The following is a 112,447-nucleotide window of genomic DNA, read 5'->3' on the forward strand; positions in this document are numbered from 1 at the left end:
AGACGAAATGCAGCAGGAACTGATGGCGAATTTCTCCGTCGCCCTGCTCGCAGGTATTCTCCTCGTCTTTGCGGTGCTGGTCCTGCTCTACAAGCGCCTGATGAGTCCGCTGGTCAATATGACCTCACTCGCACTCGCGCCCCTCGGCGGGATATTCCTGGTCTGGATCGTGGGTCAGCCGCTCTCCATGCCAGTGCTGATCGGGGTCTTGCTGCTCCTGGGGATCGTCTCGAAGAACTCCATCCTGCTGATCGACTTCGCAATCGAGGCAATGGACGCCGGGCAGAGCAAGATGGAAGCCATCATCGACGCCGGGCACAAGCGCGCACAGCCCATCGTCATGACCACCGTCGCGATGACCGCAGGGATGGTGCCCACTGCGCTGAGCCTTTCGGGCGACGGCGCATGGCGTGCGCCGATGGGGACGGTGGTGATCGGCGGTCTGATCCTTTCCACACTCCTGACGCTGCTTATCGTCCCCGCCGGGTTCAGTCTGGCGGACGGATTCGAAAAGCGCGCCGGTCCGTGGATGCGCAACCGCTTCCTGACCTACCGCCCGGGTGACGAAGACGGCGTTCCGGGGGCAAAGGGCCACCAACCCGGGATCGAACCGGCAGAGTAAGCGTCGCCTAGGGTATGGCGGGCACATTCGATAGACTGGCAGGATTAAGCGTAGCGCCGCTCCCGCCTGATCGCGCCCGCATCATGCGCCGTACCGCCACGGGCATGCTGGTGCTCATGGCGGCAATCTTCATTGCCTCCGGCCGCTGGCTCGATGTGCATCCTGCCTGGGGTTACGTCCATGCGTTCGCCGAAGCAGCGATGGTGGGCGGCCTTGCCGACTGGTTTGCGGTGACCGCGCTGTTCCGCCGCCCACTCGGCCTGCCGATCCCGCACACTGCGATCATCCCGGAAAACAAGGACCGTATCGCGGATACGATGGCGGGCTTCCTGCGCGAGAACTTCCTGACGCCGCAGGTCGTCGCCCGACGTATGGGGTCCATGAACCTGGCCTCGGCGGTGGGGAGCTATCTGGCCGACCCAAAAGCGGCTCGCGATTCGCGCGTCCGTGCCGGTGCTGGCGAACTTGCGGTCGAAGTGCTGGAATCGCTCGATCCCGACCGGCTGGGAACGCAAGTCCGTTCCGGGCTCGCGGCGCAGATCGAGAAGCTGGAAGTCTCGCCGCTGCTCGGCAGCATGCTGGATGCGATGATCGAGGACGGGCGGCACAAGGTGCTGATCGACAAGATCATCCGCTGGGCAGGCCTCGTGCTCGAGGACAACGAGCAGATGGTTCGCGACATGGTCCACAACCGGGCCAACGCGGTCCTTCGCTTCACCGGTCTGGACGAAAGGGTTGCGAATTCGGTTCTCGACGGCCTCTACAAGCTTCTGGCCGAAGTGCTGGTGGATCCGGAGCACCCCCTGCGCAACAAGATCGAGGAAGGCCTCCAGGAACTCGCCCGCGGTCTGCGCGAGGATCCGGAGATGCAGGCGCGGGTCGAGCGCATGAAGGTCGAACTGGTAAACAATCCGGCGATCGCGGACTGGTGGCAGTCGGTCTGGGAGCGCATCCGCGCGCGGCTCATCAGGAGCATTCGCGAAAGCGGCGGCGCAGGTGGCGGATACCTTGGCGAGACCTTGGCCGAACTCGGCGGCGCCCTACGCGATGACATCCGCTTGCAGCAGCAGGTCAACCGCTTCGCCCGCCGGACCGCCGTGGGCGTGGCAACGCGCTATGGTGACCAGATCGTTCAGTTGGTCAGCGAAACCGTCCGCCGCTGGGATGCGACTACGCTGACTGGTCGTGTGGAAAGCGCCGTGGGTCGCGATCTCCAGTTCATCCGGATCAACGGAACACTGGTGGGCGGCCTGGTCGGCGTCACCATTCACGTTCTCACTGAAGTCTTCGGCTGAGCGGAACCAGTCCGTTGCCTTACGAGGCGAGAAAAAGAACGCGGTTGGCCGAGTACGATTTTACGGCTTCTCCCGCGGCATTGCGGGCTGGTTCAAACCGTGCGTTGCGTGTGAATCCATCACAAACTGATTCCGAGAATGCCGGATCGGAATAGTTCGACTGGATCACGCAGTCCGTTACGCGGCCTTTTTCATTGATGGCCAAACGGTACCCAATACTGCCCGACAGTCCCTTGCGCATAGCCATGGTCGGGTAAACGCCGCCCCGGAACCAGTCACTCATGTCACCCTTGGCCTTCGGTCTCGTGGCAAGAGATCTCTGCACCTCCGGGTCGTAGCCCCAACTCCTTACCAGATCATCGAGGCAGACATCCATGGCCTCCAACCCCTGCCCGAAGCCGGTAAAGTGAAGAACCACAGGATCTGAGCGACCGACAGATATCGTTAGACTTTCGGTCCTTTCCGCGATTGCGGTTTCGACCTCTCTCAACGCCGGTGGGGAGCTGTCTCGATCTGCGCGAGCTTCCAAAGTGTCGTCAGGAATAAGCTGCGCATGGAATTGCCATACCGTTCCGCCCTTGTCGGTATCACCAAACAGAACTCGCTCTTCCTCGATCTCGTCAGCGGGATCGAAACTGTAAGCGAAGGACCGGGAACGACCGGACTTGAGTGGTTTCCCGGACACCACAACTTCCATCGAGATACCTGGAGCGTATTTCGCGAGAACCAAAGTGACCTTGGATTCGCCTTGACCGAAGGTGCGGGCCAACCGGCATGCTTCATTGCCGTAGTCCAAATTCCAGCTCGAACTGGGTTCGAGGACCAGCGGCTCCTTTGCAGAACCTATTGTCGGCAGAGCGAACAGGTGAAGGCACAAAGGCCGGCTAATAGTGTCTTCAAGTTACGACCCCCGAAATTCAGGAGGTTAATATAAAGAAGGGGCGGCCAACCACAATAGGACAGCCGCCCCGTCATTCTGCAGAAGATAGCAATTATAGCTTTTCAGTGAGTTCCGGGACTGCCTTGTAGAGATCGGCGACCAGGCCGATGTCGGCGACCTGGAAGATCGGCGCGTCTTCGTCCTTGTTGATCGCGATGATTGTCTTGGAATCCTTCATGCCCGCAAGGTGCTGGATAGCGCCTGAAATGCCGATGGCGATGTAGACTTCCGGAGCCACGATCTTGCCGGTCTGTCCGACCTGGTAATCGTTCGGTACGTAACCCGCATCGACCGCGGCCCGCGAAGCGCCGATGCCTGCGCCGAGTTTGTCTGCCAGCGGCGTGATGACCTGCTCGAAGGTTTCCGCGTCCTTCAGCGCTCGGCCACCCGAAACGATGATCTTGGCGCTGGTGAGTTCGGGGCGGTCGCTCTCGGCGATTTCCTGGCTGACGAAGCTGGAAAGGCCTGCATCGGCCGGACCGGAAATTTCCTCGATAGTGCCCGAACCGCCTTCCGCTTCCGCCTTGTCGAAAGCGGTGCCGCGAACGGTGATGACGAGCTTTTCATCCGAGCTTTCCACCGTCGCGATGGCGTTCCCGGCGTAGATCGGCCGGGTGAAGGTCTTGTCGCCTTCCACCGAGAGGATGTCCGACACCTGCATCACGTCGAGCAGCGCGGCGACGCGCGGCGCGATGTTCTTGCCGGTGGTGGTGGCGGGTGCCACGAACGCATCGTGGTGGCCCATCTGGTCGGCAATCAGCGGCGCAACGTTTTCGGCCAGCGCATGCTCATAGGCAGCATCGTCTGCAAGGTGGACCTTGCCCACGCCCGCGACCTTCGCAGCCTGTTCGGCAACCGCGCGGCAGCCCGATCCGGCAACCAGCAGGTGCACTTCGCCCAGCTTGCCAGCGGCGGTTACCGCTGCAAGCGTGGCGTCCTTCATCTCGGCATTGTCGTGTTCGACCCACACCAGTGTCTTCATGTTCAAACCTCTAAGTCCGTTCGCCCTGAGCTTGTCGAAGGGCCGTACTTTTCTTCATCCGAGCGCCCGAAAGAAGGACGGTGCTTCGACAAGCTCAGCACGAACGGATGACGGGTGAATTCCTTATGCGATGCCCAACGCCTTGATCTTGGCGACCAGCGCATCGACGTCTTCGACCTTCACGCCTGCCTGGCGAACCGGCGGTTCCGAGACATTGGTAGTCTTCAGCCGCGGGGCCGTGTCGACGCCGTAATCGGACGGGCTCTTGGTATCGAGCGGCTTCTTCTTCGCCTTCATGATGTTCGGCAAAGAAGCATAGCGCGGTTCGTTCAGGCGCAAATCGGTGGTGACGATGGCCGGAAGCGTGAGCTTCACGGTCTCGAGACCGCCGTCGACTTCGCGCTTCACGGTGACGTGATCGCCTTCAACTTCGACCGTATTGGCGAAAGTGCCCTGCGGGCGGCCCATGAGGGCTGCGAGCATCTGGCCAGTCTGGTTCGAATCGTCGTCGATCGCCTGCTTGCCGAGCATCACGATGCCGGGCTCTTCCTCTTCGGCGATGGCCTTGAGGATCTTGGCAACCGCGAGAGGTTCGACCTCGTCATCGGTTTCTACCAGGATCGCGCGGTCGGCGCCCATGGCGAGCGCGGTGCGCAGGGTTTCCTGCGCCTTTGCCGGGCCGATGCTGACGGCCACGATCTCTTCCGCCTTGCCCGCTTCCTTGAGGCGGATGGCCTCTTCGACCGCGATTTCGTCGAAGGGGTTCATGCTCATCTTCACGTTGGCGAGGTCCACGCCCGAGCCATCGGCCTTCACGCGCGGTTTTACGTTGTAATCGATCACCCGCTTGACGGGGACGAGGATCTTCATCGGTGTTACCTTCCTCTCGATAGAAACTGTGGCGCACGCCTAGCTTGCGTTTACGTAAACGTCAAGTTGAGCAGGCCATGTAGCCTGCGCCCTCTGCCTGCTTCCTTGTCCGCAGAAATCCGCAGGTCAAGCGCGTCCGCCCATTCATCTTTACTATGGTTTGGCGGGCGAATAGTTTCAGGCGAACGGCGGGAGGTTGGCGATGCGCGTTTGGATGATGATTACGGCCCTGGCGGCAGCGCTGGCTACGCCGATAGCTGCGCAGGAAACCCGGGTCGCTCACGAAGGTCATGCAGCGCCGCCCGCCACGCTCGAACAGATGTCGTGGCTGGTGGGCCAGTGGAGCGGAGCCGGGATCGGCGATGCGCCTGCGTGGGAAAGCTGGCTGCCGCCCACCGGCGATACGATGGTCGGCACTTTCGTGCAGCAGACGGCAGGAGGCGGCATCCGCTTTACCGAACACCTCTACCTGATGGAGGAGGAAGGCACGCTGGTACTGCGCCTCAAGCACTTCAACGCCGATCTCACCGGGTGGGAAGACAAGGGCGACATGCTAACCTTCCCCCTTGTCGCAATTGAGGAATGCGCGGCGTACTTCAACGCCCTGACGCTGCGCTGCGATGGCGAGAACGGACTGCTTGCCGCTGTCCGCATGAAGAGCGACAGCGACGAAATTAGCGAACTCGTCTTCCGGTTCACCAAATCGGGTGACAGCGCGCCTCCCGTGTCGCGCTGTCCGGATGCGACCACGACGATCGAAATCAACCAATGCCTGATGGCTGTGGCCGGAAGGGCAGATGCGCGCCGGTCCGAATATCTCGAAGCGGTTCTGGCGGAGCGCAAGGACCGGCCCGATCTGGCGGAAAGCATCCGCGCCAGCGAAGCGGCATTCATCGCCTATCGCGACGCGGAGTGCGGCGCGGTCTATCAGGACTGGATCGACGGATCGATCCGCGGGGCCATGGCTGCTACATGCCGGATCGACATGACCGATGGGCGCACCCACCGGTTATGGCAAACCTGGCTGGCCGGAATGGAGCCATCCAGCGCTGTCCTGCCGGAGCCCGGCCCAACGAGCTAGACGGCGCCATCCGAAGCTGGATCAGGCCGCCTTCTTCACCTCTGCCACGATCTTGCGGGCGGCATCGCCCAGATCGTCGGCGCTGACGATCGGCAGGCCCGAATTGGCGAGGATGTCCTTGCCCTGCTGGACATTGGTGCCTTCGAGGCGGACAACGAGCGGAACAGAAAGATTCACTTCCTTGGCCGCCGCCACGATACCGTCGGCGATGATGTCGCACTTCATGATCCCGCCGAAGATGTTGACGAGGATGCCTTCCACCGCCGGGTCCTTCAGGATGATCTTGAACGCTGCCGTGACCTTTTCCTTGGTCGCGCCGCCGCCCACGTCGAGGAAGTTCGCCGGGAAGGCGCCGTTCAGCTTGATAATGTCCATCGTCGCCATGGCGAGGCCCGCACCATTGACCATGCAGCCGATGTTGCCGTCGAGCTTGATGTAGGCGAGGTCGTATTCGCTCGCTTCGACTTCGGCCGGGTCTTCCTCGGTCTCGTCGCGCATCGCTTCCACGTCCTTGTGGCGATAAAGCGCATTGCCGTCGAAGCTCATCTTGGTGTCGAGTACGAGGAGGTTGCCTTCCTTGTCTTCCACCAGCGGATTGATCTCGAGCATTTCCATGTCGAGGTCCATGAAGGCGGTGTAAAGCTGCTTGGCCAGCTTCTGGCACTGCTTGTTGGTATCGCCGGTCAGCTTGAGCGCGAAGGCAACTGCGCGTCCGTGGTGCGGCATGAAGCCCTGTGCCGGATCGATGGTAATCGTGGTGATCTTCTCGGGCGTTTCATGCGCCACGTCCTCGATATCCATGCCGCCTTCGGTGGAGGCGATCATCGCGACCTGCCCGCTCGCACGGTCGACCAGCATGGAGAGGTAATATTCCTTTTCGATGTCGACGCCGTCGGTGACGTAGAGGCGGTTGACCTGCTTGCCTTCGTCGCCGGTCTGGATCGTCACCAGCGTGTTGCCGAGCATCTCCTTGGCGTTGGCTTCAACCTCGTCGATGCTCTTCGACAGGCGGACGCCGCCCTTTGCATCGGGGCCGAGTTCCGTGAACTTGCCCTTTCCGCGCCCGCCGGCGTGGATCTGCGCCTTCACGACATAGAGCGGCCCGGGAAGCTGTTTCGCGCCCGCAACCGCTTCTTCGACGGTGAGTGCTGCGTGTCCTGCGGGAACGGCGATGCCGTATTTCGCGAGGAGTTCCTTGGCCTGGTATTCGTGAATGTTCATCGGGGTTCTCGTCCTTCGCGCAAAATGCGCGGTCTGGGGGGATGGGAATCTGCGCGTGCGCATAAGCATGTCTGGGCGCGCTTGAAAAGTGCGGTTTTCGGGTGCAGGTGCTCTCGCGCTCCATGATCGATAGCAAACGTCTCGAATCCATCGTCGCGCAGGCAGGCGAGATAGCGCTCGGACTCTGGCCGGGCGCGGGCGCGGAACTGGAGTCGTGGGAGAAGACGCCGGGAAGTCCGGTGTGCGAGGCCGATCTTGCCGTCGATGCCTTTCTGAAACGCGAACTGGGCGCTCTGCTGCCTTCGGCCGGATGGCTGTCTGAGGAAACCGCCGACGATCCGGAGCGGCTCGAACGCGATCTGATCTGGCTGGTCGATCCGGTGGACGGCACGCGCGATTTCATCCGCGGGCGCAAGGGCTGGGCGGTGTCGGTCGCCCTGATCAGCTCCGGCAGGCCGCTCATCGGTACGCTATGCGCGCCGGCACGCGGGGAGGTGTGGCAGGCCGTTGCAGGGCAGGGGGCAACACTCAACGGTTCGTCTATCGCTGCTTCGACACGCCAGAAGTTCGAAGGTGCTCGCGTGCCCGCCAACGATCTGATGAAGCAGGACCGGATATTGAACAAGGTCGAGCAGCCCAATTCCATCGCCCTCCGGATCGCCATGGTGGCGGACGACCGCGCCGATCTCGTCGCTACGCTGCGCTGGGGGTTCGAATGGGACATTGCCGCCGCCGGGCTGATCGCGCGCGAAGCGGGGGCTGCCGTGTCCGACAGTTTCGGGCGAAAGCTCGATTACAACAAGCGCGACCCGCGCGCCTTCGGCGTCATCGCCAGCGCGCCGGGAATCCATGCCGCCACGGTCGAACATCTTGCAGACCGGGCACGGCAGATCGCCAGTCCCTAGAACCCGGCGCACGAAAAAAGGGGCCGGGCTGAACCCGACCCCTTCATTTCGAACCGCGGTTCGATTTACTTCAGGTTACTGGCTCGCCTGAGCAGCTTCCACGTCATCCTGATCGAACGGGATGATCTTGATTTCGACACGGCGATTGAGCGGTTCGTTCACGCCGTCGGCGGTCTTGACCTTGAGATGCTCATACTGCTCGCCGTAACCCTGCCAGCGGATGCGCGAAGAACTCACGCCGCGGCTGATCAGGTAGTTGGCCACCGCCTGGGCGCGCTGTTCGGACAGGCGCTGGTTGAGATCGGTACCGCCGGTCGTGTCGGTATATCCGTACACGTCGATCAGGCTGTTGGGATACTGGACGAGGTTCGAAGCGACATTGTCCAGCGTGGCGCGGAAGGCCGAATTGATCGTAGCGCTGCCGGTGGCGAAGGTCACGCCGTCGGGCAGGTTGACGAGAATCGCGTTTCCGCCGTCGGTTTCGGTAACATCGACGCCCGAACCGGCGGTCTGTTCTTCCAGTTCCTTGATCTGCTGGTCCATGCGGTAGCCGACATAGCCGCCAGCTGCGCCGCCTGCGGCTGCGCCGATAATGCGTCCGGTCTTGCCGCCGATAACGCCGCCAAGAAGGCCGCCGGCAACAGCGCCGCCGACACCGCCGAGCACGGTGCGCGATACCTTGCGTTCACCGGTGTTGGGATCGGTGACACAGGCAGACGTGCCGAGCAGAGCGATGGAAGAAAGTCCTGCGAGGAAAAAGCGTGATGATTTCATGTTTTCATTCCCTTTCTGAGAGCTGGGCTGGATGGAGCTCTCCGGCCCCTGCCTCACCCGAACGCCATGGGACGCACCCACCAGCGTCTCTAGAGTGTTCCAACCATTGAATTCACAGCCTGTTCCGAGAGACGCTGGCAGAGCGGCGCTTTTGTGCTAGCGACGGGGCGTGACACCCTTTCCCTGGACCGACCTCCTCATCATCGCCGGATTGATCGTACTCAACGGCGTATTCGCCATGAGCGAACTGGCAATCGTATCTGCGCGCACCGGACGGCTGCGTTCGGCTGCCAATCGCGGGAGCACGAGCGCACAGACAGCGATCGAGCTGGCGGCCGATCCCGGCAAGTTCCTTTCCACCGTGCAGATCGGCATCACGCTGATCGGCATCATCAACGGCGCCTATTCCGGCGCGAGCCTTGGTGGTCCGGTGGGAGCACGTCTGGCAGCCCTCGGCCTGCCCGCGCAATGGGCGGAGGAAGCCGGTTTTGCCGCGGTAATCGCCGTGACAACCTATCTCAGTCTCGTCGTGGGCGAACTGGTGCCCAAGCAGGTCGCCTTGCGGCTGGCAGCACCGATCGCCATCGCCACGGCTCGCCCGATGGCGCTGCTGGCGCGCGTTGCCGCCCCGCTGGTCTGGCTGCTCGACGCCTCCTCGGGCCTGCTGATTCGCCTGCTCGGCGTGAAGCCGGAAGGCCAGAGCTCGATCACGGCGGAAGAACTGCACATGCTGTTCGCCGATGCGACCCGCAGCGGGGTGATCGAGAGCGAACAGCACCAGATGCTCGCGGGGGTTGTGCGCCTCGCCCAGCGCCCCGTGCGCGAGGTGATGACCCCGCGGACGGATCTCGACTGGATCGACGTCAATGCTGATGAAGAAGCGATCCGCGCGATGCTGGAAGAAAGCCCGCATTCGGTGTGGCCGGTGGCCGATGGGTCGCCTGACCGGGTCATGGGCCTCGTGCGCGTGCGCGAGGTGCTGGGGGCGATGCTGGCGGGCGAGGGCGTGATGCTCGAAACACTGATGAAGAAGGCCGAAGTCGTGCCCGACCAGCTCGATGCGGTGGACGCGCTTCGCGTACTCCAGCAGGCCGATATCGCCATGGCCATGGTGCATGACGAATACGGCCATCTGGACGGTGTCGTGACCCCGGTAGACCTGCTCACCGCGCTGGTCGGCGATTTCGCAAGCGATCAGGACCCGGACGATACGCCCGGCATCGTGGAGCGCGACGACGGCTCGCTGCTCGTGGCCGGATCGCTCTCGGCCGACGCACTCGCCGACCGGCTGGATCTCGACTATGGCGACGACCGCGAGTTCGCGACAGTCGCGGGCTTCTGCCTCGCGGTGATGAAGAAACTGCCCGCCGAAGGCGAATGGTTCGAAGAGCAGGGCTGGCGCTTCGAAGTCGTCGACCTGGACGAACGCCGCATCGACAAGGTGCTGGTCAGCGAAGTCGCGGGCAAGCCAAAGCGCGAAGTCTCAACAGACTAAACTAACGGGCTGCGCCTGACCGGGCCGGGGGAGGTCCGGCAAGGCCGACTGGCCGCACACCTAGCGAGGAAGAACCCGCAGAAGCGGGTTCGCGAAACAATCAGCCCGGAATTACGGCCTGCGCCGAAGCGCCGTCACCTTCGGGTGCGGCGATGATGTCGCGGGTCACACGGCCCTTGGCCACGGTGTTGGTTTCTTCCGAACCTACCTGCGAACGGATGCCCGGTTCGGCTGCACCGGCACGGTCGAGCGCGCTGGTTTCGACAGAGCTACGCTCCGCCGGGCCGCCGAACAGCGCTTCGAGCGTCTGTTCTGCCGCAGTCCCTTCCGCCGGGCGCGGCGCGCCGGGAGCGGGGGGAACGAGGTTGAAATCGGGCGGCACCACCAGCGGGGCCTGACGCTGCACGGCGAATTCATCGGGGCGTTCGCGGTTCAGGAAACCGCCGCCGCCGCATGCTGCCAGCATGCTGGAAACTGCGCCAAGAAGGGCGATACGGGTAAGGGTATTCATCAGTTGCTCTCCGCGGCATCTGCCGGTTTGCCGTGCATGAGGTCGTCGACCTCTTCATCGGCCTTGTCGCGCATGAAGAAGGCGCGGGCAAGGATTATCAGGACGCCGATGGTGATGGCCGCATCGGCGATGTTGAAGATCAGGAAGGGGCGGAATTCCCCGATATGGAGGTCGGCATAGTCGATGACATAGCCAAGCTCGTAGCGGTCCTTGATGTTGCCCAGCGCCCCACCGAGGATCATCGACAGGCCTAGGATATCACCCAGCGCCTTCTCGCGGAACATCCAGATGGTGACCACCAGCGCGATCAGCGCGGTGACGCCCACCAGGATCCAGCGCGATTCGAAGCTGTCGGCCTCGAACAGGCCCATCGATACGCCGAAATTCTGCGTCCAGCGCAGGTCGAAGAAAGGCAGCAGCTCGATGACCCGGACCTGCCGCAGCTGGAGCGGCTCGACCATGAGCCATTTCACATACTGGTCCGCGCCATAGATGGCGAAGGCGAGCGCGACGCCGATCAGGCGCATGCGAAGGAGCGGGTTCATGTCAGGCTGCATCCATCTGGGTGACGACATCCTCGCAGCGGTCGCACAGCGCCCCGTCCTCGGAAACCGAGGGCAGCAGGCGCCAGCAACGGCCGCATTTGTTTTCGTCTGTACGGGTAACGGACACCGCGTCGCTATCGCTCCGGGCGACTGACGCGGTGATGAACAGTTCGGCGAGATCCGCGTCGCTGAAGCCTTCGGGCGCCGCGCTGGCGGGGACCACGACATCGGCTTCGAGGCTGGAACGGATGGTCTTGTCGCGGCGCAGCGGCTCGATCGCCTCGGTCACGCGCTCACGCAGATCGCGCAGCTTTTCCCAGCGTGCGCCATCGGCAGTGACGCCCGGCACCTTGGGCCATTCGAGCAGGTGGACGCTGCCGCCTTCGGGATAGCGCGTGGTCCATACCTCCTCGGCGGTGAACACCAGAACCGGCGCGGCATAGCGTGCCAGCGCGTGGAACAGGATATCGAGCACGGTGCGATAGGCATTGCGGCGCGTACTGTCCGGCCCGTCGCAATAGAGGCAGTCCTTGCGGATATCGAAGTAGAAGGCCGACAGGTCCTCGTTGCAGAAATCCACCAGCAGGCGCGTGTAGGTGTTGAAGTCGTACGCCTCGAGCGCGGTCTTCAGCTTCCCGTCGAGATTCGCGAGCAGCGCGAGGACATAGACCTCCAGCTCGGGAATCTCGCCCGTATCGCCCATGTCACCGACGAAGCCATCGAGCGCGCCGAGAAGATAGCGGAAGGTGTTGCGCAGGCGCCTGTACTGGTCTCCCACGCCTTTGAGGATTTCATCGCCGATCCGGTGGTCTTCGGTGAAATCGACGCTCAGCGCCCACAGGCGGATGATGTCCGCGCCGTATTGCTCCATCACCTTCAGAGGATCGATGGTGTTGCCGAGGCTCTTCGACATCTTCTTGCCGTCGCTCGCCATGGTGAAACCGTGGGTCAGTACCGCGTCATAGGGCGCGCGGCCGCGGGTGGCGGAGCTTTCGAGCAGGGAGGACTGGAACCAGCCGCGATGCTGGTCGGAGCCTTCCAAGTAGAGGTCGGCGGGCCAGCGCTGGTCGGGCCAGCGGCCGCTTTCCAGCGTGAAGGCGTGGGTGCAGCCGCTATCGAACCAGACGTCGAGGATGTCGGTGACCATCTCGAACTCGGCCGGATCGTGGTCGGGACCGAGGAATTCGGCCTTGCGGCTTTCGTCCCACGCATCGACGCCCTGCTGCTTCACCGCTTCGATGACGCGGGCATTGACCTGCGGGTCCTGCAGATAGCTGCCGTCCTGCCGCACGAACAGCGTGATCGGCACGCCCCATGCGCGCTGGCGCGAAAGCACCCAGTCCGGACGGCCTTCGACCATCGAGCCGATGCGGCGGCGGCCCTTTTCAGGATAGAACTTCACGCGGCTGATCTCGCGCATGGCGATCTCGCGCAGGGTGGAGTGGTCCTTGCTGGCGAACATCGCCACGGCTGCGCCGAATCCTTCGGGCGCGGCCACGTCGAAATCGCCGGTGTCGAGCGGCTTGTCCATCGGCACGAACCACTGCGGCGTGCAGCGATAGATGACCTTGGCTTTCGACCGCCACGAATGCGGGTAGGAATGCTGGTAGTCGTCGCTCGCGGAAAGCAGCGCGCCCGCTTCGCGCAAATCCGAACAGATCGGCCCGTCGGGTGCGTTGAAGGCCTTGTTGATGACTGCGCGGCGGCGTTCGTCATCTCCGCCCAGCCACGGCCAGTCGTCGCGATAGCGCCCGTCGCCCATGACCGCGAACTGCGGCTCGATGCCGTTTGCGCGGCAGAGCAGGAAATCGTCCTCGCCATGGTCGGGCGACATGTGGACGAGGCCCGTACCGCTATCGGTGGTGACGAAATCGCCCGCGAGCAGCGGACGCGGGTTGGCGTAGAACCCGCCGAGATGGTGCATCGGGTGGCGGGCGATGGTTCCGGCGAGTTGTGCGCCTCCCTTGAAGTAGGTTTGCACCGCGTCGCTGTTCTCCCAGTCGCAACCGATGCGCTTGAGAAAGGTGGGAACAAGCTCGGTCGCAACCAATAGTTGCTTCCCCCGCCACCGCTCTAGGTTTGGCTTCTCATCGAATTCGCCGGTCTTTATTTCGAACAGCGAGTAATCAACGTCCGGCCCATAGGCCAAAGCCTGGTTCACCGGGATCGTCCACGGAGTAGTGGTCCAGATCACCGCATATGCACCGACCAGTTCCTCGATCGGGCTTTCCACGATCTCGAACGCCACGTCGATCTGGGTCGAGGTGATGTCCTCATATTCGACCTCGGCCTCGGCCAGGGCGGTCTCTTCCACCGGGCTCCACATCACCGGCTTCGACCCGCGATAGAGATTGCCCGCCTCGGCGAACTTCATCAGTTCGGCAACGATGGTCGCCTCGCTCTCCGCCTGCATGGTCAGATACGGACTGTCGAAATCCGCCATCAGGCCGAGCCGCTTCAGCTGCTCGCGCTGAACATCGACCCATTTCTGCGCATATTCGCGGCATTCCTGCCGGAATTCGGCTGCGGGGACGGCCTTCTTGTCCTTCTTCTTCTTGCGGTACTGTTCCTCGACCTTCCATTCGATGGGCAGGCCGTGGCAGTCCCAGCCGGGCACGAAGGGTGCGTCCTTGCCGAGCAGGCTCTGGCTGCGCACCACCATGTCCTTCAGGATGCGGTTCAGCGCATGGCCGATGTGCATGTCGCCATTGGCATAGGGCGGGCCGTCGTGAAGGATGAACTTTTCGCGGCCGGAGCGCTCTTTGCGCAGCTGCTCGTACAGCTTTTTTTCCTGCCAGCGCGCAAGGATCTGCGGCTCCTTCTGCGGGAGGCCGGCCTTCATCGGAAAATCGGTCTTGGGAAGGAAGACCGTGTCCCGGTAATCGCGCTGTGTCTGGTCGCTTTCTGGCATAGGGTGCCGCCGCTAGAGGAATTGCGCGCCGTAGGAAAGTGTTTCGCGCGTGGGTTTAGACACGACAAGCTCTCTCTCGTCGCGCCGGCCCCCGAGCCGGGGCAGTGCTGCCTTTCGACAGTGCAGCAAAAGTAAGCACCACTCCGGATCCAGTCCGGGGTGACGGCTTAGGCGAGCAACCGCCGCGCTTCCTCGCAATCCTGTTCCATCTGCGCCACCAGCGCATCGAGCGAATCGAACTTCGCCTCGCCGCGCAGGAAATGGTGGAAGGCGACTTCGATCTCCTGCCCGTAGAGATCGCCGGAGAAATCGAAGAAATAGGGTTCGAGCAATTCCTTGGGCGGTTCGAACTGCGGGCGCACGCCGATATTGGCCGCGCCTTTCAGCTCCTGCCCCGTTGCCAGGATGCGCCCCGTCACCGCGTAGATCCCGTATTTCGGGCGCAGGTAACTCTCGATGGAAAGGTTGGCGGTGGGATAGCCGATCTCGCGCCCGCGCTTGTCGCCATGTTCCACCACGCCACGAATGGCGAAGGGGCGGGTGAGGAGGCGCGCGGCTTCCTGCGGGTCGCCTTCGCGCAGCGCATCGCGCACGCGGCTGGAGGATACGGGCTTGCCGCCATCCATGACCGGCTCGACCGCGCGGGCCTCGATCCCGACCTCGTGGCCGAGTTCGACCAGTTTTTCGAAATTGCCGCCGCGCGCCTTTCCGAAGGTGAAATCGCCCCCCGTCGCGACGCCTTTCACGCCCAGCTTTTCGGCGAGGAGTACGCGGACGAAATCCTCCGCCGTTGTCCTCGCCAATTCGCCGTCGAAGTGGAACACCAGCATCGCGGTCGCCCCGGCGGCGAGATAGAGTTCCTGCCGCTGCTCCAGCGTGGTCAGGCGGAAGGGCGGCACATCGGGCTTGAAGAAACGCACCGGGTGCGGATCGAAGGTCGCGATGATGCTCGGCCGCCCCTCGGCTCGGGCCCATTCGATCGCTTCGCGCGCCACCGCTAGGTGGCCGAGGTGGAAGCCGTCGAAATTGCCCAGCGCCACGATCGCACCGCGCAGCGATTCGGGGAGCGGGTCACGGTGGTCGAGGAACCTCATGGTTTTGCTCCCATGGGTTCGATCCCGGCGCTCAGCACGCGAAGCGCATTGCCGCCCATCGCGGCGCGGATTTCGCCCTCGGAAAAGCCTTCGTCCATTAGCGCCTGCGTCACCTGCGACAGTTCGCTGGTGTCGAAGCGAGTCGTGACCGAACCATCGAAATCGCTTCCGAGCGCGACATGTTCGATCCCCACCAAATCGCGGATATGGCGCATTGCGCTAGCCGTAGAGCGCGGCGAGGTGTCGCAGACGGCACCCGGCCAATAACCCACTCCGATGATCCCGCCGGTAGCTGCGACCCCGCGAATTTGGTCGTCCGAAAGGTTGCGATTGACACCGCAGGTCGCCTGCACGCCGCCATGGCTGGAGACAACTGGGCGCCGCGCGATGGCGATGATGTCGGCGACGCAGGCCGGGCTGCAGTGCGCGATGTCGACCACCATGCCCATCTCTTCCATGCGCCGCACGACGGCGCGCCCCTTGTTGGTAAGGCCCCCCTTCTCGGTGCCGTGCATCGAACCGGCAAGGTCATTGTCGAAGAAATGGGTGAGGCCCGCCATGCGGAAGCCGGCGTCGTATAGCCGTTCGAGATTGGCGCGGTCGCCTTCGAGATTGTGCAGACCTTCGATGGACAGCATCGCGCCGACGCCATCACGGCCACTTGCGCGGCGTCGAAGCAGCCGGTCGACATCTTCCGCGCCGTGAATCTGGAACAGTCCGTCGCGCTCGTCTTCCACCGCGCGGTCGAGCTTCTGCGCGTGCCAGAGCGAGCGTTCGAGCAGGCTGCCCCATGTCCGTAGCGGCTGGAGCTGGGCGATGACCAGCGGGGTGATGTTGTCGGTCTCGCCCGTGTTCGAATCGTAATTCTGTCCGCGGGGCGACTTGGTCACGCTGGAGAAGACCTGCAGTGCAACATTTCCGTCCCGCAGGCGCGGAAGGTCGACATGGCCGCGCGAGGCACGCTGGGTCATGTCGCGCTTCCACAGCAGCGTATCCGAATGCAGGTCGACGATCTGGAGGTCTGCGTGAAGGTCGCGCGCTTCCTGCGAGACCGCGATCAGCGGCTCGGCGTCGATCCGGTTGAGGTCACGCTCGACATATCCGGGCGCGATGGTGAAGAACGCGACCAGTGCCGCTATCACCAGCACGGCAATACCGATTCCGACCTTGCGCCTCACGCGCCTGTATCGCCGTTGCGAGTGTAGGTGAGGAAGGAATAGGCGGGCCTATCGCCTTCCGCTTCGAAGTCCTCGCGCGCGGTCTCTTTCCAGTCGGGTCCGAGCGGGGGCATGAAGACATCGCCGTCGAACTCGCGGTGGATTTCGGTCAGCTCGATCCGGTCCGCCAGCGGCATGAAGACATCGAAGATCGCCGCGCCGCCGATCACTGCAACAGGATCATCGGTGTTCCGTGCCAGATCGAGCGCTTCATCGACATCGCGGGCGATTTCCGCCCCTGTCGAATCCCACCGTTCCTTGCGCGTCAGCACGATATGGCGGCGGCCCGGCAACAGCCCCGGCAGGCTCTCGAACGTCTTGCGCCCCATGATCATGGGGCTGCCCATCGTCAGCGACTTGAACCGTTTCAGGTCGGCGGGAAGGTGCCAGGGCAGGCGGCCTTCCTTGCCGATCGCGCCATTGGCGGCGCGGGCATAGATCAGGAACAGGCTCATCCGCGGGTGTCGAGCGTGACCAGCGTCATGTGGCCCATCTTGCGGCCTTCGCTGGCCTCGGCCTTGCCGTAATCGTGCAGGTGGACCCGCGCATCGCCCAGCTTGGCATGGGCGCTGTCGATGTCGGCACCCAGGATGTTGCGCATCTCGACCGCAGCCGCGGTGGTGCGCGTGTCGCCCAGCGGCAATCCCGCGACCGCGCGGATATGGTTCTCGAACTGGCTGGTCGCCGCGCCCTCGATCGTCCAGTGGCCCGAATTGTGCACGCGCGGAGCCATCTCGTTGAAGATCGGTCCATCGCGCGTGGCGAAGAATTCCAGCGTCAGCACACCGACATATTTGAGCGCGTCGGCGACCTTGCGCGCCAGCTCGCGCGCCTCGCCCACCTGCGCGGCGATCGCTTCGCCCGCGGGATAATAGGAGGCGGAAAGGATGCCGCCTTCGTGCACATTGCGGGCCGAATCCCAGAACCGGATTTCACCTTCGCGGCTGCGCACCAGGATGACCGAGAATTCCGCCTCGAACTCGACGAAGGCCTCGTAGATGCAGGCCGCTTCGGGCATCCGCAGCCCTTCCGCATCGCGCAGGCTGCCGATACGCCACTGGCCCTTGCCGTCATAGCCATCGCGGCGCGTCTTGAGAATGCCGGGAGCGCCCAGCCGGTCGACCGCGGCTTCGAGATCCTGGCTGGTATCCACTTTCGCATAGGCGGCGGGTCTGCCGCCGAGCCCTTCGACGAAGCGCTTCTCGTTGAGCCGGTCCTGCGCGGTTTCCAGCGCCAGCGGATCGGGAAAGATCTTCGCCTGCTGGATAGCGCGCGCGGTGGTAACGGGCACGTTCTCGAACTCCCAGGTCACCACGTCGCAACGATCTGCAAAGGCGGCGAGGGCACTTGCATCGTCCCAGTCGGCAGTGATGAAATCCTCGCTCACCGCGCCGCTGACGTTATCGCCTTCGGGCGCATAGCTGACGCAGCGATAGCCCAGCTGCGCAGCACTCGTCGCCATCATTCGGCCGAGCTGGCCGCCACCGAGGATGCCGATGGTGGACCCGCGTTTCCGCATCAGTCTTCGGGCCTTTCGGTTACCGCGGCGCTGCGCGCCATGCGCCATTCCTTGAGGCGAAGGCTGAGCGCGGCATCGCCATTGGCGAGGATCGCGGCGGCGAGCAGTCCGGCATTGGTAGCGCCCGCTTCGCCGATGGCCAGAGTGCCGACCGGGACCCCGGCGGGCATCTGGACGATGGAAAGCAGGCTGTCCTGACCCGAAAGCGCCTTGGACTTCACCGGCACGCCCAGCACCGGGACGTGGGTCAGCGCCGCGATCATGCCGGGGAGGTGCGCAGCGCCGCCGGCTCCGGCGATGATGACGTGAAAGCCTTCCTTCTCCGCTGCCCTGGCGAACTCGTACATGCGTTCGGGCGTGCGATGCGCGGATACGATGCGGACATCGGCGGCGACGCCCAGCTCCTCGAGCACTTCGGCGGCGCATTTCATGGTCGGCCAGTCGGACTGGCTGCCCATCACTATGGCAACCTTGGCGTCTCCCCCTTGGGCCATCTCAGCTATCCTTCAGGTAATAGCGTTCGCCGGCGACCTGCGTCCCGTCGAATTCATAGACGATCGGCTGGCCGGTCGGGATCTCGAGACCGGTGATCTCTTCATCCGATATGTTCGACAGGTGCTTGACCAGCGCCCGCAGGCTGTTGCCGTGGGCGGAAATGATCACCGTTTCGCCCTTGGCCAGCTGCGGCAGGATCGCCTCTTCCCAATAGGGCAGTACGCGTTCGATGGTGAGCTTGAGGCTTTCGGCGTGCGGCACGTCGATCCCGGCGTAGCGCGGGTCGTCCGACAGGTCGAACTCGCTGCCGGCCTCCATGTCCGGCGGCGGCACGTCGAAGCTGCGGCGCCAGATGTGAACCTGCTCGTCTCCGTGCCTGTCGCGCGTCTCCTGCTTGTCGAGACCGGTGAGGCCGCCATAGTGGCGCTCGTTCAGATGCCAGTCGCGTGTCACAGGGATCCACAGCCGGTCGCATTCTTCGAGCGCGATATTGAGCGTCTTGATCGCGCGCTTCTGGACGGAAGTGAAGGCGATGGTGGGCAGCACGCCCTTGGCTTGCATCAGCCGGCCCGCTTCGCGCGCCTCTTCTTCGCCCTTTTCGGTCAGGTCGACATCCCACCAGCCGGTGAAGCGGTTGGCGAGGTTCCACTCGCTCTGGCCGTGGCGAACGAGGATCAGCTTCGACATGGTTACTCCGGTTTTCCCCTAGGAGCACTGCGCGTTAGCGGCGCGTATCGTGCTTGGAAAGGCCTGTATCGTCCGATTCGCGTATTTCGCGGGTCTGGGCTTTCCTGCGGCGCAGGTTCTCGCGAAGTTTCGCGGCGAGCCGCTCTTCGCGGGTCATCTTGTCGTCTGCAGCGGTCATCGCGCAACCTTTCGCGAAATTCGGCTGCCGCCGCAAGCGAAGGTTGACTTATGCGCCGTCTCTGCCAATAGCGCGCGCCTCCACCCCGCACGGCCTTCCGGCGGGCACAGTGTGCTGCTGTAGCTCAGTGGTAGAGCGCACCCTTGGTAAGGGTGAGGCCGGGAGTTCAATCCTCCCCAGCAGCACCATTTTTCAAGCACTTCGCATGTGCGACCGTCTAATCCATGAAAATTCCATGAAGTTGGCTATCCCGGTCGCCCGTTGGGAGGAGAACCATGATTCGCTGCTGATTCAGCAACCCAGCGGCAATCTCTAAGCCTTCCGAGGTAAAGTCATCAGACGTTGCCGACGTGATTTCGCTATCTAAGGGGACGGGCAGCTAGCAATAAGTCTGCTGGCACATTTTAGGAACAGCCCTCACTCTTCCTCAAGCTCAGCTACACGCTTCAAAATTGCCCGCTTGTGCTTGAAGATATCTACCGGCCCCATAACGCCTTCCCGGGCTTCATCCTTTCCGCTGAATAGCCCCAGATAGCGCGAGGTAGGACTATTGAAATGCATCCGTGCAATCGTACGCCGGTTGTTATCGTCCAGGAGGATCGCGCAGTAGGACTTAGCGTCTCGCATCACCACGCGAGAGGGGTCGACCTTCTCTGCACAAATGGCCCGGATGATGTTGAAACCCTCAATCTCTACGTCTGTAGTCTCGACCGCGCCTTGATCGACCTCAGCCATTTGATGGTCTGGTTCGTCACTGCCCCCGCTAATCGCCTTCTCAAGTCGCTGGTGGACTCCATCCCTAATCAACGAACCGTAGGCTTGGGTAATAGCTGACCGGAACCGGTCCCTAACACCTTTAGTGATGATCCCATCATGCAGCCGGCCGGCGATGATTTTCACAAGATCGTCCGAAGGCTCACCGAACTCCTTGCGGAGCTCTGCCAAAACTTCAGACTGAAGCTTTAGCGCTCCGGCATGTGAGACGATCCGAGCAAGATCGAAGTCAGCGCGCTGGAAAGTTGCAAGTGTTCGAAGATCAGAGGCTTTGTAGTTATCCAGATCGAATGTGAAGAACGGTCGATCGTCCATCATGTTGGTTTTCTCGGCATCCGTGAAGAACCGATAGACGACGCCATTCGTCAGCAGGGCAAGTCGCGCATCGGTGGCTGCGAAATACCGATAGAGCTGGCTAGCATGTTTAATCGAAAGATCGCCGTTGGCAGGTTTGCATTCCACGAGGATCTTGATCTCGCCGCCTACGCAGATACCGTAGTCGACCTTCTCGCCCTTCTTCGTGCCAACATCGCAGGTAAACTCTGGCACAACTTCGTCTGGGTCAAAGATGTTGTATCCGAGCGCCCTGAGGAACGGCAGAACAAGCGTAGTCTTAGCGGCTTCTTCAGTGGCGAGCTTTTCGCGGTGCTTCCGTAAAGTTGCTTGCAGTTCTGCGATGCTGGCTTCGATTTCCATTAGTTCCCCCCGGTGTTTGTGAAGGAAGCTAATAGATGAGGTAGCTTCGTCAATCGGTTAACGAACTTTGAGGCTGACAATGTTCTGCTGCGGGCGGCTGGTACGGATGATTGAGGGGCGGGCCGAGACCCACCCCTCTCCGGCTTAGACCGGGCGAAGGCCAGTGATATGGCCACCCCGCTTTCCAGTGTTGACCTCAGAAATTCGGCCTTGGTTGATGCCAAAGTCCGCCGCGATATCGTGTTGCATCTCGCCTAGGCGAAGACGATCCCAGATGGCGCGAATCGTTTCATCGGTTAGTTTGGCGCGGTTGCGCCCTTCTTTGCGTGCCATAGTATTACCTCTTTGGTCTGGCACGACGCAGAGGCTTGACGAAGGCTTTCAGTCAGCGCAGATAGTGCGCGTCAGGTTACCTCAGCTTCGCGCCCCCACGACCGGTTTTGCGAAGCTCTCCTGATCTGAAAGCCCAGCGTCCTACCGCTGGGCTTTCGTCTTTTCAGGACAGACCCCGACATGATTCCGCGACTCACCGCCAGAGTCGAGGGGGTTCGATAGTTACCCAGCGTTTATCCCCAAACGAGAGCCGTTGAACAAGCTGGCGGACCTATTAAAGTGCCACGTAATCTAGGCGCTGGTGCGGCGGCTCTGGGGCCGTAAGCGGAATATCCGTTTTGCAACGCAAAAACGCTGGTAGCGGACGCTATTCCCACCTCTGCAGCAAACGATCGCGACTTGAGCGGCAACGTTTTCGTTATCTCAAGGTCACCGAATTTTAATATTGCTTACTAGCTTCCCGATAAACTAGCCATGCTAAGTCGAGCTGTTAAAAGCGGCTCAAGGGGGGCAATACATGAAATTATTGGCACAATGGGTCGCATTAGCGATCGCATCACTGGCGTTCGCGCTAACTCCTGTTCACGCGCAAGAGCGTTCAGCCGTAAAACAAGGCTTCGAGCTTGTAGCTCAAAGCGGAAAGCGCATCTTGGTCTTTCGACCGTCTGTTAGCGTCGGATCTCAGTCCACCGGCGGGATGTTTGAACCGAACGCGGAGTGGACAGAGCAGGCGAAATCCAACATCCAGGTAGCGCTCGAAGACCTTCAATCTCGGCTGGGCAACGAGGTCATCGTTGCACCCGAGGCATACGGTAAAGACGCGCAAGCGGTCGAGGAACACATGGCCCTCTTCGCAGCTGTCTCACAGGCAGTCATCGAGTACCAGTTCTTCGTCGGAAACCGCCTGCCCACGAAGAAGCGCGACAACAAGGACAACGTCTTCGACTGGTCGTTGGGAGACGGGGTGTCGAGGCTGCCCGGGGCCAAGAGCGCGGACTACGCTTTGTTCATCTACAACAAGGACGCTTACGGCTCGACTGGGCGCAAGATCTTACAGGCGGTTGCTCTTCTTGGGCCGGGTATCGCGGTGAAATCTGGAGAGCACGTGGGCTACGCAGGTCTTGTCGATCTGCGGACTGGTGACCTGCTTTGGCTCAACGCCGATGCCGCCATGGGAGGCGATGTCCGCGAGATCGACGGTTCGCAAAAACGAGTTCGGCAGTTGCTCGAAGAATTCCCTGGTAGCGATATCGGGAAAGAGTGATGGGACACTTTCGCCTGGCTAAGGCCGCCCTAATTGTCGCCAGCGTTATTGGTGCGACGCACGTGAATGCGGAGCCGGCCCCCACGCCACCGCCCTATCACGGGTTCTACCAACCACAGGGCGTCGACGAGGTCGGCCTGTGGAGGGAGGACGACGAGAGCGAACGTCGGCTCGCAGCCTCCCAACTCGTCATTCAAGACGAGGCCCTTAACGCATATCTCAAAGAGGTACTCTGCAAGACCGTTGGGACCGACCGTTGCACCGCGACCCGGATCTACGTCCTGCGAGAACCGACTTTCAACGCGACCATGTCTCCCAACGGTACCATGCGCGTTTTTAGCGGCATGCTTCTAAGAATGCGGAGCGAAGCTGAACTCGCCGCCATATTGGGTCACGAGTTCGGCCACTTCGAGCAACGGCACAGCCTGAAGCAGTTCAAGGAAAGGCGAACCGGAAGTGACCTGCTGGCGTGGGGCGCCCTGCTTGCGAGCATGTCTCCTGGCTACGATGCACGGCGCACTTACCAGTCTCTCGAGATCTCGGTTTACGGCAATCTGTATCGTTACGGCCGCGATCAGGAGCGCGAAGCCGACCTTCTTGGCCTAGGTTACCTCAACCAGAGTTCGCTGCGACCCCAAGCGGCGTCGGAAGTCTGGCAGAACCTGATGGGCGAGATCGATGCTTCCGCTCTGGCGCGAGGATTGAAAAAGCCCAAGTACAACGCGATCGCGTTCACGGCCTCGCACCCGCCCCACGGTGAGCGAGCAGGCTATCTCTCGGAACTGGCCTCTCCTGGTGGCGCCATTCGTAACGACGGGGCCCCGAGGTACCGACAGGCACTCGCTAAGTGGCTGCCAGTATTTTTGGAAGACCAGATCAAGCTCAATGATTTCGGCGCAAGCGAGTATATCATCGAGAATCTCGCTAGAAATGGCTGGACGCCGACTCTTTGGCATGCCCGTGGCGAGCTATATCGGACGCGAGGGAATCAACGCGACCTCGTTCATGCTGCCCAGTTTTACCAGAACGCAATCGCCCTAGATGGTAACCTCGCTGCATCGTATCGCGGCCTTGGCCTCTCCCTTTTCAAGACAGGTGAGCGCCTCCGCGGCCAGGAAGCCTTGAAGCAATATCTCGAGCTTGCCCCGGACGCCGAAGATGCGGGTATGATCCGCCTGATGCTCCCGAAGGAGACCTAAAATGAAAACCATCAAGATTAAAACCGCAGTCATCGGCGTTTGCATCTCGGTTGCCTTTGTAGCCGCGCCCGCCAGCGCCCATAAGCTCCGGGAGCAAGGCGAGACCGTCGACGTGGCGGATTCGAACGTCCTGGTGACGCCGGCAAGGGACTGGAATAGGCTAAGCGGTAAGATCGGTAAGCGAACCGAAACGTGGACCTTGGACGGCGGCCAGCTGAACGACGTCACTTTCTTCGGGGGAATCGAAGCTGGGGATCCCCTGGTCAAGGAACGAAACAAGAAGCGTGATCCATTACCAAAGTTCACGTCTTCAACACTTCTCGTAGAAGTGCCGGAGCTGCTCGAAGGAACTTATAGGACCTACAAGGACCTAGCGGCATTCCAGCTGGTTTCCGCGGAGCCCGGCACCTTCCTCGGTCGCGACGGTGTCCTGTTCGCCTACGAATACACCGACCTCGATGGTCTAACGAGAAAGGGCGAAGCGAGGGCGACGATAGTCGACGGCAAGCTGTACATGGTAACTTTCGACGCTCCGCGTCTCCACTATTTCGACCGGACTCTCCCAGATTTCCGCGCTTTGGCGGATACCGCGAGATTAAAGTGATGGGCCTTTCTCAATGCCCTCAGTTCTAAATATTAGAACTTACCCGTGAGCTTCTTGCTTTTTCTCGCCACGGTTATCGTCCCGAGCGGACAAACCTTTTCTTGTACGCCCGTCGCTGTGTGGGACGGTGACGGGCCGATATGGTGCGAGGAAGGTCCCCGGATCCGGCTTTCCGGGATAGCGGCGAGAGAAAGGGACGGCTCCTGCAGCCTCGGCCACCCCTGTACTCCCGCAGACGCTACGGTCGCACGGGACGCGCTGGTTGCCTTCTTAGGCAAGCCTGTAGGTGAGAATGCCCATGGGCATGTTTTGGTAGAAGGACCGGCGATGCGCTGTGTTTCAGTCGGATCGGCAGGCGGCAACCGTACTGCGGCTTGGTGCATTTCTCCGCGAGGTGGGGACATTAACTGTGCCATGGTCCAGGGCGGCTGGGCCGCCCGCTGGGATAAGTACTGGAGAGGGCACAAGTGCGGATGAAAAAGCCACGCGATGACGCCTATGGATCCGAGAAGGGAATTCGCTTGGAGTTCGCTCTCAGAAGCATGGTCTTGATCTTCGGAGGATTGATATTTTTATACTCGCTTTTAGTCCCCGCCTTCGTCGCTGCCCATCCTGGTGGTTTGGCCGCGGACGGATGCCACAATGATCGCAAGAACGGCGGGAGACATTGCCATCGTGCCAACGCACAGCCGACGAAGCCGAAGTCGCAACCAAGCGGTACCTACTACGTCAATTGCGCCGCGGCGCGAGCCACTGGGGCCGCTCCCGTCCGCAGGGGCGACCCAGGTTATGGAAACCATCTCGACCGGGACAACGACGGCGTGGGATGCGAATGAGGATTGGTCGAGGTGGTGCTATCACGACACCACACGCGACTCTTACTTCGACCTCGGCCGATTGAACGAGGTCCGCCTATACTGGTAAGGCAGAAGAAGGGCCCTAGCACGAATCCGCTTCGCGGGATGGTTGCTTGTGGCGAGGGTGATGTCGAACGACGGGCGTAGCGTCTGGTCCGAGAGAGGCAGACGATCGTGGCTCCCTCAACCGAATCGAACAAGGTTTGCGGCGGTCCGCCGCGAAAAATGTCATCGGTGGATCACTTGTCGAGCGTCGTTTCGAGCATTTTTTGAACAACGGTTATTCCTTGTTTCTTTCGACGCACGAGAGTTCCTCGTTTCTCAGGAGGAAACGAGAAAACCTAGAACGCGATTTGCGCGAAAAGTTAGAATCGAATTGACTTCCAGATCCCAAAACAACTCGAGGTCCCTCGCATGAAATTCACTCTTCCAGCGTTGCTCATCATCTCTCTGAGTAACACTTCCGTAGCCGCCAAACCCTTTCACAACGAAATACCGTCTGTGTTTCATGGAAACTGGGGTTCGGCCGCAGAAGACTGCGCAGACGAATACGGCGTCAACACGTTCTTCATCGATGCAGAGAGCGTCAACTACTACGAGAGCAATGACTACCTCCTGATCGGCGTCGAGTTCATGGGAGTCATGACAGGCGGCGGGAGCGGCAGCCTTTTCAATGGGCGGTTCACCAGCCGCATGGAAACTTTCCTGTTAGGCGAGAGCGACATCCGGTTCGAGATCGACGACGACAACAAGAACATCCTCTATCGTTATCCGATCGGGGAGGATGGCGAGCCAATTGTCTCGCGCCAAGTTCGCAGTGTTCGCTGTACATCTAATTGAAAGTTATATTCATGCATCGACTTTTCACATTGGCCTCGCTTTCGGTCTCTAGCCTGCTGCTCGGCCTCAGCGCGACAAGCGCCAAAGCGGACAGCTATCTAGATAAATGCATCGCAGCTGGCTCCGGCAGTTCTAGCCATCACTATAAGTGCGCTACAGAATTCATGGCCCGCGAGGACAAAGCGCTAAACCAGACCTGGCGGCGCGTTTACGGATCTCTCGACGATGGGATAGCCAAAACAGCCTTGCTCGAAGAGCAGCGTGCGTGGATCAAAATATAAGGACGCTTCTTGCGAACTGTACGAAGATTCCGCTCAGTTTGGTTCCATCGGCTGGTCCGTATCTCGGCCGATGTGCAAAATTAAAGTCATCCAGCAACGGATACGCGAGCTCGAAGGCTATTATAAAGCTATTCGGTAGTGTCGTTATCCTGCATTTCACACCAAAACCTGCCATTCCGCTTTCGACGCCAAAGCGGACATGTGAAAGAGCCTCCTGCTTCCCGATATCTGCCGTCGACTCAGCTTATGCACGTCAGCTATTCTTGAGCTGTTTGCGGACCTTCGCCTATTGTTCAATTAGCCCAGCAAAACAGACCGACGGGAAGGTGTCCTAGAGTTGAGCCGAACGCATCGAATTACGTTCGTTTTGTGCGAGACCGACGTAATTTGGGAAAGCGGTTGGCAAGAAGCACGAAGCCAGAGACAGCAATGATCGTCCCGCCAATGCCGAACAACAGCAACCACCAACTATTGATGCGATGCCTCTCGTTCCAATCCATGATGTGGAGCCCCCAGATGAAATCGAAGAAGCGCCAAGTGTCGCTTCTCGCAGCCAATACGGCGCCATTGGAGGCGTCAATATAGAGACGCGTTGCATCCGGATCGCCGAATTGAACCTGCCATGCTGGGAAAGGTCCGCTGAATTCAGTGCCCACAGCCTTAGCAATCCGTTTGACACCATCGATCGTGGTCGTCGGTCCTGACCAGGCCTGCATGGCAATGCCTTCTGCAATTTCACGCGACAGGGGCGACAGGACCCGTCCAGTGGATGGGTCATGAAGACTTGTGCTGCCGTCCAAACGGCTGAGCTCCATCACCGGTCGACCATTGACCATTTTTGTGGTGGCTGAGACCAAATCTCCGCCATTTGCTGCCCATGCGGGCAGTGCCGCGTCAGCGCTCAATGGTGCAGGCTCGCGCGAGATCACATGCTCGGAGCGGACATGCTCGAGCTTCAGATAAGACATAAGCGTGCCGGTGGCCATCCACAACAGAGCTTGCACGCCTACGAAGATGGCCAGCCATTTGTGGACCTTGCTACCGAAGATATGCAGCCGAAGCTTACGTGACCGTTGAATTCCCATGTTGAAATCGACTGCCGGATCAGTTCGGACGCGGTGCACGAGACGAGGAGTGATACTGGACGATTTTCCAAGCGCCATCCTCGTGGGTCAGGACCGACGTGGCGACCCCGTCACGCTCGATCTCGCGGCCGTCCTTAAGGGCGATCCGGTATCGATAGGTTTCGTGGCCGAACGCTACATGACCGACCATCCGGACACTCAGAGTCGGATTGGTGAATGTGAACTCGGTGATCTCGCCTAGTTCCGGGCCGAGATGATGCTCCATGTACTGCGCAAAGGAGCCTTCAGCCTTGCCGTTCTCGAACACCATGGAATCGTCTGCGAACAGCGCTCTCATGGCGGCCTCGTCTCGCGTAACCAAGGCGTCTCGATAAGCGACCAGCGTTGCTTCCGCATTTTGCTTGAGCGAGTCCCGGGCCTCGCCGTGTGTGCTATGTGCTGAATGGTCAGCGTGATCGGCGTGCTGTGCGTGTGCAGCAACAGGCGCTGCAGCAAGTGCGGCTGCAGCTGAAGCCGCGAAATACTCAAACTTCATTGTAATCCCCTCTTCAGAACCAGAACCGAACGCCCAGAACGTAATTCGTCATGCTGGGATCTTCCCCCGCGAGGTGCGCATAGTCGGCGCTCTGACCAACTTTCCATTCCTGCTCCACCCCGATGTAAGGGGCAAACTCCCGAGCGATTTCGTAACGCAGGCGCAGCCCCAGTTCGACAGAATCCAGGCCCGCTCCGATCCCGAGCTCGGGAATGTCCTGTGCAGACAGACTTACCTCAGCACGCGGTTGCAGGAGAAGGCGCTGCGTGATGCGCTGGTCAAGCTCGGCCTCGATGCTCGCGGTAATGTCGCCTTTGTTCGACAGAAAGGCGGCTGCATCGACTTCAAAAGTATAGGGGGCCAACCCTTGGACACCGATGACGGCATGGGTGCGCTCGGGACCGGTCAAGTCCTGCCGAACTCCAGCCTGAAGATCCCACCACGGTCCAATCGCGTGGCTCCAAAGGCCCTGTATCTCGGCGGACTCCACCTGTTCGCCGAAGACGCCTTCGCCCTCGCTCTTGAACCAGAATTTGTCAGTATCGCCACCGTAATAGCCCTGCACGTCCCACAGGTAGCCATCGCCGCCTTCTCGCGCGCGATATTCAGCGCGATCGCCCTGGAACCAGAACACATTCATCCCGCCATTCTCGGTACGCAGGGCATTGCGCGAGGCTCGCATTGCATCGGCACCCCAGATCGCATCGGCGGCGCGAGGCGGTCCCGATCCTGCCGAAGCCGGAGGCGGCCCGTCCGGGATGGGGGTCATGTCCATCGCGCCGTGGCCCATCGCACCGTGGCCTATGGGCGGCTGTTCGGGCAGCTGCGTGTTTTCATGGCCCATCGTGGAATGGTCCATGCCTTCCATCTTGGAATGATCCATCTTGGAATGATCCATGGCGGAGTGGTCCATGGTCGAGTGGTCCATGCCCTGCATCTCGCCATTGTCCATCTGCGAATGGTCCATCTGAGAATGGTCCACGCCGGAATGGGCGTCGGCGTGACCGCCCGCGGCCGGTCCGGCCGGTTGCGCCGCCGGCGCGCAGGAGCCTTCGGGAACGGCATGGCCCATAGCGCGGTGGCGTGCGGCCTCCTCTTCGCATTCGGTCTGGGCAGGTGTTTGCCCGCCAGCCATCGCGTGGCCCGAATGGTCCTGTGCAAAAGCTGGGGTGGCGGTGCTCGCAAGGAGCATGGTGACGAGCAGGCGCATCAGTCTTCTCCCACCCGTTTCACATCGGGCTGATTGCCCCGCGGCGCGACGGTCACGATTTGAAACATGCCAGAATGCATGTGATAGAGCAGGTGGCAGTGGAAGGCCCAGTCGCCCTCCTCGTCGGCGGTAAGGTCAAAGGTAGCGCTCCCGCCGGGCTGCACGATAACGGTATGTTTCTGCGGTTGGCGGTCGGCAGGCGCACCGTTGACCAGTTCGAAGAAGTGCCCGTGGAGGTGGATCGGGTGCGCCATCATCGTGTCATTGACCAGCTTCACCCGGACACGTTCGTTATAGGCGAAGCGGATCGGATCGTCGCTGACCGCGGTGAACTTCTTGCCGTCGAACGACCACATGTAGCGTTCCATGTTTCCGGTCAGATGGATTTCCATTTGCCGCGACGGGCGGCGCAAATCGTCATTCGGTGCGAGCGCAACCAAGTCCTTGTAGGTCAGGACCTTGTGGGGAACCTTATCGAGGCCAAGTCCGGGATCACCCATGCGATCGACCGGGTTCATCGACACCATATCGATACCTGGCCCGACCTTTACGTCGGGGGGCAACTTAGATGTGTCGCGCATGTTCATGCCGCTCATGTCCATGCCGGCCATCGGCTCGGCAGCGGCGCCCTGCGATGACATGTCATGGCCCATGGCTGAGTGATCCATGCCTTCCATATCTCCGCCATGGTCCATGCCACCCGGAACGTGGTTCATGCCCATGTCCGCCATCGTCAGCAGCGGCGGGTCGCGGAGTGGGGGTACGGTTGCCCGCACGCCGGGGCGGGATGCCAATGTGGCTACAGCCATGCCCGACCGGTCCATGCTCTCGGCGACGATCGTCCGGGCTTCGCCTGTCGGCTCGACAACGATGTCATAAGTCTCTGCCGTGCCGATCTGGAATTCTTCGATTTCAACCGGGCGCACATTCTGTCCGTCGGCACCGACTACCCAGAACTTCACCCCGGGAATACGAATGTTGAAGAAGGTCATGGCGCTTCCGTTGATGATTCGCAGCCGCACCCGTTCGCCCGGATTAAAGAGAAATTCCAATCCCTCTTCCGGTCCCCGCCCATTGGCGAGATAGGTGTAGGTCGAGCCCGTCACGTCCAGGATGTCGGTCGCCATCATTCGCATGCGGGCCCACATCCGCCGGTCCTCGCCCGACAACGGATAGTCGTCGGCCCAGGTGTTTTGCTGGTAATTGAAGTAGCCTTCGCCCTTCTTCAGCTTGTCCATGATCGTATGCGGATGGAGAGGGGTAAATTCGCTGAGCAGCAGCACGTAATCGCGGTCGGCCTGGACAGGATCGGTTCCGGCGGGTTCGACCACGATCGGGCCGTAATGCCCAGCCTGCTCCTGCAGCCCCGAGTGACTATGCCACCAATACGTTCCGCCCTGGCGCAGCGCGGGAATGTCATAGACGAACGTCTCACCCGGTTTGATCCCGGGGAAGCTGACACCAGGAACGCCATCGAATTGGAACGGCAGCAGCAGGCCGTGCCAGTGGATCGAGCTGTCTTCATCGAGCGTGTTCGTGACCGCGAGACGAACCGGCTGACCTTCCTGGAGGCGAACCAGCGGACCGGGCACGCTGCCATTGACGGCGATCGCATGCCCGCGACGCCCCTGCACCACGCGAGGTCCTTCGCCGATTGTCAGGGCAATGTCGCGGCCCGCCACTTCGTCGAAACCGGGGCGGATAGATCCCCCACCGTGAAGATCAGCACCGCGAGCCCAGGCGGGCAGGGCCAATGCGCCTGCACCAAGCGCTCCAGATCCTAAAAGTCGTCGACGTGAAACCAGCAATTCGGACATGGGTGTTGCAACTCCTTCGGCTCTTGTCATATATACCCCGTAGGAGTATTGCAAGATACCCTGCAGGGTATTGCAGCAGATGGAGCGCTAAAAACGTGTCAGCAACCGATGGTTCCCGCATTGTCAATCGTCTTCGCAGGATCGAGGGACAGGTGCGCGGCGTAGCGCAGATGATCGAGGACGATCGTTACTGTATCGACGTCCTCAATCAGGTGCAGGCAATAAAGGCTGCCCTGGGTCGGGCCGAGAGCGAGATACTCAAGCGCCATGCCGCGTGCTGTGTGGCTGAAGCAATTGCCAGCGGTGACCCAGACGAACAGAAACAGAAGTTCGGCGAACTGGTCGACCTGTTCGAGAAGGCAAAGCGGTGAATTCCGTTCTCCGTCTTTTCGCTTGCCTGGTCCTCCTCCTCTCGCCAACGGCCTCGTTCGCACACGGTAACGAAAAGTACGGCGAGGAAGAAACGCGGCCAACTGCAAGCGAGGCGGTCCATACTCAACCCGGTCACGACATGGCAGTCGCGGTTAACGAGGCGACTTCGAGCGCTACGCCGGAAGACCACGATGACGGGCAGGTTGAAAGCGAAGGCATCACCGGAGTACTCAAGAGCCTGCATCCGGCAACGGTCCACTTTCCGGTCGCGCTCTTCTTGATGGCTGCGCTTACCGAGTTGTTCGTAATGACCCGCCGCACGCCCGAGCACGAAGCGGCCGTAAGGATCATGATCTACGGCGGCGCTGCGGGAGGTGTCTTGGCCGCCCTCTTCGGATGGATACACACCGGTCTGTGGTTCGGCGGCGATACCGTCATGCAGGTTCACCGCTGGAACGGAATGCTGATCTCCGTCCTAGGCATGGCAGCGGCCTGGATAGCTTACCGACCGTCAAGATCGCGCGCTGCTCTTCGCTTCTTGCTTTTTCCAATTGCCGCGCTGCTGATTGTTCAAGGCTTCATGGGCGGTGAGCTCGCCCACGGTCTCAATCACCTTAAGCTCTAAAGGAAACTCTCATGCGTCCCGTTATCTTCGCATTTGCTGGAAAGTTGCTTGTTGTGCCTGCCTGCCTGTTGACGCTCGCGGGATGCGGTGACGCCGCCTCGCCGATCGACGATGACGCGCCGGCTGCTGAGACGGCTATCGCTACTCCGGTTCCGACTGAGCTCGCAGTTGCGACCACACCAGCAACGGATGAGCCGGTTGCGGCGTCGAGCCAGGCTCCTGTGCCCAGTGCCGCGCCCGCTCCTTCGGTTCAGAAGGCCACCCCTGCTCCTGTCGCGACACCGGAACCGACCCCGACCGCAACGGCTGCTGCAGATCCGCACGCGGGGCACGACATGTCGAACATGTCGGACGAAAACATGAAATCCATGGGACACGACTGATGAACTCGAACAGGAACCCGACCCGCCGCCCCTTTCTACCCGCACTCGGCACAGTACTTCTTGTAGCATGCACAGGCGCCGCTCAGGCCGCGAACTTCACGATGTACCGCGATCCCAGTTGCGGATGCTGCGAAGCTTGGGCGGCGCATATGCGGCACGGCGAAAAGCATGAGGTCGAGACGATCGATCACCCCGACATGGCGTCTGTAAAGACGGGAAACGGCGTGCCGGATGACTTGCGTTCGTGTCATACAATGATCGCTGACGGCTATGTCATAGAAGGACATGTGCCTGCTGCCGATGTCGAGCGCCTGCTCGCGGAAAGGTCCGACTGGGTCCAAGGTTTGGCGGTCGCCGGTATGCCGCTCGGTTCGCCGGGCATGGAGGCGGGCGGACGAGTGCAGCCCTATGAGGTCATCGCTTTTGGCAACGGACGCCGTGAGGTTTTCGCGTCATATCCCTGATCCCGATCACACACTCTTGCCACGCAGAGGAGGCCGAATATGAGCTGTTGCGACAAGCACCACACGCACGATGTGAAAGGTGAAGGCAGCGCGATCGATCCCGTCTGCGGCATGAGCGTAACAATCGAGGGCGCGGCGCATATCGCCGAGCACGATGGCGCAACTCACTACTTCTGTTCGGCGCGGTGCAAAGACAAGTTCGTCGGCAATCCGGATCACTACCTGTCCGGCGCGCATCTCGAACAGGTCGAGAACGTTCCCGAGGGGACGATCTACACTTGCCCCATGCATCCTGAGATCCGCCAGGTAGGACCGGGAAGTTGCCCCATCTGCGGGATGGCGCTGGAGCCCGAGACGGTCAGTCTCGAGGATGGACCCGATCCTGAACTCGTCGATATGACCCGCCGATTTTGGGTCAGCGCGCTCTTCACCCTGCCGTTATTCATTTACGCGATGAGCGACATGGTACCCGGAATCAGCTTCGACCGGCTGATTGAACCGGCGCGCGCCCAGTGGGCGCAACTGTTGCTAGCGACACCCGTAGTGCTGTGGGGTGGTTGGCCCTTCTTTGTGCGGGCGTGGCAATCGCTCCAAACCCGTAATCTCAACATGTTCACGCTCATCGGCTTCGGCGTGGCGATTGCGTTTCTGTTCAGCCTCATAGCCACACTCCTGCCAGATATATTTCCACCCGCCTTCCGCGATCACTCGGGCCGCGTCGGTGTCTATTACGAGGCGGCGGCAGTCATCACGACGCTTGTGCTGCTCGGCCAGGTGCTCGAACTCAGGGCGCGCGGATCGACCTCGAGCGCGCTGCGCGCACTGCTTGAACTCGCACCGCCGACAGCGGTGAAAATCTACGATGGCGGCGACGAGCGCGAAGTGTCGCTCGACCAATTGGCGAGCGGAGACCTGCTTCGCGTTCGCCCGGGCGACAAGGTGCCAGTCGATGGTGAGGTGACCGAGGGAGCGAGCGCAATCGACGAGTCCATGATAAGCGGTGAGCCGTTGCCGGTTTCGAAGAAGGTCGGCGACCAGGTGATCGGCGGAACGGTCAACCAGACGGGCGGCTTTGTGATGCGCGCTGGCGCCGTCGGCAAGGACACGATGCTGTCCAAGATCGTCCAGATGGTTGCCGAGGCTCAGCGCAGCCGGGCACCAATCCAGCGCCTGGCCGATCAAGTCGCGGCCTGGTTCGTGCCTGCGGTGGTCGTGATCGCGGTTGTTACGTTCATCGTCTGGGCAATCTGGGGGCCATTTCCTGCGCTGGCCTATGCGCTGGTCAACGCGATCGCGGTTCTCATCATCGCCTGTCCGTGCGCGCTAGGCCTGGCAACACCGATGTCGATCATGACCGGCACCGGCAAGGGCGCCCAGCACGGCATCCTCATTCGCAACGCCGAGGCGCTCGAGACCCTCGAAAAGATCGACACGCTGGTGGTCGACAAGACCGGCACGCTCACCGTGGGAAAGCCCGATTTGGTCGCGGTTACGCCTCGCGATGGCCTCGATGAAGCAGATTTCCTTTCCGCGATCGCTGCAGTCGAAATAGGAAGCGAGCATCCGCTTGCCCACGCCATAGTCGAGGGCACCAAGGCGCGAGGCATAGCTGTCGAGGCTGCGTCGGATCTGGCGTCGACTACCGGTGAAGGTGTCGAGGCGCGCGTGGGATTGCGCAAGGTCGCTATCGGCAACGAAAAACTGATGCGCCGGCTCGGCATCGAAGATCAGGAATGGCTCGGTTCTGCAGAGGCCGGTCGCGCCCAAGGGCAGACGGTGATGTTCGTCGCCATCGATGGTGCGCCGGCGGGACTGATCGCGGTCGCCGACCCGATCAAGCCGACCAGCGCGGCGGCCATCCGGGCGCTCCACAAGCGTGGGATCAAAGTGGTCATGCTGACCGGCGATAGCCGCGCCACCGCCGATGCCGTGGCACGCCAGATCGGTATCGACGATGTCGAAGCCAATGTCTCGCCGGAAGACAAGCATCGAAAGATCGAGGCTCTCAAGGCCTCTGGCAATCGCGTTGCGATGGCCGGGGACGGCATTAACGACGCGCCCGCGCTGGCGGCTGCGGACGTCGGCATTGCGATGGGCACGGGCACTGACGTGGCGATTGAAAGCGCCGGCGTCACTCTGGTCCGGGGCGACCTCACCGGCGTGCTCCAGGCAATAGTCCTGTCCCGCGCCACCATGCGCAACATCCGCCAGAACCTCTTGTTCGCATTCGGATACAATGCACTAGGCATCCCCGTAGCAGCGGGCGTGCTCTTCCCTGCCTTCGGCTTGCTTCTGAATCCGATGATCGCGGCCGCGGCGATGAGCCTCTCGTCGGTATCGGTCATTGCCAATGCCTTGCGGCTGCGCGGGCTAAAGCTTCCCACATTGGACGAGGAGCGAGCATGATCGCGGCAACAGCAATCGGAATATCACTCTTCCTTGCGTCTCTGACCTTGCACCTCGCCATGCTGCGGTTGGCAAAGAATGTTTCGCCGCCGGGGCTGGCGCCTGCTCGCTTACGACTGACGGGCGGCTCGCTGCTCGTCCTACTAAGCCATATGCTTGTAGCTGTCGTATTCGCGGTCGGATTTGCTTGGGCCGCATCGCTCGGACTTGGTGGGTTTGCCAAGGAACCGGCAATGTCGTGCATGGATTATTACTACTTCGCCCTAATCACTGTCACGACGGTGGGCTTGGGTGACATTTATCCGACCGATCACCTGAGGGTGATTGCGGGCATCGCGTCACTGACCGGTTTCATCCTGATCAGCTGCACCGCACAGTACGTATACAAGACGATGAGCCAACAGGAGGATTGAATGGCCGACAACCATAACGCGGATCACCAGCAGCACCACGGCGGTGGGGGCAATTACTGGCGCTTCATGGCGATGGTGGCGACATCCACCGCGATCATGTTCGGCCTGATGTATCTCAATACTTACGAGCTCGATCACGTGTTCTGGAGCGAAACGCGCTTCTGGATGACTTTCGTTATGGGCGGCATGATGATGATCGTCATGCTTCTCTTCATGTGGGGCATGTACAAGGACAAGGCCAAGAACTTCATCATCCTGGGCGTCGGTGCCCTGACCTTCGCGGTGGCGCTCTGGTTGGTTCGCAGCCAGGCGACCGTCAACGATGAAGAATATATGGCAGCGATGATTCCGCATCACTCTATCGCCGTATTGACCAGTTCCCGAGCCGAGATCACTGATCCGCGTGTTCGCAAGCTCGCAGACGCCATCATCGAAGCTCAGATCAAGGAAATCGCCGAGATGAAGCTGTTGATCGAAGACATCGAGACCAACGGGGAGATGGGCGATGGCACCCCCTTGCCGGCACGGACCACTGCCCTAACTCCGGAACTCTTGGAGGAAGCCAAAAAAGCGCTAGAACGACCTGTAGAGCCCGAAGTACGTGACGAAGTCACGGTTGGCGATTGACATTCGCGTAGTTTACCGAACTCAGACGCAGTGATCAGTACCGGCTCCTGGCAAACTGGCGTCAGGAGCCGGACGGTCGATATCGAATGGAATAGTTGACCGCATCTCAGCGCGCGGAGGTGGCCCCGCGGTGATGGGGCCGAATGACTTCAGCTCGCTTGAACGGGGAGCACCGGGAACGGGTATTCAGTGACGAACCCGATTTCGGACGTCACCTCAACGCTTACAGATTGATCTGAAACAACATCAACCAGTTCTTCTTCTGCTATGCTTTGGCAATTCAGAGGAGAGAACCATGAAAATTAACGCTTTCAAGCTCGGTATCGCCACTGCTGCAGTCTTTGGCGTCGCGTGGGTGATTTGCAGCCTCTTCGTTATGGGAGCGCCGCGGGTAATGATGCAAATGACAGGTCACATGGTCCACGCCGATTTCAGTCACATGAACTGGCAACTCAATTTTTTAGGCGTGGTCGTCGGCCTGCTTTCTTGGTCGATTGGGGCTGGCGCGATCGCCGGCCTGACTGCGGCTGTTTATAATCGGCTGGTAGACTGATGGAGACTTAGTCGGTCCGGCTGCAGAGCGAACTGAAGTCGGCCTTGTGCTACGGTGCATATCCTCAATGGGAGAAAAGCCATGATCCTGAGATTGGTAGCCATCATGGCTGCTGGGGCGTTCGCCGCGTCCTGCATGAGGAAGACGCGTAAAAGAAACGCCGCATATGCTCCCGACCAGCCTCATGAGAGCTATTTAGATATTCGCGATGCGGGCCCCGATGCAATGCGGGATGCCCCCCGTCGAGAGTGGACGGAGATCGACGAAGATCTCGACGAAAGCTTTCCAGCCAGCGATCCGCCTGGTGGATATTAGAGGAAAGAACCTTTGGTTGTGACGACGAGAGAACCACCGGAACTTTGGCTCGCCCTACAGGGGTTCCTTGTCGCCTTCGTCTGGGAGATGTTCCAGATGCCATTCTATGAGATGGATGCTGAGACGCCGTGGGCCGCAACAAAGGCCTGCGCGGCCGCATCTCTTGGCGATGCAGGTATTATGGTGGTGGCGGCGTGTTTGGCGAATAGGTTATCCAAGGGATCACTCTGGATGAAGCAGCCGAGCCTCTCCGCAATTCTGATCTATCTTGGCGCGGGAATTGGCGTAACAATCGCAATCGAATGGCTGGCGCTACGGTCCGATTGGGGCTGGGAATATTCCCATTTGATGCCTCAAATATTCCGAATTGGGCTTGTGCCGCTGGCGATGTGGGTTGTCGTGCCGTCTTTATCGCTCTTCCTCAGCAGGAAAATCGTGGGAAGCAAAGCACGCTTTAAAGACCCCTCAGCCTGTTAATCTCGCTAGTTTAAGAATGGGCGCGTTGCTGCCGGAGCTTGGTACTCGCCTCAACGGCGGCCTTCGCGGCTTAGTCTCCTGAAAGCGGACCGGAAACTTCCCACCCCGTTCTTGCCTATTGTGCTTGGTGTGGTTCTCTCCAAAAGCAGACCATCGCCGGTCAACGCCTAGCTGACATCTAGACCAAAGTATGTTCCTGTTGCGCGGAGCCAAAGCACTTGGAAAGGTCCCAAGGACATAGCTCTCAGCCCCATCTTGCTTTGAGTGCAAAGGATCAGGCCATTGGCAGATGTAAAAATCGTTCGAGCTTTAGCTTTAATTCTTGGCCTTGGCGGGTGGACCTTGCCTACTGCGCCCTTGCTTGCCGGTGATGACATGCCCGATGCGGCGCAATGTCTTAAGAAGAAGAACGACCCTAACCCTGAAGCTTCAATCGGTTCTTGTAATTCTTTGATCGAGGACGGCAGTCTGTCTCAGCAGGAGCTCGCGGACGCGCTCTATACCCGCGGTCGAATTAGGGCAGAGCTTGGTGATCATGCGCGCGCCATTTCTGATTTTGATGAAGCGCTTAGGGCCGACCCGGAATTTGCGAAAGCACACAACGCCCGCGCAGGCATCTATGCTGATCTCGGGCTCGTGGAGGAAGCGATTGCGGACTATGGCGATGCGCTCAAGATCGACCCTCTCTATTCCACTGCAATCCACAATCGCGGGATTGCTTACCATCAGAAGGGCGAAGTTGCTCTCGCCATCGCCGACTACTCTGCCGCTATCCAAATTGATTCCGAGAGTGATCTATATCTGACCAATCGGGGCGCGGCGTTTGCCGACCTGGGGGACCATTTTGGAGCCATTGCTGATTATAACGCAGCACTTAAGATCAGCACTAATGCTCCTGACACATATAATAACCGTGGTTTTTCGTATCTACATCTAGGGTGGGTTGAGAACGCGATTGAAGATTTTGATCGTGCCATCTCACTCAACCCCGCTGACCCGCTGTATCTAAACAATCGGGGGACCGCTCATGCTCTCCAATCAAGTTGGGTGAAGGCCAGAGAGGACTTTGAAGCCGCTTTGCAGATCAACCCAGATGACGGGGCAGCAATGTATGGTCTTGGCATCATCAGCTACCTTGATGGGCGCGAAGAAGAGGGCCTTGCAATGATGAAAAGGGCCATCTCAATTGATCCGCAAGCCGGTCAAGATTTTCACAGCCTCGGGCTTCTCTGGCAGTCCATAGATATCGGTGGGTGATCCTTGAGCGGTTGCTTTCCGACCACTCGTGACGCTTTGCTCGAGTACCACAGGGTGCCAGGAGCGGACCGACTGCTTCCGACGCCTCGAACAGTCAGCTATTGAAGTCTCCATTGGCAGTCATCAGACTCAACAGTGCAATTGCCGTGCTTCGGGCGTCGGGCCAAGACGCGCTGGCAAGCGCCGCCGGTCCCGCTTCAACCAGCCTCGATTGATTTACGGTCTCCTTGAGTTTCTCGCCGAGAGCATTGGCAAGGTGAAGTTCGTTATCGAAGAGCCAAGAACCGCTTCCCTGCACGGGGTCGTCGTATAGTTCGAGGTCATTGAGGATGGTGTCGAGGCTCAAGCCAATCCTCTCCGGATTGGGCGCGTCCGACGCGATGACTTCTAGTGACCGAAATAGGTCACGTCGGTCTTCATTCCACCATTTGTCGGCAAGGCTTCTCATGCCTGAAAAGATGCGCGGCCTGACCAATTCACGCAATACGCAATGGCTGCATTCCACCCCGAACTCGCCGCTTTGAACGTGTATAGCTGGTCCCAGGAGCGGACCGACAATTACCGACGCCGTTGCGGACGTCGGACTTCGATGGAATAGTCGAAGGATGCAGTTAAGATTAGAAATATGAATCCGCGTAAATTGATCGGCGGAACAGCCTTCTGCATGCTCCTGCTTTGGGGCTGGGCCGCCAGTTACATTGGAGGAATTTCCCAAGACGATTGGGGACTCCTCTGGCGATTGGCATATGTCATTTGGTTATGCGTGACCTTTGTCATGGCATTCTATGACCGGAAGAACCTTCCAGAGAAAGCATGGGATTTTAACCCGAAGCGAGGCGTTCTATATTTCTTTCTGGGTTGGATCATCTTCCCGGTGCTTATTGGAGTGGAGGCGCTATCTGGAGCCGACTTCACACTAAGTCGAATGTTGGTAGGCACGCTTGCGATGTCGGTGCTGATTGGCATCCTAGGCATCTTCACGGAAAACGTTGGGGTTTAAGCAACGAATGTCTGTTTCCCACCCCGTTCTTGCCGTTTCCGCTCGACGAAGTGATCATCAAATTCAGTCATTCCGCTGCCGACGCCATTACGGATATTCATTAGTCAACGGCGATCATCTCCCCATCATTACGAATGCAAGGGAAGATAGGGCGGAAATCCGAGGTTTTCAGAGGAATCGTAACATCAATCTGGAGCAAAAAGTCTCTTCACCCACGCAGGACCTAAACGCAGCGTATGTCCGGTTTGAACGGTTTCCTAGCGGAAGCGCTCTGATAGGAAAGTTTTTCCTAAACTGACCCCTGCGGGACCTCTTAGCCACTTCTCCAGCGAGACTAGCCGACAACTCGCAGCGACAGCTTTGGACTTCGCAACCACGATAGATGATGAACGAAACTGGGTGGAAAGTACCCCGAAGTATATCAAGTTGTCCCATGCCATAGGCGAGCGAGGTTCATCCAACCCTGCCTCTATCCGATCCAGGCGCTCAGGGAGCCCTGCGGGTCACATGTTCACGTAGAAGTGCTGAGCGTGTTGGGGCTTGGTGGCAAATCCATCCTGGAGGCCTTCGGCCCAGGTGTTAGGGGAGCTGCTGGTTGGCTTTCCGTGCTGTGAACATTTGGCAATGAAGGCGCTCTTGAGCGGCGCAACGGCATCCGCAACGCGTCCATGGTTGCCCCATCCCTTCGGATCCCACTCGACATCGACGGTGAAAGTGTTGCTGTAGCAACTCGGATTGATCGTGTTGCGATCGGTAGCCTCCATCCCGACCGCCAACCAGACGCGCACGCTCTTGCTGGCGAGACCGCTGCTCTGGCTGATTGTTCCACCTGCAGAAGCGCGCGGCTGCGGGGTGTTCGCAGCGGCTCCAATTTGAGGCGCCGAGTTCAGACGTGCTTGCTCTTGTCTCGCGAAAGCAGCCTGCTGTTCACGAGCATCTTGCGCGCGCTCAATAGCAGCAAGCCTCGTATCCTCCCTGCGTGCCTCTTCTGCTTGGCGGCGGGCATATTCGGCTCGGCCCCTGGCGATAGCTTCGTTCGCAGAATCGCGCATTGACTGCTCCATCGCGTCGTTCTTAGCAGTGGCTTCGGACCAGCCCTTTAATAGCCCCCCGACAAATCCTCCCATATTGTTGGTAGTCACCTCAGGGGGATTATCTGCTTCGTACTGCTCCTCCAAACGAGCTAGTTGAGCGTCTTCGGCGGCCATCCGGGCCTCCTCTATTCTCCACTGGCGTTCGGCTTCGTCCTCTGCCCTCTGGGCGTCAGCGAATGCTGTGGGAGAAGAATTCGCTAAACGGACAATTTTGTGTGGAGGGGTTCCAGCGTTTCTTGGAATAAATTCGATTGTGTATGGATCGACGACCCGGACAACCCCGTCGTACAGTTCCGACCGGAAGAAACCATCTGCACCTTGCCTGTAGTGCTGCACACCGTATGAGGCTGCCTGAGCTAGGACCCCTCCACTTAATGTATAGCTGTTTGCTTGCGCTGGCGAAGTGCCTGGGCGACCATAAACACCTGGGGCCAATTCGGTAGGCTGCGCGTTTGTGCCATGGCGCCTTGTAAACCGAACAAGACTGGCTTTCTCGTTGCCTTCTTCGAAGAGCTCCACTGTCGTTGGATCGACAATTCTGTAAACCATCACAAGATCGTTTGAAGGAGATCCGAGACGATACTCAGCCCCCTGCTCACGCTTGAAAGGAAAGCTCATTGAGGGACCTTTCGCCAAGAGAGTGTCACCCTCTTGCGCGAGAACAACGTAACTAGCCCCATCCTCTCGATCGAATACCCCGTCGACGATGCGCATTCTCTCCGCCTTCGCGAGAGCTACCTCTTCTTCATTGAGACGGACGTAGGAGCCTCGCGTCGGGGGGTTGAGCGCGTTCTTCTCTTTTTGGACCGTGAAGGTGACCCGATCAGCCCCCGCAGGTTGGAGACGGAGGATAAAATCTCCGCCGTAACCCTTCTTCTTTCGTGACACCGTACCGTCGGCCGCAACAATCCACTTTTCCTTGGTATCGTTGCCGTTTGCATCCCGCAAAACCAACTTTCCGTTCGATTTGAGTTCCCAGGTAGATGCCACCCCTTCTTGCCGCACTTCGAGAACGCGACCGGGTTCTTTCCAGGAATACTCGAGCAATAGGGAGCCTTCGGTACCATCGATCTTCCACAACCAGTAACCTCCGGCAAGTGAGGCGAGGGCTCCCCAGTTTTTTCTAGTTTCGGGATCGATGCTCGAGTTGGCATTCTGATTGTGTTGCGAGGTCGCAAGTGCTGTGGGCTCTTGGGGCGGCGGAGACGAAGAACTGTCCTCTTGCTGAGCCAATGACGGACCGGAAAGCAGCGCGGTTAGGCTCGCTGCCGCAAGGATGACGGAAAGTTTCATGCTGCCCCCAGAGAATCAGGAGGCCCGCAGCCTCTCAAGAGAATGATTTACCAAGCAGTTTCCCGAGAGCAAAAGAAATCTACTCGCGAGGCCTCATGCTTGGATTATGCCGAGCGGTATGTGCCGAAATGGCTAACTGTCAGCTGGTTGCAGATAGCGGTTCAAGCAGCCCGCCTGTCTAGGTCAGGAAACAGCGGCAAAGGTTGCGGCTGGTGGGGCTCAACCACGTTTGCGTCGTAGAGCGAGGTCGTCACCCACTCGACTGAGGTGTCCACGTAGACCCCGCGCGCCTCAACGCGAACGCTCCCAGCTCCTTCTCTTGCCACTTCCCACGTGCATTGCAGCTCGTCGTCGTACGTGCCCAGCAGCAACGTTCCATCGCTGACGCCCAGCAGGAACCGATCGTCGTCATCGAAGGGCACGGTCAGGACAGTTTCCAGGTCGCCCGACACATGCAGGCGAGCACTTCCGAGTACGGGTTTGATCGTCACAGCCATTACAGAATCACCTTTCTTGCATGAGAACATACAGAGAACCCGAGGTGAGGAAAAGGGTGATGTTGCCGGGGCGGCGCGCAAAAAAATATAGCGAGAGCGAAAGACCCCGGGCCTACCCAGCTAAAGCGGAGCATTCCTTATTTTCCGTTGAAGCATAGGTCGCCTTCTTCGCTAAACCGAAGGATAATCCTTAGGAGATTGTCCGAACTCAATCACTTGCACCACGCAACGAGGTTATCGGAGCCGGAGCAGGCAACTACTTGAAGATCTGATTGAGCACACGAAGACCTAAGCCTCGAAGTGTCTAGGTCTATTTGCCGTTGTCAGAGGAGGAAAAGGGGCGCACACAGCCTGCAAAGCGCGGGTCGATGTTCCGAATTGATGCCTCAGGTATCAACTATTTGGGAGTTCGGTATGCTCATGCCTCGCTTTGTATCGTTAGCATTTTTGCTCGTCCTCTCATTGTCACTATCTGTGGCAGCGCAGACCGGAACGCCACCGAACTACAAGGTGGTGAAGCCTGGCCCAGTCATTCGAGTGGCTGCCGACAATTTCCACCTCACGGGTTCTTTCAGCGTTAGTAGAGGCACCGAAGTTCAGCCCATCGAAGAGAAGTCATTTGGTTCTGGTGGAGCCTGTATCTACGGTGATTTAGCAGCGGTAGGCGCGCCCGAGCTATCCTGTACCACAAACACACAATGTACTCAGGCTTGGACCGAATTCCACGCGGGGAATCTGAGCAACCCAAACTATGACGCAGCTGCGTTTAACGGAACGTCAGGACAGTGTATCGCTAATCGCTGCTGGTACCGACCGGGGCCCTTACTCTGTACGCGGGTCGTTCCGCCAAATTCTTGGTCTCTAGGCCATCACAAATTCGGTCCATTTAGCCTGGGACACGTCGCAAGGCTGTTCGGAGAGGATGCACAAATTGATTGGCAAGTAGTGACTTGCTCCAACCATGCCCAAGCCAAGGGGCAAGACGATACTGCCTGCGCCATCGGTCAAGGGGTCTATACTCCACCAGCTGAAGCCTCAAAACTCAAGGCGACAAACTGGGAATCCGTAGTCCGGCATCCAGGCGGAGTTTAGAGGGGGCTCACCCGGCCTCCCATGATCAGCTGATACTTTTGCAAAAGCTTCTCGCAGTGAGTACTTAAAGCCATACTTTCGGTGAAAGCTGATCGTTTCATTCACATAAACTGCATCATCGATCAGGCTCGGGATCAAGCCTGTTGAGGTAATCGAATGAGGGGGCAATTGGGATGGCTACGCTTGCCGATACTAAACCACGGCACATTCGCTAGGTTTTGTGACGACCACAAACCACCCCGAAGTCGCCGGCGCTGAGATCCGTCCGTCAAAGTAGCGGACGGTCCGCTTTTGTGGTGTCCCAACGACGCTCTCTTATATCCGAAGTGAGGGCGCGTTGCTGCCGGATCGCGGTATCGCCAGCTGACCAGACCGATCAGATCGACCGTATCGACATGATCGAGAATGCCATGCGCTCCGGCGTCGTCCGACGCATTGCGCGCAGCCCGGGCCATCATCTCAACCGGTTCCAGCGCCCCTGAAGCTGCCTGCGGGCGGTCGCAAAATTCGCCGACACCCACGATCACCGCGTGATCCGTCATTTGCTCAGTCTCCACTTTTCCGTCGGTGTTCGGAAAATTGGCGAGCGGGTCAAGGTAAATCTAATATAATTAGATATAGGGCTGAATTGATCAGCCTGCTCTCACCGCCGAAGGTGCAGTCTATCCTTTCCGCCTCGACCAGATCGGATGAATGCCGCCCTGTGGACGGCATCCGATGTGCCGCCGGCCCTGTGATAACATCTGGCGGGCCAACACTTCATGGAGCACTTCCTGCGCTGCACGTTGGTCCCTTTTTGCTGTGATTTCCTAAAGCACATAATAAGCTCAACCGTGAAATGACCGGTCTCTAAATGGAAGCATCCGACCTGCCAGGTGACGGATGCGTTTATCGTTTCCTGGCTTGTGGCTCCAGTTCTCGACGGGGTCGGCGTGCTCATGGACATCCATTCAGAGCAGCCCCTCTCCAGACGTTATCACAAGCCGGGTCCTTTCCCTCTTCCCTTCGTGGCAGCCAATCGCACCGCGTCGCTAAATTCGTCGTTCTCATCGCCGCGACCTGGCTCTGGAAAGCGCGAGAAATGGGTCGACGTCTTGCTTGGAACGGACTTTTCCGGCAGCGTTCTTTCCAAGTTTTTGGGTTCTGTGTTGCCGCGCTTCTGCTGAGACGGCGCACCCGATTTGCTCGTCCTCGCGTTCGCTGACTTTGACGAAACAACCTTTTTGACATCGACCGCTGGATCATAAAGCGTCTCGCCGGTTTTCAGCACTAGGGCGTATCCTTTAACCTTCGCAATTTCCCGACACACTTGTTGAAACGCCGGTGGCCCAAATACCGGGATGACATCACCTCGCTGGTGCGCAAGGGCCAAGCTAGCCGCGATTGCGTTTCTGTCGCCTGGGTCAACCACCAAGACAACCCCCGCGTCGCTGATTGCGAGGCCTCCGTCAGCACGGCGATACTCAACGCCATGTTTATACTCTTGCCTGCTCAGCCCATGGGCTTCTGCAATCTTTCGATCCCGGGACGCGTTGGGGGTGAACACCAAAGCAGGAAGCTCGACTTGAGGCGGATTAGGACAGCCCGCCTTGTACCAGGCTTCGCGTCTTAACTGGGTTTCAGCGATCGTAGCGCGAGCGCGGTCGAAGGCTTTCTTTACCTCGGCCTGTGCCACATCGAAGCAGCGCAATCGCCTCGCCTCAGCGATCAGGTTTGCATAAGTTTCCTCCCTTGCGCGGGCCCTTTTTTTAATAGCTTGTCGCCTTGCTCTTAGCTGTGCCAAGGCTTCATTCAGCGCTTCCCGCACACGGGCGCGCTCTGCGCGAAGGGCAGCAAGGTAGTCCTCAAACGGGTCACGCTCGCGGAGGGGGTCCGGTGTATACTCACCCAGCTTGCTCACCATTCTGCGGTAAGAAAATTCTCGCCCGAAGGAGGTCGCCTTCATCCGCACATTACCGATGACGATCTCTGCCCCCGAGCCTTTTGTGTGATAGCTGGCATCATGTTTAGCGAGGCGATTGTGCAGGTCCTGCCAAGTTTCCGAGGATCGCAAGTCCTGAGCGATTGCGGCGTACTCGGGAGAAGACCCCTTCTCGGGGGCAACCAGCTTGCGAGTGTCGCAGCCTGCGCGTGAACCATCAGCGCGGCGCATAATCTTTCCGGTTGCGCGCTCGCGGACCTCGCCGCCGTTAGCAACGTAGATCGCGTTAGGTTCGGACTCCCAACCCTGTGCATCTTCGACAAGCGCTGTGACCTGATGTAGCGGATCAATTTCCCAACCGTCACCGGGGCTGACCACCCGCTGGCGCACCAAGTCAACGCGGTTGACCACGATATGAAGATGATAGTTCGCGGTGTTGCTATGGGTGGCCCAGATGATCTGGCAATGCTGGTAGCCCATCTCTTCCGCAAAAATGTCGAGCGTCTCTTCAATTTGTTTCACGGAGGGGCATTCGTTGGACTTCCAACTTATCAGGTAATGCTCCAGCGGATCCTTTGCGCCGGGCGCGAGCAAGTTGGCTGCGATCATCTGGCGCTGATGTTGCGAGAGCTTACGGCCAGCCAGACATCGAGTGCCATGCCGATGCACCTTCTCGCCGGGCTGAATGGTGTGACCCGCCAAGATCTGCGCGTCCATCACATATCTGGCGAGCGCATTTTCGCCGTCTGCAACCATCAGTCGGTCTGCGCTGGCATTCAACACGTAGGTTGAAAGCACATTTACGATGGTGCGGACCTCGTCGAGTGAACGCTTCCTGCGCGGAGCGTCTTTCCGGATGCGCTTGATGATCACCCCAGATTATCCGGATGCGACGCAGCGGATGAGAGCAATTCGACTAGGCCGCGAAGTTCATCCACAAGCTGTGGCTCGGTACGCGCATCGCTCTCAAGTCTGCGCGTCAGCCTGAGTAGTTCAGCGAGTGCGGCCAAGGCGGGTGTCGATAGGACCGGCGTATCGGTCACCCGCCGGTACAAATATGTCGAAACTGGAAGATGCGCAGCAAATGCTGCGACCTTGATTTCCTCGATCTGACGCGGCTGCAACCGCAGCGATACTGTCTTTGACATTCCAGATTTACCTGATGCGAGAAGGCGACCGCCGAGCACAGGACTGAGCGTGTAAACACGCTCCATCCTGCCTAAAAATTTCCTCCCTCAATGGGAAAGAACGGCGCCCTCATTGAGAACCTTGCGAGACCAGTCGGCTCGCACTCGAGATTACTTGGTAGAGGCCGGGAGACCGGACTCACTGAGTTCGAGGATTGGGGTCGATGCGCTAATCCTCGCTGCAGTGAGATTGCTAACTGCATCGAGATACGATCACGCGAAGGTCTGCGACAACGAAGTCCACCATATCGGTTCACTTGTTGAGTATCCGACAAATGCAGAAGCCTGCGCGTCGGATACTAATCGCTCATCGCATCATACCGGCACATAAGCTTGCCCCGGGACCGGTACGACTCCTGCCCAGGATATTGGCAGGACTCGTAGAGCCTAAGAAGGTGGTAGGGGTCAGCATTCGTGCCTCGAGCGTTGGCATAGTTTAAGATCTCGACGAGGGATTCGTCGAAGGGCGCCTCGCGCCGATGCCAGTCAACGTCGCCACCAACAGCTTCCTCGACCCCCTCAGCGAAATTGATCTTCGCGAAGGATTCTTCTGTGAACCATTGTGGCTTCACATAACCTTGGGTGAAGAGCCCAAAAGTCAGAAGAAGAGCCGCAGCAAATCCGATGGTGAAGACTGCGGAGCCCCAAGAGAAGGCCGAAAAGAATGAGGCTTGCGTGGACGGGGAGGCCTTGTGAATGCGTTCGACGGTGTCGTCGACCATCTTCTGAACCACAGCCTCGGACCTCGTCTGGATCTGAGCGAGAATTGTGTCGGATGCATCTGAGACCGTGTCTCGCAGCTGTCTCCACTGTACATATCGGACCATCAAATCGGCAACGTATGTTGGACTTTGCGCGAGGGCCTCAGGCGCGAGCAGGAGAAAGTCGCGAAGTTGGTCGGCGTCTTCGGGGAGCATGGCGCGACCCGTGGCCTGCTTGAAGAGGGCGGGATAATCGAGACGGTCGCTCATCGTGCGATCCTTTCCAAGAGAGGGGCGAAGGCTTCTCGAGCCTCCGCGAGATAGGCGAAGACGTCGTGGTGGAGCCACGGTGGGAGAGTATCCAAAGACGCGCGGATGAAGGGAGTGTCACTGCGTTCGAGAGCCCGCGCAGCGCCGATCGATAATTCGGGCATGACTAACTCGGTTCCGCCTTGGGCCACCAAGTTCGCACGAGTGTTACTCTCGTCCCACTCGTGGAAATCGTGTTTCGTTGCGGCCCGCATGTTCTTTACCGCAAAGGTGCGATCGCAACTGACCTGGCCCATCGTCTGGTTGAGAATGTTCAAGCTGTCGTACTCGGATGACGCAGTCCAAAGCCGAAAGAAAGGCCGCTGGAGATGATCCGCCGTTGCCTGCATTCGCGGATATTGGATGGGCAGGACGCTCCCAACTTGGCTTGCCAGGTCGACGAGGATTACCGATTTGGGATCGACTTGGGACATTAGCGAGAACATCCGGTCCCATTCACTAGGATCCGTCCAATCGATGAATGTGATGTCTTCGTTGGCATGAAAGCGAATGAAGTTCTGGTTGGTCGGATCGACGTCGAAGCCAACCCAGCTGATGTTGTGGAAGGTGAGGAGGTAAGCGAGCAAGCGGATCAAAAACGTCTTGCCGACGCCGCCCTTACCGCCATCCACACACAGGATGGCGGCGACGACCTCATGAATCGTAAGCTGTCGCATGATTTGAACTTTCAATTTTGGTGATGCTAATGGCGAACGGGCAGGGAGCGCCTAGAGCTTTCCCCGCGGCACGTTCTTCATCGCGTTAGAGCCGCCGAGGAGATCCTGCTGCTCACCCTGACCACCTCGGGACGGGGAAGCCTTCTTGGCAGAGCGGGACTGCGATTTGTTCCTTGTCGAAGCCGACTTAGGCGGCTTGACCAACTCCTTGCGCGCTACGCTCAACGCCTTCCGGAACGTGGCGAGGCCAATCCCCTCGCTTTCGAGGATCTTCAGAATTTCAGGATCCCGCAATTCAGCCGCACCGAAGGTTGGTGCGCCCTTCAGCACAAGGCGCGCAAGTTCGAGTGCGCGATCTTTGGCTTTGTCTGTCCTGATCTCCTGTGACCGGGAAGTCATCGCCTGCGCCAGGGAAGAGAGACTGCTATGCTCGGGACTGTTGGTGGAAGGGCTCATCTTATTCTCCCCCGCTAGAGTTTTTGCCCTCGAAAAGGGGCAGGTCGCGCACGAACTTCTGCAGGTCTTGCGGGCAAATGATGGTGCGTCGGCCGGCCTTTCGGGCAGTCAGGCGTCCGTCGCCCAATGCCAAGTAGATGGAAGACCGTGAGAGACCGGCGATCTTCGCCGCCTCCTCCACGCTATACGCGAAGGGCTTGCGCGGCTCGCGATGGGGGTCCGACTGTTCGTTGTATTCGTCCATGTGTATGTCCTTTCATGTGAACACACACAGACGTACCTAGGGATTTGAAGCCGCTAGAGGACAAACTTTGAGGAATTTCCGACCGAACTTTACTCTATTCATCAGCGCTGGCCGCTTCGTCCGAGCAAGCTTGAAATTTTGCGCACCAGAATGGGCAGCGCATTCGCCTGCAGGGCAACGGGTTCAGGTGTTTTGCAGGCTAATGTCGGATGTTGTCGTTCCGACTCGCTACTCGGAGAAAACGAGAGCGCCTAGAGCGTGGCAATGTCTCGTGCAGTTAAGTCCTTTTCGTGGCCGAAGGGGGACTTTCCTGATTGATTGTAAGTATAATTTATATTTCTAGCAGTAAATGATCCCCCATCAATCTTCGCTACAGCTTCTTGCATAAAGCGAATGCTAGGACCACCTTCGCCAAATTCGTTAACGCTGGTCCGTATTTTACCCCGACCCCAAACATGTGCGTAAAGAAGGGCAAGACGGGCGAGAAGCAATTGAAGGTTCTCCGAGTCTATTCGATTTTCTGACTTGAGGGCCCGTTCATCCGCAATGATGCGGTCGCAGCGCTTCACCAATGCGAGGAGCGATCGGATGAGTTTCTCTGCGTCGACGGGAATGAGTTTATCTGTGTTGATGTAGTCACCTGCAAATATTCTCCCGGGAGAATAGAGCGAAAGATCCAAATCTTTTGCATCACTATGCGCATTAAGACCGAAGCATCCAAGCAGATTTATAGTTTTTGCCCTAGTATCTTCTGCGTGTTCTATCATCTTAACCGAAGTTCGTAAGTCAAATGGTGAATCGCTATCCCACAGCTTGCCTTGCTCTTTGTAAAGGTCAGCATATGAATTGAGCTTTGTCTGGAGGAAAAATAGCATTTCCTCTCCTAAAGGGTCGAACAGTGTTGGGCGGCCCTTTCTAACCAAGGCATCTAAGTCTTCGCAGTCAGCGATCGAAAATGGTGCTGTCGGGTTTTCCTTATTATCAGAGTTTTCGGCGTTCATTTCGGGGCGCAACGTTTTTCCTTCACGGTATCGGGCGGAGCACAGACGCCCAGTTTCTAGGGCGCATACTCTGCGGCGAAACCGTTAGGATTTGCTTGTCGTCGCTATTTAGAAGTGAAGTTTTTCAAGCGCATCCTCCGCTTTTGGGCGGACTAGATGACCATAGTGGTCCTCAATCATCTGCACTCCAGTCCCAGCCAGCTTGGCAACCAAAAAGAGTGATTGACCGTCCATGACAAGGTCGGTGATCACGGAATGGCGAAGTGTATAAGCAGTGGTGGCCGTTGGGAGATTAGCAGCAATGGCGGCAGCCCTAATTGGCTTTTTCCATGAATTACGGTTCCATGAGCTGCCATCAATCCTGCAAAAAATTGGCTGTGACGGAGACCGACCTTTGGCTTGTTTTTCTAGAAATTTCATGGTCGACGACGGGATGGCGATCTGTCTGGGTTTAGTAGATTTTTCCTGACCTATCGTCACTGTGAGCGTTCTAGGTTCGAGGTCGCCCACGCGGAGAGCTGCCAGTGCTCCGACACGGATTGGCAGCAAGCACATCGCGTGAACAAAAGGTCGTATTTCTTCTGTTGAGGCTAACACTAAGCTCTGCCTTTGGGCTGCGTCTAAATAAAGCGTGCGCCGCTTTCCCGCCCCTTTCTCTGGCTTGAGGGCTTCTTGCCAAGCCGCTTCCGTTGATGGTTTGCCGTGAGGGAGGACCCGATTCAGTGCCGCGCGAAGCGGGACCATATCGCGATTGACGGTCGCAGCAGAGCGAGCTTTCGTCCGCGTCAACCCGTTTTTGTTTCGGCTCACGATTGCCGGGGCATCTACAAGCCTTTTCCGCCACTCACGTAGATGTTGGCGGCGCAGTTTGTCCAATCTAACTTTCGATAAGCTATCAGCATATACATGCCGCCGGAAAACGCCTGCAGCAATCTTGTTCGGCCTGTCTTTAAGATAGGCTTCGCAGGCGTCACGGACAGTTACAAGGTGCTTTTGAGTTAAGCCCCCAGCCTCTACTTCGTCAGCCCACGCCTCAGCATCGCGTTTCGCAGCAGCAAATACTTCGAGCCCGGTAGCATGCGGAAAAGCCCCGAGAGCTTTGCGGACGTACTTGTTGGAGTGCTCGTCAAATACTCTGGCGAACCACGTGCCCGGACCGCCCTTTTTGGATGGGCGGTAGCCAAGTGAGCAGCGCGGCCGAAGGCGATGCCAATGCGGTTCGTCACCTGGCCTAGGCATCAAACGACCTCTTGCACCAACTTTACTGAGGTCAACCAATCTCTTTCCTCTCACTCTAAAATTCCATGGAAATTCCATGAAATTATTGCCTGTGTAGACTAGCGTCCGGGCGTGATTAATCAAGAGGAATCAACTAGTTAGTAAGTCCCTGTACATCCACACACGTCCTAAGCTCCACCTTGGTAAGGGTGAGGCCGGGAGTTCAATCCTCCCCAGCAGCACCATTTCTTCCATCGGACTTGCGAAGCGACGCGCCCTCGGGCAGCGAATCCCGGCACTACAGGAGAGCGCAGCGATGGATTTTCGCCTGACAGAACAGCAACGCGATCTGCAGGATGCAGCGCGCAGCTTCGCGCGTGGGGAACTGCCCGAGCTTGCGCGCGAAATGGAGGAGAAGGACTTCCCCGTCCCCGCAGAAATGGTGCGCCGTTATGGCGAGATGGGGTTCCTGGGCGTCAACCTGCCCGAGGAATATGGCGGCCTCGGTCTCGGTCATCTCGAGGCGCTGCTAGTGCTCGAACAGTTCGCCATGATCTCGAACGCGGTCGCCTTCCCGGTGTTCGAGGCGCTGGTCGGCCCAGTGCGGACGCTGGAGCGGTTCGGGTCGGAGGCGCTGAAGGCGCAAGTCATTCCCGAAGTCGTCAGCGGCGAAGCGACGGTGGCGGTGTCCATGTCCGAACCCGATGCGGGCACTGCGCTGACCGATCTTTCCACCCGAGCGCGCGAGGAGGGCGATCACTTTGTCCTCGATGGCACCAAGCGCTGGACCTCCGGTGCGGGTCATGCGCGCTACTATGTGGTCTACACCCGCCTCTGCGATGCGCCCGGCGCGAAGGGGATCGGCGCGTTGCTGGTCGACAAAGATATGGAGGGCGTCAGCTTCGGCAAGCGCGAGCAACTGATGGGTTTCCGCGGGATCGAGACGCGCGACATCGCCTTCGACAGCGTCAAAGTCCCGCGCGAAAACCTGATTGTGCCCGCCGGCGGTTTCGGCAGGCTGATGAGCGCCTTCGGGCTCGAACGCTGCGGCAATGCCACCCAGTCGCTCGGCCTCGCTGCCGCCGCGCTCGAACAGGCGACCGAATATGTGCAGGAGCGCACCGCCTTCGGAAAGCCGATCGTCGATTTCCAGGCGGTGCAGATGCGGCTTGCCGAAATGGCGATGCAGGTCGAGGCCGCGCGTCTGCTGATCTACCGCGCCGCCGCCAATGCCGAGCACAATGAAGGGGGCCTGCCGAGCGTCTATGAAAGCTCGACCGCCAAATGCTTCGCCAACGAAATCGTGCGCAGCGTTACCGCCAACGGCATGCAGGTGATGGGCGGATATGGCTATCACAAGGATTACGGTATGGAACAGCGCGTGCGCGACGGGTTCGCTTGGGGCATCGCTGGCGGCACCACCGACGTGCAGAAGACCAATATCGCCGCCGCCATCGTCGGCCGCCGCTTCGATCAAAGGCGTTGACGCAGCTGCTGTATTGCATAGGTAAGGCGGTATGGACGAAACCGACGAACTGACCCCGCTCGATCCGCGCTACAAGTCGATGATGCGGCTAGTCGCGGGCATCATCGCCGTGATCCTCATCATCGGGGCCAGCATTGCCGAATTCGCCATTCCCGGCTGGACCGGGGTGGTCTGGTTCCCGGTCGCTCTCGTGGCGGCCTATCTTGTGCTCTACCTTCCCATGCGGCGCTATGTGACGCGCGGCTATTCGCTGGAGCAGGAGCGGCTGCGCGTGGTGCGCGGCGTGCTGTTTTATTCCGACACCGTCGTGCCCTTCGGCCGCGTCCAGCATATCGATGTCGACCAAGGTCCGCTCGAGCGGGGCTTCGGTCTTGCCACCCTCACCGTGCACACGGCGGGCACGCATAATGCCTCGGTCTCGTTACCCGGCCTCGCGCACGAGGATGCGCTGGCAATGCGCGAGGAGATCCGCGCGGCCATCCGGCGCGATACGCAGTAATGATGTTGCAGGAAGACGCACGGCGCACCGATCCGCGCAGCTTCGGCGTGCGCGCGGTGATGATGCTGTTCCAGCTGGTGATCCCGCTGGCGGTGGCCTCGGTGACGATCCTCGACGACGGCGATATCGGGGATCTCGTTCGCTACTTCCTGCCGCTCGTGATCGCGGTCATCCTGGGCAATGTCGTGATCGCATACCTGCAATGGACCAAGCTGACCTACACCGTCGGCGAAAACGACATCCGTGTCGAAAGCGGGGTTCTGTCGCGTGCGGCGCGGTCCGTTCCCTATGAACGGATCCAGGATGTCAGCCTCGAACAGAAGCTGCTGCCGCGGCTGTTCGGTCTGGTCGAGGTCAAGTTCGAGACAGGCGCTGGCGGGAAAGACGATCTCGCGCTGACCTACCTGTCCGAAAGCGAAGGAGAGCGTCTTCGCGAACTCGTCCGCACCCGCCGCGATGCAGCGGAAACACAGGACGCCGAGGAAGTAGAGGTTGTCCCGGAAGAAGCGGAGGTCCTGTTCGCCATGGGGCCGCGGCGCGTTTTCACCTTCGGCCTGTTCGAATTTTCGCTCGCCGTGGTCGCTGTTCTCGGCGGTCTTGCCCAGCAATTCGAATTCCTGCTGCCCTTCGAATTATGGGATCTCGATCAGTGGGAGCAGCGGCTTGCCGGTCCGGGGGAGCGGCTTGCAGGTCTCGGCCCATTGGCGCAGGCCGCCGGGATCGTCATTGCGCTTGCGACGCTCGGCGTGGTGGGCGTCGCAACGGGGATCGGCCGAACGGCGCTGCGCGAATGGGATTTCCGGCTCGAGCGGACGGCGAAGGGCATGCGCAGGCGGCGCGGCCTCCTGACCCGGACCGATGTGGTGATGCCGCTGCACCGTGTTCAGGCGCTGCGGATCGGGACGGGCTTCCTCCGGCGCCGATTCGGCTGGCACTCGCTCAAGGTCATCAGCCTCGCCAGCGACAGCGGCGGGGCCAATCACGACGCGGTGCCCTTCGGCCGGATGGACGAGATCGCCCCGGTGGTCGGAGTGACCGGCTTCTCCCTGCCGCCGGAAGATGCGCAATGGGCCCGCGCGCTGGCTCGCTACCGGATCGACAAGGCGGGGCTTGCCGCGCTCTTGCTTTTTCCGGCCACTGTCGTGTCTGCCCTTTTTGCGCACGAGTGGGTCTGGCTGGCTCCTCTGGCCGGACTGCTCTTCACCCTCGGTCAGCAATGGTGGCGATGGAGGCACGATTATCGCGCGCTTGGCGAAAGCCAGCTCTACAGCCGACACGGCTGGCTCTCACCCAGTCTCGCCATTGCATCGCGCGTAAAGCTGCAGTCGGTCGAAGTCGCCCAGGGGCCAGTCGCACGCAGACGCGGATATGCCAGTCTCGCGCTCGGTCTTGCCGGGGGGCGTTTGCGCATTAACGGAATGCCCGTGGAAGAGGCGCAGCGCTGGCGCAGCGCCATCTGCGACAGTATTGCCCGGACCGATTTCTCCCGCCTGCTTGAAGAGAAGGGCGCTCCTTCGCCTTAGGCGCGCAATTCCGCCAGTTCCTGATGCCGGTCGAAATAGCGCGCGACATAGGAACAGTCGGGCGCGATCCTGAAGTCCTGTTGCCGGGCATCGGCGATCATTGCCTTGACCAGTTCCTCGGCCACGCCTTTGCCGCGATGGCTGGGCGGAACATAGGTGTGTTCGGCGTGGCGTATTCCGTCGCGCTCGGTCCAGCTCAGTTTCGCCGTGCTTTCGATTCCCGGGATTGTCGCAATATAGTCTCCGTGGGTGACCCTATCGCGATGTTCTATTTCAATTTGTGCGATACCCATGTTCTTTTCTTTCCTTGCTATTTTTCCAACGCGCGCGGCGCTAGAGGCGTTCCAATGCAATTCCTTTCCGACAATGCCGCCAGTGTCCACCCCGCCGTATGGGACGCAATGCGTCAGGCCGACCAGCCCGATGCGCCATATGACAACGACAGTCTAAGCCTCGCGCTTGACGAGAGAATGAATGCACTTTTCGCCCGTGAATGCGCGGTCCTGTGGGTGGCAACCGGCACTGCGGCCAACTGCCTTGCACTTGCGACCATGGCCCAGCCGCACGGTGCGGTTGTGTGCCACGAAGAGGCCCATATCGAGATGGACGAAGGCGGCGCCCCCGGCTTCTATCTTCACGGGGCCAAGCTCCTGCTCGGGCAGGGGGAGGGTGCGAAGCTGACGGCTGACGCAATCCGCGCCGTGATCGATCCCATCCGGGACGATGTCCATCAGGTCCAGCCCCATGCCATCTCGATCACGCAGGCCAGCGAATACGGCCGCGTCTATCGGCCCGAAGAGATCGCGGCGATTCGTGCGCTGGCGGACGAACGCGGGCTCGGCCTGCACATGGACGGCGCGCGCTTCGGCAATGCCGCCGCTTTCCTTGACTTGCCGGCAAGCGAGGTGGCTGGTTCGGTCGACGCGCTCAGCTTCGGTTTCGTGAAGAATGGCGCGATGAGTGCGGAAGCAATCGTCTTTTTCGAAGAAGGTCTGGCCGATGTGGCGCGCTATCGCCGCAAGCGTGCCGGACATCTGCAAAGCAAGGGCCGGTTCCTGGCCGCACAGATTCACGCCATGCTCGAGGGCGATTTGTGGCTGGCGAACGCGCGGTCGGCCAATGCCGCCGCCGCCGAGATCGCGGGGTCCTGCGGGGAGCGCCTCATGCACCCGGTCGAAGCGAACGAGCTGTTCGTGCGCTGTACGCCCGCCGAACGTGAGGCGCTGCGCGGACAGGGTTTCGGGTTCTACGACTGGGGCGCCGATGCGGCGCGATTCGTCACCGCATGGAACACGCGTGAGGCAGATGCCCGCGCGCTCGCCACGGCGATTGCGGCGCTATGAGCGCATCTTCCGGTGGTGAAAGCCTCCTCACTCCGCGAAATCTTGCAGCCTTCCTGCTGGTCAGCCTGATCTGGGGCGGGACGTGGCTGGTCATCCGCGATCAGCTTTCGGTCGTCCCGGCAAGCTGGTCGATCACCTGGCGTTTCGTCGTGGCGGCGGCGGGAATGTTCGTGCTGGCGAAATTCCGCGGCGAACCGCTCGGCCTGCCGCGCGAAGGCTTGCGCTGGGCCGTGGCGCTCGGCCTTTTCCAGTTCTGTCTCAATTTCAGCTTCGTCTACAATGCGGAGAAATTCATCACCTCGGGGCTCGTGGCGGTCATGTTCGCGCTGCTCGTCGTGCCCAATGCCATCCTGGGCAAGTTCGTGCTGGGGCAGCCCATCCGCCGCGAATTCGTCCTCGGCTCCACGATTGCGGCGATCGGTGTCGCCATGCTGTTCGCGCAGGAATGGCGCGCGTCCCCGGCGACGCTGGGCGAGGTCCTGCTCGGCGCGGCGCTGACTGTCGGGGGCATCCTTGCCGCCAGCGCGGCCAATATCGTCCAGGCGATGGACGGCGCGAAACGCATGCCGCTCCTAACGCTGCTCGCGTGGTCGATGGTGGTAGGCGTTATCCTCAACGCCGGGTTCGCCGGGGTCACGCAAGGCCCGCCGCAATTCGACACGCGGCCGGAGTATACGCTCGGCATACTCTACCTCGGCCTCCTCGGCTCGGTCGTGACTTTCCCGCTCTATTACGGGCTGGTGCGCAAGGTCGGGGCGGGGACGGCGGCCTACAGTTCGGTGATCGTGCCGATTGTCGCCATGGTCCTCTCGACCCTGTTCGAAGGCTTCGTCTGGGGCATGTTGCCGGCGGCAGGCGCGGCGATCACGCTGATCGGCATGGTGGTTGCCCTGCGCGGACGCAGTGCGCCCCCGCCAAGGCGCGCTACGCCGGAGCCCTGATCGCTGCCAGCCCTTCGCGGTAGGTGGGATAGCGCGGCTCCCAGCCCAGCACTCGCTTGGCCTTGCCGTTCGCGACCCGCCGGTTCTCGGCATAAAAGCCCCGCGCCATGGGTGACAAATCGGCCTCTTCCAGTGTTTGCAGCGGAGGGGGTTCCTGACCGAGCAGGCGGCAGGCTTCCTCGATCACGGTATTCTGGCTGGTCGGCAGGTCGTCGGACAGATTGTAGGCTCCACGCGGCGCATCGCGCTCGATCGCGCCGACCAGTCCGCCAACGATATCATCGACATGCACCCGGCTGAACACCTGCCCGGGCAGATCGATGCGGTGCGCCTTGCCGCTTCGCACCCGCTCGAAGGCGCTGCGGCACGGCCCGTAGATCCCGGGCAGGCGGAATACCCGCGCGCCCAGGTCCAGCCACCGCGCATCGCACTCGGCGCGCGCGGTGCGCCGCCCGGTACCGGTGGGCGCAGTCTCGTCAACCCATGCGCCTCCGACGTCGCCATAGACGCCGGTGGAGGAAAGATAGCTCAGCCATTTGCCCTCCATCGTCCCGGCATAGCGATCCAGCACGGGGTCGCTTTCGCCGGCTGGCGGCACCGAGCTGAGCACGTGGCTCGCCTCGCGCAGGGCGGCCTGCACCGTCCCTTCGTCGTCGAAGTCGAGGTTTCCTGAGCTACCGGTGGCATCGACATGCCAGCCTTTGCTACGCATCTCTTGTGCAAACCGCCCCGCCGTGTAGCCGAGGCCGAAGATGAACAAACGGGCCATCCGGGCGTAATAGCCGATGAACCCGCAAAAGACAGGACGAGAATGGATATCGCGCGCACGCCTTCGACACCCGATGGCAATCCCGAAATGGCCGATGCGGCCGTGGAGCCCAAGGCACCGCCGGAAATCCGGCGCGAAGACTACCAGCCCTTTCCCTGGCTGGTACCCACGACCCGGCTCGATTTCGAACTCGGCCTTGAAAAGACGCGCGTCACCGCCCGGCTGGAGATCGAACGCAATCCCGATGCGGACGCCTCGCCCACGATCCGGCTGAACGGCGACGGGCTCGAACTGGTCTCGCTCCGCTGCGACGGGGGCGAGTGCGCCGGCCACATGATGGACGGCGACGATCTGGTGGTCACGCTGGAAGGCGATCGGCACACGATCGAGATCGTGACCGAGATCGACCCCGGCGCGAATTCGCAGCTGATGGGCCTTTACGCTTCTTCCGGCATGCTCTGCACCCAGTGCGAGGCCGAAGGCTTCCGCCGCATCACCTTCTTCCCCGACCGCCCGGACGTGCTCTCCACCTACACCGTTAGGATGAGCGGGCCGAAGAAGGATTTCCCCGTGCTGCTTTCCAACGGCAACCGGGCCGATATGGGTGAAGATGGCGCAAGTCACTGGGCCGAATGGCACGACCCCTGGCCCAAGCCGTCCTATCTCTTCGCGCTGGTCGCTGGCGACCTCGTGGCGCGCAGCGACAGCTTCACCACCATGGGCGGGCGCAAGGTCGAACTGAACGTCTGGGTACGCGACGGCGACCTCGAGCGCACCGAACATGCCATGGAGAGCCTCAAGCGCTCGATGAAGTGGGACGAGGACACCTTCGGCCGCGAGTACGATCTCGACCTGTTCAACATCGTCGCCGTGTCCGACTTCAACATGGGCGCGATGGAAAACAAGGGCCTCAACGTCTTCAACACCAAATACGTCCTCGCCGACCCCGAAACCGCCACCGACGGCGACTATGACGGGATCGAAGGCGTGATCGGCCACGAATACTTCCACAACTGGTCGGGCAACCGCATCACCTGCCGCGACTGGTTCCAGCTGAGCCTCAAGGAAGGATTCACCGTGCTGCGCGACCAGCTGTTCAGCCAGGACATGGGCAGTGCGCCGGTCAAGCGGATCGAGGGCGTGCGCGTGCTGCGCGGCGTCCAGTTCCCCGAGGACTCGGGGCCGCTCGCCCATCCGATCCGCCCCGACAGCTACCGCGAGATCAGCAACTTCTACACCTCGACCGTCTACAACAAGGGCGCCGAGGTCATCCGCATGATGAAGACCATGGCAGGTGACGAGGCGTTCCGCCGCGGCACCGATCTCTACTTCGACCGTCACGATGGCGAAGCGGCAACTTGCGAGGATTTCGTCAAGGCGATCGAGGACGGGTCGGGAATCGATCTCGAGCAGTTCCGCCTGTGGTATTCGCAAGCGGGAACGCCGAAGGTGAGCGTCGAACTCTCTCAAGAGGGCGATGAGGCTGTTCTGACGCTGTCACAAGCAGTCCCGCCAACTCCCGGTCAGGACGACAAGAAGCCCATGCCCATACCGCTCAGGGTCGCGCTGTTCGATCGGGATAGTGGCTCGCATTCCGGCGAGCATCTGGTGGTGCTCGACAAGGCGAGAGACAGCTTCCGCTTTACAGGCTTCGCCCGAAAGCCGGTGCTGTCGATCAATCGCGGCTTTTCCGCGCCGGTCACCATCGGGCGCGACATCGCGAACGATGAGCTTGTCTTTCTGGCCGCTAAGGATGACGACCCCTTCGCGCGGTACGAAGCGATGCAGGATCTCATGGTGCGCCACCTCGTCACTGCCAGCAAAGGAGATCTGTCGGACGACGCGCGCAATGCCGGACAGGCGGACATCGTACGTGCTCTCCGCGCGGTGACCGATGACGATGCGCTCGACGATCTGATGCGCGGCGAACTGCTCTCCATGCCGAGCCAGACGTATATCGCCGAGCAGATCGAGGCCGCCGATCCCGGTCGCATCTTCGAAGAGCGTGAGGGGCTGAAAGCATTCCTTGCCAGTGAGCTGCAGGACGAGCTCCATCACATCTACGATCGCGCCGAAAAGCTTCCTTATTCACAGAGCGCAGAGGCGAAGGGGGCACGCAAGCTCAAGACGCTGGTCCTCTCATTCGCCGCTGCCCGCGATCCGCAGAAGGCCGCCGAACTTGCTGCCCATCAGTACGACCGTGCGGACAACATGACTGACCGGCAGGGTGCCTTGATGGTGCTCACCGGTATCGACAGCGCCGAGCGGACTGGGCGGCTTCTGGACTTCTATAACCGCTATCAGGGCAACGCGCTGGTGATCGATAAATGGTTCGCGCTGCAGGCGAGTTCGCTTCATCCGAAGGTCATCGAACATGTGAAGGCGCTCGCCGAACACCCGGACTTCACCCTCAGGAATCCGAACCGCGCCCGCTCGCTCTACATGCCTTTCACCGGAGCGCCTCATGGCTTCCATGCCGCAAATGGCGAGGGCTACAGATTGATCGCTAACCTCATTCTGGACCTGGACCCGATCAACGCACAGACTGCGGCACGTTTCGTGCCTGCTCTGGGGCGCTGGCGGAAGCTCGAGCCGGGCCGGGCGGCGCTCATGCGTGCCGAACTCGAACGTATCGCCGCCGCGCCCAAATTGTCGCGCGACAGCTTCGAACAGGTAACTCGTTCACTTGGCTGATGTGCTCACATCGGAAGCGCTGACGGGAATTCCGCACGGCTTTTCCACACGCGAAGGACTTGAGAGCTCCGACGTCCTACCTGGCGCGCCGCTGGTCAGGCTGAAGCAGATTCACTCCGCCGAGGTGGTGGTGATGCGCGAAGCGGGCGGCGACGCGCGCGAAGGCGATGCCATGGTAACGGACCGGCCCTGCCTGCTGCTCGGCATAGTTGCGGCGGACTGCGCGCCGGTCCTCTTTGCCGACGTGCAGGCGGGTGTGATCGGGGCAGCGCACGCCGGATGGCGCGGCGCACGTGCAGGTGTCCTCGAAAACACGCTTGAAGCGATGGAGGAGCTGGGAGCCGACCGAGTACGGATCGTGGCCGCTATCGGACCCGCCATAGCTCAGGGCAGCTACGAAGTAGATGCCGCGTTCCGTCGGGAATTCGAGGCTGGTGACGACCTGTTCTTTCGTCCGGGACGTGAGGGACATTACCAGTTCGATCTACCCGCATATGTCGCTCACCGATTGCGCGCAGCAGGCACCGGACGAATCGACGATCTGGCGCTTGATACCTATTCCGACGAGGGCCGGTTCCATTCCTATCGCCGCGCCACGCACCGGGAGCAGCCAACGCAGGGCCGGCAGGTCAGCGCCATAGCCTTGCCGTAACGATGTCCGCGCTCATTGCGCCCAGAGGCATATCTGTTGTTAAAATGGCGGTTGGCAAGGGGTCGCATAGCGGCTAGAGGCGCCACCAAACCGGAAATACCGGGGGCATTTGCGCATGTTTTTTCCGCGCCGGCCGACGGCATCATCCGGCTCTATAGACCGCAACAATTCCCGCTGTGCCTTGTGGCGCGGCAGAGCTAAGGCAGGCAAGGCAAAGCGCTGATGGCAGACACGACTGCAACCGCTACTCCAGATACGGTGACGACGTCCGACGATGGCATCCGCCGCCGCGACTTTCTCGATATAGCAGCTGTAAGTGCTGCCGGCATCGGCGGTCTTGCCGTAGTATTTCCGCTGGTAAGCCAGATGGCGCCTTCGAAGGACGTGCTCGCGGCAAGTTCGACGGAGGTCGATGTTTCGGCGATCGAGCCGGGTCAGGCCATCAAGGCGGTATTCCGCAAGCAGCCGCTTTTCGTGAAGCGCCTGACGCCGGAAGAGATCGCCGCTGCCAACGCCACGCCGACCGGTTCACTCCGCGATCCGCAGAGTCTCGCAGAGCGGACGAAGGAAGGCCATGCCGACATCCTCGTCACCATGGGCGTTTGTACCCACCTTGGCTGCGTGCCGCTGGGCGCTGCCGAAGGTGAAGTGAAGGGCGAATTCGGCGGCTATTTCTGCCCCTGCCATGGCTCGCATTACGATACTGCCGGTCGCATCCGCAAAGGCCCGGCCCCCACCAACCTCGAAGTGCCGGAATACGAGTTCACCTCGGATACCGTCATCCAGGTCGGCTGAGCTAGAAGACGAGAGACAGACACATGAGCTTTCCCTGGGCACGCCAGTACGAACCGAAGAATGCGGTTACGAAGTTCCTCGACGAGAAGCTGCCGCTTCCGCGCTTGGTCTATAATGCCGTCGGGGCGGGCTATCCGGTTCCGCGCAACCTGAGCTATTTCTGGAATTTCGGTGTTCTTGCCGGCTTCTTCCTCATGGTGCAGATCGTCACCGGCGTGGTGCTGGCCATGCATTACGCGGCGAACGCGCAGGTCGCGTTCGCTACGACCGAGCACATCATGCGCGACGTTAACTGGGGCTGGCTGATGCGCTATGCCCACGCCAACGGCGCGAGCTTCTTCTTCATCGTCGTCTACCTGCATATTTTCCGCGGCCTGTTCTATTCGAGCTACAAGGCGCCGCGCGAAATGATCTGGCTGCTGGGCGTCGTCATATTCCTCTTGATGATGGCCACTGCCTTCATGGGCTACGTGCTTCCCTGGGGCCAGATGAGCTTCTGGGGCGCGAAGGTCATTACTGGCCTGTTCGGCGCGATTCCGCTGGTCGGCGAGCCGATCCAGATATGGCTCCTCGGTGGGTTCGCCCCCGACAACGCTGCTCTGAACCGTTTCTTCAGCCTTCACTTCCTGCTGCCGTTCGTCATCGCCGGGGTCGTGATCCTGCATATCTGGGCGCTGCACATCCCCGGCTCGTCGAACCCGACGGGCGTTGAAATAAAGAACGAAAGCGACACTGTGCCCTTCCACCCGTATTACACGGCGAAGGACGGCTTCGGCCTGGGCATCGCGCTGCTGCTCTATTTCGCGCTGGTCTTCTTCTTGCCCAACGCGCTTGGCCACCCGGATAACTACATCGAAGCGAATCCGCTTTCGACCCCGGCTCACATCGTTCCCGAATGGTACTTCTGGCCGTTCTACGCGATCCTGCGCGCCTTCACGGTCGACTTCCTGTTCGTGCCCGCCAAGCTGATGGGCGTGCTGGCGATGTTCGCATCGATCCTGCTGTGGTTCTTCCTGCCCTGGCTCGACAAGTCGCCGGTGCGCAGCGGCCACTACCGCCCGCTGTTCCGCAAGTTCTTCTGGTTCGGCCTGATCCCCGCGATGATCATTCTGTTCATCTGCGGCGGCGCGCCGGCTGAAGAGCCTTACGTGATGCTCAGCCAGATCGCGACGGCCTATTACTTCCTCCACTTCCTGGTGATCCTCCCGATCATCTCGAGCGTGGAGAAACCCGAACCGCTGCCCTATTCGATCACCGAAGCCGTTCTCGGCTCGGACAAGAAGGTCGTCAAAGGCGAAAATACGTCGCCGGCCGTCTAAGCGAGTAACGAGAGACCAATGATCAAGCTTCTCAGCGTCCGCCTTGTTGCCATCATCGTCGGGATCGGTTTTGCCGTTGCCGCGCTGTGGGCCTTCGCAGTCGGCGCCTATAACGCCGCCACCGAAGAGGTCGCACCGCATCTCCCCTACGAGAAGCCGCGCGACATCGCCTATTCCTTCGATGGGCCTTTCGGCAAATGGGACCATGCGCAGCTGCAGCGCGGTCTCAAGGTTTATGACGAGGTCTGTTCGGCCTGCCACAGCCTGAAATACGTAGCATTCCGCGATCTGGCACAGCTGGGTTACTCCGAAGGCCAGGTAAAGGCCTATGCTGCAGCGAAGCAGGTACCGGGCATCGATCCGAACACCGGCGAAGCCACCATGCGCCCGGGCCTTCCGACCGACTATTTCCCGTCGCCCTATCCGAATGCGGTGGCTGCGGCTGCGGCGAACAACAATGCCATTCCGCCGGATCTTTCACTGATGACCAAGGCACGCGGCGACGGCACGAATTATGTCGCCTCCTTGCTCATGGGCTACCAAGAGCCGTCAGCCGAACTGCTTGAAGAGCATCCCGAAGCGGCACCTGGACCGGGCCTCTATCACAATCCGTATTTCCCCAACCTCAACCTCGCGATGGCTCCGCCGCTCTCGACCGCGGGTCAGGTTACCTATGACGATGGTACCGAGGCGACGATCGAGCAGATGAGCGAGGACGTGGCAGCATTCCTGACGTGGACAGCCGAGCCGACCATGGTGAAGCGCAAGCAAACTGGGTGGCCCGTCCTGATCTTCCTACTGTTCGCGACCATACTTGCTTATTTGTCGAAGAAACAGATCTGGGCTGCGGTAAAACCGAAGAAGTAAGCCGTCCTGTAATCGATTTCGTACGCCCCTCCATCCTTGCGATGTGAGGGGCGTTTTCGTTCCGGAGGAGAGAAAGTATAGCGCCGCAAGAACTGAAATCGTTGGTCAGGACCATTCCGGACTTCCCCGTCAAAGGCATCCAGTTCCGGGACATCACAACCTTGATCGGACACGGTGAAGGCTTTGCCGCAACGGTAGACTGGCTTGCGGACGGGGTGCGCATTTCCGGAGCCGAGGCCATCGCAGGGATGGAAGCGCGCGGCTTCATCTTCGGGGCTGCGGTTTCCGCGAAGCTCGCGTTACCCTTCCTGCCGATACGCAAGTCGGGGAAGTTGCCTTGCGACACTATCGGCGTTGACTATGCTCTCGAATACGGTTCGGACAGGCTCGAAATGGATCCGACTTCGGTCGTGCCCGGCCAGAATGTCGCCATGGTCGATGACCTCCTGGCCACAGGCGGAACTGCGTGTGCCACTGCTCGGCTCCTCCGCCAAGCTGGTGCGGTAGTTGAGAACGCATTCTTCGTTATCGATCTGCCCAATCTTGGCGGCGCTGAAAAACTCGGCGAGTGCGGCGTGAGTGTTGCTGCTTTGATGGATTTCGCCGACGATTGAGAAAAACCGCGAGTGCCCTTGGATAAATACCGGGGGTAGGGCATTGGTGACTGGTACGGCCCGTCCGCGGGCAGTCATTCGACGAGGGGCATGGAACAGACACTTGTCATAGCTTTGGTGGGCATTCTCGGGATCGGGGCACAATGGGTCGCCTGGCGTACCGGACTTCCCGCGATCGTGCTGATGCTGATCGCCGGTTTCCTGGCAGGTCCGGTGCTGGGTGTCTTCGATCCTGAGCACGCGTTCGGCGCCTTGCTGGAACCCATGGTCGCGATCGGTGTCGCACTGATCCTTTTCGAGGGCGGGCTCAGCCTCGATTTCAGGGAGCTGCGGCATACCGGCAGCGCGGTCGGACGGCTCGCGACGATCGGAGTCGCATTGGGTTGGCTTTTCGGCGCATTGGCCGGGATTTACATCGCCGGCCTAGCACCTGAAGTTGCCATCCTCTTTGGCGGGATTCTCGTGGTAACAGGCCCGACGGTGGTGATCCCGCTGCTGCGGCAAAGTTCGATCAAGTCACGCCCAGCGTCGATCCTTAAGTGGGAAGCGATCGTCAACGATCCCACGGGGGCCCTCTGCGCCGTGATCGCCTATGAATACTTTCGCAAGGTTGCCGAGCAGCCCGGCGCAACCCTGTTCGAAGTAGTGCCCCCCCTGATCATTGCCGCCCTAATCGCGGGCCTTATTGGTTATGTTGCAGCGCTTGCTATTGCATGGTCTTTTCCGCGAGGAGCCGTGCCCGAATATCTCAAGGTTCCCGTGCTCCTCACTGCGGTCATCGGCGTCTTCGTCATTTCCAACCTGATCGAACACGAAGCCGGCCTCGTGGCAGTGACCGTTATGGGTGTCGCGCTTGCCAATATGGACGTCACCAGCTTGCGATCCATTCATCCTTTCAAGGAGAACGTCGCGGTACTGCTGGTGTCTGGCATCTTCATCCTGCTCTCGGCCTCGCTCAGCATCGAAGATATTCGGTACATAAACTGGCCGATCGGCCTGTTTCTGCTGGCACTCCTGTTCGTGGTCCGTCCGGCGACCATCCTGCTCAGCCTGCTCGGTAGTAAAATACCCTGGAACGAGAGGCTCTTCCTCGCCTGGATCGCTCCGCGCGGGATCGTCCTAGTCGCCATCTCGGGTCTTTTTGCCCTGCGCCTTTCGGACCTCGGGTATACCGACGGCAACCTGCTCATCGGCCTGAGCTTTGCTGTCGTCGTCGTGACTATCGTGGCACACGGGTTTACGGTGGATTTCGTGGCCAAGTTGCTCAAGGTGAAGGGCACGACACGGCCCGGGATGCTGATCGTTGGCAGCACCCCATGGACCATCGCGCTTGCCGAACAGATGCGCGACATGAAAGCGCCGGTACTCGTGGTCGATGCCAGTTGGCAACGGCTGGCTCTCGCCCGGCAAAAGGGCATTCCGTTCTATCACGGTGAAATTCTGAACGAGGCGACCGAGCATAATCTCGAGCTTGCTCCTTATCAGAACCTCGTCGCAGCGACCGAGAACGAGGCATATAACGCACTGGTCTGCAATGAGTTCGCGCATGAGATCGGTCGTGACCGGGTCTTCCAGCTAGGCGAATCGGCCGATGGCGAAGATAAGCATGCGCTTCCTGCGAGCCTGCGAGGGCGAGCCTTGTTCGAATCCGGTTTCGGCGTGGAGGATGTCAGCGAACGCCAGCGGCAGGGGTGGGTCTTTCGGAAGACCCGGCTCTCCGAAGAATTCGACTTCGAGAAAATGCAGGAAAAGCTGCCCAACGCAGCCAACATGCTTTTGCTGGTGCGAGACAACGGCACGATTCGCTTCTTCACACACGCGGCGAAACCAGAGCCACGAGCGGGGGATACGATCCTGAGCTTCTCACCGCCCCAAACGAAAACGGCGGAAGAAAAGGCGGCAAAGAAGGCAAGCAAGAAACAGGGGGTGCAGCCGACATGAAGCAGGCGATCAAATTGGGCGCATCGATGATGCTGATGGCAGGTACGATGGTGCTGGCGTCGTGCAAGGGGCAGGAAGAAGTCCCGGAACCTGAGCCAACGCCGACAGATGGCCCGCGCTCGATCTTTCAGGAAGATCCAGCGCAGAAAGGCGAATCCGTGATCCCGGCACCAACGCTGCCGCCCTTGGAAACAACCCTTTCCTTCGCAGACGGGACACCCGAACTGACTGAGGCGGTGAGCGCCGAATTGGCGACACTGATAGAGTCGCCGCAGGTGGAGGCAGGCGGTTCGATCATCGTGCGCGGACATTCTGATTCTGACGGGACCGACGAGGCGAATCTGAACGCGTCCCGGGAGAGGGCAGAGGCGGTCCGTGACTTCCTCGTCGAAGCCGGAATTGCTCAAGAGCGGATTGAAGTCATCGCTTTTGGCGAGCAAAACCCGGTCGAGCCTAATGCCTTGCCCGACGGTTCGCCCAACGAGGAAGGCCGAGCGGCAAACCGGCGCGTCGAGGTGACGGTCGAAACAGGGCAGCAGGCCGGGCGCGAGCAGACATTGATTGAAACCCTGAGCGAGCCTGAAGCGGCCGAAGCGCCGTCTGCGAGCCCGGGATCGAAGCCCAGTCCCCGGGCGCAATGACCGGTTGACGAATCCTTTGGAGGTGGGCATCTGCCTTCGCCCGGAGCGCGGGTATAGCATAGTGGTAATGCTCCAGCCTTCCAAGCTGGCTAGAGGGGTTCGATTCCCCTTACCCGCTCCATCCGCTCTTCCCCTCGATGTATTGCGCGAACCGGCATGTTGTCGATCAAGCGTGTTCCGCCGATCCTTGCGGCGACGAAAAGTCTGGCATTGCCGTTGTCTGCGTCGAGCGCCTCCAGGCTATCGGCATCGCGAAGTTCGGCATAGTCAACACTGTCGAACCCGCTCGCGAGCAACACTTCCTGTAAACTGCCCAGTGAGCGACCAGCCTCGTCGCCGCCGGCCAATAGCGCAATGGCATCTCTCATAGCGCCGGGAAGGCTCGCCGCCCGCTCGCGCGCCTCGGCGGACAGGTAGGCGTTACGGCTGCTCATCGCGACGCCGTCCGCCTCTCGTACGATACTCACGCCGTGAATGTTGTCGACATGCGGCTGCGTCAAGTCGAGGTCACGCGCCATACGCCGGATTACCGCGAGTTGCTGCCAGTCCTTTTCGCCGAAGAAGGCCGTGTCGGGCATGACCTGATTGAACAATTTGCACACGATCGTCGCCACGCCATCGAAATGGCCGGGGCGGTTCGCCCCGCACAACCCCTCGCTTATCTCGGAAACCGAGATGTTCGTGGCGTAGCCCGCTGGGTAGACCTCATCCGCTGCCGGCGCCCACAGAAGAGCGACACCTTCTGACTCCAGTAGTTCGGAATCTCGCTGCAATTGCCGCGGATAGGCATCAAGGTCTTCGCCCGCCCCGAACTGCCGCGGATTGACGAAGATGGAGGCGACAACGTGGTCCGCAGCCTTCCGGGCGCAGCGGACTAGCGAGAGATGACCCTCGTGTAGCGCACCCATCGTAGGTACGAGCGCAATACTGCCGCCGTCCTGCCGCAGGACAGCGAGCGTATTCCTCAACAATTCGAGCGTGCGGACTGTTTGCAACGCCGAGTCCCCTCAGATATGGTTTCGTATCCCCCGCCCTAGCGAATTCAGGGCGGCCAGCACAACGACAAGAAAAGAGCCGGACACAGCCTTGCCCCACGCCGCCCCGCACTGGATTACCTTCGCCAATGAAAAAGGCGGGACGGGCAAGTCGACCACGGCTGTGCATGTCGCGATCGCGCTCGCCTATCGCGGCGCAACAGTCGTCGGTTTCGATCTGGATCACCGGCAGCGGACGCTCGCGCGCTACATCGAAAACCGTGCGGAAACTGCCCAACGTCGCGAGATCACCCTTCCCAATATCCAGTGCCACACGGTCCCGCCGATTCCGGAAGAGGAATTCGGCGAGATGGTTAAAGAGCATGGGAGGGATGCCGACTTCATCCTGATCGACACGCCGGGCCGGGACGATCCGCTGGCCCGTCACGCGGCAACACAGGCCGATACCCTTGTCACGCCCATGAATGACAGTTTCGTCGATTTCGACCTGATCGGACAGGTGGAAGGCGAAAGCTTCAAGGTGCGCAAGCTGTCCTTCTATGCCGAACTGATCTGGGAGGCGCGCATCAAGCGTAGCCGGAAGGGGATCGATGAGGGCCGCCCCGAAATGGATTGGGTCGTAGTCCGTAACCGGACCGGTCACACCGAGGCGCGCAATCGCAGCCGTATAGAACAGGCGCTTGCCGAGATGTCGAAGCGGGTCGGCTTCCGCGTAGCCCACGGCCTGTCCGAGCGTGTCATTTACCGCGAACTTTTCCCGTCAGGACTGACGTTGCTCGACAAGGGCCATCTCGGTGATCTGGGGACAAGCCATTTGGTCGCTCGGCAGGAGCTGCGCCAGCTCATGGCGGCACTTCGCCTACCTGAATCGAAGCGCGCAGAACTGCCACTCGAAACGATCGACGCATGATCAAGGCCCTGATGCTAGTAATCGTCCTGTCGGTGCTGTTCCGATGGGCGTTAGGCAAGTGGCCTTGGGATTACCTGCGGTCGGTGCCGACCCGTACTCAATCGATCAGGCGTGCGCGCAAGCTGCTAAATGTATCCGAGCGTGCCGATCATAAGGAAATCCGCGAAGCACATCGCCGCATGGCCGGTCTCGCACACCCCGATCGCGGGGGCAGCAAGGCGCAAATGCAGGAACTCAATGCCGCCCGCGACCTTCTCTTGGATGAGTTACCATACGACGTCCCGGAGCTTCCTAATGAACCATGAATTCGATCCCACTGTGCTACGCGAATACGACATCAGGGGGGTCATCGGAGAAACATTGGGCGCGGACGATGCCCGCGCAATCGGGCGCACCTTTGGTTCGATGTTGCGCGATGCTGGCGGGAGCCGTGTGGCCGTGGGCTACGACGGCCGGCGTTCGTCACCCATGCTTGAACACGCCCTGGTCGAGGGCCTGACGGCCAGCGGCTGCGACGTAATGCGTGTGGGGCTAGGGGCAACGCCCATGCTGTACTATGCAGAGGCAAGCGACGGCGAGGTGGATGGCGGTATCCAGATAACCGGCAGTCATAATCCGCCCAATTACAACGGCTTCAAGATGGTCTTCCAGGGCCGTCCGTTCTTCGGAGCCGACATCCAGGAACTCGGGCGCCGTTCGGCTGCGGGCGAGTGGTCCGATGGGGCGGGTGAAGCCGAAGAACGTGACGTTCTCGATGAATATGTCGCCCGGATGCTGACTGCCTTGGGCGGGGTGGACCCTAGCCGGCTTGAAGGTATGCGGATTGGTTGGGATGCGGGCAACGGCGCTGCCGGTCCTGCCCTGGAAAAGCTGGTCGCCAAATTGCCCGGGGAACATCACCTTCTCTATACGGATGTCGACGGTGGATTTCCCAACCATCACCCCGATCCGACCGTCGAAGAAAATCTAGCGGACTTGAAGGATCTGGTCGCTGACAAGTCGCTCGATTTCGGGATCGCCTTCGACGGCGATGGAGACCGTATCGGTGCGATCGACGGCAAAGGAAGGGTGATCTGGGGCGACCAGCTTCTGATGATATATGCCGAAGACCTGCTGAGGTCGCGCAAAGGTGCCACGATCATTGCCGACGTGAAGGCCAGCAGTGCGCTGTATGATCATGTCGCGGCCTGCGGCGGAGAGCCACTGATGTGGAAGACCGGCCATTCGCTGATCAAGTCGAAGATGAAGGAGACGGGCTCGCCTCTCGCGGGCGAAATGAGCGGTCACGTATTCTTCGCCGATGATTATTACGGTTTCGACGATGCGCTCTATGCAGGCGTGCGCCTGATGACCGCTTCCGCACGTCTCGGTAAATCTGTCACCCAGTTACGCAGCGATATGCCGCAGATGATCAACACGCCCGAAATGCGCTTCCAGGTCGATGAAAGCCGCAAATTCGCGGCGATCGAGGAGGTGAAAGAGCGTCTCTCCGACACCGATGCGGACGTCAACGGCACCGACGGCGTGCGCGTGAACACTGCCGATGGCTGGTGGCTGCTGCGCGCGTCGAATACGCAGGACGTGCTGGTTGCGCGGGCTGAGAGCGATACCGAGGAGGGGCTCGAGCGTCTCATAGGCCAGATCGACGAGCAACTCGCGGCCTCCGGTCTCCAGAGAGGGCCACAAGCCGCACACTGATCTGGCGGAATTCGATAGGGGGGAATATGCGGAAATTGGTTTGGGCGTCGATAGCGATTGGTTCGCTGGCAATCGCGAATCCGGTACTTGCGCAGGACAACGCAGCAGAGCCGGAAACGGGAGTTCCCACGCAGGATAGAATGGACGAGTTTGCCGGCATGATGGCCGGCCTTTTTCAGACCGAGCCATTGACCGGCGAAGAGCAAGCGCGACTGCCCGCGGCTCAGAACGTGGTCGGCAAGATGATGCCTGATGGCTTTTACGGCAAAATGATGGGCGACATGATGGACAAGATGATGCGTCCGATGATGTCCATGATCGCCAGTCCTGAATTCATTCTCGGATCGCGCCTGGAAATCGACCAGGAAACGCTGGCCGGTCTTGGCGAGGCCGAGCAGATCGAAGTCGTGACCATGCTTGATCCGGCCTACGACCAGCGCGTTGATGTGATCGTATCGGTCATCACCGGAAAGATGACCGGCATGTTCTCCGCCATGGAAGGTCCGATGCGGGAGGGCTTGTCGAAAGCCTATGCGGTCAGGTTTGACGACGCGCAGCTTGCGGATATCGCAGCCTTCTTCTCAACCCCGACCGGCGGTGTCTATGCCAAGGAATCGATGGCGCTGTTCGCCGATCCGCAGGTCATGCAGGCAAGCATCAAGGCATTACCTGCCATGATGAGCGGATTTGGCGACATGGAATCAGCGATGAAGGAGGCGATGGCTTCGCTGCCGAGCGAGCGGCAATTCGCCGACCTCACTACCGAACAACGAAACCGGCTGGCCGCTCTTCTGGGGGTAAATGCCGACAACTTGGCCGATATCGTCAAGCCGCCCAAGCCGGTGGAGGCATCGCACGACGGTCACGGCCAGTAGGAGTTCGCAGAGCCGACCTGTAGCGGTGGAACTGAAATGGTCGTTGCATCGCTTATCCCGTGATGTCGCCGATTGTTCCGCCAGAGCTGAAAGACTGGTTCGCTGGACGCGGGTGGCGAGTCCGGCGGCATCAGGTCGACATGCTGACTGCGAGCGATGCCGGGCGGCACGCATTACTGGTGGCAGATACCGGGGCGGGCAAGACGCTGGCCGGCTTTCTGCCGACGCTGACGGATTTCACGCCCTCACGCCTGAATGGCGGCGATCCGCCCGAAGGATTACACACGCTGTATGTGTCCCCGCTCAAGGCGCTGGCGCACGATGTGCAGCGAAACCTGCTGACGCCGATAGAAGAGATTGGGCTGCCGATCCGGGCCGAAACTCGCAGCGGCGACACGCCGTCTGACCGGAAGAAGCGCCAGCGTACCCGGCCGCCACATGTCCTGCTGACCACACCCGAAAGCCTTTCGCTGCTGTTATCCTATCCCGACAGTTTAGAAATGTTTTCCGGGCTAAAGCGCGTGGTGATCGACGAAGTTCACGCCTTCGCCAACGGCAAGCGCGGGGACCTGCTGGCGCTGGCTCTCTCTCGCCTTCAGGCAATTGCTCCGCAGATGCAGCGTGCGGCACTCTCGGCGACGGTGGCCCAGCCTGAAGCATTCCGTGAGTGGCTGGCACCATGGGGTGATATCGACAGCGTCGAACTGGTCGAAGGCGAAAGTGGCGCTCCCGCCGAAGTCGAGATCCTCCTGCCCGAGGAAGAGCGCGTTCCTTGGGGCGGCCATGCGGCGACTTGGGCCATTCCGCAGCTCTACGAGGAGATAAGGCGCAACAACACGACGCTTGTGTTCACCAACACGCGCTTCCTTGCCGAGTATATCTTCCAGCATCTGTGGGATGTAAACGAAGACAAGCTCCCGATCGGGATTCATCATGGTTCACTTTCGAAGGAGGCGCGTCGCAAGGTTGAAGGGGCCATGGCGCGGGGCGAACTGCGCGCGCTTGTCGCGACCGCCAGCCTCGATCTTGGTGTAGACTGGGGCGATATCGACTTGGTGGTCCAAATGGGCGCGCCGAAAGGCTCCTCGCGCCTGCTCCAGCGGATCGGTCGTGCCAACCACCGTTTAGACCAGCCCAGCCGCGCGCTGCTCGTCCCCGGCAACCGGTTCGAATTCCTTGAGGCGACTGCTGCGAAGGAAGCCGTAGACGAGGGCATGCGCGACGGTGAGGACTTTCGGCCCGGCGGGCTCGATGTGCTGGCGCAGCATGTCATGGCCTGCACTTGCGCCTCTCCGTTCCAGGAGGACGAACTTCTGCGCGAAATACGTTCGAGCCTTGCCTATGCCTGGGTTGACGAGGACGTGTGGCAACGCGTTGTGACATTCGTCGCGACCGGTGGTTATGCTTTGCAGGCCTATGACAAGTTCAAGCGTATCCTGCGCGACAAGCAGGGCGTCTGGCGGCTGACCCATCCCGAGCAGGCGGCGCGGCATCGTCTGAATGCCGGCATCATCATCGATAGCGAGATGCTGGAAGTGCGGATCAATTCGGGACGCGGGCGTGGTGGTCGCAGCCTGGGCAAGATCGAAGAGCGATTCGCCGCTTCGCTTTCACCTGGTGATACCTTCGCATTTGCGGGCATGAGCCTCGAAGTCGTCAAACTGCAGGACATGGAGGTGTTGGTAAAGGCCGCCACCTCCAATGCGATGATACCGAGCTACGGCGGGGCGCGTATGCCCTTGACCACGCATCTTGCGGAACGTGTGCGCACCATGCTGGTCGACCGCGCAGGCTGGGCGCGGTTTCCCGACGACGTGCGTGAGTGGCTGGAAATGCAGGACTGGCGCTCACAAATGCCGGGGCCCGGGCAATTGCTGGTTGAAAGTTTCCCGCACGCTAAACGGTATTACAGCGTCTACTATACCTTCGAAGGGTGGAACGCGAACCAGAGCCTCGGAATGCTCATAACGCGCCGGATGGAGGATCGCGGGCTGATGCCGGGCGGTTTTGTGGCTAACGACTATTCTCTCGCCGTCTGGGGCCTGAAGCCGGTGGACGATCCGGCACCGCTGCTATCGCCCGACATCCTGCAGGAAGAGTTTGTCGAATGGGTTCAGAACTCGCACCTGCTGCGCCGCGCTTTTCGCGAAGTCGCAGTGATCGGCGGGCTGGTCGAGCGACAACATCCGGGCAAGAGGAAGACCGGCAAGCAGGTCACCTTTTCGACGGATCTCATTTACGATGTCCTGCGCAAATACGAACCGAATCACGTTCTGCTCGAAGCGGCCTGGGCCGATGCCCGCACGCGCATGACCGACGTGGCAAGGCTGGGCAACTTGCTCGACCGCTCGGCCGAGCAGCTCGTCCATATCGAGCTCGACCGGGTCAGTCCGCTGGCTGTGCCGGTAATGGTGATGATCGGCCGCGAGGCGACCCCGCAAGGGTCGGTCGACGACGAGCTGCTGTTAGAGGCGGAGAGCCTCGCGGGAGCAGCTATGCGGGTGGAGGACCTGCCGAAAACCTGATTTTCGCGCAGTATGGGTGGCTCCGTCTAGAGCTGGATATCGGTCCCCAGACGTCAACGGGCGCGATTGCTTTCGGCTTCCTTCGGATGTGAGTCTTGATCCTTGCAGAAGCGACGACGAAGCGACCGTCACTGTAACAAACCAAGCGTTCAGCGGGATTTGCTGAAATCACGGTATTGATGATTGCCGACAAAAGCGAAGCGCTGGACGCCGGAGTCCTTGATCAATGCGATGGTGCGGGCGGACGTTTCATAGCTGGCGAGACCATCCGGTTCGAAGCGAATAACCGGCTGGGCATCCATCGCGGCGGCCCCGGCCAGCTGGTTGAGTAGGCCTTCGCGCGTCAGGTTCTGGCCGTTCCAGAACAACCGGTCCTGCGGGTCGATCTTGACGACATTCTCCTCACGCATCTCCAGCGGCGGCATTCCGGTCGGTACCGGGACCAGTAGCGCATGCGTGGCCATGGGGATGACCATGATGAACATGATCAGCAAAACCAGGAGTACGTCAATGAAGGGAGTCACGTTCATGTCGCGGAGCAGCGTGTCGTGAGCGGGCGCGCGTCGGGCGGAAAAAGGCACGACTATCTCCTCTTCTGTTAAATGTAATAACATCACAAACAGGCGCGGGTTGCAAGTCGTTCTTCAGCGTGTGTCCGCGCCGCTACATCTTTGCGATATGCGGGCAAAGAAAAAGGGGCGGATCGCTCCGCCCCTTTCGTATGCTATTTTAAGTTCGACCGGGTGCTTACTGCATTCCGGCCTTGCCAAACGTGCGGTAACGTTCGTTGCCGACGAAGCCGAATTTGGTCACGCCGCTCGCCTTGATGATCTGCAGCACGCGGGCGGACAGATCGTAGCTGGCCAGAGCTTCGGGTTCGAACTGGAGTTCGGGCTCGGGGTTGATAGTCATCGACTGCTGCAGCAGGTTCACGAGGTCGCCCTCAGTGATGTCCTGACCATTCCACAGCATCCGGTCATCTTGCGTGAGCACGAGCTTGTTCTTGTCGGGCTCCACTTCCACCGGAGGCGGGTTCGGGTTGGGCTGCGGCAGATCGATATCGACCGAGTGCGTCGCGACTGGAATGGTGATGATGAACATGATGAGGAGAACGAGCAGGACGTCGATCAACGGCGTCATGTTCATTTCCATCATCGGGGAGCCGTCGTCGCTACCGCCTGACATTGCCATGCTGGGTTACTCCTGAATTGCGTCTGCGAACCGGTGCAAAACCGGGTTTATGGCTCGACCGGGTTCGAAATGAAACCGACGGTCGGGTAACCGGCAGCCTGCACGTTGTAGATCGCGCCTGCAACGCACGACCACGGCGCGTTCACGTCACCGCGAATGTGCACCTGCGGGATTTTTTCGGGATCCTGCATGATCGCTTCCGGACCGCCGGCGCGCTGAACGATGTTGTCGAGACGTTCAAAGGCCTGGTCGTATAGTTCTTCCGACGTGACCGGGGTGATGTTGTTGAAATACACGCGGCATTCGCCAGTCCGCGACGCGCCTGCGAAGCCGGTGTCGCCGGCACTGAGCCCAGCATTGTCGCTGGTGCTCACCGTGAGCAGAAGATTCTCGACCTTGTCCTTCGACTCGACCGATTCGAGTACTGGAATCTCAAGCTGATCGATCGTCTGGATCGCGACCGGCACCGCGATGAGGAAGATGATCAGAAGCACCAGCATCACGTCAACGAGCGGCGTGGTGTTGATGTCCGACATGGGCGAATCAGCGCCGCCTCCCATCGAAATCGCCATAGCTTACATCCTATCCGTACAAATTATCACACGCTGCGAGAGGAAGGCGCGGGCCCGAATGTCGGACCCGCGCCGCCCACATCTTAGCGCTTGGTGGTCGTCGTCGTGGTGGTCGATGCACCGGTCGCCGGCGTTGTTGCCGTGGCGGTGGTGCGACCAGCAGCGGCCTTACCTGCAGTCTGGGTCGAGCTTGCCGTCATCGTGGCCGGCTTGATCGTGCCGCCCGAGTTGATGTTGGCGAGCAGATCGGTGGAGAAACCGCTCATCATGTCGAAGATCTTGCGGTTACGGCTCTGCAGCCAGTTGTAGGCGAACACGGCCGGAACTGCGACGAGAAGACCGATGGCGGTCATGATCAAGGCTTCACCGACGGGGCCGGCGACCTTGTCGATCGAGGCCGAACCGGCGACGCCGATGTTGATCAGTGCGCGGTAGATACCGATAACCGTACCGAGCAGGCCGACGAAGGGAGCAGTCGCACCCACCGTGGCGAGGAACGGCAGACCGCCGTTGAGCTTCGCCTGAATGGCGTGCTCCGAACGCGCGAGCGACCCGTGCATCCAGTCATGTGCTTCAAGGCTGTCGTTAAGCTTGGCATGCTTGTCTTCGGCGGCGATTGCATCGTCCGCGAGCTGACGCCATGCGCTGTTCTTATCCAGCTTGGTGGCGCCTTCGCGAATTGAGTTTGCACGCCAAAAGCCGCTGCGGACGCCCTTGTACTGGTTCATCACCTTCTGCTGCTCGAAGAGCTTGGTGAAAAGGATGTAGAAAGATCCGACTGACATGATGATCATGACACCGAGGATCGACCAGGCGACGGGGCCGCCTTCTTCCATGGCCTGCCAGAAGCCGAAGGAGGTCTCGGGCGCTTCGGCACCTGCAGCGAGAAGTTGGATAATCATAACGGAAAGTCCTCTTGAAAAATGCGTCTTCTATCCTGCCGAAGTCCCTAATCGGGCAGGACGTAACGGATCGATTGAGTAGTGGTATCTGAAATCGGATTGCCCGCAGCATTCAACGCCGGGTTGTAGCGTGCATAACGCTGCATCCCGCGACAGGCTGCATCGTCCAAGGCGCTGGAGCCCGAGCTCCCAGTCACGGAGCAGGCTTCGACCCGGCCATTGGCCCCGATCGTGATCCGCATGGTAACCGTACCCTGTTCCTCGCGGCGAAGTGCGCTTGAAGGATAGTCGCCTTGAATGCGCGCAGCCCAGCGACCCAGTCCGTCCGGCGAAGCACCACGGGCCTGCGACGGCGGCGCGGGGCGCGGTGCCGGGGGTGCGGGCGGCGCGGGCGGAGGAATCCTCAGCGTCGGCGGTGCGGGCGGAGGAATCGTCGGCGTTGTCCGCAGGGGCGGCGGCGCAGGCGCGATATTAATCGGCGGCGGCGGCGCGACCGGCGGCGGCGGCGCTGTTTCAGGGATATCTTCCGGCGGCGGCGGCGGTTCGTCTTCCGGCTCCGGCGGCGGCGGTTCTTCCACGTCAATCGTCGTTACGCGCTCAACCACGCTCTGTACCGCGTCGACGGCAAGACCGGTGATTAGCAAGTAACCGAGGGCAATGTGGATGAGGGCAACGATGATGATCGCGATCACGCGATTTCCACTCATCTGTTGGTCAGCATAAGCCATTCGGTTGCATCACTCCATCGTATCTGCCCGATTCGCACCGGGCCATTCGAGGTACCGTGAAGCAGACGATCGCGATCGTCCACGGCACCGCATTCCATTTCTACACTTCGGCGACCCAATTCAGGAACGTCAGTGCTGTCCAGGCCTGTTCCTGATATTGTCGCAAAAGGCAACTTTCAGGCAATATTGTATCACTAACCCAGACTTCGTGCACCCCTTAGCGGGCGAGACCTTGGTGGGCAAACGCTTTATCGGTTAACCCGCAATTCACGGCTCGCCGCTCATGGAACGCACTATACCGCCGGGTGGTTTCCGCACTGTGCCAACCAAATGTTATTCTGAGAGGATTGCGTCTCACTCATGCCGAAATTTCCGGTCTTCGCCGCCGCCGTCGCCCTGCTGACGGCTGCCCCGCTCGCAGCTCAGGACGCTCCGTCCAGCTCGTTGACCTACGCCGATCTCGTCGATCTGGCGGAAAGCGCACCGCTAGTCGTTCGCGCGGAAATCCGTGACCAGGCAGTCCTCGAACCAGAGCGGTCGCCGGGGCTCGCGCCGGGTCACGTGCGGCTGTATGTAGAAGCGCGGACCCAAGCCCTCGTTGCTGGCGATGCTCCTTTGGGAGAAGATCTTCGCTACCTTGTTGACGTGCCCGTCAATGAGAAGGGCAAGGCACCGAAACTGAAGAAAACACAGGTCCTCCTCTTCGCCCGCACGGTTCCCGGGCGGCCCGGAGAAATCCAATTGGTGGGTGAGGGCGCACAGCAGGTATATAGCGCCGAACTCGAGGCGCGCTTGCGCCCGGTCCTAACCTCTCTCGTCGCACCCGATGCCCCGCCGCGAATAATGCGGGTGGCAGATGTGCTGGGTGTCGAAGGGACTCTGGTCGGGGAATCGGAAACACAGCTCTTCCTTGAAACGGAAGGTGATGGTCCAGTGTCGATCACGGTCGTTCGCAGGCCCAATCAGCCGCCGCGCTGGGGCGTTTCATGGACCGAGATTGTCGATCAGTCAGCGCGTCCTCCCCAGACCAATACCCTTGAATGGTACAGGCTGGCCTGCTCGCTCCCTGCCGAGCTTCCCGGTGAGGCAAACCTGTCCCGCGATTCCCGATCGCGCGCCCTGGCCGCGCGCGACTATGATTTCGTGATCGATCAACTGGGCAGCTGCGACCGGAATCTCTGAGAGTATTCCGGCGCTGCACGTGCAGCTTACTGCGTCACAAGACAAACTGGTTCACGAGAGCGCCCGCCATACGCTAGGCGGGCGGGCATGAAGCCTTTTCATCATACCTTTCGCGTACGCTATGCCGAGGTCGACCCGCAGAGCGTGGTCTTCAACTCTCGTTATCTCGAATATGCCGATATCCTCGTGAGCGAATTTTTTCGCGAAGCACGCGAGCGGGGGATGCCCACTGACGCGGAGTTCCATGTTCGCCGCGCCGAAGTCGACTATCTGGCTCCGATCCGGCTCGAAGAGCTGATCGAAGGCCGCCTGACAATCGAGGCTATCGGAAACTCCAGCATGCAAACCCTCGTTACCCTGCATGGGGCCGACGACGCTTCGCTGCGCGCCGAGATCAGGCTGCTCACCGTCCATGTCGATCTTCCTGATGGGCGCCCATCGCCCGTGCCGGATTCGGTGAGGCAGGCGTTCGGCTTTCCCGTGCGGGAGGTGGCCAATGGCTGAACCCCTGCGCATAGCGCTCGCCGGCCTGGGCACCGTGGGGACAGGGGTTATTCGCCTCATCGACACCAACCGCGAAATGATCGCGGCGCGCGCCGGTCGGCCGATTGAGGTCGTCGCGATAACGGCGCGCGACCGGGGCAAGGATCGCGGTATCGACCTATCCTCCTATGTCTGGGTGGATGATATGCATGCCATGGCGAAGCGTGCTGATGTGGACGTCGTGCTCGAGCTCGTCGGTGGATCGGACGGCCCGGCACTTACTCTCGCACGGGAGGCGCTCGAAGCTGGCAAGGGCTTCGTCACCGCCAACAAGGCGATGGTCGCGCATCACGGACTGGAACTGGCGGAACTCGCTGCGATCAGGAATGCGCCCTTCGCCTTCGAGGCGGCGGTGGCGGGCGGGATTCCCGTGGTCAAAAGTTTGCGTGAAGGGACGGCGGCGAACGCCCTGACCAGAATTTACGGCATTCTGAATGGAACCAGCAATTATATCCTGTCTGAAATGGAGCGAACGGGCGCCGATTTCGACGAGATGCTTCAAGCCGCGCAGGACCAAGGATTTGCGGAAGCCGATCCGGCATTCGACATAGGCGGCATCGATGCCGCTCATAAGCTGGCCATCCTGGCTGCAATCGGATTTGGCACACGTATCGACTTCGATGCAGTGCGGACCGAGGGAATTACCAAGGTAAGTGCCAGCGACATCGCGCAAGCCGATGCGTTGGGCTACGTTGTCCGACTGGTGGGCATCGCCTCATTGTTCGGAGAGGGCGATGATCGGCGCCTCCTGCAACGTGTCCGGCCATGTCTCGTCCCTTTCCGCCATCCGCTGGCAGCCGTCACCGGCCCGACCAATGCGGTGGTCGCAGAGGGCGATTTTTCAGGCCGTCTACTGTTCCAGGGCGCCGGCGCAGGGGACAAGCCGACGGCAAGCGCGGTCGTCGCGGATCTGATCGATATTGCCCGCGGCCAGAGCGGTGCGCCGTTTTCCGTGCCGAGCGGTGCGCTCGTACAATGTGTACCAGCCGATCCGGGAGATCGTGTCGGCCGCGATTATCTGCGTTTCACGGTTGCCGACCGCACAGGAGTACTGGCGGAACTGACAGCTGCCATGCGCGATGCGAACGTGTCCATCGAAAGCCTGATCCAGCACGGACGCGACAAGGACGGCGGAGAGGTGCAGGTGGCCATGGTAACGCATGACGGGCCGGAAAACTGTGTCAGCAAGGCGCTCGAACTACTGGAGGGTTCGCCTAATCTGACGGCTCCGCCTCTGGTGATGCCGATCCTGAAGGATTGACGCTGGCGTCCTGCTCCGCTTCCGGGGGAGGCGGCAGACCCAGTTCGTCGGCATTGCGCTGTTGCTGCGGCTCTCCGGCAATCTGTACCACGCCTGCCGTTCCATCCTGATTGCCACGCGGTGCGAGCCCGCGCGCGACCCTGTCCGCATCGGAGCCGGGGGGTGTTTCAGGCAGTGCCTCGAAGTCGACCATGTAGACAGGGGCCTTCGGGCAGGGCGGAATGAAACATAGCCCCGACACGGTTGGTGGGCCGCGAAAGATGCCTTCTCCGGCTACGTCGACGGGTTGCGGGCCCTGTGTCCGCTGGGCGTGCCTGCGCTCCGCGATCTCCTTGTCGTAGAGGCGATTCTCTTCCTCCGAACGCCGCCGACAGACGATGATTTCGCCAGTTATGGTCGCGGCGTCCTGATCTTCCTCGCAATCTTCGTAGTTCTCGTCCGCCTCGACCGGCGGCTCGACGAGGATATCGATACTCTGCGGCGGGCTTGCACTCTGTGGGTCGAGCCTCTCTTGGGCACCGACCGGTGTCGCGAGGGAGCATAGGGCGAAGCCGGCAAAGAGACTAAGCCTGCGTCTCGACAATCGTAAGCTCCCTGTCTATCCGCGCTCCGCATACGAATTCCGTGTGCGGCGCCTTCGCGCTCCGGCACCTCTGGCTTCAAGGACTGAACTCTCGATGAACTCGCCTGTCTCCAATCCGCTCGACCGTGTTCTCGTACTCGAAATGGTCCGCGTGACCGAGGCTGCAGCGGTGGCCGCCTCCAAGCTGATCGGCCGGGGCGACGAGAAGGCCGCCGACGCCGCCGCGGTGGAAGCGATGCGCAAGGCATTCGACACGCTGGAAATCGACGGCACCGTGGTGATCGGCGAGGGCGAACGGGACGAGGCGCCGATGCTCTTCATTGGCGAGAAGGTGGGCGGTGCACCGGGCAAGGGACCGAAAATCGACATCGCCCTCGATCCGCTGGAGGGAACCACGATCACCGCCAAGGCAGGGCCGAACTCCCTTGCAGTGCTGGCGGCCAGTGCCGAAGGCTGCCTGCTCAACGCGCCGGATGTTTACATGGATAAGCTGGCGGTCGGTCCGGGCTATCCCGATGGCGTGATTGACCTTGCCAAGTCACCGACAGAGAATGTGAAGGCCGTAGCTGCTGCTAAAGGCGTCGAGCCTTCCGACATCATCGTTTGCGTACTCGACCGTCCGCGTCATGCCGATTTGATCGCCGAACTGCGCGCACTGGGCTGCGGCGTGGTCCTGATCGGTGATGGCGATGTGGCCGGAGTGATCGCCGTGACCGATGAAGACACCACGATCGACATGTACATGGGCCAGGGCGGCGCCCCCGAGGGCGTACTTGCCGCTGCCGCACTTCGCTGCGTTGGCGGACAGTTCAACGGACGTTTGGTGTTCCGTAATGAAGACGAGAAGGCCCGCGCCGCCAAATGGGGCATCACGGATCTCGACCGAATCTACACGCGCGACGATCTTGTAAAGGGTGATTGCATCTTCGCCGCGACCGGCGTGACATCGGGCTCGCTGCTCGAAGGGGTGAAGTACCGGCGCGGCGGAAAGATGACGACTGAAAGCGTAGTAATGCGCGCTTCCAGCGGTACTGTGCGCTGGATCAGGGGCGAACACCGGATCGGATAACCGGCGCAAAACTGCGCCCTTCGATGTTGCAATCCCATGACGCTCGGCTAGGCGGGACTGATTGCCAGCCGACACGGGAATCGTACGTATGAAGATCATGGCCGCCAACTCGAACTTGCCGCTCGCCCGGGCGATTGCGGCCTACCTCGAAATGCCACTGGTCGATGCAGGTGTACGCCGTTTCGCCGACGAGGAGATCTTCGTCGAAATTCACGAGAATGTCCGCGGCGAGGACGTGTTCGTGGTCCAGTCGACCAGCTATCCCGCGAACGACAACCTCATGGAATTGCTGATTTGCATCGATGCATTGAAGCGGGCGTCGGCGCGGCGGATCACGGCGGTGGTTCCCTATTTCGGCTATGCCCGGCAGGACCGTAAGCCCGGTCCCCGCACGCCGATTTCGGCCAAGCTGGTGGCCAACCTCATTACCGAAGCCGGGGCCGACCGCGTGCTCGCGGTCGATCTGCATGCTGGCCAGATCCAAGGCTTTTTCGACATCCCGACCGACAATCTGTTCGCAGCCCCGGTCATGGCAGCGGACATCCAGGCACGATACGGCGATCAGGACTTCATGGTGGTCAGCCCCGACGTCGGCGGCGTGGTCCGCGCGCGGGCACTGGCGAAACGGCTGGACAATGCCCCGCTGGCCATCGTCGACAAGCGCCGCGACCGGCCGGGCGAGAGCGAAGTCATGAACATCATCGGCGAAGTGAAGGGGCGGCACTGCATCCTGATCGACGACATCGTCGATTCCGGGGGTACGCTTTGTAACGCGGCGCAGGCCCTGCTCGATCAGGGCGCCGCTTCGGTCGCGGCCTATATTACTCACGGCGTGCTTTCCGGCGGGGCAGTGGCTCGGGTGGACGGCTCTTCGCTCAAGGAGCTCGTGATTACCGATTCGATCCGTCCGACCGATGCGGCCAAGGATTCGACCAAGGTACGCATCCTCACGATAGCGCCGCTGATTGGCGAAGCGGTACGCCGTATCGCGGATGAAAGCTCGGTCAGCTCGCTGTTCGATTAATTTAGCGAGGTTCCGCAGCCGGGTCGCGCCATGGTCGCGGCTCGTCGCTCGCCAGTCGCGCCAGCGCGTCGAGCCGCCGGGATTGCCGGATTTCCATCGTGATCAGCAGCAGTGGGTGGCTACCTTTCTTGAGACGTCCCGGCGTCGTATCGAACAGTTGACGCATCGCACGAGTAACATGCGACTGGTCAAAATAGCGTAGGGCAATCTCTGCCTCCTCTTCCTTGCTCACGACATTCAGCAAGGCTGCTGCCATGTCGAGCGCGCGGGCGCGGCGCATCGCGAAACGAGGTGACACGCCGAGTTCGCGGTTGAGTGTCCGCTCCAGCGTACGGCGCGCTATTCCGTGGGCGTCCGCGAATCTGTCGAGAGATGCGCCGGGGTCGGTCAGGCACAATATCTCGAATTCGCGAAGCAGGCGGTCCGGGGGTTCGAGGCCGACGCTTTCCAGTTCGGCCTCAAGCTGGGTCTCGGCGCGCAGGAGCCAGCCCGCCACATCGGACGACGGAGCGAACTCCTCGGCAGGGTACCTTTTCTTGGTGAAGCAATCGAAGGGAAGGATGCGATCGTTAGTTTCTTCGATTGGCGGCAAATCCAATCCGTTCGTTCCGCCGGGAGCGAAATTTATCGTCACGACTTGAAAGGTCCCGTGGGCCTCGAGCCGCATCATCTTGGTGCAAGGCCCGAAGTAAAGAGCGAGACCCCGATCTCCCGGGACAAACTCCTTTACTCCATCAGCGGTTTGTGCGGTCCATTTCGAGCCGTAGATCATGCGCAGGATCGGATGTTCGCCGAAGGTGCCACATTCGATCGACTGCCCTTTTGGGAGTGTGACGGATGTCACACCGATACGCATTATCCATGGTTTGAGCTTGTCGCTTGGGCTGCGGTTGAAGGCGAGCGGCAATCCTGCAGCTGTCGAACCCGTTGCAGAGACCAATTCGTGCGCAGAATCGCGCGATTCCCTCGAGGGGGTTGGAATGTCTTGGTCCCTGTTGATCGGTCGCTTCCCTTCAGTACGACCCGAAGGTTTCGGTCCTTGACCATAAGCACAATACTGTCAAATGCCCCGACATGGCTACAAGATCCGATCTCGCATTTGCCCACCGCCTCGCCGAAGCAGCGGGAGAAGCAATCCGTCCGCTGTTCCGTGGGAACTGGGACGAGGCGCAGAAGGCAGACCGCAGCTTCGTGACCGAGGCCGACCGCGCGGCCGAGGCCGCCATGCGGGCCATCATCGAGGCGGAACGCTCAGACGATGGCATCATCGGTGAGGAATACGGCACCCGCAACGAGGGTGCCGGGCGCCAATGGGTGCTGGATCCGATCGACGGAACCACCAGCTTCATCGCCGGACGGCCGATTTTCGGTACGCTGATCGCCCTGATGCAGGATGGCTTCCCCGTGCTCGGCATCATCGACCAGCCGATCGCGAAGGAGCGCTGGGCCGGCCGAACGGGTGAAGGGACGAGGTTCAACGACAAGCCGGTAAGAAGTGCAGCTTGCCGGGATCTCGCGGATGCCGTGCTTGCGACCACAACGCCGCACCAGTTTTCGGACCACGAGGCCGATCACTTCATGGGCCTTGCGAAAGCGGTGGCGGAGCGCAAGATCATCTACGGCGGCGATTGCTATAATTACGGCCTCGTTGCCAGCGGATATGTCGATGTGGTCTGCGAGGCCGGGCTCAAAATCCACGATTTCGCTGCCCTCGCCCCGGTCGTCGAAGGCGCCGGCGGGATCATGTGTGACTGGGCAGGGGAACCCCTCCACGCCGGAAGCAACGGTAATGCTCTCGCCATCGGGGATCCGGCGCGGCTCGAGGATGTCCTTGAGGCCATGAACCTGACGTAATCTCGCAATACAGCAAGTTTTGTCCCTGTCGCGGACCTTCGTACTTACCGCGACGTTGCCTTCGCATGAGCGAAAACAAGACGATCCTGATCACCGGAGCCGCCAACGGCATAGGCCGTGCCACACTGATGCATTTCGCAGGGCTCGGCTGGCGAGTTGTCGGGCTCGACAGGGACAGCGAGGCGCTGGCCGAACTTCGGGATGCCTTGCCCGGTGATGCAGCACTCTTCCTAAGCTGCGATGTTGGCAAGGAGGGCGAGGTAAATCGCGCTTTCGAACGGATCGATGAATGGCTGGGTGGCGGCGCGCTTCATTGTGTGGTCAACAATTCCGGCATCGCCGATCCCTATTCGGGCCCACTCGAAACTCTGGAACTTGCGCAGTGGCAAGCGTGGATCGATGCCAGCCTGACCGCCGCCTTTTTGGTTAGCCGGAGCGCACTTCCCCATCTTCGCCGCGCCGAGAGCGCCAGCATCGTCAACATCTCTTCTACCCGCGCGGTGATGAGCGAACCCGATACCTTCGCCTATACCGCGGCCAAGGGCGGTCTCGATGCACTCACGCATTCGATGGCAGTCAGCCTTGGTCCCGCAATCCGTGTCAACGCTATCCGGCCTGGGTGGATCGAGACAGGCCCCTGGCAGAAGAGTGGAAACCGCTCCCGCCCCGATCACCGGCCGAAGGACCGTGACCAACATCCGGCAGGGAGGGTTGGAAAACCCGAAGATATCGCGGAAGCGGTAGAGTATCTTCACGATGCGGATTTCGTGACGGGGCAGCATCTCAATATCGATGGTGGCATGACAGTGAAGATGATCTACGAACACTGAGATGAGCTTTGGAGGAAAACTGGACGGTCGCGTGGCGCTGGTTACGGGTGCATCGCGCGGATTGGGTCTGGAGATCGCCCATAAGCTGGTGGCCGAAGGTGCCTGTGTATGGCTTGGCGGGCGCGATCCGGATGCAATTGGCGAAGCTTGGAAAGCCATGGGTGCAATGGCGCGTCCCCTGCCATTCGACATTACCGACGAACAAGCTTGCACAGAAGCTATCGAGAAGCTGGCCGCCGAAGGCCTCGACATTCTCGTAAATAATGTCGGCGAACGCGACCGTCGCTCCTTCGACGAGATTGGGCGGCGCGACATGGCGGACCTGCTCGAAAGCAATCTGGTCTCTCCTTTTGACCTTGCTCGCCGTGCAGTGCCTCTCATGCGAGCCAGAGGCTATGGGCGAATTATCAATATCACGTCGATCGCCGCCGATATCGCCCGGGGCGATGTATCCTACACTGCCAGCAAAGGGGGGCTCGCAGCGCTGACCCGCGCTTTGGCCGCCGAACTCGGTCGGTTCGGTATCACCGTCAATTCCGTTGCCCCGGGGTATTTCGCCACCGAAGCGAACGAAGCGATGGTTGCCGATCCCGACGTTTCCGCACATCTCAAGCGTCGGACATCGCTGGGCCGCTGGGGCGAGCCCCACGAGATTGCCGGGGCGGTCGCCTTCCTCGCCTCCCCCGACGCCAGTTACATCACGGGGCAGAGCATTGCGGTCGATGGCGGCTACCTCTCCCACTTCTGACTTGCATCCTGGCGCAAAACCGCTATTTCGCGCGCCTTCACCGACACGTGATTCTCAGCCGGCCTGGCGACAAGGGCTGCCAGGGCTGGCCCGGACGTGTCTCTGACAAAGGAGATGAAAATGCCCAAGCTGAAGACCAAGAGCGGTGTGAAGAAACGCTTCAAGATCACCGCAACCGGCAAGATCAAGCACGGTGTGGCCGGTAAGCGCCACCGCCTGATCAGCCACAATGCGAAGTATATCCGCCAGAACCGCGGCACCTCTGTCCTGTCGGAAGCCGACACGAAGACGGTGAAAAAGTGGGCGCCTTACGGCCTCGACTGATCGCGAACTAAGGAGAAACTGATATGCCTCGCATTAAACGCGGCGTTACTACGCGCCAGAAGCACAAGCGGCTCCTAGACCAGGCCAAGGGCTATCGCGGTCGCCGCAAGAATACCATCCGCGTCGCTCGTCAGGCCGTCGAAAAGGCCGGCCAGTACGCCTATCGCGACCGCAAGGTTAAGAAGCGCAATTTCCGCGCTCTCTGGATCCAGCGCATCAATGCTGCGGTCCGCGCCGAAGGCCTGACCTATTCGCAGTTCATGCACGGCACCAAGCTCGCCGGTATCGAACTGGACCGCAAGGTCATGGCCGATCTCGCGATGAACGAAGGCGCAGCCTTCAAGGCGATCATCGATCAGGCGAAGAAGGCCCTTCCCGCCTGATTGAGAACGACAGTTCAGGAAACAGACGGGCGCCTCTCACGCGAGAGGCGCCTGTTTTCTTGTCAGCCTTTGGAGCGAATCTCCAAATTGGGCTAAGGTGAGCCCATGAGGGCTCTCGAAAAGCACGGATTGAGGCAATCGGTAAACGTCAGGTTCTTTGCGCCGCCCGATGATCTCGCGCCGTGCTTTACCACGTTCTACAAAATGGAAGTTCTCCTCCCGCAAGGGCGGACGGTCACCGATCACCTCCAGCCCGAATGGGCAAATTTGCGGTTTTTCATGCGTAACCCGCCACGTGCGGCGCTTGGGGACGGCGAAAGCCTCACTGCCCGATTCACGGCGACTGGGCCCAGTTCGCACCCCACGCGCTTTGAAATGGGGGCCTGCAGCATGTGGGGCATAGGCCTGCTGCCGCTGGGATGGGCACGATTCGTGCGGGAACCCGCCGGGGATTACGCCAACATGATTTTCGATGGCGAAGCGCATCCCAGCTTTGCCCGGTTTGCGCCACTGTGCCAGAAACTGTGCTCATCCAGCGGAGCGGATGAAGATGAATTTGCCGTCATCGCCTCGTTTTTCAGGGAGCTGGCGCCGCCGCCCAAAGATGCGGCTCGAATACTCGCTATCCACGCGGCGATGATCGATCCCTACCTGATCGAAGTGGCCACTCTGGCGGAGCGCGTGGGCCTTACGAAACGTACGCTGGAGCGCGTCTGCGGGCGCCATTTCGGCTTCCCGCCACAGCTGCTGTTGCGCCGCCAGAGAATGATGCGCAGCCTCGTCGCCTTCATGCTGGCGGACAAGAAAAGCTGGTCGGAAACGATCGATCGCCACTATCATGATCAGGCCCATTTCGTGCATGAATTCCAGAGCTTCATGGGCATGAGCCCGAGCCAGTATGCGCGTATGGACCATCCGATCCTCGAAGCATTCATGGCCGAGCGCCAGCGGGTCTGGGGTTCGCCGGTGCAGACCCTGGATCCGCCGCGTTCTGCAGAGGAGCCGGACCCGCGCGGCGAAAGTCCGCCAGAAAGGGATTGAGTGATGCACTTTGTGCGAGGCGGGTTTCGCACCTCTGCCCTGCATGTTCTCGCAGGTATCACACAGGGCTTTAGCATTCCCGCCTATGCCGCTAGAGGCAGCGCGCAAGGACCTATTTCGAGAGTTTCATGACCGATTTGCCGACAATGCAAGAGGATGCGCTCCAACGCATCGAAGGGGCGAGCGACGCTCGGGCGCTTGAGGCGCTGCGTATCGAATATCTGGGCAAGCAGGGTTCGATTTCCGCCCTGATGAAGACATTGGGCAAGATGTCGCCCGAGGAACGGCAGGAGCAGGCACCCAAGATCCAGAGCGCGCGCACTGCCGTTGCCGATGCGATCGCGGCGCGCAAGGAGGCTTTCGAGGCCGAGGAGCTCGAGCGCAAACTGGCCTCCGAAACGTTGGATCTGACCTTACCGTCACCTACCGCACCGCGCGGCAGCGTGCATCCGGTAAGCCAGGTGATGGACGAGCTGGCGGAGATCTTCGCGGACCTTGGTTTCTCGGTCGCGACCGGCCCGGAAATCGAGGACGACTGGCACAATTTCACCGCGCTCAACATGGCCGAAACCCACCCGGCCCGCGCCATGCATGACACGTTCTACTGTTCGGCGGAGGGTGCGAATGAGGCGCTTGATACGGCCGCGAACAGCGCGCCGAACACCCCCCGCATGCTGCTGCGCACGCACACCTCGCCGGTGCAGATCCGCTCCATGAAAGAGCAGGGCGCACCCATCCGCATCATTGCTCCGGGCCGTGTTTATCGCTCCGACAGCGACGCGACCCACACGCCGATGTTCCACCAGATCGAAGGCCTCGTGGTCGACAAGGGAATTCACCTCGGCCATCTCAAGTGGACGCTGGAAACCTTCCTCAAGGCCTTCTTCGAGCGCGACGATATCGTGCTGCGGCTGCGGCCCTCCTATTTCCCGTTCACCGAACCCAGCGTCGAGGTCGACGTGGGCTGGCAGGACGTGGATGGCCGCAAGGTCCTGGGCGGTGACGGCGATGCGCCGGGCCATGGCTGGATGGAACTGCTCGGCAGCGGGATGGTCAATGCCCGCGTGCTCGAGTTTGCCGGGCTCGATCCGGACGAATGGCAGGGTTTCGCATTCGGCGTCGGCGTCGACCGGCTCGCCATGCTCAAATACGGGATGGACGATTTGCGCGCCTTCTTCGACGGCGACCAGCGCTGGCTCGATCACTACGGGTTCTCGCCGTTCGACCAGCCGACCCTTTCCGCCGGCGTGGGAGCAGGCGCATGAAGTTCTCGCTAGAATGGCTGAAGTACTTCCTCGACACCGATGCCAGCGCGGCGGACATCGCGGCTGCGCTCAATCGCATCGGTCACGAAGTCGAAGGGATCGAGGACCCGGCCGAAAAGCTCAAGGGCTTCCGGGTCGCTAGGGTGCTGACGGCTTCGCCGCATCCCGATGCCGACAAGCTGCAGGTGCTGACCGTCGATACCGGTGAAGGCGATCCGCTGCAGGTCGTCTGCGGCGCGCCCAATGCACGCGCTGGCATGAAGGGCGTGCTCGGCCTGCCCGGCGCGGTGGTTCCGGCCAATGGCATGGAACTGCGCAAGAGCGCGATCCGCGGCGTCGAATCCAACGGCATGATGTGCTCCGTGCGCGAGCTCGAACTGGGCGACGAGCACGATGGCATCATCGAACTGCCCGAGGATGCGCCGGTCGGCATGGGCATGGCGCAATATCACGAAGCCTCCCCCGTGTTCGACGTGGCAATCACTCCGAACCGCCCCGATTGCATGGGCGTGATGGGAATCGCGCGCGATCTTGCGGCGGCAGGGCTCGGCACGTTCAAGCCGATCGAGACCGCGGACATCGCCGCCAAGGGCGATTGCCCGGTGGAGATCCGCATCGACGATCCCGAAGGCTGTCCGGCATTCTATGGCCGGGTCATTCGCGGGGTGAAGAACGGCAGCAGCCCGGAATGGATGCAGCGACGCCTGATCGCGGCGGGCCACCGGCCGATTTCGGCACTGGTCGATGCGACCAACTATCTCATGCTCGCCTTCGGACGCCCGGCGCATGTCTATGACCTCGCCAAGCTGTCGGGCGCAATGGTCGCGCGGCGCGCCGGTGACGGCGAGACCTTCGATGCGCTGAACGAGAAGACCTATACGCTCGACGGCACGATGACCGTGATCGCCGACGACAAGGGCGTCCACGATATTGCGGGCATCATGGGCGGCGCCCATTCGGGTGCGAGCGAGGAGACGACCGACGTCCTCCTCGAAATCGCCTATTTCGATCCCGAGCGGATCGGCGTGACCGGCCGCAAGCTGGGCCTCGCTTCCGATGCGCGCACGCGGTTCGAGCGCGGCGTCGATCCGGAGTTTCTTGACGACGGCCTCGCAATCCTGACCAGCCTGATCACGAAGACCTGCGGCGGAGAGCCCACCGAAGCTGTCCGTGCCGGCACTCCGCCTGCAGAGGCCAAGTCGCTGACGTTCGACCCCAGCCTCACCGCGCGCCTTGGCGGGCTCGAAGTCGCGAATGAAGAGCAGCGGGCGATTCTCGAATCGCTGGATTTCAAGGTGTCGGACGACTGGGTGGTGACCTGTCCGCCCCGCCGCCACGACATCGAAGGTCCTGCCGACCTGGTGGAAGAGGTCGTCCGCATCCACGGCATCGACAATGTCGCCAGCACGCCCTTGCCGCGTCGTCCGGGCGTGGCACTGCCGACCGCAACGCCGATGCAGGCGATGGAGCGCAAGCTGCGCCGTGCAGCCGCTGCGCGCGGCCTCAACGAAGCGATCACCTGGTCCTTCCTTCCTGCTGCCGAAGCCGATCATTTCGCCGACGGAGCCGAGCTATGGGTGCTCGAAAACCCGATCAGCGAAGACATGAAGGTGATGCGGCCCTCGCTCATTCCCGGCCTGCTTTCCGCCGCCAAGCGCAATGCCGACCGGGGCGCGGACGGTGCGCGCCTGTTCGAGATCGGTCGGCGCTATTTCCGCGGGGCCGACGGTGCGAGCGACGAGAAACCGACGCTCGGCGTGGTGCTCTCGGGCGAGAAAACGCAGCGCGGCTGGGCCAGCGGCAAGGCGCAGCCCTTCGATGCCTATGACGCGAAGGCAGAAGCCGTGGCGCTGCTCGAAGCGGCAGGCGCGCCGGTTGCCAATCTCATGGTGATGGGCGAGGCGGGCGACCAGTTCCATCCCGGCCAGTCGGCCACGCTGCGGCTCGGCCCCAAGAACGTCCTCGCCCGCTTCGGTGCACTGCACCCGAATACCTGCCGGGCCTTCGACGTCGACGGGCCGGTAATGGCGGCCGAGATTTTCCTCGATGCCATCCCCGCGAAGAAAGCCAAGGACGCGCAGAATGGCGGTTTCGCCCGCGCTGCCTACGCGCCCCCGGCGCTGCAGGCGGTCACGCGCGATTTCGCCTTCCTCGTCCCCGCGGACCTTGCGGCGGGCGATCTCGTCAAGGCAGTGCGCGGCGCGGACAAGAAGGCCATCGTCGATGCGCGCGTGTTCGACGTGTTCGCCGGGCAGGGCGTACCCGATGGCAAGAAATCGGTCGCGGTCGAGGTCATCCTCCAGCCGGGTGACAAGAGCTTCACCGACGAGGAGATCAAGGCGATCTCGGACAGCATCGTGAAAAACGCCGCCAAGCAGGGCGCGGAGCTGCGCGGATGAGAACGGCACTGGTCACAGGCGCAACTGCCGGAATCGGCGAAGCAACCGTCCGCACGCTGGTCGAGAGCGGCTGGCGCTGCGTGGCGACCGGGCGGCGCAAGGAACGGCTCGATGCGCTGGTGGAGGAGCTGGGGCCGGACAATGTTCAGGCGGCCTGTTTCGACGTGACCGACGAGGCCGGGCGCGATGCGGCGCTCGATGCCTTGCCAGATGCCTTCGCGGGGATCGACCTGCTGGTCAACAATGCCGGTCTCGCGCTCGGCACCAGTGCGGCGCAGGACAGCGATCTGGCCGACTGGAAGATCATGATCGATACCAATGTCACGGCGCTGGTTTCGCTGACCCACAAGCTGCTGCCGGTCCTGATCGAACGCAAGGGCGCGATCGTGAACCTGTCCTCCGTGGCGGCGAACTATCCCTATGCGGGCGGCAACGTCTATGGCGGGACCAAGGCCTTCGTGCGCCAGTTCACGCTGGGACTGCGCAGCGATCTCCACGGCACCGGCGTGCGCGTGTGTTCGATAGAGCCGGGCATGGTCGAGACGGAATTCACGCTTGTGCGGACCGGCGGCAATGCCGAGGCGCATGAGAAGCTTTATGGCGGCGCCGATCCGATGACCGCCGGGGACATTGCCGAAACGATCCGCTGGGTGGCCGAACTGCCCCCGCACCTCAATATCGACACGCTCGAACTGATGCCGGTGAGCCAGAGCTACGCCGGTTTCCAGGTCGCGCGGGAACCCTGACCTCCAGCCGTTCGCCTGAGCCTGTCGAAGGGCCGCACTTCTTCTTTCAGGGGCGGCGGCGGAAGTGAAGGACAGGGCTTCGACAAGCTCAGCCCGAACGGGATAGATAGATAAATCTCATGACCTCAGATCGCCGTACATTCGCCATCATTTCGCACCCCGACGCGGGTAAGACCACGCTGACCGAGAAGCTGCTGCTGACCGGGGGCGCGATCCACCTTGCGGGCGAGGTCAAGGCGCGCGGGCAGGCGCGGCGGGCGCGGTCCGACTGGATGAAGATCGAGCAGCAGCGCGGCATTTCGGTCACCTCCAGCGTCATGACCTTCGAGCGTGAGGGCATCACCTTCAACCTGCTCGACACGCCGGGACACGAGGACTTTTCCGAAGACACCTACCGGACGCTGACCGCGGTCGATTCGGCCATCATGGTGATCGACGCGGCCAAGGGCATTGAGCCGCAGACGCGCAAGCTGTTCGAGGTCTGCCGCTTGCGGAGCGTGCCGATCATCACCTTCGTCAACAAGGTCGACCGCGAAGGGCGCCCGGTCTTCGAACTGCTCGACGAGATCGCCGACATGCTGGCGCTCGACGTCAGCCCGCAGATGTATCCGGTGGGCATGGGCGGCGAATTCCAGGGCATCCTCGATTTCGCATCCGGCGACGTGGTGGTGCCCGAAGGCCCCTCGAAGGAGTTCAAGGGCAAGCGGGTGGCGGATTTCGACCTGCCCGAAGCCGTGGCCGAGAATATCGAGCTGGCGCAGATCGGTTATCCGGAATTCGACATCGAAGCCTATCGCAATGGCGATCTCACCCCGGTCTATTTCGGATCGGCGCTTAAGGGCTTCGGTGTGACCGAGCTGATCGAGGCGATCGCGAAATACGCCCCGCCGCCGCGTCCGCAGCCCGCGGGCGAGGAGCAGATCAGTCCGGACCGCGACGAGGTGACCGGCTTCATCTTCAAGGTGCAGGCCAATATGGACCCCAACCACCGTGACCGCATCGCCTTCATGCGGCAGGTCTCGGGCACCTTCAAGCGCGGCATGAAGCTGACGCCCAGCGGTCTCGGCAAGCCGGTCGCGATCCATTCGCCGATCCTGTTCTTCGCGCAGGACCGCGAAGTGGCCGACACCGCCGAGCCGGGCGATATCATCGGCATTCCCAACCACGGCACGTTGCGCGTGGGCGATACGCTGAGCGAGAAGAACCAGATCCGCTTCACCGGCCTGCCCAACTTCGCGCCGGAAATCCTGCGCCGCGTCGCGCTGGTCGATCCGACCAAGACGAAGCAGCTCAGGAAGGCGCTCGACGATCTGTCCGAGGAAGGCGTGATCCAGGTCTTCTATCCGCAGATCGGCGGGCAGTGGATCATCGGCGTGGTGGGCCAGTTGCAGCTCGACGTGCTGATCTCGCGCCTGTCGGCCGAATACAAGGTCGAGGCGAAGCTGGAGGCTTCTCCCTTCGCCACCGCGCGCTGGATCAAGGGCGATGACAAGGCGCTGGCCGAGTTCGAGAAGTTCAACCTCACGAACCTCGCCAAGGACCGCGACGGCGATCTCGTCTTCATGGCGAAAAGCCCGTGGGACGTGAATTACCAAGAAGAGAAGAACCCGGACCTCGCCTTCTCGGCCACGAAGGAGCGTTGAGGTTGAATCCGGCGCGGGGTTCAAGCAAAGGCCGCGCATGACCATTCCCGGCCCGACCTCACAGACCTTCATCTCGCAGCGCCTGCGGCTCAATTACCTCGACTGGGGCAATCGCGGAAAGCCGCCGCTGGTGCTCGTCCATGGCGGGCGCGACCATGCGCGCAGCTGGGACTGGGTGGCGGAGCAGCTGCGCGACGACTGGCACGTGGTGGCGATGGACCACCGCGGCCACGGCGATTCCGACTGGGTGAGCGACGGTAATTATTCCGCCAGCGACATGGTCTACGACCTGGCGCAGCTGGTCCATCAGCTGGGCGTCGGCCCGGTGACCATCGTCAGCCATTCGATGGGCGGCAACGTCTCGCTGCGTTATGCCGGGACCTTCCCCGACATGGTCCGGAAGATCGTCGCCATCGAAGGGCTGGGGCCGAGCCCCAAGCGGCAGGCGGAAATGCGCGAGAAGAGCTATCCCGAGCGGCTCAACGAGTGGATCGGGCAGAAGCGCAAGGCCGCCGGACGGACGCCGCGCAAATACGAAAGCATCGAAACCGCCTTTGCCCGCATGATCGAGGAGAACAGCTATCTCACCGAAGATCAGGCGCGCCACCTCACCATTCACGGGGTGAACCGGAACGAGGACGGGACCTACAGCTGGAAGTTCGATCCGCATCTCAATGTCTGGCCGGTCGAGGATATTGCCGACGAATTCCTCCACCAGACCTGGGCGGCGATCACCGCGCCCACGCTGCTGCTGTACGGAGCGGACAGCTGGGCCTCCAACCCCGAAGGCGACGGGCGGCTCGATCATTTCGCCAATGCGCAGGTCATCGAGTTCGAGAATGCAGGCCACTGGCTCCACCACGACCAGTTCGATCGCTTCATGGCGACGATCCGGGACTTTCTCTGAGACTCGCGGCACAAGCGGCGGGGATCATGCATTGAGATCCATGTGCGCCTGACCTTCGCCAGCTATAACATCCACAAGGCCGTGGGGCTCGATCGCAAGCGCGATCCGGAGCGTATCCTGTCGGTCCTGCACGAAGTGAACGCCGATATCATCGCGCTGCAGGAGGCGGACCGCCGGATCGGCGCGCGCGAAACCTGCATCCCCCGCGCCGAAATCGACGATTCGCCCTGGCGGCTGATCGAGGTGGCGAAGCGTCCGCGCAGCATCGGGTGGCACGGCAATGCCCTGCTCGTGCGGCGCAAGTTCGAGGTGCATGACGCCGAGCCGCTCGACCTCCCCACGCTCGAACCGCGCGGCGCGGCGTGCGGCGAGATTACCGTCGAAGGCCAGCGCATCCGCATCATCGGCACGCATCTCGACCTGTCCGGGCTGAGACGGCGCGACCAGATCCGTTCGCTATGCGGCTTCGTCGACGATTGCTCGCGCAACCTGCCCTCGGTCATCATGGGCGATTTCAACCAGTGGGGCAGGGCGACCGGGGCCATGCGCGAATTTGCCGATCGCTGGGTGGTGGTGACTCCGGGCAAGAGCTATCCTTCGCGCCAGCCGGTCGCCACGCTGGACCGGATCGTGGCGAGCAAGCACTGGGACTGCGTCGAATCCAAGGTCCACCATACCGGCCTCTCGGCCGTTGCTTCGGACCATCTTCCGGTCGTGGCGACACTAGAGCTGATTAAAAAATAACCAGCAGCCCATAAATTGGGCAACAAAATACCGCATTCTCTCGGGAATTGCGCATTTTCCCGTCTTCGGCCTTATTGGCACGGCTTTTGCTGCAAGTGCGAAAGCCGGTGCTTGGGCCGGCGCGCTTAGCAAGAGGGGTGAAGGCGTGAAATTCATCATCGCAGTCATCAAGCCGTTCAAGCTCGACGAGGTCCGCGAGGCCCTGGGCGGGATTGGCGTGGCGGGAATGACGGTCACCGAAGTCAAGGGCTTCGGCCGCCAGAAGGGCCAGACCGAGATTTATCGCGGGGCCGAATATTCGACCAACATGCTGCCCAAGGTGAAGCTCGAAATCGCGGTTGCCGACGATCTCGCCGCGCAGGCGATCGAGACGATCCAGCAAACCGCCAGCACCGCAGCCATCGGTGACGGCAAGATATTCGTCTTCGACCTCGCCAGCGCCACCCGCATCCGCACCGGCGAAACCGGCGACACCGCGCTGTGACGCCTTGGAGGGACATCATGACCATGCCTAATTTCATGCGCGCTGCCGCCACGGCGACTGCCGCGCTCCTGACCACGACCGCCGCCCATGCGCAGGAGGCCGCCGAAGCTGCGGCTGCCGTTCCCGATCCCGGCAACAATGCCTGGATGATGACCGCGACGATCCTCGTCCTGCTCATGATCCTGCCGGGTCTCGCGCTGTTCTACGGCGGCCTGACCCGGTCGAAGAACATGCTTTCCACGATGACCCAGATCGGCGCCACTGCCGCGCTGGCGATGATCATCTGGGTGATGTGGGGGTATTCGCTCGCCTTCGGGGACACCACCTATGAAGGCACGCTGGGCCTGTTCATCAGCGGGGGCAGCTATTTCCTTGCAGGTACCGATGCGAGCAGCACGGCGGCCACCTTCACCGACGAGGTGATCAGCAAATACGTCTTCATCAGCTTTCAGATGACCTTCGCCGCGATTACCGCCGCGCTGATCCTGGGCGCGACGGCAGAGCGCATGAAGTTCGGCGCCGTCATGGCCTTCGTGCCGATCTGGCTGACCATCGTCTATTTCCCGATCGCGCATATGGTCTGGGCGGGCGGCGGCCTGCTGTTCGAAGACGGCGCGCTGGATTTTGCGGGTGGCACGGTGGTGCACATCAACGCCGGTGTTTCCGGTCTCGTGCTGGCCTATCTCCTCGGCAAGCGCCGCGGCTGGCCGCAGGAACCGATGATGCCGCATTCCATGACGCTGACGATGGTCGGCACCGGCCTGCTGTGGGTGGGCTGGTTCGGCTTCAATGCCGGTTCGGCGCTGGAAGCGGACGGCTCGGCAGGGCTTGCCATGATCAACACCTTCGTCGCGACCGCGGCAGGGGCCTTGGCGTGGATGGTGATCGAGCGGCTTGCAGGGCACCAGGGCTCGGCGCTCGGCTTCTGTTCGGGCGTGATCGCGGGCCTCGTCGCCATCACTCCGGCGGCAGGCAACAGCGGCCCCTTCGGCGCCATACTGCTCGGCATATTGAGCGCGGCGATCTGTTACCTCTTCGTTGCCAAGGTGAAGGCGAAGTTCGGCTATGACGACAGTCTCGATGCTTTCGGCATCCACGGCATCGGCGGCATCGTCGGCGCAATCGGGACGGCTGTGGTCTACCAGCCTTTCCTCGGCGGGCCCGGCGACGGCTCGACCGCGCTCGGCACGCAGCTCGGCATCCAGGTCTTCAGCGTCCTCGTGACCATCGCCTGGGCGGCAATCGGCACGCTGATCGCCGGCTTGATCGTCAAGGCACTGGTCGGCCTGCGCGTCACCGAAGAGGCAGAAGTCGACGGGCTCGACATCTCCGAACACGGGGAGCGCGCCTACAACTGATCCACCAGTTCGGGGGGGCCGCCACTCTCTCCTCTCTCTCCTCAGGCGGCCCCGCCAAACCATGTTCCTCCTGCGAACATAGCCTAAACAAGGGCCGGAACTTTCGAAGTTCCGGCCCCTTTTTTGCTATGTCAGGATGCGAGTTCGGCCAGCACGAAATCGGCACAGCGTTCGCCGATCATGATGCTGGGCGCGTTGGTATTGCCCGATACGAGCCGCGGCATGATCGAAGCGTCGGCGATCCACAGCCCGTCCACGCCGCGGGCCTTGAGCTTCGGATCGACCACGTCGGCCTCGTCCGCGCCCATGCGGCAGGTGCCGACGGGGTGGTAGACCGTATCCGCGCGGCTGCGGATCAGTTCGCCGAGCTGCGCATCGTCGTCGAGGTCGACTGGATAGCGGTCCTGCGGATCATAGGCCTGCAGTGCGGGGGAAGCCACGATGCGGTGCGACAGGCGCACGCCTTCGCGCAAGGTCGCCAGATCCCGCTCGTCATCGAGGAAGTTCGGATCGATGCGCGGTGCATCTTCCCCCTGGCGGCTCGCCAACCGTACCGTGCCGCGGCTTTCCGGACGCAGCACGCAGGCATGGAGCGAGAAGCCATGGCCCTTCACCTTGGTACGCCCGTGATCTTCCAGCATGGCGGGAACGAAGTGCCATTGGACGTCCGGTGCGGGTGCATCGGGCATGACCTTCCAGAACCCCCCGGCCTCGGCATAGGGGGTGGTCATGATGCCGGTGCGCTTGCGCCGATGTTCGATGATCGCCTTCGCCATGCGGACATTGCCCGCCAGGCTGGAGCCGATGAAATCCTTGCTCTCGGTCTGCCAGCTTGAAACATAATCGATATGGTCCTGCAGGTCCGAACCGACTGCGGGCTTGTCGACCACCACATCGATACCGTGTTCCTTCAGATGCGCGCCGGGACCGATGCCCGACAGCATCAGGATCTGGGGAGAATTGAAGGCGCCCGCCGACAGCACCACGCCGCCCCGTGCCCTGACGGTCCGCGTCCGCTTGCCCGCCGAATAGGTGACACCGGTGACGCGGCCATACTCGATTTCGAGTTTCTGCACCGTCACGCCGATGCGGACGTCGAGGTTCTTCGACCCGCGTTTCGGTTCGACATAGGCGCGCGCGGCGGACCAGCGCTCGCCGTCCTTCTGCGTCACCTGATAGAGGCCGAAACCTTCCTGCTTCCCGGCGTTGAAATCGGCATTGCGCGGAAGCTGGAGTTCGGCTGCCGCTTCGACGAAGGCATGGCTGCCCGGGTTCGCCCATTTCTGGTCGCTCACCCACAGCGGGCCATCGTCGCCGTGATAGGCGTCTTCGCCGCGGACATTGTGCTCGGCGCGTTTGAAATAGGGCAGGACATCGTCAAACCCCCAGCCGGTGCAGCCGAGCGCGGCCCAATTGTCGTAATCCCACTTGTTGCCGCGGATGTAGATCATCGCGTTGATGGCGGATGATCCGCCCAGGCCCTTGCCCCGCGGCTGGTAGCCGGCGCGCCCGTTCAGCCCTTTTTGCGGCACCGTTTCATACATGTAATTGGCCGCGGGATTGGGGATGGCGAGCATTCCCGGCATCGTGATCCGCATGCCGTTGTTGCGGCCCCCCGCCTCCAGCAGGCACACGCTCTTCCCCGCTTCCGCCAGCCTGCCGGCCGCGGCGCTGCCCCCGCTGCCGCCGCCGACGACGACAATATCAAATTCGTCCATGGGTTCTCCTCTCGATTCGAGAGGTTAGGCAGGCTCTGCGTCGCCTGCAATCGGGTTTTGAGATGCAACCGGTTCTTGGGGCGCGGCATGGCCCTGCCGTTCCAGCCATGCGGCGCGGATCTGGTTGCTCGTCTCGCGGCTGCCGTCATGCGTCCAGCCGGGTTCGCGGATGAGGTAGGACAGCTTGTGTTTCCACGGTGCGTGCCACATGTCCTGCGCGATGCCGATCCATTCGTGGAACACCGCCCACAGCAGGTTGAAGCTGCCGAGCTGCCTGACGATGCCGTAGCGGATCTTCTCGTCGTCCCTCTCCGGTTCGAAAGTGCCGAATATCCTGTCCCACACGATGAAGACACCGGCATAGTTGCGGTCGAGATAGCGCGGATTGGTGGCGTGATGGACGCGGTGGTGGCTGGGCGTGTTCATCACCGCCTCGAACCAGCGCGGCATGCGGCCGATCGCCTCGGTATGGATCCAGAACTGGTAGATCAGGTTGAAGCCGCCGCAGATCGCGATCATCGCCGGGTGGAAACCGAGCAGCACCAGCGGCAGCGCAAACAGGAAGCCCAGCGTCAGGAATCCGGTCCAGGTCTGCCGCAGCGCGGTGGAAAGGTTGTAATGCTGGCTCGAATGGTGGTTCACATGGCTGGCCCAGAACCAGCGTACGCGGTGTCCGAAACGGTGGACCCAGTAGTATTTGAGATCGTCGAGCACGAAGCAGGCGATCCACGCCCACCATGCCCAGCCGATGTCGAACAGCCGGTACTCCCAGAGGTACAGGTAGAGCGCGAAGAACAGTCCGCCGAACAGCAGGCCCGAAACCGTGCTGCCGAGTCCGAAAGCCAGGCTGGTGAGCGTGTCCTTCGGTTCATAGGCATGGCGGTTCCTGCGCCAGGCCCAGATCATCTCGATCAGGACCAGCGCGACGAAACCGGGCACGGCATATTGAGTGGGCGAAAAATCGGGCATCGTCGCGCTACTTTATAGCCTCGATCCGCTTAACCCAAGCTTGTGGTTCGGCAATGCGCAGGACCGCGCTGCCATACCGCCGCTCCGACGTGTTGACGACGAGCGTGTCGTTTTCGATCCGTGCGGTGGCCGCGGGGGTCAGGATGCGGCCTGCGAAATGCGTTCCGTGCGGCCTCAGCAGCATGACGCGTCCCCCCGCATCGCGCAGAAGAGCGGCACGGCCTTCCGCATCGAGCGCCAGATCCGTTGCCGCGAAACCGTCCGCTGCTTCCGCTGCTGCGCGGCGCGCCTCTTCCTCGCTGGACAGCCTGCGCTCTGGCCCGAGCTTGAGCCACCAGGCCAGTCCCGCAAGCAGCAGGATGGCCGCCAGCGAGCCGAGGAACTGGAGCAGCTGGTCCTGCACTTAATCGCCGGATTGCTGGCTCAGCATCTCCAGCGTCGGCCGTACCGGGGAAATGTCATACCCTGCACCCTGCGCTTCGTGCGCGATCGTTTCCAGATCGCGCCCGGCCTTGGCCTGCGTCATCGCCCACAGCAGGGTCGAGCGGGTACCCGTGCGGCAGAAGGCGAGCACCTTGCCCTCGGCATTGCCAAGGGCCGCAGCCATGGCATCGACCTGCGGCAGGCTGAAACCGGCCGAGCCGACGGGTATCGCGGTGTAGTCCATCCCGGCCTGCCGCGCAGCCTTTTCGATCTCGCGGCCTTCGGGCTGGCCCGTTTCCTCGCCATCGGGGCGATTGTTGACGATCAGCGTCACGCCCTCCGCCTTGGCGCGTTCGACATCGCCCGGTTCGATCTGGCCCGAAGCGAGCAGCGTATCCGTTATCGGCTTGAACTGGGTCATGTATCAGGCTCCTTCGCTGGCGGGTTTGGCCATCCGCCGGTTGCGCTGGAAGATGTTGAGGATTTCGACGCCGACCGAGAAGCCCATGGCGGCGTAGATGTAGCCCTTGGGAACATGGAAGCCGAAGCCGTCGGCGATCAGCACGAGGCCGATCATCACGAGGAAGGCCAGCGCCAGCATGACCAATGTCGGGTTCTTTTCGATGAAGCGGGCGAGCGGGTCTGCGGCAATCATCATGATGCCGACGGTGATGACGACGGCGATGACCATGATCGGGATGTCATCGGTCATGCCGACCGCAGTGAGAATCGAATCGACCGAGAAAACGAGGTCGATGGCGACGATCTGCGCGATTACGGTACCGAAAGTGGCCGTCACCGCCGCAGCTGCGCCGGGTGTCTTGTCGAGCAGGTCGCCCGAATTGTCTTCCGGCTCCATCGAATGGTGGATTTCCTTTGTGGCCTTCCACAACAGGAACAGGCCGCCCGTGAGGAGGATCAGGTCGCGGCCCGAAAAGGCGGTTTCGAAGGTCGGTTCTCCGTAGGGTCCGGGGCTCCCTTCGATGCCGAGATCGAACAGCGGTGCCTGCAGCGTCACCAGCCAGCCGATCAGCATCAGCATCCCGATGCGCATGACGAGCGCGAGCGCCAGCCCGATTCGCCGCGCGCGTTGCTGCTGGTGTTCGGGCAGCTTGTTCGACAGGATGGCGATGAAGATGAGATTGTCGACGCCGAGCACCACCTCGAGTGCGATGAGCGTGAGCAGGGCAAGCCATGCGGCGGGGTCGGAGAAAAGCGCGATGAGATCCATGGCGGCAACCGATGCCCAAGGGATCGATTTCTTGCAAGCGAAACGATGGCCGATTCCGCCATGCGAAAATGTCACATTTGTGCGCCACAAGAAGTGAGAGCGCTAAATCATTCGCATGATGCGTTCTTTCGCGCTATGCGTTGGGGCGATGCGAGAGGTACTTCCCACGGAAATCCCTCCTCGCTTGCGTTTGGCACGCCTTGCAGCCTGCGTGCCGGCGCGAAGATTACGCGGCTGCGCGACAAGGTATTTTACGACTTATGGGTTACGATAGAGGGCGGCGCCGCGGACGGGACAAGCGGGACAATATCGGAGAGGACAGCTACGATCCGTTCGGTGGTCCTCCAGCGGGAGGTTTCGACCAGGGCGGCGGCGATCGCGGCGGATTCGGCGGCGGTGACCGCGGCGGATTCGGTGGCGGCGACCGTGGCGGCTTCGGCGGCGGTGGGAACCGCGGCGGTGGCTTCGGTGGCGGCGGCAATCGCGGCGGTGGTGGCGGCTTCGGCGGCGGCCCGCGCGGTGGCGGTGCCGGTGGTGCCGGCGGCGGTAGCCGGATGCCTGCGCAGGTCGTCGGAACCGGCAAGGGCACGGTCAAGTTCTTCAACACGCAGAAGGGCTTCGGCTTCATCCAGCAGGAAACCGGCGGCGAAGACATCTTCGTCCACATCAGCGCTGTCGAACGTGCAGGTCTCGAAGGTCTCGCCGAAGGGCAGGAACTCGAATTCAACCTCGTCGATCGTGGCGGCAAGGTCTCTGCACAGGACCTGCAGGTCGTTGGCGACGTCATCGAAGTCGAGCAGAAGACCGAGGCCCCGCGCCGCGAACTGACTGGCGACAAGGCGACCGGAACGGTCAAGTTCTTCAATTCGATGAAGGGCTTTGGCTTCCTCACGCGTGACGACGGCCAGCCCGATGCATTCGTGCACATCAGCGCGGTGGAGCGTTCGGGCCTTTCGCAGATCAACGAGGGCGAGCGCTACGAGTTCGACCTCGAGGTCGACCGACGCGGCAAATATTCCGCGGTCAATCTGGTCCCCGCCTCCGAATAGGAAGCAGACGACGCCCGAGCATCGCGTTTGACCAAGCGCGCGCGAGGGAATAGATCGCTGGCAAACACGCAGATGGCGGCTCCCGTTCCGGGGCCGCCATTTGTCTTTGACCTCTTGAGGAGAGCTTAGAGAAATGTCGATTAGTCCGCTGATGCCCGTCTATCCCCGCTGCGGCGTGCGCCCCGTGAAGGGCGATCACTGCCACCTGATTGACGAGGACGGCACGCGCTATCTCGACTTTGCCAGCGGTATCGCGGTCAACCTGCTCGGCCACAGCCACTCCGGCCTGATCGGAGCGATCCAGCGCCAGGCCGAAACGCTGATGCACGTCTCCAACCTCTACGGAAGCCCCCAGGGCGAGGCGCTGGCGCAGCAGCTGGTGGACAAGACATTCGCCGACACGGTGTTCTTCACCAATTCGGGTGCAGAGGCGGTGGAGTGCGCGATCAAGACGGCCCGCGCCTATCACCAGCATGAAGATGGCGATTCGAACCGTACTGAACTGATCACCTTCACCAATGCTTTCCACGGCCGGACGATGGCGACCATCAGCGCGTCCAACCAGGAAAAGATGCACAAGGGTTTCTACCCGATGCTCGCCGGGTTCCAGTACGCCGAATTCGACAATCTGGAGAGCGCGAAAGCCCTGGTCAGCGACAAGACCGCAGGCTTCCTCGTCGAACCGATCCAGGGGGAGGGCGGCATTCGCCCGGCCTCGGACGAATTTATTCACGGCCTCAAGGCCATCTGTGACGAGCATGATCTCATGCTCGCGTTCGACGAAGTCCAGTGCGGCGTCGCGCGCACCGGCAAGCTCTATGCCTACGAGCATTACGGGATCGCACCCGACATCATGGCCAGCGCCAAGGGCATCGGTGGCGGCTTCCCGCTCGGCGCGTGCCTTGCCACCGAGAAAGCGGCGCGCGGCATGGGCTTCGGCACGCATGGCTCGACCTATGGCGGCAACCCGCTCGCCATGGCTGCCGGTACGGCGGTGATGGATGCAGTCGCCAATGACGAATTCCTCTCCGAAGTCACCGCCAAGGGCGAACGCCTGCGTAGCCGCCTCGAACAGTTCATCGGCAACTATCCCGAACTGTTCGATTTCGTGCGCGGCAAGGGCCTGATGCTGGGTATCCGCATGAAGGTCGAAAGCCGGCCCTTTTTCGTCCATCTGCGCGACAACCACCAGCTGCTCACCGTGGCGGCGGGCGACCAGACCCTGCGCGTCCTGCCCCCGCTGGTGGCAGACGATGCGGAATTCGACGAATTCTTCGACAAGCTTTCCGCCGGCGCGGCGAGCTTCGATCCGGCAGCAAGCTGATGACCGGCGGTGACGCACTGGACCTCGCTCCGGCAGTGAGGAACTTCCTCGACCTGTCGGATGCGGGCGGGGATGCGATCGCCGCCATGCTTGCCGATGCGCAGGACCGCAAGGCCGCGCGAAAAAGCTGGCCGAAGGGCAGGCCCGACGCGGACGCGCCGCTTGCGGGCCATGTGCTGGGCATGATCTTCGAGAAGAACTCGACCCGCACGCGGGTCAGCTTCGATATCGGCATGCGCCAGCTCGGCGGATCGGCGCTGATCCTCGATTCGGGGACCAGCCAGCTGGGTCGCGGGGAAAGCGTTGCCGATACGGCGCGTGTGCTCAGCCGGATGGTCGATGCGATCATGATCCGGACCGACGATCACGCCAAGGCCGAAGAACTGGCGCATCACGCGCATGTGCCGGTGATCAACGGGCTGACCGACCGTTCGCATCCGTGCCAGATCGTCGCCGATCTCCTTACGATGGTCGAACATGGCAAGGCCTTGCCCGGCCTGGAACTCGCATGGCTCGGAGATGGCAACAATGTGCTGCATTCGATCCTCGAGGCCGCGGGCATCTTCAAGTTCAACGTCCGCATCGGCGTTCCGCAGGGTTACGAGCCCGATTCAGAATTCGTCGGACTTGCTCGCAAGGGCGGGGCGCAGGTCAAACTGACCCAGGATGCCGCCGAAGCCGCGCGCGGAGCGGACATCGTCGTCACCGATACTTGGGTTTCGATGGGCCAGGACCACGCTCAGGAAAAGCTGGCGGCGATGGCACCCTTTCAGGTCGGTGGCGAGCTGATGAGCCTTGCCCGGCCCAATGCGAAATTCCTCCACTGCCTTCCCGCCCATGTCGGAGACGAGGTGACGGAGGAGGTTTTCGAAGGCCCGCAATCGGTAGTCTTCGATGAAGCGGAGAACCGCATCCACGCGCAGAAATCGATCTTGCTTTGGTGTTTCGGGAAGATCGGGGGCTAGCCTCGACCCTGTTCAATCTGCGTCGGCGTTCCCATATGCCCGCGCATGACGCAGACCGACCCCGCCGCCAAAGAGACCTTTTCGGGCCGCACGCTCGCCTTCACCATCCCCTCGCGCGACACGCGCGGACGGATTGTCAGGCTCGATCGCGCGCTCGAGGAAATCCTTGCGGCACACGATTATCCCGCCCCGATCACGCACCTGCTCGCCGAAGCGCTGGTGCTGGCCACGCTGATGGGTTCGCTCCTCAAGGATGACGGATCGCAGGTCACAATGCAGGCCCAGACCGAGGCCGGCGCGGTGAACCTGCTGGTATGCGACTACAAGGGCGGCGAACTGCGCGGATATGTGGATTTCGACCACTCGCGACTGGCGGAACTCGGGGCCAATCCCTCGCTCTTCGCGCTGTTCGGCAAGGGCTATCTTGCCATCACTTTCGATGTCGCAAAGGGCAAGGGGCGCTATCAGGGTATCGTCCCGCTCGAGGGCGAGACCTTGGCCCAGGCCTGCGAGGCCTATTTCTTCCAGTCAGAACAGGTCCCGACATTGATTCGCACGGCGGTAAGGTCGGGTGGGGGCAAATGCAGCGCGGCGGGCATGCTGGTTCAGCACCTGCCCGATGGCGAGGAAGGTCGAGAGCGGTTGCACGCTCGGCTGGATCACCCGGAATGGGAACATGTGGCGATACTCGCGGGGTCAGTGAAGCACGAGGAATTGCTCGATTCCGTCCTGTCGCTCGAGGCGATCGTGTGGCGCCTGTTTCATGAGGAACAGGAGGTGCGGATCGAAAAAGGCGCTCCGATCGAGCGCGGTTGCCGCTGCTCGATCGAGCATTATCACGACGTCCTGTCCAAGTTTCCCGAGGAAGACCGTAAGGAAATGCGCGACGAGGAGGGAAAGATCGTGGTGGATTGCGCGTTCTGTTCGAAGAAGTTCCCCATCGAAGCCTAATTAGGCGCCAGAAAACAATTCATCGCTGTTCCAGAACGGTTCATCGCTGTAATTTAGGATGCGAGTTAATCCGCTCACCGCGCAAATGTGCTAAGTAACAAGAGATGAAAATCATGCCGAATCGTAAAACCGCCTGGATCGCTGCCGCCGTTGCGGCCGTGCCTGCGGCCCTATTGGGCGGCGCCGCGCTGGCGCAATCGTCTCTCGCCATGCTCGACACACTAGATCGTGGCGGATGGGAGCTGCGGTATCGTGACGGCTCAACGCCGCGCAATCTGTGCGTACGGAGCGGGCGCGAGTTCATCCAGCTTCGCCATAATGAAAAGGGCTGCAACCGCTTCGTCGTCGAAGATGGCAATAGCGAGATAACTGTCCAGTATACCTGCCCCGGCAATGGCTATGGGCGCACCCATATTCGCAAGGAAGGCAGCAAGCTCGTCCAGATCGACAGCCAAGGCATCGTCGACGGGCGGCCGTTCCAGTTTTCGGGCGAGGCGCGGCATACGGGTCGCTGCCGATAGTCTTGCGGCGCGGGGTGCCAACGCCTAGCTGCCCCGCATGACGCATACATCCCACGAACATTTCGGCCCTGCGGTCGTGCTGCTTTCGGGCGGGCTCGATTCCATGGTGACCGCCGCACTCGCGCGCGAACGCGGATTCGAGGTCCATGCGCTGACGATCGACTACGGGCAGCGCCACGTGCGCGAACTCCAGTCGGCGCGCGCGATTGCGGAACAGCTGGGCGTCGCCCGGCACGTCGAATTGCCACTGGACCTGCGCCAGTTCGGCGGTTCGGCGCTGACTGCGGATATCGACGTGCCCAAGGGCGGCGTAGCCGGGGACATTCCCGTCACCTACGTCCCGGCGCGCAACCTCGTCTTCCTCGCGCTGACGACCGCCTTCGCCGAAACTTCGCATTCGCGGGACATTTTCATCGGTGTGAATGCGCTGGACTATTCCGGCTATCCCGATTGCCGCCCGGAATTCATTGCCAGTTTCGCCGAAACCGCCCGGCTGGGGACGAAGCAGGGCATCGAGGGTGAACCCTTCACCATCCACGCGCCGCTTCAGGAACTGAGCAAGGCCGACATTGCGCGGGAATGCGATCGGCTGGGTCTCGACCCCGCGTGGAGCTGGTCCTGCTATGATCCCACACCCGATGGTGTGGCCTGCGGCGCCTGCGATTCCTGTCGACTACGTCGAAAGGGGTTTGACGAGGCGGGACTTGTCGATACCACTGTCTACGCCAAGGACGCACCTGCCCTGACGGAGTAGCAATTTGACCCAGCCGACTGCCGCCGCCCCCGATCAGATACCTGTTGCGGAGGGGGCACAGGGCAAGGTCCCGGCATATAGCTGGTATGCCCTCAGCATTCTGGTCATCATCTATGTTCTGAACTTCGTTGACCGGAATATCATCTCGATCTTGGCCGAGGACATCAAGGCGGATCTCGGCCTGCGCGATGATCAGATCGGCTTTCTCTACGGGACGGCTTTCGGGGTTTTCTACGCCCTCTTCGGCATTCCGCTCGGCAAGCTGGCGGACAACTGGCACCGCGTGCGGCTGATGACGGCAGGCCTTGCCATCTGGTCCGCGTTCACCGCGCTTTCGGGCTTCGCCAAGAATTTCACCATGCTGAGCGTTGCGCGTATCGGGGTGGGCGTGGGCGAGGCGACCGCCAGCCCGAGTGCATACTCGCTGATTTCCGACTGGTTTCCCAAAAGAATGCGGGCCACCGCGCTCGCGATCTATTCCTCGGGCCTGTACATCGGCGGCGGTGTATCGCTGCTGATCGGCGGCGCGATCGTCGAGAAATGGAACGCGGCTTTCCCGACCGATGCCCCCCTAGGTCTCGCCGGGTGGCAGGCCGCCTTCATTATCGTGGGACTCCCTGGACTGCTTCTCGCGCTCCTCGTGTTCACCTTGCGCGAACCCGTCCGCGGGCAGAGCGACGGGATTATCACGCCGCCGCCGAAAGATCCGTTCCGCGGGTTCTTTCAGGAACTGATCGCAGTGATTCCGCCCTTCACCCTGATCGGGGCTGCAAGAGGCGGTGCGCGCGGTATCGCAGTCAACCTCGCGGGAGCGCTGGTTATCGGCGGCATCGCCTATCTGATGGCCGACTTCACCGGCAATGCGCAGCAGTGGGGCGCGGTCGGGATTGGCTATTACGCCATTTTCTCATGGGCCTCGACCCTCAAGCGCCGCGACGAACCTACCTTCACGCTGATCTGGGGAACGCCGGCGTTTCTCACGACGATCCTGGGATATGGCATGGTTGCCTTCATGTCCTACGCCGCGTCCTTCTGGGCTGCACCTTATGCCATCCGCATACTCGAGGAAGCTCCCTCAACGGCAGGGTGGTGGATCGGTGGTCCGGGAGCGCTAGGTGGCTTCCTCGGAGTGATCATGGGTGGCCGCGCCGCCGACTGGTTGCGAGAACGCATGCCGACAGGACGCCTGTTCGTGGTCGCCTTCGGCCTCACTGCAGCGGCGCCTTTCCTCTACATCATGTTCACCACGCTCGACCCCACGATCTTCTACATTGCGGCGTTCCTGCAATCGCTGTGCGGCAGTTCAGCCCTTGGTGCGGCGGCGGCGACTTCACAGGATCTGGTCCTTCCCCGCATGAGGGGAACCGCCACCGCGACCTTCTTCCTCGCCACGACGCTCGTCGGCCTTGCTCTTGGGCCCTATATGGCCGGTCAGGTCTCGACGATGACGGGCAGCCTATCGACGGGCGGCCTCAGCCTGCTGATAGCGGTACCGATCGGACTGGTGCTGCTGTTCATTGCCTATCGGACGGTGCCGACAGCGGAGCGGACCCTTCTGGACCGGGCGCGCGCGGCAGGCGAGGAAATCTGAGGAGTAACCTCAGCTCGCCCTGAGAACGCCGCAAGCTACCCGTGAGCCGGCGTCACCGGCAGGATCGCTGCGGTAGTCGTCCGGGCCGGCGTGGATCATCACGGCAGTTCCGTCGGCATCGAACAGGTATTCGCGGTAAGTTGGCGTGTCCGGCCCGAGATCGACTTCGATACTCCCGGAGCGCGATGCACCGATCACCAAGTTCGGCATGTCGCCGACATGCTTGCCTTCGGGATTCAATGATCCGTGTTCATTGCCGGTCGGGTTGAGATGTCCCCCCGCGCTCGTGAAGTCGGGTGCCTCGCAGCGACCGGTGGTGTGCAGGTGAAACCCGTGTTCACCGGGTTCGAGCCCGGTGGCGGCGACGGCGAGCGACAAATTCTGTCCGTCGGAGACGAGTTGCGCGGTTCCGACTGGAACGCCGTTGGCCCGGTTCAGCTGAGCCTGCCCGACGCGATCGGAGGGCAGGCCTTCGAGTGTGGAGCACCCTGCCAGGGCGATTGAAGCAAGCGAGGCGGCGAAGATCATGCGCATAATTCTGGTCCCGTTTCGTTAGTCCTGCCCGACCAACGAAAAAGGGGCCGGATTGCTCCGGCCCCTTCTCGAAGTTCTACTCTTGCGAGTAAATTACATGCCCGAACCCGGACCGTAGGTGACTTCCACCCGGCGGTTCTGGAGTTCGCGGACGCCGTCGGCGGTCGGAACGCGAAGCTGCGTTTCGCCGAAGGCTTCGCTGCTGATGCGTCCACCGGGGACACCGCGACCGGTAAGGTAGTCACGAACCGACGAGTTACGACGCTCGGCGAGGCCGATGTTGTACTGCGCCGAACCCGAGGTGTCGGTGTGGCCAGCGAGCATGACCGAAGCCGTGCCGCAATTGGCGTAAGCCGAAACCGCGTTGTCGAGGATGGTCGCCGCTTCCGGCGTGATAGCCGATTCGTCCCAGTTGAAGAAAACGATGTACGGGCCCTGCTGGCAGACCGGAGCCGGCGGAGGCGGCGGCGGAGGCGGCGGGGGCGGCGGAGGCGGCGGCGGCGGCGGCGGGGGCGGCGGAGGCGGTGCAACCGGCGCGCCGAAGTTGTAGCTCAGCGTACCCATCAGCGAGTGGGTGCGCCACTTGCCTTCACGCTCGTCACCGAAATTGTCGACGAGGCGAACATCTTCGGCAGTGAACATGCGATAGCGCAGGCCGACATCGATATTGTCGGTCAGCGGAGCGCGGACACCAGCGATGAGCTGCCATGCGAGGTCGCTCGACGAATCGTCGATGACCGTGTTGGCAAGTTGCGGGGTGAAGACTTCACCGTCGAGGCTGGTGCGTGCAACACCGATACCACCACCAGCATATGCCTGGAGGCCATCATCGGGGCCGAAGTCGAACATGCCGTTGAGCATGAATGCGAGCGAACTCGTCGAGCCGTCCGCTTCGAACTGGCCGAGCGAACCGACTTCGACGAAGTCGTGATCGGCTTCGCGGTAGCTGACTTCGGCTTCCAGACGGAATGCGCCGAAATCGTAACCGACGTAGCCGCCGCCATCGAAACCGTATTCGTAATCGATGTCGGCCGACGGTGCGCCGGCGCTATCATCGGTTGCAGTAAGGTTCATGTCTTCGGCAAGCATCGGGCCGAATTCGCCACCGATGTACCACGAGTTGTCCCTTGCGAGGGCAGGCGATGCTATGGCCGTAGAGGCCATCGCCAATCCTAAGACTATTTTCCGCATTATTTATTTCCCCTTTTTGCGAATTGGAGCCACCGAGTGACGCTTATCTATCTTTGCGTCATCCCAGTGGCAAGCGGGCATTGGTTGGGAACTGTTGCAAGAATGTCGCAATTCCCTCCTGATTTCAGGGATATCCGGTTAGAAGTTCCCTCCAGATAACGTGGGGCAAACGCCAAGTGTATTTACTGGTTCCCGATGAATCAGGAAATCATGCCAAATTCTTTCAATGTGGTAATAATACCCGAAATCGCTGCGCGCGCCTCTTCATCGACAGTCTCACCTCCTGAAGGCTCCTCAGGCGCGAGAGGCCTTTGCCATCCGGCTGAAAAACGGACCAGTGTTCCGGTCGAGAGATCGCGGACCATCATCCCCTCGACTGGCTCTGCGTAAACCCACTGCTGTCCGTCCCAACCGGCGACCCGGCCGTCCATAACCGCGAATTCGCCAATTGCCTGAGACGCGACGAGGTAGGATGCGCCCGCTTCAGGAACGGCAGGGGGGCCACACGCTCTTCCGCCACTGCCGAATGGAGTAGCAGGTCTATCCGTGCCAGCGCTTTGCCTACATTATCCTCGCCGCCATGGTGCTGGGGATCGGCGCCCTGATCGCGCTCGTTCGCCACAGGCGAAACCAGAAGCGCCGCGGCTGGTGGTGATCGGCACAAAGGGGCTTTCCCCGGCAATCGCGCTCGCCTAATCCCGCGCCCAATCGGGACGCGAGGATACCCCTGACATGATCATGAAGCCGCTGCGCGGGCTCTACGAATGGACGATGGAGAAGAGCTCGCACCCGCATGCCGTGTGGTGGCTGGCCTTCTTCAGCTTCGTCGAATCCAGTTTCTTCCCGATCCCGCCGCATCCGCTGCTGGGGCTGATGTGCCTCGCCGAACCGAAGAAGGCGGTGAAGTTCGCCGCGGTCTGCACCGCCGCCTCGGTCGCG

At 61.1% G+C, this 112,447-nt stretch carries 117 protein-coding genes, 2 tRNA genes and 1 pseudogene (2 of these 120 only partly in view); 69 read left to right on the forward strand and 51 right to left on the reverse strand.

Going from position 1 to position 112,447, the window contains the following annotated elements; genetic code table 11:
* Both GRI69_RS07335 and GRI69_RS07340 read left to right on the forward strand, forming a co-directional pair.
* Positions 1-622, forward strand: partial view of an efflux RND transporter permease subunit gene (locus GRI69_RS07335; protein WP_160727619.1) — the end only. It extends 2,849 nt beyond the left edge of the window; the window shows 622 of its 3,471 coding nt (coding positions 2,850-3,471); the start codon falls outside the window, past its left edge; it ends in the stop codon at positions 620-622.
* An 83-nt stretch (positions 623-705) separates the two neighbouring features.
* Positions 706-1,917, forward strand: coding sequence for a DUF445 domain-containing protein (locus GRI69_RS07340; protein WP_160727855.1), 1,212 nt, complete (start codon positions 706-708; stop codon positions 1,915-1,917).
* Positions 1,918-1,936: 19 nt separating this feature from the next.
* Here GRI69_RS07340 and GRI69_RS07345 read toward each other — a convergent pair whose 3' ends face one another.
* The 3 genes from GRI69_RS07345 to GRI69_RS07355 form a co-directional block, all read right to left on the reverse strand.
* On the reverse strand, positions 1,937-2,686 hold the full coding sequence (locus GRI69_RS07345; protein ID WP_160727620.1) for a TonB family protein: 750 nt from the start codon (positions 2,684-2,686) through the stop codon (positions 1,937-1,939).
* A 223-nt stretch (positions 2,687-2,909) separates the two neighbouring features.
* A complete protein-coding gene (locus GRI69_RS07350) occupies positions 2,910-3,839 on the reverse strand; it encodes an electron transfer flavoprotein subunit alpha/FixB family protein (protein WP_160727621.1) in 930 nt (309 codons plus the stop codon).
* 123 nt (positions 3,840-3,962) lie between these two features.
* Positions 3,963-4,709 carry an electron transfer flavoprotein subunit beta/FixA family protein gene (locus GRI69_RS07355; RefSeq protein WP_160727622.1) on the reverse strand — a complete coding sequence of 249 codons (747 nt, stop codon included), beginning with the start codon at positions 4,707-4,709 and terminating at the stop codon, positions 3,963-3,965.
* A 214-nt stretch (positions 4,710-4,923) separates the two neighbouring features.
* Between GRI69_RS07355 and GRI69_RS07360 the strand changes: the two genes are divergently transcribed.
* Complete coding sequence (locus GRI69_RS07360; RefSeq protein WP_237452996.1) at positions 4,924-5,790, forward strand: DUF6265 family protein; 867 nt, start codon at positions 4,924-4,926, stop codon at positions 5,788-5,790.
* Positions 5,791-5,811: 21 nt separating this feature from the next.
* Here GRI69_RS07360 and sucC read toward each other — a convergent pair whose 3' ends face one another.
* A complete protein-coding gene (sucC, locus tag GRI69_RS07365) occupies positions 5,812-7,011 on the reverse strand; it encodes an ADP-forming succinate--CoA ligase subunit beta (protein WP_160727624.1) in 1,200 nt (399 codons plus the stop codon).
* Positions 7,012-7,133: 122 nt separating this feature from the next.
* Between sucC and GRI69_RS07370 the strand changes: the two genes are divergently transcribed.
* On the forward strand, positions 7,134-7,916 hold the full coding sequence (locus GRI69_RS07370; RefSeq protein ID WP_160727625.1) for a 3'(2'),5'-bisphosphate nucleotidase CysQ: 783 nt from the start codon (positions 7,134-7,136) through the stop codon (positions 7,914-7,916).
* A gap of 75 nt (positions 7,917-7,991) precedes the next feature.
* On the opposite strand, the gene GRI69_RS07375 is transcribed toward GRI69_RS07370, so the two are convergent.
* Positions 7,992-8,690: a YiaD family glycine zipper/OmpA-like lipoprotein gene (locus GRI69_RS07375; protein WP_160727626.1), complete on the reverse strand. Its 699-nt coding sequence runs from the start codon at positions 8,688-8,690 to the stop codon at positions 7,992-7,994.
* A gap of 169 nt (positions 8,691-8,859) precedes the next feature.
* Between GRI69_RS07375 and GRI69_RS07380 the strand changes: the two genes are divergently transcribed.
* Positions 8,860-10,185 carry a CNNM domain-containing protein gene (locus GRI69_RS07380; RefSeq protein ID WP_160727627.1) on the forward strand — a complete coding sequence of 442 codons (1,326 nt, stop codon included), beginning with the start codon at positions 8,860-8,862 and terminating at the stop codon, positions 10,183-10,185.
* Positions 10,186-10,285: 100 nt separating this feature from the next.
* Here the strand turns inward: GRI69_RS07380 and GRI69_RS07385 are convergent, their stop codons facing one another.
* The 10 genes from GRI69_RS07385 to GRI69_RS15745 form a co-directional block, all read right to left on the reverse strand.
* Positions 10,286-10,696 (reverse strand): DUF3035 domain-containing protein, encoded by a 411-nt coding sequence (locus GRI69_RS07385; RefSeq protein ID WP_160727628.1) that lies wholly within the window; start codon positions 10,694-10,696, stop codon positions 10,286-10,288.
* Positions 10,696-11,241, reverse strand: a complete 546-nt coding sequence (gene lspA / locus GRI69_RS07390; RefSeq protein WP_160727629.1) for a signal peptidase II — start codon at positions 11,239-11,241, stop codon at positions 10,696-10,698. The genes GRI69_RS07385 and lspA overlap by 1 nt, the downstream gene beginning before the upstream one ends.
* Before the next feature lies 1 nt (position 11,242).
* Positions 11,243-14,152: an isoleucine--tRNA ligase gene (ileS, locus tag GRI69_RS07395; protein ID WP_160727630.1), complete on the reverse strand. Its 2,910-nt coding sequence runs from the start codon at positions 14,150-14,152 to the stop codon at positions 11,243-11,245.
* A gap of 167 nt (positions 14,153-14,319) precedes the next feature.
* Positions 14,320-15,246, reverse strand: coding sequence for a bifunctional riboflavin kinase/FAD synthetase (locus tag GRI69_RS07400; protein ID WP_160727631.1), 927 nt, complete (start codon positions 15,244-15,246; stop codon positions 14,320-14,322).
* Entirely contained in the window at positions 15,243-16,424 is a 1,182-nt protein-coding gene (locus GRI69_RS07405; protein ID WP_160727632.1) for a membrane dipeptidase, read from the reverse strand. The genes GRI69_RS07400 and GRI69_RS07405 overlap by 4 nt, the downstream gene beginning before the upstream one ends.
* Positions 16,421-16,918, reverse strand: a complete 498-nt coding sequence (locus GRI69_RS07410; protein ID WP_160727633.1) for a dihydrofolate reductase — start codon at positions 16,916-16,918, stop codon at positions 16,421-16,423. Before GRI69_RS07410 ends, GRI69_RS07405 begins: the two co-directional genes overlap by 4 nt.
* The gene (locus GRI69_RS07415; protein ID WP_160727634.1) at positions 16,915-17,982 is read right to left on the reverse strand and encodes a 5-(carboxyamino)imidazole ribonucleotide synthase; all 1,068 of its coding nucleotides are present in this window, start codon (positions 17,980-17,982) and stop codon (positions 16,915-16,917) included. The genes GRI69_RS07410 and GRI69_RS07415 overlap by 4 nt, the downstream gene beginning before the upstream one ends.
* Positions 17,982-18,476, reverse strand: a complete 495-nt coding sequence (purE, locus tag GRI69_RS07420; RefSeq protein WP_160727635.1) for a 5-(carboxyamino)imidazole ribonucleotide mutase — start codon at positions 18,474-18,476, stop codon at positions 17,982-17,984. The genes GRI69_RS07415 and purE overlap by 1 nt, the downstream gene beginning before the upstream one ends.
* A gap of 1 nt (position 18,477) precedes the next feature.
* The gene (gene gpmA, locus GRI69_RS07425) at positions 18,478-19,164 is read right to left on the reverse strand and encodes a 2,3-diphosphoglycerate-dependent phosphoglycerate mutase (RefSeq protein WP_160727636.1); all 687 of its coding nucleotides are present in this window, start codon (positions 19,162-19,164) and stop codon (positions 18,478-18,480) included.
* 34 nt (positions 19,165-19,198) lie between these two features.
* Positions 19,199-19,342 (reverse strand): hypothetical protein, encoded by a 144-nt coding sequence (locus GRI69_RS15745; protein ID WP_202391905.1) that lies wholly within the window; start codon positions 19,340-19,342, stop codon positions 19,199-19,201.
* Positions 19,343-19,455: 113 nt separating this feature from the next.
* Here GRI69_RS15745 and GRI69_RS07430 point away from each other — a divergent pair.
* Positions 19,456-19,530: transfer RNA gene (locus GRI69_RS07430), tRNA-Thr, on the forward strand.
* A 229-nt stretch (positions 19,531-19,759) separates the two neighbouring features.
* Here the strand turns inward: GRI69_RS07430 and GRI69_RS07435 are convergent.
* Together GRI69_RS07435 and GRI69_RS07440 are read right to left on the reverse strand one after the other, a co-directional pair.
* Positions 19,760-20,812, reverse strand: coding sequence for a type I restriction endonuclease (locus GRI69_RS07435; RefSeq protein WP_160727637.1), 1,053 nt, complete (start codon positions 20,810-20,812; stop codon positions 19,760-19,762).
* Positions 20,813-20,956: 144 nt separating this feature from the next.
* Entirely contained in the window at positions 20,957-21,145 is a 189-nt protein-coding gene (locus GRI69_RS07440; RefSeq protein ID WP_160727638.1) for a hypothetical protein, read from the reverse strand.
* Positions 21,146-21,842: 697 nt separating this feature from the next.
* Between GRI69_RS07440 and GRI69_RS07445 the strand changes: the two genes are divergently transcribed.
* The 6 genes from GRI69_RS07445 to GRI69_RS16410 all read left to right on the forward strand — a co-directional run bounded on the left by GRI69_RS07445 (position 21,843) and on the right by GRI69_RS16410 (position 26,190).
* Positions 21,843-22,409, forward strand: a complete 567-nt coding sequence (locus tag GRI69_RS07445; RefSeq protein ID WP_337191041.1) for a hypothetical protein — start codon at positions 21,843-21,845, stop codon at positions 22,407-22,409.
* On the forward strand, positions 22,409-23,608 hold the full coding sequence (locus GRI69_RS07450; RefSeq protein WP_160727640.1) for a M48 family metallopeptidase: 1,200 nt from the start codon (positions 22,409-22,411) through the stop codon (positions 23,606-23,608). Before GRI69_RS07445 ends, GRI69_RS07450 begins: the two co-directional genes overlap by 1 nt.
* A 1-nt stretch (position 23,609) precedes the next feature.
* Positions 23,610-24,212 (forward strand): hypothetical protein, encoded by a 603-nt coding sequence (locus tag GRI69_RS07455; RefSeq protein WP_160727641.1) that lies wholly within the window; start codon positions 23,610-23,612, stop codon positions 24,210-24,212.
* A 542-nt stretch (positions 24,213-24,754) separates the two neighbouring features.
* Entirely contained in the window at positions 24,755-25,048 is a 294-nt protein-coding gene (locus GRI69_RS07460; protein WP_237453012.1) for an excalibur calcium-binding domain-containing protein, read from the forward strand.
* Between the two features lie 435 nt (positions 25,049-25,483).
* Positions 25,484-25,909 (forward strand): hypothetical protein, encoded by a 426-nt coding sequence (locus GRI69_RS07465; protein WP_160727643.1) that lies wholly within the window; start codon positions 25,484-25,486, stop codon positions 25,907-25,909.
* An 11-nt stretch (positions 25,910-25,920) separates the two neighbouring features.
* On the forward strand, positions 25,921-26,190 hold the full coding sequence (locus GRI69_RS16410; protein ID WP_419957065.1) for a lysozyme inhibitor LprI family protein: 270 nt from the start codon (positions 25,921-25,923) through the stop codon (positions 26,188-26,190).
* A gap of 356 nt (positions 26,191-26,546) precedes the next feature.
* Here the strand turns inward: GRI69_RS16410 and GRI69_RS07475 are convergent, their stop codons facing one another.
* From GRI69_RS07475 to GRI69_RS07490, 4 genes are read right to left on the reverse strand one after another with little or no spacing between them, the layout of a single operon-like run.
* Positions 26,547-27,275 (reverse strand): PepSY domain-containing protein, encoded by a 729-nt coding sequence (locus GRI69_RS07475; protein ID WP_202391928.1) that lies wholly within the window; start codon positions 27,273-27,275, stop codon positions 26,547-26,549.
* 19 nt (positions 27,276-27,294) lie between these two features.
* Positions 27,295-27,810: a YybH family protein gene (locus GRI69_RS07480; protein WP_160727645.1), complete on the reverse strand. Its 516-nt coding sequence runs from the start codon at positions 27,808-27,810 to the stop codon at positions 27,295-27,297.
* 13 nt (positions 27,811-27,823) lie between these two features.
* Positions 27,824-29,020: a copper resistance protein B gene (locus GRI69_RS07485; protein WP_160727646.1), complete on the reverse strand. Its 1,197-nt coding sequence runs from the start codon at positions 29,018-29,020 to the stop codon at positions 27,824-27,826.
* Positions 29,020-30,837, reverse strand: a complete 1,818-nt coding sequence (locus GRI69_RS07490; protein ID WP_160727647.1) for a copper resistance system multicopper oxidase — start codon at positions 30,835-30,837, stop codon at positions 29,020-29,022. The genes GRI69_RS07485 and GRI69_RS07490 overlap by 1 nt, the downstream gene beginning before the upstream one ends.
* A 95-nt stretch (positions 30,838-30,932) precedes the next feature.
* Between GRI69_RS07490 and GRI69_RS16065 the strand changes: the two genes are divergently transcribed.
* From GRI69_RS16065 to GRI69_RS07545, 10 genes are all read left to right on the forward strand, one after another.
* A complete protein-coding gene (locus tag GRI69_RS16065; protein WP_337191042.1) occupies positions 30,933-31,208 on the forward strand; it encodes a metal-sensitive transcriptional regulator in 276 nt (91 codons plus the stop codon).
* Positions 31,205-31,834: a DUF2231 domain-containing protein gene (locus tag GRI69_RS07500; RefSeq protein ID WP_337191043.1), complete on the forward strand. Its 630-nt coding sequence runs from the start codon at positions 31,205-31,207 to the stop codon at positions 31,832-31,834. Before GRI69_RS16065 ends, GRI69_RS07500 begins: the two co-directional genes overlap by 4 nt.
* An 11-nt stretch (positions 31,835-31,845) precedes the next feature.
* On the forward strand, positions 31,846-32,217 hold the full coding sequence (locus GRI69_RS07505; protein ID WP_160727649.1) for a dihydrolipoyllysine-residue succinyltransferase component of 2-oxoglutarate dehydrogenase complex: 372 nt from the start codon (positions 31,846-31,848) through the stop codon (positions 32,215-32,217).
* Complete coding sequence (locus tag GRI69_RS07510; protein WP_160727650.1) at positions 32,217-32,681, forward strand: DUF411 domain-containing protein; 465 nt, start codon at positions 32,217-32,219, stop codon at positions 32,679-32,681. The genes GRI69_RS07505 and GRI69_RS07510 overlap by 1 nt, the downstream gene beginning before the upstream one ends.
* 39 nt (positions 32,682-32,720) lie before the next feature.
* Complete coding sequence (locus tag GRI69_RS07515) at positions 32,721-35,087, forward strand: heavy metal translocating P-type ATPase (RefSeq protein ID WP_160727651.1); 2,367 nt, start codon at positions 32,721-32,723, stop codon at positions 35,085-35,087.
* Positions 35,084-35,500, forward strand: coding sequence for an ion channel (locus GRI69_RS07520; protein WP_160727652.1), 417 nt, complete (start codon positions 35,084-35,086; stop codon positions 35,498-35,500). Before GRI69_RS07515 ends, GRI69_RS07520 begins: the two co-directional genes overlap by 4 nt.
* A complete protein-coding gene (locus tag GRI69_RS07525) occupies positions 35,501-36,127 on the forward strand; it encodes a DUF305 domain-containing protein (protein ID WP_202391907.1) in 627 nt (208 codons plus the stop codon). It abuts the gene before it with no gap.
* A 295-nt stretch (positions 36,128-36,422) separates the two neighbouring features.
* Positions 36,423-36,680 (forward strand): DUF5676 family membrane protein, encoded by a 258-nt coding sequence (locus GRI69_RS07530; RefSeq protein ID WP_160727653.1) that lies wholly within the window; start codon positions 36,423-36,425, stop codon positions 36,678-36,680.
* 327 nt (positions 36,681-37,007) lie between these two features.
* Positions 37,008-37,472 (forward strand): hypothetical protein, encoded by a 465-nt coding sequence (locus tag GRI69_RS07540; protein WP_160727655.1) that lies wholly within the window; start codon positions 37,008-37,010, stop codon positions 37,470-37,472.
* A gap of 282 nt (positions 37,473-37,754) precedes the next feature.
* Positions 37,755-38,729 carry a tetratricopeptide repeat protein gene (locus GRI69_RS07545; protein WP_160727656.1) on the forward strand — a complete coding sequence of 325 codons (975 nt, stop codon included), beginning with the start codon at positions 37,755-37,757 and terminating at the stop codon, positions 38,727-38,729.
* Between the two features lie 94 nt (positions 38,730-38,823).
* On the opposite strand, the gene GRI69_RS07550 is transcribed toward GRI69_RS07545, so the two are convergent.
* Positions 38,824-39,075, reverse strand: a complete 252-nt coding sequence (locus GRI69_RS07550) for a hypothetical protein (protein ID WP_237452997.1) — start codon at positions 39,073-39,075, stop codon at positions 38,824-38,826.
* Between the two features lie 279 nt (positions 39,076-39,354).
* Between GRI69_RS07550 and GRI69_RS07555 the strand changes: the two genes are divergently transcribed.
* Entirely contained in the window at positions 39,355-39,729 is a 375-nt protein-coding gene (locus GRI69_RS07555; protein ID WP_160727658.1) for a hypothetical protein, read from the forward strand.
* Positions 39,730-40,232: 503 nt separating this feature from the next.
* Here the strand turns inward: GRI69_RS07555 and GRI69_RS07560 are convergent.
* The 11 genes from GRI69_RS07560 to GRI69_RS07610 form a co-directional block, all read right to left on the reverse strand.
* A complete protein-coding gene (locus tag GRI69_RS07560; protein ID WP_237452998.1) occupies positions 40,233-42,116 on the reverse strand; it encodes a hypothetical protein in 1,884 nt (627 codons plus the stop codon).
* 161 nt (positions 42,117-42,277) lie between these two features.
* Complete coding sequence (locus tag GRI69_RS07565; protein ID WP_160727660.1) at positions 42,278-42,613, reverse strand: hypothetical protein; 336 nt, start codon at positions 42,611-42,613, stop codon at positions 42,278-42,280.
* A 1,226-nt stretch (positions 42,614-43,839) separates the two neighbouring features.
* A complete protein-coding gene (locus tag GRI69_RS16070; RefSeq protein ID WP_237452999.1) occupies positions 43,840-44,247 on the reverse strand; it encodes a hypothetical protein in 408 nt (135 codons plus the stop codon).
* A 434-nt stretch (positions 44,248-44,681) separates the two neighbouring features.
* The gene (locus GRI69_RS07575; RefSeq protein ID WP_160727662.1) at positions 44,682-46,499 is read right to left on the reverse strand and encodes a relaxase/mobilization nuclease domain-containing protein; all 1,818 of its coding nucleotides are present in this window, start codon (positions 46,497-46,499) and stop codon (positions 44,682-44,684) included.
* Entirely contained in the window at positions 46,496-46,774 is a 279-nt protein-coding gene (locus tag GRI69_RS07580) for a plasmid mobilization protein (protein WP_160727663.1), read from the reverse strand. The genes GRI69_RS07575 and GRI69_RS07580 overlap by 4 nt, the downstream gene beginning before the upstream one ends.
* Positions 46,775-47,112: 338 nt before the next feature.
* Positions 47,113-47,784: a hypothetical protein gene (locus tag GRI69_RS07585; RefSeq protein WP_160727664.1), complete on the reverse strand. Its 672-nt coding sequence runs from the start codon at positions 47,782-47,784 to the stop codon at positions 47,113-47,115.
* Complete coding sequence (locus GRI69_RS07590; protein ID WP_160727665.1) at positions 47,781-48,500, reverse strand: hypothetical protein; 720 nt, start codon at positions 48,498-48,500, stop codon at positions 47,781-47,783. Before GRI69_RS07590 ends, GRI69_RS07585 begins: the two co-directional genes overlap by 4 nt.
* 51 nt (positions 48,501-48,551) lie before the next feature.
* Positions 48,552-48,956, reverse strand: coding sequence for a hypothetical protein (locus GRI69_RS07595; protein ID WP_160727666.1), 405 nt, complete (start codon positions 48,954-48,956; stop codon positions 48,552-48,554).
* 1 nt (position 48,957) lies between these two features.
* A complete protein-coding gene (locus GRI69_RS07600) occupies positions 48,958-49,200 on the reverse strand; it encodes a helix-turn-helix domain-containing protein (RefSeq protein ID WP_160727667.1) in 243 nt (80 codons plus the stop codon).
* A gap of 251 nt (positions 49,201-49,451) precedes the next feature.
* Entirely contained in the window at positions 49,452-50,213 is a 762-nt protein-coding gene (locus GRI69_RS07605) for a hypothetical protein (RefSeq protein WP_160727668.1), read from the reverse strand.
* 96 nt (positions 50,214-50,309) lie between these two features.
* Positions 50,310-51,518: a tyrosine-type recombinase/integrase gene (locus GRI69_RS07610; RefSeq protein WP_160727669.1), complete on the reverse strand. Its 1,209-nt coding sequence runs from the start codon at positions 51,516-51,518 to the stop codon at positions 50,310-50,312.
* A 217-nt stretch (positions 51,519-51,735) separates the two neighbouring features.
* On the opposite strand from GRI69_RS07610, the gene GRI69_RS07615 reads away from it, so the two are divergent.
* The 3 genes from GRI69_RS07615 to GRI69_RS07625 are packed head-to-tail and all read left to right on the forward strand — an operon-like array spanning position 51,736 to position 54,927.
* Complete coding sequence (locus GRI69_RS07615; RefSeq protein WP_160727670.1) at positions 51,736-52,905, forward strand: acyl-CoA dehydrogenase family protein; 1,170 nt, start codon at positions 51,736-51,738, stop codon at positions 52,903-52,905.
* Between the two features lie 31 nt (positions 52,906-52,936).
* Positions 52,937-53,404 (forward strand): PH domain-containing protein, encoded by a 468-nt coding sequence (locus GRI69_RS07620; RefSeq protein WP_160727671.1) that lies wholly within the window; start codon positions 52,937-52,939, stop codon positions 53,402-53,404.
* A 2-nt stretch (positions 53,405-53,406) separates the two neighbouring features.
* Positions 53,407-54,927, forward strand: coding sequence for a PH domain-containing protein (locus GRI69_RS07625; protein WP_237453000.1), 1,521 nt, complete (start codon positions 53,407-53,409; stop codon positions 54,925-54,927).
* On the opposite strand, the gene GRI69_RS07630 is transcribed toward GRI69_RS07625, so the two are convergent.
* Complete coding sequence (locus GRI69_RS07630; protein WP_160727673.1) at positions 54,924-55,220, reverse strand: GNAT family N-acetyltransferase; 297 nt, start codon at positions 55,218-55,220, stop codon at positions 54,924-54,926. The two genes, GRI69_RS07625 and GRI69_RS07630, sit on opposite strands and share 4 nt — an antisense overlap.
* A gap of 54 nt (positions 55,221-55,274) precedes the next feature.
* Here GRI69_RS07630 and GRI69_RS07635 point away from each other — a divergent pair, with 54 nt between their 5' ends.
* Positions 55,275-56,270, forward strand: coding sequence for a threonine aldolase family protein (locus GRI69_RS07635; protein WP_160727674.1), 996 nt, complete (start codon positions 55,275-55,277; stop codon positions 56,268-56,270).
* Complete coding sequence (locus tag GRI69_RS07640) at positions 56,267-57,211, forward strand: DMT family transporter (protein WP_160727675.1); 945 nt, start codon at positions 56,267-56,269, stop codon at positions 57,209-57,211. The genes GRI69_RS07635 and GRI69_RS07640 overlap by 4 nt, the downstream gene beginning before the upstream one ends.
* Here GRI69_RS07640 and GRI69_RS07645 read toward each other — a convergent pair.
* Positions 57,195-57,980, reverse strand: coding sequence for a Rossmann-fold NAD(P)-binding domain-containing protein (locus GRI69_RS07645; protein WP_160727676.1), 786 nt, complete (start codon positions 57,978-57,980; stop codon positions 57,195-57,197). The two genes, GRI69_RS07640 and GRI69_RS07645, sit on opposite strands and share 17 nt — an antisense overlap.
* Positions 57,981-58,022: 42 nt before the next feature.
* Between GRI69_RS07645 and pepN the strand changes: the two genes are divergently transcribed.
* From pepN to GRI69_RS07690, 9 genes are all read left to right on the forward strand, one after another.
* Positions 58,023-60,674 (forward strand): aminopeptidase N, encoded by a 2,652-nt coding sequence (gene pepN, locus GRI69_RS07650; RefSeq protein WP_160727677.1) that lies wholly within the window; start codon positions 58,023-58,025, stop codon positions 60,672-60,674.
* Positions 60,667-61,326: a peptidoglycan editing factor PgeF gene (gene pgeF / locus GRI69_RS07655; protein WP_160727678.1), complete on the forward strand. Its 660-nt coding sequence runs from the start codon at positions 60,667-60,669 to the stop codon at positions 61,324-61,326. Before pepN ends, pgeF begins: the two co-directional genes overlap by 8 nt.
* A gap of 222 nt (positions 61,327-61,548) precedes the next feature.
* The gene (petA, locus tag GRI69_RS07660; protein WP_160727679.1) at positions 61,549-62,121 is read left to right on the forward strand and encodes a ubiquinol-cytochrome c reductase iron-sulfur subunit; all 573 of its coding nucleotides are present in this window, start codon (positions 61,549-61,551) and stop codon (positions 62,119-62,121) included.
* A gap of 23 nt (positions 62,122-62,144) precedes the next feature.
* Entirely contained in the window at positions 62,145-63,440 is a 1,296-nt protein-coding gene (locus GRI69_RS07665; RefSeq protein ID WP_160727680.1) for a cytochrome b, read from the forward strand.
* Between the two features lie 18 nt (positions 63,441-63,458).
* The gene (locus GRI69_RS07670; protein ID WP_160727681.1) at positions 63,459-64,307 is read left to right on the forward strand and encodes a cytochrome c1; all 849 of its coding nucleotides are present in this window, start codon (positions 63,459-63,461) and stop codon (positions 64,305-64,307) included.
* A 77-nt stretch (positions 64,308-64,384) separates the two neighbouring features.
* Entirely contained in the window at positions 64,385-64,921 is a 537-nt protein-coding gene (locus GRI69_RS07675) for an adenine phosphoribosyltransferase (RefSeq protein WP_160727859.1), read from the forward strand.
* Positions 64,922-65,011: 90 nt separating this feature from the next.
* On the forward strand, positions 65,012-66,862 hold the full coding sequence (locus GRI69_RS07680) for a cation:proton antiporter (RefSeq protein ID WP_160727682.1): 1,851 nt from the start codon (positions 65,012-65,014) through the stop codon (positions 66,860-66,862).
* The gene (locus GRI69_RS07685) at positions 66,859-67,503 is read left to right on the forward strand and encodes an OmpA family protein (RefSeq protein ID WP_160727683.1); all 645 of its coding nucleotides are present in this window, start codon (positions 66,859-66,861) and stop codon (positions 67,501-67,503) included. The genes GRI69_RS07680 and GRI69_RS07685 overlap by 4 nt, the downstream gene beginning before the upstream one ends.
* A gap of 47 nt (positions 67,504-67,550) precedes the next feature.
* Positions 67,551-67,624: transfer RNA gene (locus GRI69_RS07690), tRNA-Gly, on the forward strand.
* Here the strand turns inward: GRI69_RS07690 and panC are convergent.
* Complete coding sequence (gene panC / locus GRI69_RS07695; RefSeq protein ID WP_160727684.1) at positions 67,593-68,498, reverse strand: pantoate--beta-alanine ligase; 906 nt, start codon at positions 68,496-68,498, stop codon at positions 67,593-67,595. The two genes, GRI69_RS07690 and panC, sit on opposite strands and share 32 nt — an antisense overlap.
* A gap of 91 nt (positions 68,499-68,589) precedes the next feature.
* Between panC and GRI69_RS07700 the strand changes: the two genes are divergently transcribed.
* The 5 genes from GRI69_RS07700 (at position 68,590) to GRI69_RS07720 (ending at position 74,506) form a co-directional block, all read left to right on the forward strand.
* Positions 68,590-69,408: a division plane positioning ATPase MipZ gene (locus GRI69_RS07700; protein ID WP_160727685.1), complete on the forward strand. Its 819-nt coding sequence runs from the start codon at positions 68,590-68,592 to the stop codon at positions 69,406-69,408.
* On the forward strand, positions 69,405-69,713 hold the full coding sequence (locus GRI69_RS07705) for a J domain-containing protein (RefSeq protein WP_160727686.1): 309 nt from the start codon (positions 69,405-69,407) through the stop codon (positions 69,711-69,713). Before GRI69_RS07700 ends, GRI69_RS07705 begins: the two co-directional genes overlap by 4 nt.
* Positions 69,703-71,106: a phosphoglucomutase/phosphomannomutase PgmG gene (gene pgmG, locus GRI69_RS07710; protein WP_160727687.1), complete on the forward strand. Its 1,404-nt coding sequence runs from the start codon at positions 69,703-69,705 to the stop codon at positions 71,104-71,106. Before GRI69_RS07705 ends, pgmG begins: the two co-directional genes overlap by 11 nt.
* A 26-nt stretch (positions 71,107-71,132) precedes the next feature.
* Positions 71,133-71,981, forward strand: coding sequence for a DUF2059 domain-containing protein (locus GRI69_RS07715; protein ID WP_160727688.1), 849 nt, complete (start codon positions 71,133-71,135; stop codon positions 71,979-71,981).
* Positions 71,982-72,043: 62 nt separating this feature from the next.
* The gene (locus tag GRI69_RS07720) at positions 72,044-74,506 is read left to right on the forward strand and encodes a ligase-associated DNA damage response DEXH box helicase (protein ID WP_160727860.1); all 2,463 of its coding nucleotides are present in this window, start codon (positions 72,044-72,046) and stop codon (positions 74,504-74,506) included.
* Between the two features lie 149 nt (positions 74,507-74,655).
* Here the strand turns inward: GRI69_RS07720 and GRI69_RS07725 are convergent, their stop codons facing one another.
* The 5 genes from GRI69_RS07725 to GRI69_RS07745 form a co-directional block, all read right to left on the reverse strand.
* The gene (locus tag GRI69_RS07725) at positions 74,656-75,087 is read right to left on the reverse strand and encodes an ExbD/TolR family protein (protein ID WP_337191044.1); all 432 of its coding nucleotides are present in this window, start codon (positions 75,085-75,087) and stop codon (positions 74,656-74,658) included.
* A gap of 166 nt (positions 75,088-75,253) precedes the next feature.
* Positions 75,254-75,697, reverse strand: coding sequence for an ExbD/TolR family protein (locus tag GRI69_RS07730; protein WP_160727689.1), 444 nt, complete (start codon positions 75,695-75,697; stop codon positions 75,254-75,256).
* Positions 75,698-75,744: 47 nt separating this feature from the next.
* Positions 75,745-76,269: an ExbD/TolR family protein gene (locus tag GRI69_RS07735; protein WP_202391908.1), complete on the reverse strand. Its 525-nt coding sequence runs from the start codon at positions 76,267-76,269 to the stop codon at positions 75,745-75,747.
* A gap of 83 nt (positions 76,270-76,352) precedes the next feature.
* Positions 76,353-77,171 carry a MotA/TolQ/ExbB proton channel family protein gene (locus GRI69_RS07740; RefSeq protein ID WP_160727690.1) on the reverse strand — a complete coding sequence of 273 codons (819 nt, stop codon included), beginning with the start codon at positions 77,169-77,171 and terminating at the stop codon, positions 76,353-76,355.
* A 47-nt stretch (positions 77,172-77,218) separates the two neighbouring features.
* A complete protein-coding gene (locus GRI69_RS07745) occupies positions 77,219-77,899 on the reverse strand; it encodes an energy transducer TonB (RefSeq protein ID WP_160727691.1) in 681 nt (226 codons plus the stop codon).
* A 360-nt stretch (positions 77,900-78,259) separates the two neighbouring features.
* On the opposite strand from GRI69_RS07745, the gene GRI69_RS07750 reads away from it, so the two are divergent.
* The 3 genes from GRI69_RS07750 (at position 78,260) to GRI69_RS07760 (ending at position 80,885) form a co-directional block, all read left to right on the forward strand.
* Positions 78,260-79,081, forward strand: coding sequence for a hypothetical protein (locus GRI69_RS07750; protein WP_160727692.1), 822 nt, complete (start codon positions 78,260-78,262; stop codon positions 79,079-79,081).
* Between the two features lie 87 nt (positions 79,082-79,168).
* Positions 79,169-79,585 (forward strand): acyl-CoA thioesterase, encoded by a 417-nt coding sequence (locus GRI69_RS07755; RefSeq protein WP_160727693.1) that lies wholly within the window; start codon positions 79,169-79,171, stop codon positions 79,583-79,585.
* Positions 79,578-80,885, forward strand: a complete 1,308-nt coding sequence (locus GRI69_RS07760) for a homoserine dehydrogenase (RefSeq protein ID WP_160727694.1) — start codon at positions 79,578-79,580, stop codon at positions 80,883-80,885. Before GRI69_RS07755 ends, GRI69_RS07760 begins: the two co-directional genes overlap by 8 nt.
* On the opposite strand, the gene GRI69_RS15750 is transcribed toward GRI69_RS07760, so the two are convergent.
* Positions 80,839-81,468, reverse strand: coding sequence for a hypothetical protein (locus GRI69_RS15750; protein WP_202391909.1), 630 nt, complete (start codon positions 81,466-81,468; stop codon positions 80,839-80,841). The genes GRI69_RS07760 and GRI69_RS15750 overlap by 47 nt on opposite strands.
* A gap of 94 nt (positions 81,469-81,562) precedes the next feature.
* Here GRI69_RS15750 and glpX point away from each other — a divergent pair, with 94 nt between their 5' ends.
* Together glpX and GRI69_RS07775 are read left to right on the forward strand one after the other, a co-directional pair.
* Complete coding sequence (glpX, locus tag GRI69_RS07770) at positions 81,563-82,537, forward strand: class II fructose-bisphosphatase (protein ID WP_160727695.1); 975 nt, start codon at positions 81,563-81,565, stop codon at positions 82,535-82,537.
* Between the two features lie 88 nt (positions 82,538-82,625).
* On the forward strand, positions 82,626-83,561 hold the full coding sequence (locus GRI69_RS07775; RefSeq protein WP_160727696.1) for a ribose-phosphate pyrophosphokinase: 936 nt from the start codon (positions 82,626-82,628) through the stop codon (positions 83,559-83,561).
* 1 nt (position 83,562) lies between these two features.
* Here the strand turns inward: GRI69_RS07775 and GRI69_RS07780 are convergent, their stop codons facing one another.
* Complete coding sequence (locus tag GRI69_RS07780) at positions 83,563-84,501, reverse strand: helix-turn-helix domain-containing protein (RefSeq protein ID WP_160727697.1); 939 nt, start codon at positions 84,499-84,501, stop codon at positions 83,563-83,565.
* 134 nt (positions 84,502-84,635) lie between these two features.
* Between GRI69_RS07780 and GRI69_RS07785 the strand changes: the two genes are divergently transcribed.
* The 14 genes from GRI69_RS07785 to GRI69_RS07850 all read left to right on the forward strand — a co-directional run bounded on the left by GRI69_RS07785 (position 84,636) and on the right by GRI69_RS07850 (position 98,287).
* A complete protein-coding gene (locus GRI69_RS07785; RefSeq protein WP_160727698.1) occupies positions 84,636-85,415 on the forward strand; it encodes an inositol monophosphatase family protein in 780 nt (259 codons plus the stop codon).
* 65 nt (positions 85,416-85,480) lie between these two features.
* Positions 85,481-86,245 (forward strand): SDR family NAD(P)-dependent oxidoreductase, encoded by a 765-nt coding sequence (locus GRI69_RS07790; RefSeq protein ID WP_160727699.1) that lies wholly within the window; start codon positions 85,481-85,483, stop codon positions 86,243-86,245.
* Between the two features lies 1 nt (position 86,246).
* The gene (locus GRI69_RS07795; RefSeq protein ID WP_160727700.1) at positions 86,247-86,993 is read left to right on the forward strand and encodes an SDR family oxidoreductase; all 747 of its coding nucleotides are present in this window, start codon (positions 86,247-86,249) and stop codon (positions 86,991-86,993) included.
* Between the two features lie 120 nt (positions 86,994-87,113).
* A complete protein-coding gene (gene rpmI, locus GRI69_RS07800) occupies positions 87,114-87,317 on the forward strand; it encodes a 50S ribosomal protein L35 (protein WP_160727701.1) in 204 nt (67 codons plus the stop codon).
* A gap of 23 nt (positions 87,318-87,340) precedes the next feature.
* A complete protein-coding gene (gene rplT / locus GRI69_RS07805) occupies positions 87,341-87,700 on the forward strand; it encodes a 50S ribosomal protein L20 (protein WP_006834668.1) in 360 nt (119 codons plus the stop codon).
* A gap of 105 nt (positions 87,701-87,805) precedes the next feature.
* A complete protein-coding gene (locus GRI69_RS07810) occupies positions 87,806-88,741 on the forward strand; it encodes a helix-turn-helix domain-containing protein (RefSeq protein ID WP_160727702.1) in 936 nt (311 codons plus the stop codon).
* Between the two features lie 128 nt (positions 88,742-88,869).
* A complete protein-coding gene (gene pheS / locus GRI69_RS07815; protein WP_160727703.1) occupies positions 88,870-90,006 on the forward strand; it encodes a phenylalanine--tRNA ligase subunit alpha in 1,137 nt (378 codons plus the stop codon).
* Positions 90,003-92,405, forward strand: coding sequence for a phenylalanine--tRNA ligase subunit beta (pheT, locus tag GRI69_RS07820; RefSeq protein WP_160727704.1), 2,403 nt, complete (start codon positions 90,003-90,005; stop codon positions 92,403-92,405). The genes pheS and pheT overlap by 4 nt, the downstream gene beginning before the upstream one ends.
* Complete coding sequence (locus tag GRI69_RS07825) at positions 92,402-93,151, forward strand: SDR family NAD(P)-dependent oxidoreductase (protein ID WP_160727705.1); 750 nt, start codon at positions 92,402-92,404, stop codon at positions 93,149-93,151. The genes pheT and GRI69_RS07825 overlap by 4 nt, the downstream gene beginning before the upstream one ends.
* A gap of 119 nt (positions 93,152-93,270) precedes the next feature.
* Entirely contained in the window at positions 93,271-94,794 is a 1,524-nt protein-coding gene (locus GRI69_RS07830) for a peptide chain release factor 3 (protein WP_160727706.1), read from the forward strand.
* Between the two features lie 37 nt (positions 94,795-94,831).
* Positions 94,832-95,701 (forward strand): alpha/beta fold hydrolase, encoded by an 870-nt coding sequence (locus GRI69_RS07835; RefSeq protein ID WP_160727707.1) that lies wholly within the window; start codon positions 94,832-94,834, stop codon positions 95,699-95,701.
* Between the two features lie 42 nt (positions 95,702-95,743).
* Complete coding sequence (locus tag GRI69_RS07840; RefSeq protein WP_160727708.1) at positions 95,744-96,445, forward strand: endonuclease/exonuclease/phosphatase family protein; 702 nt, start codon at positions 95,744-95,746, stop codon at positions 96,443-96,445.
* A gap of 145 nt (positions 96,446-96,590) precedes the next feature.
* Complete coding sequence (locus GRI69_RS07845) at positions 96,591-96,929, forward strand: P-II family nitrogen regulator (RefSeq protein WP_160727709.1); 339 nt, start codon at positions 96,591-96,593, stop codon at positions 96,927-96,929.
* Positions 96,930-96,952: 23 nt separating this feature from the next.
* The gene (locus tag GRI69_RS07850; protein WP_419957067.1) at positions 96,953-98,287 is read left to right on the forward strand and encodes an ammonium transporter; all 1,335 of its coding nucleotides are present in this window, start codon (positions 96,953-96,955) and stop codon (positions 98,285-98,287) included.
* 131 nt (positions 98,288-98,418) lie between these two features.
* Here the strand turns inward: GRI69_RS07850 and GRI69_RS07855 are convergent, their stop codons facing one another.
* The 5 genes from GRI69_RS07855 to GRI69_RS07875 are packed head-to-tail and all read right to left on the reverse strand — an operon-like array spanning position 98,419 to position 102,628.
* Positions 98,419-100,005 carry a GMC family oxidoreductase gene (locus GRI69_RS07855; RefSeq protein ID WP_160727711.1) on the reverse strand — a complete coding sequence of 529 codons (1,587 nt, stop codon included), beginning with the start codon at positions 100,003-100,005 and terminating at the stop codon, positions 98,419-98,421.
* Positions 100,006-100,029: 24 nt separating this feature from the next.
* Complete coding sequence (locus GRI69_RS07860) at positions 100,030-100,974, reverse strand: sterol desaturase family protein (RefSeq protein WP_160727712.1); 945 nt, start codon at positions 100,972-100,974, stop codon at positions 100,030-100,032.
* Between the two features lie 7 nt (positions 100,975-100,981).
* Positions 100,982-101,377, reverse strand: coding sequence for a hypothetical protein (locus tag GRI69_RS07865; protein WP_160727713.1), 396 nt, complete (start codon positions 101,375-101,377; stop codon positions 100,982-100,984).
* Positions 101,378-101,818: a protein tyrosine phosphatase family protein gene (locus tag GRI69_RS07870; RefSeq protein ID WP_160727714.1), complete on the reverse strand. Its 441-nt coding sequence runs from the start codon at positions 101,816-101,818 to the stop codon at positions 101,378-101,380.
* Between the two features lie 3 nt (positions 101,819-101,821).
* Complete coding sequence (locus GRI69_RS07875; protein WP_160727715.1) at positions 101,822-102,628, reverse strand: TerC family protein; 807 nt, start codon at positions 102,626-102,628, stop codon at positions 101,822-101,824.
* A gap of 260 nt (positions 102,629-102,888) precedes the next feature.
* On the opposite strand from GRI69_RS07875, the gene GRI69_RS16250 reads away from it, so the two are divergent.
* The 7 genes from GRI69_RS16250 to GRI69_RS07910 all read left to right on the forward strand — a co-directional run bounded on the left by GRI69_RS16250 (position 102,889) and on the right by GRI69_RS07910 (position 109,783).
* On the forward strand, positions 102,889-103,677 hold the full coding sequence (locus tag GRI69_RS16250) for a cold-shock protein (RefSeq protein ID WP_160727716.1): 789 nt from the start codon (positions 102,889-102,891) through the stop codon (positions 103,675-103,677).
* Between the two features lie 133 nt (positions 103,678-103,810).
* On the forward strand, positions 103,811-105,001 hold the full coding sequence (locus tag GRI69_RS07885; protein ID WP_160727717.1) for an aspartate aminotransferase family protein: 1,191 nt from the start codon (positions 103,811-103,813) through the stop codon (positions 104,999-105,001).
* Positions 105,001-105,966 (forward strand): ornithine carbamoyltransferase, encoded by a 966-nt coding sequence (gene argF, locus GRI69_RS07890; RefSeq protein WP_160727718.1) that lies wholly within the window; start codon positions 105,001-105,003, stop codon positions 105,964-105,966. The genes GRI69_RS07885 and argF overlap by 1 nt, the downstream gene beginning before the upstream one ends.
* Positions 105,967-106,011: 45 nt before the next feature.
* Positions 106,012-106,917, forward strand: coding sequence for an Hsp33 family molecular chaperone HslO (gene hslO, locus GRI69_RS07895; RefSeq protein ID WP_160727719.1), 906 nt, complete (start codon positions 106,012-106,014; stop codon positions 106,915-106,917).
* A 113-nt stretch (positions 106,918-107,030) separates the two neighbouring features.
* A complete protein-coding gene (locus GRI69_RS07900) occupies positions 107,031-107,438 on the forward strand; it encodes a hypothetical protein (protein WP_337191045.1) in 408 nt (135 codons plus the stop codon).
* Positions 107,439-107,475: 37 nt separating this feature from the next.
* Positions 107,476-108,192, forward strand: coding sequence for a 7-cyano-7-deazaguanine synthase QueC (queC, locus tag GRI69_RS07905; RefSeq protein WP_160727721.1), 717 nt, complete (start codon positions 107,476-107,478; stop codon positions 108,190-108,192).
* Positions 108,193-108,196: 4 nt separating this feature from the next.
* Positions 108,197-109,783, forward strand: a complete 1,587-nt coding sequence (locus GRI69_RS07910; RefSeq protein ID WP_160727722.1) for a spinster family MFS transporter — start codon at positions 108,197-108,199, stop codon at positions 109,781-109,783.
* A 9-nt stretch (positions 109,784-109,792) separates the two neighbouring features.
* Here GRI69_RS07910 and GRI69_RS07915 read toward each other — a convergent pair whose 3' ends face one another.
* From GRI69_RS07915 to GRI69_RS07925, 3 genes and pseudogenes are all read right to left on the reverse strand, one after another.
* A complete protein-coding gene (locus GRI69_RS07915) occupies positions 109,793-110,317 on the reverse strand; it encodes a superoxide dismutase family protein (RefSeq protein WP_160727723.1) in 525 nt (174 codons plus the stop codon).
* 93 nt (positions 110,318-110,410) lie between these two features.
* Entirely contained in the window at positions 110,411-111,508 is a 1,098-nt protein-coding gene (locus GRI69_RS07920; protein ID WP_160727724.1) for an OmpA family protein, read from the reverse strand.
* A 200-nt stretch (positions 111,509-111,708) separates the two neighbouring features.
* Positions 111,709-111,999: pseudogene (locus tag GRI69_RS07925) on the reverse strand (DUF2793 domain-containing protein); the annotation flags it as partial.
* Between the two features lie 241 nt (positions 112,000-112,240).
* Here GRI69_RS07925 and GRI69_RS07930 point away from each other — a divergent pair.
* Positions 112,241-112,447, forward strand: the start of a protein-coding gene (locus GRI69_RS07930) for a YqaA family protein (RefSeq protein ID WP_160727725.1). The gene runs 441 nt beyond the window's last position; 207 of the gene's 648 nt are visible here — the first part of the coding sequence; the start codon lies at positions 112,241-112,243; its stop codon lies off the right edge, out of view.

Source organism: Qipengyuania vulgaris, assembly GCF_009827325.1.
GTDB lineage: Bacteria > Pseudomonadota > Alphaproteobacteria > Sphingomonadales > Sphingomonadaceae > Qipengyuania > Qipengyuania vulgaris.

Coding starts and splice junctions, on each gene's coding strand:
- GRI69_RS07445 (WP_337191041.1), top strand. CDS start 21,843: ATGTTTGAACCGAACGCGGAGTGGACAGAGCAGGCGAAATCCAACATC.
- GRI69_RS07680 (WP_160727682.1), top strand. CDS start 65,012: ATGGAACAGACACTTGTCATAGCTTTGGTGGGCATTCTCGGGATCGGG.
- GRI69_RS07760 (WP_160727694.1), top strand. CDS start 79,578: ATGGCTGAACCCCTGCGCATAGCGCTCGCCGGCCTGGGCACCGTGGGG.
- GRI69_RS07595 (WP_160727666.1), bottom strand. CDS start 48,956: ATGAGCCCTTCCACCAACAGTCCCGAGCATAGCAGTCTCTCTTCCCTG.
- GRI69_RS07730 (WP_160727689.1), bottom strand. CDS start 75,697: ATGGCAATGTCAGGCGGTAGCGACGACGGCTCCCCGATGATGGAAATG.
- GRI69_RS07465 (WP_160727643.1), top strand. CDS start 25,484: ATGAAATTCACTCTTCCAGCGTTGCTCATCATCTCTCTGAGTAACACT.
- GRI69_RS07795 (WP_160727700.1), top strand. CDS start 86,247: ATGAGCTTTGGAGGAAAACTGGACGGTCGCGTGGCGCTGGTTACGGGT.
- GRI69_RS07885 (WP_160727717.1), top strand. CDS start 103,811: ATGTCGATTAGTCCGCTGATGCCCGTCTATCCCCGCTGCGGCGTGCGC.
- GRI69_RS07355 (WP_160727622.1), bottom strand. CDS start 4,709: ATGAAGATCCTCGTCCCCGTCAAGCGGGTGATCGATTACAACGTAAAA.
- GRI69_RS07715 (WP_160727688.1), top strand. CDS start 71,133: ATGCGGAAATTGGTTTGGGCGTCGATAGCGATTGGTTCGCTGGCAATC.
- GRI69_RS07915 (WP_160727723.1), bottom strand. CDS start 110,317: ATGCGCATGATCTTCGCCGCCTCGCTTGCTTCAATCGCCCTGGCAGGG.
- GRI69_RS07620 (WP_160727671.1), top strand. CDS start 52,937: ATGGACGAAACCGACGAACTGACCCCGCTCGATCCGCGCTACAAGTCG.
- GRI69_RS07665 (WP_160727680.1), top strand. CDS start 62,145: ATGAGCTTTCCCTGGGCACGCCAGTACGAACCGAAGAATGCGGTTACG.
- glpX (WP_160727695.1), top strand. CDS start 81,563: ATGAACTCGCCTGTCTCCAATCCGCTCGACCGTGTTCTCGTACTCGAA.
- GRI69_RS07410 (WP_160727633.1), bottom strand. CDS start 16,918: ATGAGCCTGTTCCTGATCTATGCCCGCGCCGCCAATGGCGCGATCGGC.
- pheS (WP_160727703.1), top strand. CDS start 88,870: ATGACCGATTTGCCGACAATGCAAGAGGATGCGCTCCAACGCATCGAA.
- GRI69_RS07740 (WP_160727690.1), bottom strand. CDS start 77,171: ATGATTATCCAACTTCTCGCTGCAGGTGCCGAAGCGCCCGAGACCTCC.
- GRI69_RS07860 (WP_160727712.1), bottom strand. CDS start 100,974: ATGCCCGATTTTTCGCCCACTCAATATGCCGTGCCCGGTTTCGTCGCG.
- pgmG (WP_160727687.1), top strand. CDS start 69,703: ATGAACCATGAATTCGATCCCACTGTGCTACGCGAATACGACATCAGG.
- GRI69_RS07360 (WP_237452996.1), top strand. CDS start 4,924: ATGATGATTACGGCCCTGGCGGCAGCGCTGGCTACGCCGATAGCTGCG.
- GRI69_RS07435 (WP_160727637.1), bottom strand. CDS start 20,812: ATGGAAATCGAAGCCAGCATCGCAGAACTGCAAGCAACTTTACGGAAG.
- GRI69_RS07400 (WP_160727631.1), bottom strand. CDS start 15,246: ATGAGGTTCCTCGACCACCGTGACCCGCTCCCCGAATCGCTGCGCGGT.
- gpmA (WP_160727636.1), bottom strand. CDS start 19,164: ATGTCGAAGCTGATCCTCGTTCGCCACGGCCAGAGCGAGTGGAACCTC.
- GRI69_RS07785 (WP_160727698.1), top strand. CDS start 84,636: ATGGCTACAAGATCCGATCTCGCATTTGCCCACCGCCTCGCCGAAGCA.
- GRI69_RS07480 (WP_160727645.1), bottom strand. CDS start 27,810: ATGAAGTTTGAGTATTTCGCGGCTTCAGCTGCAGCCGCACTTGCTGCA.
- GRI69_RS07875 (WP_160727715.1), bottom strand. CDS start 102,628: ATGGATCTCATCGCGCTTTTCTCCGACCCCGCCGCATGGCTTGCCCTG.
- GRI69_RS07415 (WP_160727634.1), bottom strand. CDS start 17,982: ATGCGGAAACGCGGGTCCACCATCGGCATCCTCGGTGGCGGCCAGCTC.
- GRI69_RS07720 (WP_160727860.1), top strand. CDS start 72,044: ATGTCGCCGATTGTTCCGCCAGAGCTGAAAGACTGGTTCGCTGGACGC.
- GRI69_RS07525 (WP_202391907.1), top strand. CDS start 35,501: ATGGCCGACAACCATAACGCGGATCACCAGCAGCACCACGGCGGTGGG.
- GRI69_RS07775 (WP_160727696.1), top strand. CDS start 82,626: ATGAAGATCATGGCCGCCAACTCGAACTTGCCGCTCGCCCGGGCGATT.
- GRI69_RS07635 (WP_160727674.1), top strand. CDS start 55,275: ATGCAATTCCTTTCCGACAATGCCGCCAGTGTCCACCCCGCCGTATGG.
- GRI69_RS07455 (WP_160727641.1), top strand. CDS start 23,610: ATGAAAACCATCAAGATTAAAACCGCAGTCATCGGCGTTTGCATCTCG.
- GRI69_RS07850 (WP_419957067.1), top strand. CDS start 96,953: ATGCCTAATTTCATGCGCGCTGCCGCCACGGCGACTGCCGCGCTCCTG.
- GRI69_RS15745 (WP_202391905.1), bottom strand. CDS start 19,342: ATGACCGCTGCAGACGACAAGATGACCCGCGAAGAGCGGCTCGCCGCG.
- GRI69_RS07475 (WP_202391928.1), bottom strand. CDS start 27,275: ATGGGAATTCAACGGTCACGTAAGCTTCGGCTGCATATCTTCGGTAGC.
- sucC (WP_160727624.1), bottom strand. CDS start 7,011: ATGAACATTCACGAATACCAGGCCAAGGAACTCCTCGCGAAATACGGC.
- hslO (WP_160727719.1), top strand. CDS start 106,012: ATGACGCAGACCGACCCCGCCGCCAAAGAGACCTTTTCGGGCCGCACG.
- GRI69_RS07645 (WP_160727676.1), bottom strand. CDS start 57,980: ATGGCCCGTTTGTTCATCTTCGGCCTCGGCTACACGGCGGGGCGGTTT.
- GRI69_RS07755 (WP_160727693.1), top strand. CDS start 79,169: ATGAAGCCTTTTCATCATACCTTTCGCGTACGCTATGCCGAGGTCGAC.
- GRI69_RS07825 (WP_160727705.1), top strand. CDS start 92,402: ATGAGAACGGCACTGGTCACAGGCGCAACTGCCGGAATCGGCGAAGCA.
- GRI69_RS07625 (WP_237453000.1), top strand. CDS start 53,407: ATGTTGCAGGAAGACGCACGGCGCACCGATCCGCGCAGCTTCGGCGTG.
- argF (WP_160727718.1), top strand. CDS start 105,001: ATGACCGGCGGTGACGCACTGGACCTCGCTCCGGCAGTGAGGAACTTC.
- GRI69_RS07505 (WP_160727649.1), top strand. CDS start 31,846: ATGCGTCCCGTTATCTTCGCATTTGCTGGAAAGTTGCTTGTTGTGCCT.
- GRI69_RS07340 (WP_160727855.1), top strand. CDS start 706: ATGCGCCGTACCGCCACGGGCATGCTGGTGCTCATGGCGGCAATCTTC.
- purE (WP_160727635.1), bottom strand. CDS start 18,476: ATGGCCCAAGGGGGAGACGCCAAGGTTGCCATAGTGATGGGCAGCCAG.
- GRI69_RS07870 (WP_160727714.1), bottom strand. CDS start 101,818: ATGACCCAGTTCAAGCCGATAACGGATACGCTGCTCGCTTCGGGCCAG.
- GRI69_RS07370 (WP_160727625.1), top strand. CDS start 7,134: ATGATCGATAGCAAACGTCTCGAATCCATCGTCGCGCAGGCAGGCGAG.
- GRI69_RS07830 (WP_160727706.1), top strand. CDS start 93,271: ATGACCTCAGATCGCCGTACATTCGCCATCATTTCGCACCCCGACGCG.
- rpmI (WP_160727701.1), top strand. CDS start 87,114: ATGCCCAAGCTGAAGACCAAGAGCGGTGTGAAGAAACGCTTCAAGATC.
- GRI69_RS07520 (WP_160727652.1), top strand. CDS start 35,084: ATGATCGCGGCAACAGCAATCGGAATATCACTCTTCCTTGCGTCTCTG.
- GRI69_RS07920 (WP_160727724.1), bottom strand. CDS start 111,508: ATGCGGAAAATAGTCTTAGGATTGGCGATGGCCTCTACGGCCATAGCA.
- GRI69_RS07490 (WP_160727647.1), bottom strand. CDS start 30,837: ATGTCCGAATTGCTGGTTTCACGTCGACGACTTTTAGGATCTGGAGCG.
- GRI69_RS07735 (WP_202391908.1), bottom strand. CDS start 76,269: ATGGCGATTTCGATGGGAGGCGGCGCTGATTCGCCCATGTCGGACATC.
- GRI69_RS07855 (WP_160727711.1), bottom strand. CDS start 100,005: ATGGACGAATTTGATATTGTCGTCGTCGGCGGCGGCAGCGGGGGCAGC.
- GRI69_RS07580 (WP_160727663.1), bottom strand. CDS start 46,774: ATGTCAAAGACAGTATCGCTGCGGTTGCAGCCGCGTCAGATCGAGGAA.
- GRI69_RS07900 (WP_337191045.1), top strand. CDS start 107,031: ATGCCGAATCGTAAAACCGCCTGGATCGCTGCCGCCGTTGCGGCCGTG.
- GRI69_RS07440 (WP_160727638.1), bottom strand. CDS start 21,145: ATGGCACGCAAAGAAGGGCGCAACCGCGCCAAACTAACCGATGAAACG.
- GRI69_RS07510 (WP_160727650.1), top strand. CDS start 32,217: ATGAACTCGAACAGGAACCCGACCCGCCGCCCCTTTCTACCCGCACTC.
- GRI69_RS07565 (WP_160727660.1), bottom strand. CDS start 42,613: ATGGCTGTGACGATCAAACCCGTACTCGGAAGTGCTCGCCTGCATGTG.
- petA (WP_160727679.1), top strand. CDS start 61,549: ATGGCAGACACGACTGCAACCGCTACTCCAGATACGGTGACGACGTCC.
- GRI69_RS07610 (WP_160727669.1), bottom strand. CDS start 51,518: ATGGAATTTCCATGGAATTTTAGAGTGAGAGGAAAGAGATTGGTTGAC.
- GRI69_RS07385 (WP_160727628.1), bottom strand. CDS start 10,696: ATGAATACCCTTACCCGTATCGCCCTTCTTGGCGCAGTTTCCAGCATG.
- GRI69_RS16070 (WP_237452999.1), bottom strand. CDS start 44,247: ATGACGGATCACGCGGTGATCGTGGGTGTCGGCGAATTTTGCGACCGC.
- GRI69_RS07485 (WP_160727646.1), bottom strand. CDS start 29,020: ATGCGCCTGCTCGTCACCATGCTCCTTGCGAGCACCGCCACCCCAGCT.
- GRI69_RS07600 (WP_160727667.1), bottom strand. CDS start 49,200: ATGGACGAATACAACGAACAGTCGGACCCCCATCGCGAGCCGCGCAAG.
- ileS (WP_160727630.1), bottom strand. CDS start 14,152: ATGCCAGAAAGCGACCAGACACAGCGCGATTACCGGGACACGGTCTTC.
- GRI69_RS16410 (WP_419957065.1), top strand. CDS start 25,921: ATGCATCGACTTTTCACATTGGCCTCGCTTTCGGTCTCTAGCCTGCTG.
- GRI69_RS07750 (WP_160727692.1), top strand. CDS start 78,260: ATGCCGAAATTTCCGGTCTTCGCCGCCGCCGTCGCCCTGCTGACGGCT.
- GRI69_RS07705 (WP_160727686.1), top strand. CDS start 69,405: ATGATCAAGGCCCTGATGCTAGTAATCGTCCTGTCGGTGCTGTTCCGA.
- queC (WP_160727721.1), top strand. CDS start 107,476: ATGACGCATACATCCCACGAACATTTCGGCCCTGCGGTCGTGCTGCTT.
- pepN (WP_160727677.1), top strand. CDS start 58,023: ATGGATATCGCGCGCACGCCTTCGACACCCGATGGCAATCCCGAAATG.
- pheT (WP_160727704.1), top strand. CDS start 90,003: ATGAAGTTCTCGCTAGAATGGCTGAAGTACTTCCTCGACACCGATGCC.
- GRI69_RS07450 (WP_160727640.1), top strand. CDS start 22,409: ATGGGACACTTTCGCCTGGCTAAGGCCGCCCTAATTGTCGCCAGCGTT.
- GRI69_RS07460 (WP_237453012.1), top strand. CDS start 24,755: ATGGTCTTGATCTTCGGAGGATTGATATTTTTATACTCGCTTTTAGTC.
- rplT (WP_006834668.1), top strand. CDS start 87,341: ATGCCTCGCATTAAACGCGGCGTTACTACGCGCCAGAAGCACAAGCGG.
- GRI69_RS07640 (WP_160727675.1), top strand. CDS start 56,267: ATGAGCGCATCTTCCGGTGGTGAAAGCCTCCTCACTCCGCGAAATCTT.
- GRI69_RS07585 (WP_160727664.1), bottom strand. CDS start 47,784: ATGAGCGACCGTCTCGATTATCCCGCCCTCTTCAAGCAGGCCACGGGT.
- GRI69_RS07835 (WP_160727707.1), top strand. CDS start 94,832: ATGACCATTCCCGGCCCGACCTCACAGACCTTCATCTCGCAGCGCCTG.
- GRI69_RS07745 (WP_160727691.1), bottom strand. CDS start 77,899: ATGGCTTATGCTGACCAACAGATGAGTGGAAATCGCGTGATCGCGATC.
- GRI69_RS07615 (WP_160727670.1), top strand. CDS start 51,736: ATGGATTTTCGCCTGACAGAACAGCAACGCGATCTGCAGGATGCAGCG.
- GRI69_RS07590 (WP_160727665.1), bottom strand. CDS start 48,500: ATGCGACAGCTTACGATTCATGAGGTCGTCGCCGCCATCCTGTGTGTG.
- GRI69_RS07555 (WP_160727658.1), top strand. CDS start 39,355: ATGAATCCGCGTAAATTGATCGGCGGAACAGCCTTCTGCATGCTCCTG.
- GRI69_RS07685 (WP_160727683.1), top strand. CDS start 66,859: ATGAAGCAGGCGATCAAATTGGGCGCATCGATGATGCTGATGGCAGGT.
- lspA (WP_160727629.1), bottom strand. CDS start 11,241: ATGAACCCGCTCCTTCGCATGCGCCTGATCGGCGTCGCGCTCGCCTTC.
- GRI69_RS07560 (WP_237452998.1), bottom strand. CDS start 42,116: ATGAAACTTTCCGTCATCCTTGCGGCAGCGAGCCTAACCGCGCTGCTT.
- GRI69_RS16250 (WP_160727716.1), top strand. CDS start 102,889: ATGGGTTACGATAGAGGGCGGCGCCGCGGACGGGACAAGCGGGACAAT.
- GRI69_RS07810 (WP_160727702.1), top strand. CDS start 87,806: ATGAGGGCTCTCGAAAAGCACGGATTGAGGCAATCGGTAAACGTCAGG.
- GRI69_RS07515 (WP_160727651.1), top strand. CDS start 32,721: ATGAGCTGTTGCGACAAGCACCACACGCACGATGTGAAAGGTGAAGGC.
- GRI69_RS07790 (WP_160727699.1), top strand. CDS start 85,481: ATGAGCGAAAACAAGACGATCCTGATCACCGGAGCCGCCAACGGCATA.
- GRI69_RS07630 (WP_160727673.1), bottom strand. CDS start 55,220: ATGGGTATCGCACAAATTGAAATAGAACATCGCGATAGGGTCACCCAC.
- GRI69_RS07350 (WP_160727621.1), bottom strand. CDS start 3,839: ATGAAGACACTGGTGTGGGTCGAACACGACAATGCCGAGATGAAGGAC.
- GRI69_RS07375 (WP_160727626.1), bottom strand. CDS start 8,690: ATGAAATCATCACGCTTTTTCCTCGCAGGACTTTCTTCCATCGCTCTG.
- GRI69_RS07670 (WP_160727681.1), top strand. CDS start 63,459: ATGATCAAGCTTCTCAGCGTCCGCCTTGTTGCCATCATCGTCGGGATC.
- GRI69_RS07530 (WP_160727653.1), top strand. CDS start 36,423: ATGAAAATTAACGCTTTCAAGCTCGGTATCGCCACTGCTGCAGTCTTT.